Source organism: Streptomyces sp. NPDC006487 (assembly GCF_042870555.1).
Lineage (GTDB): Bacteria > Actinomycetota > Actinomycetes > Streptomycetales > Streptomycetaceae > Streptomyces.
In genome coordinates, this window is the sequence record NZ_JBIAHN010000016.1 from 1 (window position 1) to 115,343 (window position 115,343).

The 115,343-nt window shown below is 72.8% G+C and carries 84 protein-coding genes and 1 pseudogene (1 of these 85 running past the window's edge); 32 read left to right on the plus strand and 53 right to left on the minus strand.

All coding sequences use genetic code 11. The features are described from left to right. From ACFYM0_RS27160 to ACFYM0_RS27210, 11 genes are all read right to left on the minus strand, one after another. Window positions 1–14,397, minus strand: a 14,397-nt coding sequence (locus tag ACFYM0_RS27160) for an amino acid adenylation domain-containing protein (protein ID WP_388505866.1), incomplete at its 3' end; no start/stop codon positions are given. Beyond that, the gene (locus tag ACFYM0_RS27165; RefSeq protein WP_388505868.1) at window positions 14,394–19,460 is read right to left on the minus strand and encodes an amino acid adenylation domain-containing protein; all 5,067 of its coding nucleotides are present in this window, start codon (window positions 19,458–19,460) and stop codon (window positions 14,394–14,396) included. The genes ACFYM0_RS27165 and ACFYM0_RS27160, both read right to left, overlap by 4 nt. A gap of 52 nt (window positions 19,461–19,512) precedes the next feature. Beyond that, a complete protein-coding gene (locus ACFYM0_RS27170; RefSeq protein WP_388505869.1) occupies window positions 19,513–19,728 on the minus strand; it encodes an MbtH family protein in 216 nt (71 codons plus the stop codon). A 102-nt stretch (window positions 19,729–19,830) separates the two neighbouring features. Beyond that, window positions 19,831–20,832 (minus strand): 2,3-diaminopropionate biosynthesis protein SbnB, encoded by a 1,002-nt coding sequence (gene sbnB, locus ACFYM0_RS27175; protein ID WP_388505871.1) that lies wholly within the window; start codon window positions 20,830–20,832, stop codon window positions 19,831–19,833. Between the two features lie 6 nt (window positions 20,833–20,838). Further along, window positions 20,839–21,822 carry a 2,3-diaminopropionate biosynthesis protein SbnA gene (gene sbnA / locus ACFYM0_RS27180; RefSeq protein WP_388505873.1) on the minus strand — a complete coding sequence of 328 codons (984 nt, stop codon included), beginning with the start codon at window positions 21,820–21,822 and terminating at the stop codon, window positions 20,839–20,841. 195 nt (window positions 21,823–22,017) lie between these two features. After that, window positions 22,018–24,300, minus strand: a complete 2,283-nt coding sequence (locus ACFYM0_RS27185) for an MMPL family transporter (protein WP_388505875.1) — start codon at window positions 24,298–24,300, stop codon at window positions 22,018–22,020. Between the two features lie 116 nt (window positions 24,301–24,416). After that, window positions 24,417–25,784 carry a condensation domain-containing protein gene (locus ACFYM0_RS27190; RefSeq protein ID WP_388505877.1) on the minus strand — a complete coding sequence of 456 codons (1,368 nt, stop codon included), beginning with the start codon at window positions 25,782–25,784 and terminating at the stop codon, window positions 24,417–24,419. Next, window positions 25,781–26,047, minus strand: a complete 267-nt coding sequence (locus ACFYM0_RS27195; RefSeq protein ID WP_388505879.1) for an acyl carrier protein — start codon at window positions 26,045–26,047, stop codon at window positions 25,781–25,783. Before ACFYM0_RS27195 ends, ACFYM0_RS27190 begins: the two co-directional genes overlap by 4 nt. Window positions 26,048–26,075: 28 nt before the next feature. After that, window positions 26,076–27,836: an acyl-CoA dehydrogenase gene (locus ACFYM0_RS27200; RefSeq protein WP_388505881.1), complete on the minus strand. Its 1,761-nt coding sequence runs from the start codon at window positions 27,834–27,836 to the stop codon at window positions 26,076–26,078. Beyond that, window positions 27,833–29,584, minus strand: coding sequence for an acyl-CoA dehydrogenase family protein (locus tag ACFYM0_RS27205; RefSeq protein ID WP_388505883.1), 1,752 nt, complete (start codon window positions 29,582–29,584; stop codon window positions 27,833–27,835). The genes ACFYM0_RS27200 and ACFYM0_RS27205 overlap by 4 nt, the downstream gene beginning before the upstream one ends. Continuing rightward, entirely contained in the window at window positions 29,581–31,245 is a 1,665-nt protein-coding gene (locus tag ACFYM0_RS27210) for a fatty acyl-AMP ligase (RefSeq protein ID WP_388505885.1), read from the minus strand. The genes ACFYM0_RS27205 and ACFYM0_RS27210 overlap by 4 nt, the downstream gene beginning before the upstream one ends. A 290-nt stretch (window positions 31,246–31,535) precedes the next feature. Here ACFYM0_RS27210 and ACFYM0_RS27215 point away from each other — a divergent pair, with 290 nt between their 5' ends. Next, the gene (locus tag ACFYM0_RS27215; protein ID WP_388505887.1) at window positions 31,536–33,350 is read left to right on the plus strand and encodes a BTAD domain-containing putative transcriptional regulator; all 1,815 of its coding nucleotides are present in this window, start codon (window positions 31,536–31,538) and stop codon (window positions 33,348–33,350) included. Between the two features lie 113 nt (window positions 33,351–33,463). Here ACFYM0_RS27215 and ACFYM0_RS27220 read toward each other — a convergent pair whose 3' ends face one another. The 18 genes from ACFYM0_RS27220 to ACFYM0_RS27305 all read right to left on the minus strand — a co-directional run bounded on the left by ACFYM0_RS27220 (window position 33,464) and on the right by ACFYM0_RS27305 (window position 49,812). Further along, window positions 33,464–34,273, minus strand: a complete 810-nt coding sequence (locus ACFYM0_RS27220; RefSeq protein ID WP_388505889.1) for a 4'-phosphopantetheinyl transferase family protein — start codon at window positions 34,271–34,273, stop codon at window positions 33,464–33,466. Between the two features lie 76 nt (window positions 34,274–34,349). Next, complete coding sequence (locus tag ACFYM0_RS27225; protein ID WP_388505891.1) at window positions 34,350–35,288, minus strand: TauD/TfdA family dioxygenase; 939 nt, start codon at window positions 35,286–35,288, stop codon at window positions 34,350–34,352. 239 nt (window positions 35,289–35,527) lie between these two features. Beyond that, on the minus strand, window positions 35,528–36,274 hold the full coding sequence (locus ACFYM0_RS27230; protein WP_388505893.1) for a 2-hydroxychromene-2-carboxylate isomerase: 747 nt from the start codon (window positions 36,272–36,274) through the stop codon (window positions 35,528–35,530). Next, the gene (gene fabG, locus ACFYM0_RS27235) at window positions 36,271–37,023 is read right to left on the minus strand and encodes a 3-oxoacyl-[acyl-carrier-protein] reductase (RefSeq protein WP_388505894.1); all 753 of its coding nucleotides are present in this window, start codon (window positions 37,021–37,023) and stop codon (window positions 36,271–36,273) included. The genes ACFYM0_RS27230 and fabG overlap by 4 nt, the downstream gene beginning before the upstream one ends. Next, window positions 37,020–37,523: a 3-hydroxyacyl-ACP dehydratase FabZ family protein gene (locus ACFYM0_RS27240; protein ID WP_388505896.1), complete on the minus strand. Its 504-nt coding sequence runs from the start codon at window positions 37,521–37,523 to the stop codon at window positions 37,020–37,022. Before ACFYM0_RS27240 ends, fabG begins: the two co-directional genes overlap by 4 nt. Beyond that, complete coding sequence (locus ACFYM0_RS27245) at window positions 37,520–37,903, minus strand: 3-hydroxyacyl-ACP dehydratase FabZ family protein (protein ID WP_388505898.1); 384 nt, start codon at window positions 37,901–37,903, stop codon at window positions 37,520–37,522. Before ACFYM0_RS27245 ends, ACFYM0_RS27240 begins: the two co-directional genes overlap by 4 nt. Then, the gene (locus ACFYM0_RS27250; protein WP_388505900.1) at window positions 37,900–38,484 is read right to left on the minus strand and encodes an acyl carrier protein; all 585 of its coding nucleotides are present in this window, start codon (window positions 38,482–38,484) and stop codon (window positions 37,900–37,902) included. The genes ACFYM0_RS27245 and ACFYM0_RS27250 overlap by 4 nt, the downstream gene beginning before the upstream one ends. A 43-nt stretch (window positions 38,485–38,527) precedes the next feature. Then, complete coding sequence (locus tag ACFYM0_RS27255; RefSeq protein ID WP_388505901.1) at window positions 38,528–39,631, minus strand: beta-ketoacyl synthase N-terminal-like domain-containing protein; 1,104 nt, start codon at window positions 39,629–39,631, stop codon at window positions 38,528–38,530. Then, a complete protein-coding gene (locus ACFYM0_RS27260) occupies window positions 39,628–40,470 on the minus strand; it encodes an SDR family oxidoreductase (protein ID WP_388505903.1) in 843 nt (280 codons plus the stop codon). The genes ACFYM0_RS27255 and ACFYM0_RS27260 overlap by 4 nt, the downstream gene beginning before the upstream one ends. Continuing rightward, window positions 40,464–41,561 (minus strand): beta-ketoacyl synthase N-terminal-like domain-containing protein, encoded by a 1,098-nt coding sequence (locus ACFYM0_RS27265; protein ID WP_388505905.1) that lies wholly within the window; start codon window positions 41,559–41,561, stop codon window positions 40,464–40,466. The genes ACFYM0_RS27260 and ACFYM0_RS27265 overlap by 7 nt, the downstream gene beginning before the upstream one ends. Beyond that, a complete protein-coding gene (locus ACFYM0_RS27270; RefSeq protein WP_388505907.1) occupies window positions 41,558–42,850 on the minus strand; it encodes a beta-ketoacyl-[acyl-carrier-protein] synthase family protein in 1,293 nt (430 codons plus the stop codon). The genes ACFYM0_RS27265 and ACFYM0_RS27270 overlap by 4 nt, the downstream gene beginning before the upstream one ends. Beyond that, window positions 42,847–43,815: an acyl-CoA thioesterase gene (locus tag ACFYM0_RS27275; protein WP_388505908.1), complete on the minus strand. Its 969-nt coding sequence runs from the start codon at window positions 43,813–43,815 to the stop codon at window positions 42,847–42,849. Before ACFYM0_RS27275 ends, ACFYM0_RS27270 begins: the two co-directional genes overlap by 4 nt. 43 nt (window positions 43,816–43,858) lie before the next feature. Beyond that, the gene (locus ACFYM0_RS27280) at window positions 43,859–44,710 is read right to left on the minus strand and encodes an alpha/beta fold hydrolase (RefSeq protein WP_388505909.1); all 852 of its coding nucleotides are present in this window, start codon (window positions 44,708–44,710) and stop codon (window positions 43,859–43,861) included. Then, window positions 44,707–45,807 carry a beta-ketoacyl synthase N-terminal-like domain-containing protein gene (locus ACFYM0_RS27285; protein ID WP_388505911.1) on the minus strand — a complete coding sequence of 367 codons (1,101 nt, stop codon included), beginning with the start codon at window positions 45,805–45,807 and terminating at the stop codon, window positions 44,707–44,709. The genes ACFYM0_RS27280 and ACFYM0_RS27285 overlap by 4 nt, the downstream gene beginning before the upstream one ends. Further along, entirely contained in the window at window positions 45,804–46,970 is a 1,167-nt protein-coding gene (locus ACFYM0_RS27290) for a beta-ketoacyl synthase N-terminal-like domain-containing protein (RefSeq protein WP_388505913.1), read from the minus strand. The genes ACFYM0_RS27285 and ACFYM0_RS27290 overlap by 4 nt, the downstream gene beginning before the upstream one ends. Further along, window positions 46,967–48,259 carry a beta-ketoacyl-[acyl-carrier-protein] synthase family protein gene (locus ACFYM0_RS27295; protein ID WP_388505915.1) on the minus strand — a complete coding sequence of 431 codons (1,293 nt, stop codon included), beginning with the start codon at window positions 48,257–48,259 and terminating at the stop codon, window positions 46,967–46,969. The genes ACFYM0_RS27290 and ACFYM0_RS27295 overlap by 4 nt, the downstream gene beginning before the upstream one ends. A gap of 122 nt (window positions 48,260–48,381) precedes the next feature. Beyond that, window positions 48,382–48,648, minus strand: a complete 267-nt coding sequence (locus ACFYM0_RS27300; protein ID WP_327257999.1) for an acyl carrier protein — start codon at window positions 48,646–48,648, stop codon at window positions 48,382–48,384. A 90-nt stretch (window positions 48,649–48,738) separates the two neighbouring features. Next, window positions 48,739–49,812, minus strand: a complete 1,074-nt coding sequence (locus tag ACFYM0_RS27305) for a LuxR C-terminal-related transcriptional regulator (protein ID WP_388506206.1) — start codon at window positions 49,810–49,812, stop codon at window positions 48,739–48,741. Between the two features lie 734 nt (window positions 49,813–50,546). Between ACFYM0_RS27305 and ACFYM0_RS27310 the strand changes: the two genes are divergently transcribed. The 5 genes and pseudogenes from ACFYM0_RS27310 to ACFYM0_RS27330 all read left to right on the plus strand — a co-directional run bounded on the left by ACFYM0_RS27310 (window position 50,547) and on the right by ACFYM0_RS27330 (window position 54,424). Then, a complete protein-coding gene (locus ACFYM0_RS27310) occupies window positions 50,547–52,154 on the plus strand; it encodes an acyl-CoA carboxylase subunit beta (protein ID WP_388505917.1) in 1,608 nt (535 codons plus the stop codon). Window positions 52,155–52,200: 46 nt separating this feature from the next. Beyond that, window positions 52,201–52,473 (plus strand): acyl-CoA carboxylase subunit epsilon, encoded by a 273-nt coding sequence (locus tag ACFYM0_RS27315; protein WP_388505919.1) that lies wholly within the window; start codon window positions 52,201–52,203, stop codon window positions 52,471–52,473. Between the two features lie 113 nt (window positions 52,474–52,586). Further along, the gene (locus ACFYM0_RS27320) at window positions 52,587–53,063 is read left to right on the plus strand and encodes a phospholipase (protein ID WP_388505921.1); all 477 of its coding nucleotides are present in this window, start codon (window positions 52,587–52,589) and stop codon (window positions 53,061–53,063) included. Between the two features lie 32 nt (window positions 53,064–53,095). Further along, window positions 53,096–54,073: pseudogene (locus ACFYM0_RS27325) on the plus strand (hydroxyacid dehydrogenase); the annotation flags it as partial. A gap of 24 nt (window positions 54,074–54,097) precedes the next feature. Continuing rightward, the gene (locus tag ACFYM0_RS27330; RefSeq protein ID WP_388505923.1) at window positions 54,098–54,424 is read left to right on the plus strand and encodes a chorismate mutase; all 327 of its coding nucleotides are present in this window, start codon (window positions 54,098–54,100) and stop codon (window positions 54,422–54,424) included. On the opposite strand, the gene ACFYM0_RS27335 is transcribed toward ACFYM0_RS27330, so the two are convergent. Then, window positions 54,413–55,045 (minus strand): response regulator transcription factor, encoded by a 633-nt coding sequence (locus ACFYM0_RS27335; protein WP_327258067.1) that lies wholly within the window; start codon window positions 55,043–55,045, stop codon window positions 54,413–54,415. The two genes, ACFYM0_RS27330 and ACFYM0_RS27335, sit on opposite strands and share 12 nt — an antisense overlap. Continuing rightward, window positions 55,045–56,337 (minus strand): sensor histidine kinase, encoded by a 1,293-nt coding sequence (locus ACFYM0_RS27340; RefSeq protein ID WP_388505925.1) that lies wholly within the window; start codon window positions 56,335–56,337, stop codon window positions 55,045–55,047. Before ACFYM0_RS27340 ends, ACFYM0_RS27335 begins: the two co-directional genes overlap by 1 nt. Window positions 56,338–56,490: 153 nt before the next feature. Between ACFYM0_RS27340 and ACFYM0_RS27345 the strand changes: the two genes are divergently transcribed. Then, window positions 56,491–57,012, plus strand: coding sequence for a DedA family protein (locus ACFYM0_RS27345; protein WP_388505927.1), 522 nt, complete (start codon window positions 56,491–56,493; stop codon window positions 57,010–57,012). A 133-nt stretch (window positions 57,013–57,145) separates the two neighbouring features. Here ACFYM0_RS27345 and ACFYM0_RS27350 read toward each other — a convergent pair whose 3' ends face one another. Continuing rightward, the gene (locus tag ACFYM0_RS27350) at window positions 57,146–59,815 is read right to left on the minus strand and encodes an FAD/NAD(P)-binding protein (RefSeq protein ID WP_388505929.1); all 2,670 of its coding nucleotides are present in this window, start codon (window positions 59,813–59,815) and stop codon (window positions 57,146–57,148) included. 622 nt (window positions 59,816–60,437) lie between these two features. Beyond that, window positions 60,438–62,624 (minus strand): MMPL family transporter, encoded by a 2,187-nt coding sequence (locus ACFYM0_RS27355; RefSeq protein WP_388505931.1) that lies wholly within the window; start codon window positions 62,622–62,624, stop codon window positions 60,438–60,440. Window positions 62,625–63,137: 513 nt separating this feature from the next. Here ACFYM0_RS27355 and ACFYM0_RS27360 point away from each other — a divergent pair. The 13 genes from ACFYM0_RS27360 to ACFYM0_RS27420 all read left to right on the plus strand — a co-directional run bounded on the left by ACFYM0_RS27360 (window position 63,138) and on the right by ACFYM0_RS27420 (window position 76,183). Beyond that, window positions 63,138–63,599: a carboxymuconolactone decarboxylase family protein gene (locus ACFYM0_RS27360; RefSeq protein ID WP_388505933.1), complete on the plus strand. Its 462-nt coding sequence runs from the start codon at window positions 63,138–63,140 to the stop codon at window positions 63,597–63,599. A gap of 343 nt (window positions 63,600–63,942) precedes the next feature. Beyond that, on the plus strand, window positions 63,943–64,353 hold the full coding sequence (locus ACFYM0_RS27365; RefSeq protein WP_388505934.1) for a VOC family protein: 411 nt from the start codon (window positions 63,943–63,945) through the stop codon (window positions 64,351–64,353). A 128-nt stretch (window positions 64,354–64,481) separates the two neighbouring features. Beyond that, on the plus strand, window positions 64,482–65,030 hold the full coding sequence (locus ACFYM0_RS27370) for a helix-turn-helix transcriptional regulator (protein WP_388505935.1): 549 nt from the start codon (window positions 64,482–64,484) through the stop codon (window positions 65,028–65,030). 319 nt (window positions 65,031–65,349) lie between these two features. Continuing rightward, entirely contained in the window at window positions 65,350–66,126 is a 777-nt protein-coding gene (locus ACFYM0_RS27375; protein WP_388505937.1) for an alpha/beta fold hydrolase, read from the plus strand. Between the two features lie 119 nt (window positions 66,127–66,245). Then, a complete protein-coding gene (gene cysC, locus ACFYM0_RS27380) occupies window positions 66,246–66,827 on the plus strand; it encodes an adenylyl-sulfate kinase (protein ID WP_388506207.1) in 582 nt (193 codons plus the stop codon). Then, on the plus strand, window positions 66,824–67,762 hold the full coding sequence (cysD, locus tag ACFYM0_RS27385) for a sulfate adenylyltransferase subunit CysD (RefSeq protein ID WP_388505939.1): 939 nt from the start codon (window positions 66,824–66,826) through the stop codon (window positions 67,760–67,762). The genes cysC and cysD overlap by 4 nt, the downstream gene beginning before the upstream one ends. A gap of 2 nt (window positions 67,763–67,764) precedes the next feature. Further along, complete coding sequence (locus tag ACFYM0_RS27390) at window positions 67,765–69,093, plus strand: sulfate adenylyltransferase subunit 1 (protein ID WP_388505940.1); 1,329 nt, start codon at window positions 67,765–67,767, stop codon at window positions 69,091–69,093. After that, complete coding sequence (locus ACFYM0_RS27395; RefSeq protein WP_388505942.1) at window positions 69,093–70,199, plus strand: aliphatic sulfonate ABC transporter substrate-binding protein; 1,107 nt, start codon at window positions 69,093–69,095, stop codon at window positions 70,197–70,199. Before ACFYM0_RS27390 ends, ACFYM0_RS27395 begins: the two co-directional genes overlap by 1 nt. Window positions 70,200–70,271: 72 nt before the next feature. Further along, window positions 70,272–71,075 (plus strand): ABC transporter ATP-binding protein, encoded by an 804-nt coding sequence (locus ACFYM0_RS27400; RefSeq protein WP_388505944.1) that lies wholly within the window; start codon window positions 70,272–70,274, stop codon window positions 71,073–71,075. Next, window positions 71,062–71,979, plus strand: a complete 918-nt coding sequence (locus tag ACFYM0_RS27405) for an ABC transporter permease (protein ID WP_388505946.1) — start codon at window positions 71,062–71,064, stop codon at window positions 71,977–71,979. Before ACFYM0_RS27400 ends, ACFYM0_RS27405 begins: the two co-directional genes overlap by 14 nt. A gap of 87 nt (window positions 71,980–72,066) precedes the next feature. After that, the gene (locus ACFYM0_RS27410; protein ID WP_388505948.1) at window positions 72,067–72,285 is read left to right on the plus strand and encodes a hypothetical protein; all 219 of its coding nucleotides are present in this window, start codon (window positions 72,067–72,069) and stop codon (window positions 72,283–72,285) included. Window positions 72,286–72,375: 90 nt separating this feature from the next. Beyond that, entirely contained in the window at window positions 72,376–74,127 is a 1,752-nt protein-coding gene (locus ACFYM0_RS27415; RefSeq protein ID WP_388506209.1) for an ABC transporter ATP-binding protein, read from the plus strand. A 127-nt stretch (window positions 74,128–74,254) separates the two neighbouring features. Then, window positions 74,255–76,183 (plus strand): multicopper oxidase family protein, encoded by a 1,929-nt coding sequence (locus ACFYM0_RS27420; protein ID WP_388505950.1) that lies wholly within the window; start codon window positions 74,255–74,257, stop codon window positions 76,181–76,183. Window positions 76,184–76,248: 65 nt separating this feature from the next. Here ACFYM0_RS27420 and ACFYM0_RS27425 read toward each other — a convergent pair whose 3' ends face one another. From ACFYM0_RS27425 to ACFYM0_RS27435, 3 genes are all read right to left on the minus strand, one after another. Continuing rightward, a complete protein-coding gene (locus tag ACFYM0_RS27425; protein WP_388505951.1) occupies window positions 76,249–76,911 on the minus strand; it encodes a sulfotransferase family protein in 663 nt (220 codons plus the stop codon). Window positions 76,912–76,929: 18 nt separating this feature from the next. Beyond that, entirely contained in the window at window positions 76,930–77,361 is a 432-nt protein-coding gene (locus ACFYM0_RS27430) for a carboxymuconolactone decarboxylase family protein (RefSeq protein WP_388505953.1), read from the minus strand. An 86-nt stretch (window positions 77,362–77,447) separates the two neighbouring features. Continuing rightward, window positions 77,448–78,476 carry a methyltransferase gene (locus ACFYM0_RS27435; RefSeq protein WP_388505954.1) on the minus strand — a complete coding sequence of 343 codons (1,029 nt, stop codon included), beginning with the start codon at window positions 78,474–78,476 and terminating at the stop codon, window positions 77,448–77,450. Between the two features lie 222 nt (window positions 78,477–78,698). Between ACFYM0_RS27435 and ACFYM0_RS27440 the strand changes: the two genes are divergently transcribed. Further along, window positions 78,699–79,316 carry a DsbA family protein gene (locus ACFYM0_RS27440; protein ID WP_388505956.1) on the plus strand — a complete coding sequence of 206 codons (618 nt, stop codon included), beginning with the start codon at window positions 78,699–78,701 and terminating at the stop codon, window positions 79,314–79,316. A gap of 31 nt (window positions 79,317–79,347) precedes the next feature. Here ACFYM0_RS27440 and ACFYM0_RS27445 read toward each other — a convergent pair whose 3' ends face one another. Continuing rightward, the gene (locus tag ACFYM0_RS27445; protein ID WP_388505958.1) at window positions 79,348–80,226 is read right to left on the minus strand and encodes an NmrA/HSCARG family protein; all 879 of its coding nucleotides are present in this window, start codon (window positions 80,224–80,226) and stop codon (window positions 79,348–79,350) included. Between the two features lie 105 nt (window positions 80,227–80,331). After that, on the minus strand, window positions 80,332–81,060 hold the full coding sequence (locus tag ACFYM0_RS27450; protein WP_388505960.1) for an SDR family oxidoreductase: 729 nt from the start codon (window positions 81,058–81,060) through the stop codon (window positions 80,332–80,334). A gap of 350 nt (window positions 81,061–81,410) precedes the next feature. Between ACFYM0_RS27450 and hemG the strand changes: the two genes are divergently transcribed. Beyond that, window positions 81,411–82,892 (plus strand): protoporphyrinogen oxidase, encoded by a 1,482-nt coding sequence (gene hemG, locus ACFYM0_RS27455; protein ID WP_388505962.1) that lies wholly within the window; start codon window positions 81,411–81,413, stop codon window positions 82,890–82,892. 270 nt (window positions 82,893–83,162) lie between these two features. Here the strand turns inward: hemG and ACFYM0_RS27460 are convergent, their stop codons facing one another. The 9 genes from ACFYM0_RS27460 to ACFYM0_RS27500 form a co-directional block, all read right to left on the minus strand. Then, window positions 83,163–84,914 (minus strand): FAD-dependent monooxygenase, encoded by a 1,752-nt coding sequence (locus tag ACFYM0_RS27460; protein ID WP_388505964.1) that lies wholly within the window; start codon window positions 84,912–84,914, stop codon window positions 83,163–83,165. A 206-nt stretch (window positions 84,915–85,120) separates the two neighbouring features. Further along, window positions 85,121–85,573: a pyridoxamine 5'-phosphate oxidase family protein gene (locus ACFYM0_RS27465; protein WP_388505966.1), complete on the minus strand. Its 453-nt coding sequence runs from the start codon at window positions 85,571–85,573 to the stop codon at window positions 85,121–85,123. Continuing rightward, entirely contained in the window at window positions 85,570–86,691 is a 1,122-nt protein-coding gene (locus ACFYM0_RS27470; RefSeq protein ID WP_388505967.1) for a threonine aldolase family protein, read from the minus strand. Before ACFYM0_RS27470 ends, ACFYM0_RS27465 begins: the two co-directional genes overlap by 4 nt. Window positions 86,692–86,697: 6 nt before the next feature. Beyond that, a complete protein-coding gene (locus tag ACFYM0_RS27475) occupies window positions 86,698–88,101 on the minus strand; it encodes an aldehyde dehydrogenase family protein (RefSeq protein ID WP_388505969.1) in 1,404 nt (467 codons plus the stop codon). Continuing rightward, window positions 88,098–89,195, minus strand: a complete 1,098-nt coding sequence (locus ACFYM0_RS27480) for a hypothetical protein (RefSeq protein WP_388505971.1) — start codon at window positions 89,193–89,195, stop codon at window positions 88,098–88,100. Before ACFYM0_RS27480 ends, ACFYM0_RS27475 begins: the two co-directional genes overlap by 4 nt. Next, window positions 89,137–90,978: an asparagine synthetase B family protein gene (locus ACFYM0_RS27485; RefSeq protein WP_388505973.1), complete on the minus strand. Its 1,842-nt coding sequence runs from the start codon at window positions 90,976–90,978 to the stop codon at window positions 89,137–89,139. Before ACFYM0_RS27485 ends, ACFYM0_RS27480 begins: the two co-directional genes overlap by 59 nt. Further along, window positions 90,966–91,970 carry an alpha/beta hydrolase-fold protein gene (locus ACFYM0_RS27490; protein WP_388505975.1) on the minus strand — a complete coding sequence of 335 codons (1,005 nt, stop codon included), beginning with the start codon at window positions 91,968–91,970 and terminating at the stop codon, window positions 90,966–90,968. The genes ACFYM0_RS27485 and ACFYM0_RS27490 overlap by 13 nt, the downstream gene beginning before the upstream one ends. After that, window positions 91,967–93,376: an MBL fold metallo-hydrolase gene (locus tag ACFYM0_RS27495; protein WP_388505976.1), complete on the minus strand. Its 1,410-nt coding sequence runs from the start codon at window positions 93,374–93,376 to the stop codon at window positions 91,967–91,969. The genes ACFYM0_RS27490 and ACFYM0_RS27495 overlap by 4 nt, the downstream gene beginning before the upstream one ends. After that, window positions 93,376–94,743 (minus strand): SUMF1/EgtB/PvdO family nonheme iron enzyme, encoded by a 1,368-nt coding sequence (locus tag ACFYM0_RS27500; RefSeq protein ID WP_388505978.1) that lies wholly within the window; start codon window positions 94,741–94,743, stop codon window positions 93,376–93,378. Before ACFYM0_RS27500 ends, ACFYM0_RS27495 begins: the two co-directional genes overlap by 1 nt. 314 nt (window positions 94,744–95,057) lie before the next feature. Here ACFYM0_RS27500 and ACFYM0_RS27505 point away from each other — a divergent pair, with 314 nt between their 5' ends. After that, window positions 95,058–95,855, plus strand: coding sequence for a phytanoyl-CoA dioxygenase family protein (locus ACFYM0_RS27505; RefSeq protein WP_388505980.1), 798 nt, complete (start codon window positions 95,058–95,060; stop codon window positions 95,853–95,855). A gap of 20 nt (window positions 95,856–95,875) precedes the next feature. On the opposite strand, the gene ACFYM0_RS27510 is transcribed toward ACFYM0_RS27505, so the two are convergent. Then, window positions 95,876–97,198, minus strand: coding sequence for an ATP-grasp domain-containing protein (locus ACFYM0_RS27510; protein ID WP_388505982.1), 1,323 nt, complete (start codon window positions 97,196–97,198; stop codon window positions 95,876–95,878). 78 nt (window positions 97,199–97,276) lie between these two features. Here ACFYM0_RS27510 and ACFYM0_RS27515 point away from each other — a divergent pair, with 78 nt between their 5' ends. Continuing rightward, the gene (locus ACFYM0_RS27515; RefSeq protein WP_388505984.1) at window positions 97,277–98,527 is read left to right on the plus strand and encodes an MFS transporter; all 1,251 of its coding nucleotides are present in this window, start codon (window positions 97,277–97,279) and stop codon (window positions 98,525–98,527) included. A 53-nt stretch (window positions 98,528–98,580) separates the two neighbouring features. Here the strand turns inward: ACFYM0_RS27515 and ACFYM0_RS27520 are convergent, their stop codons facing one another. Further along, a complete protein-coding gene (locus ACFYM0_RS27520; RefSeq protein WP_388505986.1) occupies window positions 98,581–100,122 on the minus strand; it encodes an alpha/beta fold hydrolase in 1,542 nt (513 codons plus the stop codon). A 249-nt stretch (window positions 100,123–100,371) separates the two neighbouring features. Continuing rightward, window positions 100,372–101,106 carry a gamma-glutamyl-gamma-aminobutyrate hydrolase family protein gene (locus ACFYM0_RS27525; protein WP_388505988.1) on the minus strand — a complete coding sequence of 245 codons (735 nt, stop codon included), beginning with the start codon at window positions 101,104–101,106 and terminating at the stop codon, window positions 100,372–100,374. Window positions 101,107–101,483: 377 nt separating this feature from the next. Between ACFYM0_RS27525 and ACFYM0_RS27530 the strand changes: the two genes are divergently transcribed. Beyond that, complete coding sequence (locus ACFYM0_RS27530; protein WP_388505990.1) at window positions 101,484–102,689, plus strand: ParB N-terminal domain-containing protein; 1,206 nt, start codon at window positions 101,484–101,486, stop codon at window positions 102,687–102,689. A gap of 16 nt (window positions 102,690–102,705) precedes the next feature. Here ACFYM0_RS27530 and ACFYM0_RS27535 read toward each other — a convergent pair whose 3' ends face one another. Continuing rightward, window positions 102,706–103,563: a helix-turn-helix domain-containing protein gene (locus ACFYM0_RS27535; protein WP_388505992.1), complete on the minus strand. Its 858-nt coding sequence runs from the start codon at window positions 103,561–103,563 to the stop codon at window positions 102,706–102,708. Window positions 103,564–103,840: 277 nt separating this feature from the next. On the opposite strand from ACFYM0_RS27535, the gene ACFYM0_RS27540 reads away from it, so the two are divergent. The 7 genes from ACFYM0_RS27540 (at window position 103,841) to ACFYM0_RS27570 (ending at window position 111,857) form a co-directional block, all read left to right on the plus strand. Next, window positions 103,841–104,170, plus strand: coding sequence for a 4Fe-4S dicluster-binding protein (locus ACFYM0_RS27540; protein ID WP_388505994.1), 330 nt, complete (start codon window positions 103,841–103,843; stop codon window positions 104,168–104,170). Continuing rightward, window positions 104,167–106,116 (plus strand): hypothetical protein, encoded by a 1,950-nt coding sequence (locus tag ACFYM0_RS27545; protein WP_388505996.1) that lies wholly within the window; start codon window positions 104,167–104,169, stop codon window positions 106,114–106,116. The genes ACFYM0_RS27540 and ACFYM0_RS27545 overlap by 4 nt, the downstream gene beginning before the upstream one ends. Window positions 106,117–106,237: 121 nt before the next feature. After that, window positions 106,238–107,749: a glutamine synthetase gene (locus ACFYM0_RS27550; RefSeq protein WP_388505998.1), complete on the plus strand. Its 1,512-nt coding sequence runs from the start codon at window positions 106,238–106,240 to the stop codon at window positions 107,747–107,749. A gap of 61 nt (window positions 107,750–107,810) precedes the next feature. Beyond that, the gene (purB, locus tag ACFYM0_RS27555) at window positions 107,811–109,097 is read left to right on the plus strand and encodes an adenylosuccinate lyase (protein WP_388506000.1); all 1,287 of its coding nucleotides are present in this window, start codon (window positions 107,811–107,813) and stop codon (window positions 109,095–109,097) included. 46 nt (window positions 109,098–109,143) lie between these two features. Further along, window positions 109,144–109,752: a GNAT family N-acetyltransferase gene (locus ACFYM0_RS27560; RefSeq protein WP_388506002.1), complete on the plus strand. Its 609-nt coding sequence runs from the start codon at window positions 109,144–109,146 to the stop codon at window positions 109,750–109,752. Then, complete coding sequence (locus tag ACFYM0_RS27565) at window positions 109,749–110,792, plus strand: C45 family autoproteolytic acyltransferase/hydolase (RefSeq protein ID WP_388506004.1); 1,044 nt, start codon at window positions 109,749–109,751, stop codon at window positions 110,790–110,792. The genes ACFYM0_RS27560 and ACFYM0_RS27565 overlap by 4 nt, the downstream gene beginning before the upstream one ends. 141 nt (window positions 110,793–110,933) lie before the next feature. Next, window positions 110,934–111,857 carry a winged helix-turn-helix domain-containing protein gene (locus tag ACFYM0_RS27570; protein WP_388506006.1) on the plus strand — a complete coding sequence of 308 codons (924 nt, stop codon included), beginning with the start codon at window positions 110,934–110,936 and terminating at the stop codon, window positions 111,855–111,857. A 144-nt stretch (window positions 111,858–112,001) separates the two neighbouring features. Here the strand turns inward: ACFYM0_RS27570 and pcaB are convergent, their stop codons facing one another. Together pcaB and ACFYM0_RS27580 are read right to left on the minus strand one after the other, a co-directional pair. Beyond that, entirely contained in the window at window positions 112,002–113,489 is a 1,488-nt protein-coding gene (pcaB, locus tag ACFYM0_RS27575; RefSeq protein ID WP_388506008.1) for a 3-carboxy-cis,cis-muconate cycloisomerase, read from the minus strand. After that, on the minus strand, window positions 113,486–115,343 hold the 3' portion of the coding sequence (locus ACFYM0_RS27580) for an FAD/NAD(P)-binding protein (protein ID WP_388506010.1). Its footprint extends 170 nt past the window's final position; the window shows 1,858 of its 2,028 coding nt (coding positions 171–2,028); the start codon falls outside the window, past its right edge; its stop codon occupies window positions 113,486–113,488. Before ACFYM0_RS27580 ends, pcaB begins: the two co-directional genes overlap by 4 nt.

The window sequence follows — 115,343 nt, forward strand, 5'->3', positions numbered from 1 at the left end:
CTCGCCGTCCCGCTCCAGGCACAGACCCACCAGATCCTCCGGACCCACCCCCATGCCGCGCAGGAGGTGCGCCACCCGGTTCGCCCGCGCGTTCAGCTCGGCGTACGAAAGGCTCGAACCCCCGAACGACACCGCGGGCCCGTCGGGCGTCCGGGCCACCTGCTCCTCGAACACCTCGTGGACGCGGCGCACCACCGGTTCGGCGGTGTCGGTGGTCCGCTCGCCGAGGAGGCGTTCGCGCTCCCCGGCGGGCAGGTACGCCGCGCGGGCGTCGCCCTCCGGGTCGGCGGCCATCGCCTCCAGGACCGCCCGGTACATGCCCGCGAGGCGTTGGGCGTGGGCCTTGCCGAGCACCCGGGTGGTGGTGGAGAGCACGATGTCCCGGGTGGTGGCGTGGACCGAGAGGCCGAATTCGGTGGGGGTCTCGCTGATGCGGACGTCCGAGTCGACCTGCTCGCCGTCGATCTGGTGGAAGTCGACGAAGTTGAACAGGACGTCGATGAGCCGGCCGGCGCGCGCCGTGCGCTGGATGGCGGGCATCGGGTAGCGCCGGTGGTCCCAGACCTCCAGCTCCCGCTCGAAGACCTGGCGTACGAGCTCTCCCCAGGTGCGGGAGCGCCGGTCGTGGGCGAACGGCAGCGAGTTCAGGTGCATGCCGTAGACCTGCTCGGCGCCCGCCGTCTCGGGGCGGGCGTGGCACACCAGACCGGTGAAGAAGGCCGCTTCGCCGGTGAGCTGGCTCATCACCTTCAGGTGCGCGGCGTGCAGGACGCTCTTGAGGGAGACTCCCTTCGCCGCGGCGAGCGCGCCCAGCCCGTCCGCCAGGTCGGCGAACTCGATCCGGGCCCGGTGCGAGCCGGCCGGTGCGTCCCCGGCCTCGGCCCAGCCGGCCGGCAGCTCGAACTTGGCGTGCTCGGCGACGATGCCGGACCAGTAGGCGCGGTCCTCCTCGGACGCGAGGGATTCCAGCTCGCCCGCGATGAAGTCGGCGTAGCGCACCGGGAGCCGGTCGTCGTCGGGCCGGCCGCCGTCGCGGATGGTCCGGTAGGTCGCCAGCAGCTCCATCACCAGCGAGGCGTGGCTCCAGCCCTCCAGGATGACGTGGGATTCGGTGAGGCTCAGCCACCAGGCGCCGGATCCCTCGACGTGGGCGGCCACCCGCAGCAGTGGTGCCCGGTCCAGGTCGAAGAGGTCCTCGCGCTGTGCGGAGACGTAGCCGCGCAGCGCCTGCTCCAGGCCGGACCGGTCGAGGCCGGTCAGGTCGTGTACGGGGACGGGGACGTCGACCTCGCCGTGAACGACCTGCATCGGGACGCCGTAGCCGACGGCGTGCACGGAGGTGCGCAGGACGTCGTGCCGGGCGACCACGTGCCGGACCGCCGCGGCGAGCGCCAAGCCGTCGAACGGGGTTTCGTCCTTGATCCGGAACGAGGTGACGTTGTGGTAGTTGCTGCGGCCGCCGTCGTCGAGGAGCTCGACGACCATGCCGGCCTGGATCTGGGAGAGCGGGTAGGCGTCGTCGGCGCCCGGCGGCACCTTCGCCCGGTCCTCCTCCGTGATCAGCGCGAACGGCAGCACCGCCGCCTCCTCCTGGGTGGTGTCCTGCGCGGTGGCGTGCTCCGCCGTCCGCGCGACGGTCCGGTACTCGAAGACCTCGCGGACGCCGATGGCGAATCCGGCCGCCCGCAGCGCGCCGACCAGCGGGACGGCTCGGATCGAGTCGCCTCCGAGGTCGAAGAAGCTGTCGTGGACGCCGATCCGTTCGACGCCGAGGACCGTCTGCCAGATCTCGGCGATCCGCCGCTCGGTCTCGTCGCGCGGGGCGACGTAGGCGGTGTCGGAGGCCAGCGCGGCGTCACCGGGGGCGGGCAGGGCCCGCCGGTCGGTCTTGCCGTTGGCGTTGAGCGGGATGCGGTCCACGGGCACGAAGGCGGCGGGGACCATGTAGTCGGGCAGTGCGGCGGCCAGGTGGTCGCGCAGGTCGCTCAGGCCCGGGGCGGCTCCGTCGGCGGGCACGAAGTAGCCGACCAGCCGCTTCTCCCCCGGGGTGTCCTCGCGGACCAGGACCACCGCGTCGCGTACGCCGGGGTGGGTTCCGAGTGCGGCGGAGATCTCGCCGAGTTCGATGCGGAAGCCGCGGATCTTGACCTGGTCGTCGATCCGGCCGAGGAAGTCGAGGCTGCCGTCGGGGAGCCTGCGGGCCAGGTCGCCGGCCCGGTAGAGGCGGGCTCCCGGCTCTTCGCCGTAGGGGTCGGGGACGAACCGCTCCGCGGTCAGTGCGGGGCGCCCCAGATAGCCGCGGGCCACGCCCGGGCCGCCGACGTGGATCTCGCCCGGCACGCCGAGCGGCACCAGGTGGCCGTCGCGGTCCAGCAGGACGGTCCGCAGGTCGGCGAGGGGGCCGCCGACCGGGCTGCTCAGCGGGCGGGCCAGGTCCTCGGCCGTCAGGCGGTGGTGGGTGACGTGGACGGTGGTCTCGGTGATCCCGTACATGTTGACCAGCTCGGGGCCGTCGAGCCCCAGCCGGTCCGTCCACGGCGCGAGTTCGCCGACCTCCAGCTTCTCGCCGCCGAAGACGACGGTGCGCAGGGCGAGCCGGTCGGTGCGCGGGTCGCCGTCGCGGGCGGCGCCGACGAGCGAGCGGAACGCGGACGGGGTCTGGTTGAGGACGGTGACCTGCTCCTCGGCGAGGAGGCCGAGGAACTCGTCGGGGGAACGGGTGACGGACTGCGGGACGACGACCAGCCGGCCGCCGTACAGCAGGGCTCCCCACAGCTCCCAGACGGAGAAGTCGAAGGCGTAGGAGTGGAAGAGCGTCCACACGTCGCCGGGGCCGAAGTGGAAGGCGTCCTCGGTGACGGTGAACAGGCGCAGCACGTTGGCGTGGGTCAGGCAGACGCCCTTGGGCTTTCCGGTGGATCCGGAGGTGTAGATGACGTAGATCAGGTCCTGCGGGCCCGCGGCCGACCGCGGGTCGGAGTCCGGCTGCGCCGCCAGTTCCGCGGCGAGCGCGGGCGCGTCGAGGACGAGCAGTTCGCCCTCGTAGCGCCCTTCGAGTGCGCCGGCCGCCGCGCGTTCGGTGAGGACGACGGGGGCGGCGGCGTCCTCGGCGATGTAGGCGAGCCGGTCCGCCGGGTAGGACGGGTCGAGGGGGACGTAGGCGCCGCCGGCCTTGAGGACGCCGAGGAGCGCGGGCACGAGTTCCGTGCCGCGTTCCAGGCAGACGCCGACGAGGGTGCCGGGGCGGACGCCCCGGGCGCGCAGCAGGTGGGCCACCCGGTTGGCGCGGGCGTTGAGCTCCGCGTAGGTGAGGCGGGTGCCTTCGTAGGTGACGGCCGTCGCCGCGGGGGTGCGGCGGGCCTGCTCCTCGAAGGCGCCGTGGACGGTGCGGGCGGGGGCGGCCGCGGTGGCCGGGCGGGCGCCGGTCCAGTCGGCGAGCAGCAGCTCCCGCTCGCCGGCCGGGAGGTACGCGGCCCGGGCGTCGCCTTCGGCGTCGGCGGCCATCGCCTCGAGGACGGCCCGGTACATGGCGGCGAGCCGTTCGGCGTGGGGCCGGGACAAGACGGCGGTGTTCGTCTTCAGGTTGAGGTGTCCGGCGAGGGTGGTGACCGCCAGGGCGAACTCGATGCCGCCGGAGCCGACGCCGGACTCGACGTCCACCAGGTCGGTGTCGACCATCCGGAAGTCCTGGTAGTTGAAGACGACGTCGACGAGGCGCCGGCCGCCGGACTGCCGCTGCATGGCGGGCAGCGGGAACTGGCGGTGCGGCCAGAGCGCGACTTCCTGGGCGAAGACCTGCCGGACCAGTTCCCGCCAGGTGCGGGCCGTACGGTCGACGGCGAACGGCACGGTGTTGACGTACATGCCGTAGACGCGGTCGGCGCCCGCCGCCTCGGGGCGGGTGTCGCAGACCAGGCCGGTGAAGAAGGACTCCTCGACGGTGAGCTGGCTCATCACCTTCAGGTGGGCGGCGTGCAGCACCGCCTTGAGGGAGGCCTGCGCGGTGGCGGCCAGGTCCCGCAGCCGCGGTTCCAGGTCGAGCAGGGGCACCCGGATCCGGTAGGCCTCGGCCCGGGCGGGGCCCTCGCCGGTGGCGTCGGTCTCGCCCCAGCCCGCGGGGAGTTCGAACTTCTCGTGGTCCGAGGTGAGCCGCTGCCAGTGGTCGCGGTCCTCCGCCGAGTCCAGGGAGGCCAGCTCGGCGGCGATGAAGTCGGCGAAGCGGACGGACGGGGCGGGCTGCTCGTCGGTGTCCGGCCGGCCGTCCCTGATCTGCTCGTAGGTGCGGAGCAGTTCCATCATGAGCGCGTGGTAGCTCCAGCCCTCGGTGATGGCGTGGGACTCGGTGAGCGCGAGGTGCCAGGCCCGGTCGCTCTCGACGAGGGCCGCGACCCGCAGCAGCGGGGCCGTGGACAGGTCGAAGAGGTCGGCCTTCTCGGCATCGACGAAGCGGCGTACGGCCTCGTTCTGCGCCGGGGCGTCCAGGCCGCGCAGGTCGTGCACGGCGAACGGGGTCCGGGCCTCGGTGTGGACGAGCTGCAGGGGTGTGGAGAACCCGGTGAGCCGGAAGGAGGTGCGCAGCACGTCGTGCCGGGCGGTGACGAGGCGGGTCGCGGTGCGCAGTGCCTCGGCGTCGAAGGGGACTCCGTCGCGGATCCGGTTGACGCTGACGTTGTGGTACTTGGCTCCGGCGTGGTCGGCGAGCATCTCGACGGCCATGCCGATCTGTACCTGGGAGAGGGGGTAGCCGTCGTCGAGGCCGGCGGGCAGCAGCTCCCGGTCCGCTTCGGTGAGGAGGGCGAAGGGGGCGATGCCGGGCTTCGGTTCGGCGGGGGCGGGGCGGCCCGTGGCGATCTCGGCGACGGCCGCGACGGTGCGGCCCTCGAATATCTCGCGGACGCCTATGTCGAATCCGGCTTCGCGCAGGGCGCCGATCAGGGACACGACCCGGATCGAGTCGCCGCCCAGGTCGAAGAAGCCGTCGTGCACGCCGACCCGTTCGACTCCGAGGACCCGCTGCCACACCTCGGCGATGCGCTGCTCGGCGGTGGTGCGCGGGGCGGTGTAGGAGGCGGTGGCGGCGAGCGCGGAGCGGTCGGGGGCGGGCAGGGCCCGCCGGTCGGCCTTCCCGTTGGCGGTGAGCGGGATGGCGTCCAGGACGACGAAGGCGGCCGGGACCATGTGCGGGGGCAGGGCGGTGGCGAGGGCGGTGCGCAGGTCGGCCGGGGACGGTTCGTGGCCGTCGGCGGCGCGGACGTACGCGACGAGCTGCCGGTCGCCGGGGTTGTCCTCGCGTACGACGGCGACGGCGTCGCCGACCTCGGGGAGCCGGGCGAGGGCGTCCTCGATCTCGCCGAGCTCGATCCGGAATCCGCGCAGTTTGACCTGGTGGTCGACGCGGCCCAGGAAGTCGAGCTGTCCGTCGGGCAGGAGGCGCACCGAGTCGCCGGTGCGGTAGAGCCGGGCGCCGGGTTCGGCGGCGTGGGGGTCGGGCAGGAAGCGGTCGGCGGTCAGGTCGGGGCGGCCCAGGTAGCCGCGGGCGAGGCCTATGCCGGCGATGTACAGCTCGCCAGGTACGCCGGCCGGGACGGGTTGCAGGGCGGCGTCGAGAATGCGCAGGGCGGAGCCCTGCACGGGCCTGCCGATGGGCGGACGGACGGCGCCGGCCAGCGGGTCGCTCATCGAGGCGCACACGGTGGTCTCGGTCGGCCCGTAGGCGTTGACCATCCTGCGGCCGGGGGACCAGGCGGCGACCAGGTCCGGGGTGCAGGCCTCACCGGCGACCACCAGGGTGGCGGTGGCGGGCAGTCCGCCGTCCGCCGGCAGCACGCTCAGTACGGAGGGGACCAGCGTGAGGTGGGTGATGTCCTGCTCGAAGGCGAGCCGGGTGAGTTCTGGGCCCGGCCGGAGCCGGTCGGCGGGGGCGAGGACGAGCGTCGCTCCGGAGAGGACGGACTGGGCGAGGTCGGCGAAGGCCGCGTCGAAGCTGGCCGACGCGAACTGCAGGACCCGGTCTCCGGCGCCGATGCCGAACGCCTCGGCCTGCGCGGCCGCGAGGTTGGCGGTGCCGCGGTGGGTGACGACGACTCCCTTGGGGCGGCCCGTCGATCCCGAGGTGTAGATGACGTAGGCGGCGTGGTCGGGGGTGAGCCCGGTCGTAGGGGTGGTGGCGGGCAGGGCGGCCAGGGCGGCCGCGTCCCGGTCCAGGCAGACGGTGGCGGCTCCGTGCTCCGGCAGCCGCTCCAGCAGGTGCTCCTGGGTGACGAGGACGGGTGCGCCGGAGTCGGCGAGCATGTACGCGAGCCGGTCGGCGGGGTAGGCGGGGTCGAGGGGGACGTAGGCGCCTCCGGCCTTCATGATGCCGAGCAGGCCGACGATCAGGTCGGGGCCGCGTTCGGCGCTGATGGCGACGAGGGTCTCCGGGCCGACCCCGAGTCCGATGAGGCGGTGCGCCAGCCGGTTGGCCCGCGCGTCGAGTTCGGCGTAGCTGAGGACGGTGTCCTCGTGGGCGACGGCGGGCGCGTCCGGGGTGCGGGCGACGTGCGCGGCGAACTGCTCGGGCACGGTGCGCGGGGTGCCGGCCGGGGCGCTGCCGGTCAGTGGTGCCAGCAGGGCCAGCTCTTCGGCGGGGAGGGTGAGGGCCCGGGCGTCGCCGTCGACGCCGGCGGCCATCGCTTCGAGGACGGCCCGGTAGAGGCCGGCGAGGCGTTCGGCGTTGGTCTGGCTCAGGGCGTGCGTGTGGCTGCTGAGGCCGAGCCGGCCGCCGAGCACGGAGACGTGCAGGGCGAACTCGGTGGCCGCGTCGTGGACGGCGCCCGCCATGTCCACACGGTCGGTGTCGACCTGGTGGAAGTCGAGGTAGTTGAAGACCACGTCGATGAGGCGGTGGCCGTCCGCGAGGCGCTGGATCGCGGGCAGCGGGTAGCGGCGGTGCGGCCAGGTCGCGGCCTCGCGGGCGAAGACCTGCTGGGCCAGTTCGCGCCAGGTGCGGGCGGAGCGGCTGTCGTGCGGGTGGGGCAGGGTGTTGAGGTGCATGCCGTACACGCGGTCGGCGCCGAGGGCTTCGGGGCGGCCGTGCGAGACGACGCCGGTGTGGAACGCCGGCTCGTCGGTCAGCATGCTCATCACCTTCAGGTGCGCGGCATGCAGGACGCTCTTGTACGAGACGCGGGCGGCGGCCGCGAAGGCGCGCAGTCCGCGCTCCAGCGGGGCCAGGTCCACCCGGGCGCGGGAGGCGCGGCGGGGGGTCGCCGGGTCGTCGGCCCAGCCGGCGGGCAGGGTGAAGGGGACATGGGTGTCCAGGGTCCGCTGCCAGTGGGCGCGGTCCTCGGCGGAGTCGAGGGATTCCAGCTCGCCGGCGATGAAGTCGGCGTACCGGACGGGGACCGGCTCGGGCTCGGAGGCCGTACCGGTGTCCCGGAGCTGCCGGTAGCAGTCGAGGATCTCCATGAGGAGGGAGTGGTGGCTCCAGCCTTCGGTGACGACGTGCGGCTGGGTGAGGCCGAGGTACCAGGAGTCGTCGCCGTCGATGAGGGCGGCGACGCGCAGCAGCGGGGCCCGGTTCAGGTCGAAGAGCCGTGCGCCCTCCTCCGCGCGGAAGGTGCCCAGGGCGCAGGACCGCTCGTCCTCGCCCAGGAGGCGCAGGTCGTGGACGGTGACGGGGACTTCGGCGGTGGTGTGCACGAGCTGCATGGGCACCGCGTACGCGGCCAGCTCCACGGAGGTGCGCAGGATGTCGTGGCGGGCGGTCACGGTGCGGGCGGCGGCGCGGAGCGCCGGCTCGTCGAAGGCGGTGCCGTCGGGGTCCTGGATCCGGAAGAGGCTGACGTTGTGGTAGCGGTTGGCGCCGTCCTCGGCGAGCATCTCGACGACCATGCCGGTCTGGACGAGGGACAGCGGATAGGCGTCCTGGACCCCGGCGGGCAGCGCGGCCCGGTCGGAGGCGGTGATGAGCGCGAAGGGCTCCACACCGGTGAAGGCCGTGCTGTCGGGGGCGGGACGGCCGGTCAGCAGCTCGGCGAGGCGTGCCGCGGTGCGGTACTCGAAGACGTCCCGGACGCCGATGTCGAAGCCGGCGGCGCGCAGGGCGCCGACGAGGGCGACGGCGCGGATGGAGTGCCCGCCGATGTCGAAGAAGTCGTCGTGCACGGAGACGCGTTCGCGTTGCAGGACGGTGCGCCAGACCGAGACGATCCGCTCCTCGGTGTCGGTGCGGGGCGCGGTGTGGGTGTCCTGGCCGGCGTCGTCTCCGGGGGCGGGGAGGGCGCGTCGGTCGACCTTGCCGTTGGCGTTGAGGGGCATGGCTTCCAGGGCCACGTAGGCGGTGGGGACCATGTAGTCGGGCAGGCGGAGCGCTGCGAACTTCGCCAGGTCGGCGTCGGTGATGCCCGTGTCCTGGGGGACGTAGTGGGCGAGGAGCTGCTTCTCGCCTTCGGCGGGCTCGTGGACGCTGACGAACACCTCCCGGACCGCCGGGTGCTCGGCCAGCACGGCCTGGACCTCGCCGAGTTCGACGCGGTAGCCGCGGATCTTGACCTGGTCGTCGATCCGGCCCAGGAACTCCACGTCCCCGCCCGGGCCGCGGCGGACCAGGTCACCGGTCCGGTAGAAGCGCGCACCCGCACGCCCCGCGAGGGGATCCGGGAGGAAACGCTCCGCGGTCAGGTCGGCCCGGCCGGCGTAGCCGCGGGCCACACCGGTGCCGCCCACGTACAGCTCGCCGGGGACACCCACCGGGACCGGCTGGAGCCGGGCGTCCAGTACGTACATCGTCATGTTCGGGAGGGGAAGGCCGATCGGGACGACCTCGGAGGGCTGCTCGCCCTCGACGGGGAAGACGCAGGAGCCCACTGAGGCCTCGGTCGGACCGTACTCGTTGATCAGCCCGCCCGGGCCCAGCAGCTCCAGCCACCGGTTCGCCAGCCGGCCGGGCAGCGCCTCGCCGGCGACCACGATGACTCCGGCCAGTGCGGCCGCGGTCTCGTCGTCGAGCTGGTGCCCCAGCATTTCCAGGTGGCCGGGGGTGAGCTTGATGAAGCTGTACGGAGCTTCGGCCGCGAGGTGCCGGCCCAGGTCGGCCAGGTCCACCTCCGCCGAAACGGTGTGCACCGACTGCCCCGCCACCAGCGGAGCCCACAGATTCGGCACGACCAGGTCGAAAGCCACCGAGGAGAACAGCGGCGCACCACCCGAACCCCGCGAAACCAACTCACGCGCCGCCCAACCCACATGGTTGACCAGACCGCGATGAGTGACCTCCACGCCCTTCGGCGTACCCGTCGAACCCGAAGTGAAGATCACGTACGCCAGCCGGTCCAGGTCCTCGACCCGGGCGGGCGCCGTGTCCGGATGGCCCTCCAGATCCGGGAGCTCACCCTCCAGCACCACACGGGCACCCGAGGTCTCCACGATCGCGGCAAGACGCTCAGCCGGATACGACGGGTCCACCGGCACATACGTGCCACCCGCCTTCCACACACCCAGCAGGGCCGCGACCAGATCCGGACCACGGTCCAGAACCACCGCCACCCTGGACTCGGCCCCCACACCCTCGGCACGCAAGTAGTGCCCCACACGGTTCGCGCGGGCATCGAGCTCCGCGTAGGAGACACTCCCCCACCCACCACGGACGGCGACCGCATCCGGGGATTCCACGACGCGGGCCTCGAACAGCTCCAGCACCGAAGCCGACTCCGCCTCGACCGCCGAGTCGTTCCACTCCACCAGCTCGCGAGCCAGCTCCTCCACCGACAAATGCGCTTCCAGGGCCGACCCCTCCGGGTCCCCCGCCATCGCCTCCAGTACAGAGCGCAGCAGCGCCGCCAGCCGGTCGGTGGCGGTCGTGCTCAGGGCGCGCGGGCTCGCGGTCAGCACGAGGTGGCCGATACGGGCCGACACGCCGAGCGGGAACTCGGTGGGGCTGTCGTCGATGCTGGCGAGGTAGTCGACACGGTCCCGGTCGACCTGGTCGAAGTCGTGGTAGCTGAACCGCATGTCGATCAGCCGCTCGCCGTCGCTCAGCTCGCGCTGGATGACGGGCATGGGGTAGCCGCGGTGGGGCCAGAGCTCGATCTCGCGGGCGTAGACCTGCTCGACGAGCTCCCGCCAGGTGCGGGCCGTGCGGTCGAAGGCGAAGGGGAGGGTGTTGAGGTGCATGCCGTAGACCCGGTCAGCGCCCAGCACCTCGGGGCGGGCGTTGCAGACGAGCCCCGAGAAGAAGCGTTCCTCCTCGGTGATCAGGCTGAGTGTCTTGAGGTGCGCGGCGTGCAGCACGCTCTTGAGCGACGCGCCGGCCTTGGCTGCGAGTGCGCGCAGCCGGTCCTCCAGGTCGTGGAAGGGCACGGGGACGCGGTACGGCCGGCCGTCGTCCGCGGGGTCGCCGGCCCAGGCGGCGGGGACCGCGAGGCGGGCGTGGTTCTCGACGATGCCCTGCCAGTAGCCGCGGGACTCCTCGGAGGCGAGGGTGTCGAGCTCGGCGGCGACGAAGTCCGCGAAGCGCACGGTGGTCGGCTCCGCGGTCTCCGCGGCCGGCTCGCCCTCGCGGATGCGCCGGTACTCGCCCAGCACCTCCATCAGGAAGGAGTGGTGGCTCCAGCCGTCGAGGATGGCGTGGCATTCGGTGTTGGTGAGCCACCAGCTGCCGTCGGCCGCGGTGTGGGCGTGCAGCCGCAGCAGCGGAGCCTTCGACAGGTCGAGGGGTTCGGCCCGCTCGGCGACCGTGAACTCCCGCAGCGAGGCGAGGAGCTCCTCCTCCGCCAGGTGGCGCAGGTCGCGGACGGCGACCGGGAGGTCGGCCGTCTCGTGTACGAGCTGCATCGGCACGGAGTAGCCGGAGAGGTCCACGGATGTCCGCAGCACGTCGTGGCGGGCGGTGACCAGGTCCGCTGCCGCGCGCAGAGCCTCCTCGTCGAAGGGGCGGTCGTCGCGGATCCGGAAGGAGGTGACGTTGTGGTACGGGTGGCGGCCGTCGTCGGTCAGCATCTCGACGACCATGCCGAGCTGGACCTGGGACAGCGGGTAGGCATCCGTGAGCCCGGCCGGCAGCCTGCCGCGGTCCTCGTCCGTGAGCAGCGCGAACGGCTCCACGGCCGTGTGCGCGGTGGCCGGCGCCGGGCGCCCGGTGGCCAGTTCGGCGAGGCGGGCGACGGTCCGGTACTCGAAGACGTCGCGGACGGCCACGTCGTATCCGGCCTCGCGGAGACGTCCGACGAGGTTGACCGCGCGGATGGAGTGGCCGCCGAGGTCGAAGAAGCCGTCCTCGACGCTGACCCGGTCCAGGCCCAGGACGTCCTGCCAGACGGCGGCGATCCGCTCCTCGACGACCGTGCGGGGGGCAACGTAGCGGGAGGAGCCGACGGCGTCGCCGCCCGGGGCCGGGAGGGCACGCTTGTCGAGCTTGCCGTTGGTGGTCAGCGGCAGGGCCTCGAGCGGGACGAAGGCGGCCGGGACCATGTATTCGGGGAGTGCGGCGGCCAGCAGGGATCGCAGTTCGGCGGGAGCCGGTCTGCTCTCCGCGTCCGAGGTCACGTAGGCGACGAGCCGCGCGTCGCCCGGCTCGTCCTCGCGGACCACGACGACGGCGTCACGGACCGCCGGGTGCCCGGCCAGGATGTTCTCGATCTCGCCGAGTTCGATGCGGAACCCGCGGATCTTGACCTGGTCGTCGATCCGGCCCAGGAACTCCAGCTGCCCATCGGGCAGACGGCGGGCCAAGTCGCCCGAGCGGTAGAGGCGCGCCCCGGCCGGACCGAACGGGTCGGGGACGAAGCGGGCGGCCGTCAGCTCGGGCCGGCCCAGATAGCCGCGGGCCACCCCGGGGCCTCCGACATGGATCTCACCGGGCACCCCGACCGGCACCAGCCGGCCGTGGGCGTCGAGCAGCTGCACCGTCAGGTCGGCGAGGGGATGGCCGACGGGGTTGCCCGCCTGCGGGTCGAGATCGGCCTCGGCGAGCCTGCGGTAGGTGGTGTGGACGGTGGTCTCGGTGATCCCGTACATGTTGACGAGAGCGACCCGGTCCAGTCCGATCCGGTCGGTCCACGGCTTCAGCTCCGCGACCTCCAGCTTCTCCCCCGCGAAGACGACGGCACGCAGCGCGAGCCGGTCCACGCGCGGGTCGCCGTCGCGGGCGGCGCCCACCAGGGCGCGGAACGCGGACGGCGTCTGGTTCAGGACGGTGACGCCCTCCTCGACCAGGAGGTCGAGGAACTCCTCGGGAGAGCGGGTGACCGCGTACGGAACGACGACCAGCCGGCCGCCGTGCAGCAGCGCCCCCCACATCTCCCACACGGAGACGTCGAAGGCGTAGGAGTGGAACAGCGGCCAGACGTCGGTCTCGGCGAAGGCGTAGTGCTCCCGGCCGCGCCGCATCAGCCGCACGACGTTCTCGTGTGTGAGCGCGACGCCCTTGGGGCGGCCCGTGGAGCCGGAGGTGTAGATCGTGTAGATCAGGTTCTCGGGGGTGCCCGAGACGTCCGGGTCGGTGTCCGGCTGCGCGGCGAGCACCTCGCCCGCCCGGTCCAGCAGCACCCGCTCGCCGTCGAAGCGGCCTTCCAGAACCGGGGCCAGCGCGGAGGTGGTCAGGACGACTTTCGCCTTCGCGTCGCTCACGATGTAGGCGAGCCGGTCCGCCGGATTCGCCGGGTCGAGCGGCAGGTAGGCCGCTCCGGCCTTCAGCACGCCCAGCAGCGCCGGCAGCAGTTCGCCGTCCCGCTCCAGGCACAGACCCACCAGGTCCTCCGGACCCACGCCCATGCTCACCAGCAGGTGGGACACGCGGTTCGCCCGCGCGTTCAGCTCGGCGTACGTCAGATCGGTGCCGGCGCAGGACACCGCGACCGCGTCGGGGGTCCGGGCCACCTGCTCCTCGAACACCTCGTGGACGCGACGGACCGCCGGGTCCACCACTGCGGGACCACCCGCGAGCAGCACCCGCTCGTCCGCGCCCAGCATCTCCAGACCCGACACGCGGGTCACCGGAGACGCCACCGCCGACTCCAGCAGCCGGACCAGGTGACCGGCCATACGCTCCACGGTCTCGCGGTCGAACAACGCCGTCGCGAATTCCAGATGGCCGCCGAGCGAGCCGTCGGGCGCTTCCCGCAGCTGGAGGTCGAGGTCGAACTTCGCGCTGCGGTTGGTGCCGTGGTACGGCTCGGCCGTCACTCCGGCCAGTTCGAAGGCGCTGGTCCGCTCGCCGTGCATGGTGAACGCGACCTGGAACAGCGGGGTGCGCGACAGGTCCCGCTCGGGCTGCAGCTCGTCGACGAGCTGCGCGAAGGGCACGGCCTGGTGGTCGAAGGCGTCGAGCACGGTGGCGCGGGTCGCGGACAGCAGGTCCTCGAAGGCCGGGTCGCCGTCGAGGCGGCCGCGCAGGACGAGGCTGTTGATGCCGTAGCCGATGAGGCCCTGGAGGTCGGGGTGGCTGCGGCCGGAGCTGATCGTGCCGACCGCGATGTCCGTACGGCCGCTGTAGCGGGCGAGCAGGCTCTGGAACGCGGCGAGCACCACCATGAACGGGGTGGCCTCGTGGTGTGCGGCGAGCGACCGGATGCGGGTGGCGAGGTCCGTCGGCAGGGCGAAGGCCACCGAGTCGCCGGAGGCGTCGCGCACGGCGGGGCGCGGCCGGTCGGTGGGCAGTTCGAGGGGTTCCAGGCCGGCCAGCTGCTGCTTCCAGTGGCCGATCTGGTTACCGAGCGCGCCGCCGTTCAGCTCGGCGCGCTGCCAGGCCGCGTAGTCGGCGTACTGGACGGGCAGCGGGGCGAGCGGCTGCGTGCTGCCGCCTTCGGCGAACGTCCGGTACAGGACGGACAGTTCCTGTCCGAAGACGCTGGTGGACCAGGCGTCGCAGGCAATGTGGTGGAAGACGACGGCGAGGACGTGGTCGTCGGCGGTGTGGCGCAGCAGCCGGCCGCGTACGGGCCATTCGGCGGCCAGGTCGAAGGGGCGCGACATGTCGTGCTCGACGGCGGCGCGGATGCTGCTCTCGTCGGGTGTCTCGGTGACCGTCAGCGGTGCGGGGCGGGGGGCGTCGATGATCTGGGCCGGCTCGTCGCCGACGAGCGCGTACCGGGTGCGCAGGACCTCGTGCCGGTCGAGCAGGGCCTGCCAGGCGCGGCCCAGGGCGTCGGTGTCGAGGGGGCCGCGCAGGCGCAGGACGAGCGGTACGAGGTACTCGATGCCCTCGGGCTCCAGCCGGTTCAGGAACCACATCTGCTGCTGCCCGTACGACAGCGGCAGCGCGGAATCGCGGTCGGCACGCGGGATGGAGTTCCGGCGGGCGGCGCCGCGGCGGCCGGCGAGGCGGCGGCGCAGCAGCTCCTCGCGCAGGGTGTCCGCGCCGCTGTCGGCGCCGGTGTCGGCGCCCGGAACGATCTGGCCTGTGTCACCGGTCGTCGTCATGCTTCGAGCTCCTTCACCAGCAGTTCGTCATTCACCAGTTCCGAGTCGGTGAGCGCGGCGATCTCCGCCCTGATGCGCTCCTCGACGGTGGCCGCCAGCCGGGCGACCGTGGGGCCCTCGAACACCGTCCGCACCGCGAAGTCGATCTCGAACTCCTCCTGGATGCGGGAGATGAGCCGGATCGCGAGGATCGAGTTGCCGCCGATGTGGAAGAAGTTGTCGTGCGCGCCGACCTGGGCGCCCAGCAGATCCGTCCAGATCTCGGCGATGCGTTCCTCGACCGGTCCGCTCGGCGGTACGTGCCGGTCGGTGTCCTGGCCGGCGTCGGCTCCGGGGACGGGGAGGGCGCGTCGGTCGACCTTGCCGTTGGCGTTGAGCGGCATGGCCTCCAGCGCCACGTAGGCGGTGGGGACCATGTAGTCGGGCAGGCGGAGCGCGGCGTGCTGGGCGAGGTCGGCGTCCGTGACCTCGACCCCGCTGTTCTCCGCCACGTAGTGGGCGACGAGCTGCTTCTCGCCTTCGGCGGGCTCGTGGACGCTGACGAACACCTCGCGAACGGCGGGGTGCTCGGCCAGCACGGCCTGGATCTCACCCGGCTCGACGCGGTAGCCGCGGATCTTGACCTGGTCGTCGACCCGGCCCAGGAACTCCACGTCCCCGCCCGGACCGCGGCGGACCAGGTCACCGGTCCGGTAGAAACGCGCACCCGCACGCCCCGCGAAGGGGTCCGGCAGGAAACGCTCCGCCGTCAGGTCCGCACGCCCCGCATACCCGCGGGCCACGCCCGTGCCGCCCACGTACAGCTCGCCGGGCACACCCACCGGGACCGGCTGCAACCACCCGTCCAGTACGTACATCGTCATGTTCGGCAGCGGGCGCCCGATCGGCAGGACCTCCGCCGACGAATCCTCCGGCACCTCGAACACCGAGGTACCCACCGACGCCTCCGTCGGCCCGTACTCATTGATCAGACGCGTCCCCGGAGCCAGCGCACGCCACCGCTCCAGCGTCCCCCGCGAGAACGGCTCGCCCGCCACCACCAGCACCGGAGCCAAAGCCCCCGCCTCAGCCCCACCCAACTGCAACGACAACACGTCCAGATGGCCGGGGGTGAGTTTGACGAAGCTGAAGGGCTCGGCCGCCGCGAGGTGCTTGCCGAGGTCCGCGAGGTCCGTGTCCTGGGGCAGCAGGAACAGGCGCTGGCCGGTGACGAGCGGCACCCACAGGTTCGGTACGACGAGGTCGAAGGCGATCGAGGAGAACAGCGGGGCTCCGCCGTTGTCGGTCGGCGCCAGCTCCCGCGCGGCCCACGCCACGTGGTTGACCAGACCGCGGTGGGTGACCTCGACGCCCTTGGGCGTACCCGTCGAACCCGAGGTGAAGATGACGTACGCCAGCCGGTCCAGGTCCTCGACCCGGGCGGGCGGGGTCGAGGGCCGGGCCGCGATGGCGGCCGCGTCCGCGTCCGTGTCGACCAGGACCGCTCCGTCGCCGGCGTGCCCGGCGTAGGCGGTGCTGGTGACGATGGTCCGGGCGTCGGCGGTCGCCCGGATCGCGGCGAGCCGGTCGGGCGGGCAGGTGGGGTCGACCGGGACGTAGGCGGCGCCGGCCTTCCACACGGCCAGCAGGGTGACGATCAGGTCGGGGCTCCGGTCGAGGAGCACGGCGACCCGGGATTCGGTGCGGACGCCGCGGGAGCGCAGCTCGTGGGCGAGCCGGTTGGCGCGGGCGTCGAGTTCGGCGTAGCGGACGGTCTCGGAACCGTGGGCGACGACGGGGGCGTCGGGGTCCGCGGTGGCCCATGCCTCGAAGAGGCCGAGGACGCTCTCCGACTCGGCGGCGATGCCGGTGTCGTTCCAGCCGGCGAGCAGCTGGTGCCGCTCCTGGCCGTCGAGCAGCTCGAACGCGGCCAGCGGCAGGTCCGGGCGGGCGGCGGCCTCGCGGAGCAGCGCCACGAAGTGCCGGGCCATCCGCTCCGCGGTGGTGTGGTCGAAGAGGGAGGTGGCGTACTCCAGGACGCCGTCCAGGGCCCCGTCCTCGGTGTGCCGCATGAACAGCGACAGGTCCGTCTTGGCGACCTGCCAGGCGGCGGTGAAGGCCGCCATGTCGGTGTCCTCGGTGGCGACGCTGGTGACGCCCTCGCTGTGCAGGTCGAAGGCGACCTGGTAGAGGGGCGTGCGCGAGAGGTCCCGCTCGGGCTGGAGCTCGTCGACGAGCCGCTCGAAGGGGAGTTCCTGGTGGGCGAAGGCGGACTGGGCGGTCGCCCGGACCCGGTCCAGGGCCTCGGCGAAGTTCAGGCCGGGCTCCAGCCGGCAGCGGACGACCAGCGAGTTCAGGAAGAAGCCGACGGTGCCCTCGGTCTCGGGGTTGCCGCGTCCGGCCACCGGGGTGCCGACCGGAACGTCCCACTGGCCGCTGTAGCGGGCGACGAGCGCGGCGTAGGCGGTGAGCAGGGTCATGAAGGGTGTGGCGCCGTGCGCGCGGCCCAGCTCGGTGAGGCGGGCGGCCAGTTCGGGGGCCACCTGGAAGGGGACGACGGCGCCGCGCGGGTCGCGTTCGCCCGGGCGCGGCCGGTCGGTGGGCAGGTCGAGGGGGGCGATGCCGTCGAGGGCGCCGCGCCAGTGGTCGAGCTCCCGCGCGATGAACTCCTCGGTGTGCCGGGCCTGCTGCCAGGAGCCGTAGTCGGCGTACTGGACGGCCGGGTCGGTGAGGCGGGGTGCGCGTCCCTCTTCGTGGGCCGCGCACAGCTCGCGCAGTTCGCGCTCCAGGATGACGGTGGACCAGCCGTCGACGGTGATGTGGTGGAGCGTCAGCAGGAGGACGTGGTCCTCCCCCGGGGTCCGGGCGAGCAGGGCCCGCCACAGCGGGCCGCGCGCCAGGTCGAAGCCGCGCCGGAACTGCTCGCCGAACAGGGCGCCGAGGCCGTCCCGGTCGCGGTCGGCGATGTCCTCGACGCGCAGTTCGACGCGGTCGGCGCCCGGCTCGCCGATGACCTGGTACGGCTCGCCGCCCCGGTCCGGGTAGCGGGTGCGCAGCGCCTCGTGGCGGGCGGCGAGGGTGTCGAGGGCGTGCCGCACGGTGTCGGTGGCGGTGGTGGTGGGCAGCCGCAGGAACAGCGGCGCCACCCACTCGGGGCTGCCGGGGTGCATGCGGTCGAGGAACCAGAGGCGGCTCTGCCCGGAGGAGAGCGGCAGGGCGCCGTCGCGGGGCACGGGCACCAGCGGCGGCTCGTCGGCGGGGGCCGCGCCGCCGAGCAGGCGGGCCTGCGCCTCGACGGTCGTACCGGTGAGCAGTCCGCGCAGCGAGATGTGCTCGCCGGAGGCGGCACGCAGCCTGGAGGCGAGCCGGGTCAGCTGGAGGGAGGTGCCGCCGAGGGCGAAGAAGTCGTCGTGGGCGCCGACCCGGTCGAGGCCGAGGAGACCGGCCCAGGCGTCGGCGACGAGCTGTTCCGCCGGGGTGCGGGGGGCGGTGAAGGCGGGCTGTTCGGCCGCGGCGATCTCGCCGGGGGTGGGCAGCAGGGCGCGGTCGACCTTGCCGTTGGCGGTGAGCGGGAAGGCGTCGAGGGTGTGGAAGAAGGAGGGGACGTGGCTGTCGGGCAGCCGGTCGCGCAGGAAGGTGCGCAGGGCGTCCGCGGTGAGTTCGGCGGTGGTGGCGAGGTGGGCGGCGAGCCGCTTGCTGCCGCCCTCGGCCTCGTAGGGCAGGACGACGGCGCCGGTCACCTGGGGGTGGGCGGCGAGGGCGGCCTCGATCTCGGCGGGCTCGATCCGTACGCCGTTCACCTTGACCTGGTGGTCGATGCGGCCGACGTAGTCGAGGGTGCGGTCGGCCCGCCAGCGGACCAGGTCGCCGGTGCGGTAGAGGCGGGAGCCGGGCTCGGCGGCGTAGGGGTCGGGGACGAACCGCTCGGCGGTCAGGTCGGGGCGGCCGAGGTAGCCGCGGGCCACGCCGATGCCGCCCGCGTAGAGCTCGCCGGTGGTGCCGATCGGGACGGGGTCGCCGTTGGGGTCGAGGACCAGGACCCGCGTGTGGGGAAGGGGGCGGCCGATGGGGATCGGCCCGCCGGCCGTGGCCGGGTCCACCGGCTGGGCGGTGATGTCGATGGAGCACTCGGTGGGGCCGTAGGTGTTCCAGACCCGGGCGGCGGAGCCGGCCCGCTCGCGCAGTCGGGCCACGAGCTCGCCGTGCAGGGGCTCGCCCGCGGAGAAGACCAGCCGCAGCGCTTCGCAGCCGCTCCAGTCGCTCTCCTCGACCAGGGCCCGCAGTACGGACGGTACGACCTGGAGGACGGTGGCCCGGCTGTCGGCCACGGAGCGCAGCAGCGCGGCCGGGTCGCGTTCGGCGCCGCTCGGGGCGAGGACCACGGTGCCGCCGCTGACGAGGGGCGCGAAGACCTCCCAGCCCGCGGCGTCGAAGCCGATGGAGGTCTTCTGCAGGACGCGGTCCGCGGCGCCGAGGTGGTGCGTGCGGACCGTCCACATCACGCGGTTGGCGATGCCGGCGTGGGTGACGACCACGGCCTTGGGGGTGCCGGTGGAGCCGGAGGTGAAGACCGTGTAGGCCGCGTTGTCCGGTCCTGTGCCGGGCTCGGGCGCGGTCTCGGGGAGCTCTGCGGACACGTCCTCGAGGCCGGTGCGGCGGGCCCCGGCGTCGCGGACGGCCCCTTCGAGGGCGGGGCCCGCGAACACGGTCCGGACGCCCGCCCGGCGGACCAGGCCGGTCAGCCGCGCGGGCGGCTGACCGGGGTCCAGCGGCAGGTACGCCGCTCCGGCCTTCCACACCCCGAGCAGGGCCACGACCAGGTCGGTGCCGCGCTCGAGGGCCACGCCGACCACGGACTCCGGGCCGGCGCCCAGGCCGCGCAGGTGGTGGGCCGTGCGGTTGGCCGCCCGGTCCAGTTCCTCGTACGTCAGCGTGCGGCCGCCGTCGGCCTCGGCGACGGCGACGGCCCGCGGGGTACGGAGGGCCTGCGCGGCGAAGGCTTCGTGCAGCAGCTCGGTGGCTCCGGCCGCCGACGGCCGGGGACGGATGTCGGGGGCGTCACCCGACCGGTGTTCGGCGGTCACGAGATCTCCTTTTCCGGGTCTGGGGGTGCGGGGTGGGCGGGGGCGGGTGGGGTCAGGCCGCGGCGGAGTCCATGCGCTCGCGCAGGCTGCGCGGGCGCATGTCCGTCCAGACCTCGGTGATCCGGGCCAGGCACTCGTCCTTGGAGCCCTGGGTGCCCTCGGCGGTCCAGCCGGCGGGCAGCTCGCGGTCGGCCCACCAGATCGAGTACTGCTCCTCGTCGTTGTGGACGACGAGGTAGGTGCGGTCGTCGGTCTGCTCGGTGCTCATGTCTGCTCCTTGGATTCCGCGGGAACGAAAGGTGTCGGACGGGCGGGTGGGGGGTGGGGTGCGGGGGGGCGGGGTGCGGGAGGGGGGCCGGGGCGCCGGGTGTCAGGCGCCGGGTCCCGGCAGGAAGCCGTCGACCGGTACGCCGAGGCCCTGGCGCACCGCCTCGCCGTGCACGTGGTCGGCGAGGGCCAGGTCCAGCACGCCGAGCCCGAACGGCGAGAAGACCACCGTCCGGCCGGGCTGCCGGGTGAACTCCACCTCGCCGGTGAGCAGTTGACCGATGGACGCGTCGATGAAGGCGCGTCCGCCGGTGAGCTGCTCGGCCAGGTGGAGGGAGGTGCGCTCGCGGCACACGTGGTCTGCGTCGTCGACGATGTTGTGCGCGTCGAGCAGGGCCTCGGGCCGCAGGTCGCGCAGAGAGACGTGCAGGACCACGCTGCCGGGCAGCACGGCGTCCAGTCCGGTGTGCGGCACCCCGGCCGTGGTGGCGAAGGAGACCAGCCGGTGCGCGCCGAGGGCCTCGTCGAGGCTGTCGGCCCGGGAGACCGTGAGCCCGGGGGCGTAGGCGGCGGCGTCGGCCGCGAACCGGGCCGCGCGCTCCGGAGAGTGGTCGTAGAGGGTGACGGCGGTGAGGGAGGGCAGCGCGGCGGCCAGGTGGCGCAGGATCGCCGCGTTGATGACGCCGCAGCCGATCAGCGCGACGCCCTCCGGCCGGTCCGCGCGGGTCAGCAGCTCGGCGGCGAGCGCGGCACTGGCCGCCGTGCGGCGGGCCGAGATCACCGAGCCCTCCACCAGGGCCTCCGGGTGGCCGGTGGCCAGGGAGTTGAGGAGGATCGCGGCGCTGGCGCGCTCCAGGCCGGAGTCGACGTTCGCCGGGAAGGAGGAGATCCACTTCATTCCGGCGACGGGCCGGTCTCCGCCGCGGTAGGCCGGCAGTCCGATGATGCGGTCCCGTTCCCGGCCGGGGAAGCGCAGGAAAACGGAGTGCGGGACGGCGGTCTCACCCGAGGCGTGCAGCCGGTATGCCTCGGCCACGGTACGGATGTTCTCCGTCTCACGGCCTTCGAGGAGTTTCTCGACGTCGGCGTGCCGGATGACGATCATGGGATTTCAGCCCTTCCAGAGGTGGGATACCTCGCCGAAATGACGGAGGACCCACTCGTCGGAATAAATCGTGTCGAGATAGCGGTCCCCGCCGTCCGGGAAGATCAGGACGCAATGGGATCCGTCGGGAATCCGCTCCGCGTATTTCTGGAGGGCGGCGACGGTCGCGCCGGACGACCCGCCGGCCAAAATGGCCTCGCGGTCCACGAGCCGGCGGCAGGCCGCGACGCATTCGAGGTCGGAGATGTGGACGACGTCGTCGGCGGCGTCGGGGTCCATCAGCGGCGGCACGACGGAGGCGCCGTGTCCGGGGATCAGCCGCACGCTGGACTCGTGTCCGAAGATGGCGCTGCCCAGGGCGTCCACGGCGACGACCGTGGTGCCCAGGCCTTCGCTGCGGATGTGGTCGGAGCAGCCCTTCAGGGTGCCGAAGGTGCTCACGGAGGCGAAGAGGTAGTCGACGGTCCCGTTCAGCGACGCGGCGATCTCCCGCATCGTGATCTCGTGGGCCCGCGGGTTGAGCGGGTTGGCGTACTGGTTGGGCCAGAAGGCGTGCGGGACGGTTTCGACCAGCTCGCGCACCCGGCGCAGCCGGGCCGGCAGGTATTCGCCGGTGGCCTCGTCCCGTTCGGTGACGACCTCCACCTCGGCTCCGAAGGCGTTCAGGATGGCGAGGTTCTGGCCAGTGGTCTTGCCGTCCACCACGCACACGAAGCGCAGTCCGAAGTAGCGGCACATCTGGGCGAGTCCGACGGCGAGGTTGCCGGAGCTGGACTCGATGACGACTGACTTGCCCGGCTTCAACTCGCCGGAGCGCACCGCGTCGATCAGCATGCGTTGCGCCGACCGGTCCTTGATGCTGCCGCCCGGGTTGAATCGCTCGACCTTGGCGAAGACCTTGGACCCGAAGCCGGGCAGCAGGTTTTCCAGGCGAACCAGAGGGGTGTTCCCTATGGTCTCCAGAATTCCTGAGTACGGTTTCTCGGGCACGAATTTCCCTTCGTGGCAGGCTCCGATGGCAATCATTCGGCCTGACGTCTGAAATCTTCCGAGATCCCGCTATACACCGCCTATACGGTCCGACCTGCGGACGTTTCCCGACGGGAAAAGACGAAGGGCCGGGGTGCGCCGAATTCGGCGCACCCCGGCCCTCGCTCTTCCCCTGCGGGGGATGGACGGGGAAGGTCAGCTGCGGACGGTGTCCGGCGCGACGGCCAGCGGCCGCGTGTCCTGCTCTTCGCGGCCCGCCGGCTCCTCGTCGGCGCCCTCCAGGCTGATGCCGGGCAGCCAGCGCAGCCAGCTCGGCATCTTCCAGGTGGCGTCGCCGAACATCGTCAGCGTGGCCGGCAGGAGCACGCCGCGGACGATGGTGGCGTCGATGAGCACCGCCGTGGCCAGTCCGACGCCGACCATCTTGAAGTCGATGGCGGACATCGTGCCGAAGACCGAGAACACGGCGATCATCACGGCGGCGGCGCTGGTGACGACGCCGGCGCTCCTGGTGATGCCCTCGACCACCGACTGCTTGGTGGACAGTCCGCGGCCCCGGTACTCGCGCACCCGGCTCAGGATGAAGATGTGGTAGTCCATGCTGAGGCCGAACAGGGTGACGAACATGAACAGCGGCAGCCAGCTGACCACGGCGCCGTAGGAGCGGAAGTCGAGGACGGAGGCGAGGTGCCCGTCCTGGAACACCAGGGTCAGCACCCCGTACGCCGCCCCGATCGACAGCAGGTTGAGGACGATCGACACGATGGGGATGAGCAGCGAGCGGAACGCCGACGCCAGCAGGACGAAGGCCAGGACCATCACGAAGCCGAGCACCCACGGGGCGCTGTCGGTCAGGGCCGTGTTGAAGTCCTCCTGCTTGGCGGTGTCGCCGGCGACCGCGAACTCCAGGCCGTCGACCTTGCCGAGCGAGGCGGGCAGGGCCACGTCCCGCAGTTCCTTCAGCGCGGCGACGGACGTGCTGTCCTTGCCGTCGCCGGCCATCGGGACGCGGACGACCATCAGCTTGCCGCCGGGGATCAGGCTGGACTCGACGGGCTCCTTCAGCTTGCCGCCGCTCGCCGCGACCTGCTCCTTCAGCGCGGCGATGCCGGCCTTGACCTCGGCGCCGTCCAGGTTCGAACCGCGGACGACCACCTCGGCCGGCTGGGTGCTGACCGGAAACGCCTTCTGGACCCGCTCCAGGGCCTGGAGGGCCGGAACGTCGGTGGGCATCCGGTGCTTGAGGTCGGGGTCGGACAGTTTCATGCCCAGGGCGGGCACGGCGAGCAGGACGAGGACGCCCGCGCCGATCGCGGCCCACAGAACCGGGGCCTTGACCACCTGGCGCACCACGGAGCCCCAGACCCGGGAGTCCTTGACCTCGGTGCGGCGGGCGCCCAGCCACGGCACCTTCCAGTTGTCGACCCGCTCACCGAGCCAGGCCAGTACGGCGGGCAGCGCCGTGATCGCGCCGAGCATCGCGATGCCGACGACGGCGATGGTGCCGATCGTCATGCCGGTGAACGTCTCGATGCCGGTGAACAGCAGGCCCGCCAGGGCGATCATGACGGTGAGTCCGGAGACCACGACCGCCTTGCCCGACGTACGGCCCGCGATGATCAGCGCGGTCTCGTTGTCCCGGCCGGCGGCCCGCTCCTCACGGGCGCGGCGCAGGTAGAACAGCGAGTAGTCGACGCCGACGGCCATACCGATCAGCAGCACCACCGAGGGGGTGGAGTCGCCGATCGCGATCCACTTGCCGAAGAACGTCAGGAAGCCCATCGCGGCGACGACCGACACCAGCGAGATCAGCACCGGCAGGCCGGCCGAGATCAGCGAGCCGAACACGACCGCCAGGATGACGATGGTGAGCGGGATCGACAGGACCTCGGCGCGCGTGAAGTCCTCGTCCTGGATCTTGTCGATGGCCTGGCTCACGCTGACCTTGCCGGTCTGCGCGATGGACACGGCGGGGTGGGAGGCCGCCTGCTCGATGATCGCCTTCTCCGTGGGCTCCATCGAATACCCGGTCACGGAGAAGCGGACGAGCAGCGAACGCCCGTCCTTTGAGACCAGTTTGCGCGCCACCTCGGCGCTGTCGCTCGGAGAGACGACGTCGGACACCCAGGGGGCTCCGCTCTCGTCGTTGCCGAGTCCGCGCAGCGCCTCCGCAACGTCCTTCGCCGCGGCCTGCAGATCGGGGTTCTGGGCGAAGCCGGGGGCGCCGTCCTTCGCCTCGATGAGCACGTTCTCCTGGGGCGGCGAGAAGACCATGGCGTCGTCGAGCATCTTCTGCGCACGGCCCGTCTCCCCCGGGGCGTGCTCGTCGAGGCTGGTGGAGCCGAGGCCCGCGCCCAGCGCGATGATGAGGACTACCAGACCCAGCCAGCCGAAGGCTGCCCGTTTCCGGTTGTGGACGCTCCACCGTGTGATGCGTTCGACCAGCGGCTGTCGGCCGGCCCCGGATACCTGATTCATGATGACGACCTCGTGGTTGGGGTGGTGGATACACGCTGACAGGCCCCTCTCATACGCGACCTATATCGGCCGCCATGGGGGGTTCGGCCCGGTGGGGGGAGGGCGCGGGGCGGCGGCTACCAGTCGTCGGAGGCGGCGCCGAGGCTCAGCAGGTCGGCCAGGTCCTCGGTCGAGACGAGCGGGACCCGGGAGACCGCCGTGTCCGGCTCCTCCACCGCGGCCCGGACCATCCGCTCGAAGACCTCGGCGAACCGCCGTACGGTCTGCTCGGTGAACAGGTCGTCGGCGTAGCGCAGTACGACGGTGAGTCCGGCGCGGCCGAAGCGCAGTTCCACGTTGAAGTCGAACTGGCCCTCCATGTGGGGGAGGTCGAGGAGGCTGAGCCGCAGTCCCGCGTACTCGGTGCCGTTCCCGTCCGTGCCGTTCCCGTCCCCGATCAGGCCGGGGACGGGCAGCCGGTCCATGGCCAGCAGGGTCACGGCCATCGCGAACTGCGGGACCGGTACGGGGTGCCGCAGGTGGCTCAGGCCCCGCAGCAGTCCCTCGTGGGCGGCCGACACGGCCTCGCCGACGGTGGTGTCGGGCGTGAAGCGGGCCCGCAGGGCGAGGGAGTTGACGAGGTAGCCGACCATGTCGGAGGCGCCCTTGCCCATCCGGACGGAGGCCGGGCAGCCGATGACGAAGTCGTGGAGTCCGGTGGACCGGTGCACCGCGGCCTGGAAGGCGCCGAGCAGCATCCCGAAAGGAGTCGCCCGGGCCAGTGCGGCGGCCTTCGGCAGCCGCTGCGCCAGTTCCGGGTCGATGCGGTGCGCGTGGGTCGCCCCGCGCAGCGCCGCCGCCGCGCCGCGCGGCCGGTCGGCCGGGAGGGTCGCGGCGACGGTCCCCTCGCCCAGTGCGGCCCAGTACCGCTCGGCGCGCTGCCGTGCGGGGGTGGCCGCGAGCCGCCGCTCCTCGGCGACGTGCGCGCCGTAGGGCACCTCGGCGGCGGGAAGGCCGCCGGGGCCGCCGGCGGCGAAGCCGGCGTAGGCGTCCAGCAGGTCGCGCAGCATCAGCCACTGGCTGGTGGCGTCGCCGGCGATGTGGTGGGCGGCCACCACCAGCGCGGCGTCGGCCGGGCCGCGCCGCAGCAGCACCACCCGGTACGGCGGGCCTTGCGACAGCCGGAAGGGGCGGGCGCCCGCCGCGCGGGCCAGGTCGGCCAGCTCCGCGTCGCTCGCTCCGGTTGCCTCGTGCACCTCGAAGGGCGTGTCCGGGCGGGGGGCGGGACGGCGCAGCGGGCGGCCGTCCTCCTCCTGGTAGAGCGAGCGGAGCAGTTCGTGGCGGCGGGCGAGCTCGGCCGTGGCGCGGCGCAGCGCCCCTTCGTCGAGCGCGCTGTGCACCCGTACGCCCAGCACGATGTTGTAGGCGGCGCTCTCGGGCGCGAGCCGGTGGAGGAACCACATGGCCTCCTGGCCCGCGGACAGCGGGAGGCTGCTGCCCGTCACCGCCCGCTCAGCTCCTGGGCCAGGTGGGCGGTGAGGGCGTCGACGGTCGGGTGGTCCCAGGCCATCGTCGGCTCCACGACGAGGCCGAAGCGGTCCTCGACGTCCCCGCAGAGGGTGAGGGCGTAGACCGAGTCGAGGCCGAGCTCGATCAGCGCCGTGGCGGTGTCGACGTCCTGCGGACGGGACTCCAGGTAGAAGGCGACCCGCTCGACGAGCCAGTCGCGTATCTCGGTGGTGTCGGCGGCCTCGCGGGCAGCGGGCATGGTGGACTCCCTGTGGTGTGGGCCCGTTTCACAGGAGCGGGGCACGGATGAGGTCGAGCGTCAGGTTCTGTTCGTGGCGGCGGAGCAGCTCGGCGTGGACGGCTTCGGAGGCGTCCACGGGAAGCGGCGGCGGCCGCAGGCCGAGCCGCTCGGCGAGCCGGTGCAGCGCGCAGACCACCCAGGCGGGGTCCCCGGTGAAGCCGTCCCCCTGCTGCCAGACGCCGATGCAGGCGGCCGCGGCGAGCACGTGCGCGTACCGGTCGGCGAGCAGGAAGCCGCGGCGGGAGGCGATGGCGGTGCGGTCGCGCGCCGGAAGGGCGACGGCCCGGTCGCCGAGCCGCCGCAGTTCCTCTGCGAACAGCCGGGCCAGCGCGGTGACCTGCGGGTGGCCGTGGTCCCGGTCCGGGTCCGCCACCAGGCGGCCGAGGGTGTCGCGGCCGCGCGAGTTGAGCTCCAGGCGGGAGAGGTCGAGCGGTGGCAGCGGGCCGCCGGGCAGGAACAGCCCGCGCGGCGGATCGACCGGCTCCGGCCCGTCGCCGTGCCAGCCGCGGGCGGCGATCCGGGGCAGCTGGGGCACGATCGTGGCCTGGCAGACGGCGCTGCCCGCGTGGGCGAGGGAGACGACCGGGAGGTCGCGGGCCGCCTTCTGGAAGACGGTGTACGGCCCGGTGCGCAGGTAGCTGCGGGCGCCGAGCAGCACGGACAGCCGGTAGGAGGAGTCCTGGAGCAGTTTGGGGACCAGGTACTTGACGGCCGCGGACAGCACGCTCGTCTCGCCCGGCAGCAGGTGCAGGGCGCGGGCGCCGACCGTCGACAGCGCGTCGCACACCAGCAGGTCCGTGAACGCACCGGTCAGGACGGCCCGCGGGGAGGGGAGGTCGGTGACGGGCCGCCCGTAGAGCAGCCGTTCGCGGGCGAAGCCGAGGACGGCCCGCAGCTGGGTGTCGCCGGTGCCGACCACCATGCCGGGCAGCACGCTGCGGGTGACCTGGAAGGCGCGCAGCACGGTCTCCATGGCGTCGCCCGGCCGGCCGAGGAGTGCGTCGCCGGGGACGGGGCAGTCGTGGAACTCGATGCCGCCGAGGAGGCAGCCGCGCACCCCGGAGACGGGGTAGCGGAAGTCCCTTCGCACGGCGTCCGCGGGCACCCCGTCGAGGTCGACCAGGAGGTGGGAGTGGCTGCGGCTGCCGGGCCGGTCGTCGGTGCGGGCGAAGAGGACCCCGGCCTGGGCGCGGGAGACGTTGTTCACGAGCTGCTTGCCGCCGTCGACCCGGTACCCGCCCCGGGAGCCGGGGTCGGGGTCGGGGTCGGCGGTGAGTTCGTGGCGGGAGAAGTCGCTGCCGTGGGCGAGCTCCGTGTACGCGGCGACGATGCGGCCGCCGGACAGCAGGAGGTCGGCGGCCCGGCGCTGCTGGGCGGGCGAGCCGGAGGCCCATACGGGGAGCCCGGCGATGAAGCTGGTGACCCCGTAGCCGATGCCGAGGGAGCAGTCGCGCCGGAACAGGGCGCGCATGAGGTGCGCGAAGGAATCGGCCTGCTCGAAGCGGCCGCCGAGCGCACGGGGGACGAACTCGGCGTTCAGTGCGAACGCGGCGAGCATCCGCTCCCCTTCGGGGAGCAGCTCGCCCCGCTCGTCGGCGGCGAGGACGGCGGCCGTGCCCAGCGGGTTGCCCGGATCGGCGGCCGGACCGAGCAGGGCTTCCAGCCGTGCGGCGCGCTCCCGGATCCCGGGCCCGGCGGTGGCGGTCCCGGTCGTGGCGGCGGGCGCGGGAAGCGTCGGGTGTGTCATGCCCCCTCCTCGGTGGTCGGGCGGCCGGCTTCGGCCAGGTCGCAGTGCAGCAGGGAGAACAGCCGTCCCGCCGCCCGCTGGCGGCGCAGCGCCGGCAGCATCCGGTCCAGGGCCGGTCCGTCCTCGTCGTCGAGGTCCGGTTCGCCGGTCAGCCGCCGCACCAGCCGGGTGAGGACGGCCTCCGGCCACCCGTCGTCGGACCAGCGGCCGGACGGGGTGTGCAGCCAGAGGCGGAGGGCGGCGGCGCCCGCGTACAGGAGCGTGTAGTCACGGGCCAGCGCGAAGGCCCGCTCCGGTACCTGACGTGCCGAGGGGCGGTGGGCGGCGAGCTCCGCGTGCAGTTCCCCCGCCAGACCCAGGAGTCGTTCGGCGAGGGCGGCGAGCGGGGTGCCGGGGGCGCGCCGGGACACCTCCCGGACGGCCGCCGGCAGCGACTGGACGACGCTGCACCCGGACCGGGCGTAGAGCGTGAGAGCGCCCGGGTCGAGCGGCGGGACCTCGGTGTCCAGGCCGGCGGCCGCCTCGACGCCCGCCGCGTCGGCGAGGCCGGCGTTCCAGCCGCGGACCAGGACGGGGAACTGGTTGACCAGGTAGTTGAGGTTGACGGCCGTGCTGCCGTCGAAGATGCCGACGATGCGGTGGTCGCGCTCGATCTTCTGGAAGGTCCCGTCGGCGTGGTCCTCGACGAGCATCGCGCGCGCTCCGAGCAGCTGCCGGACGGCGGCGATCGTCTCGTCGCCGATGGTGGGCACCAGGTACTTCACGACCGCCGACACCACGCTCTGCTCACCGGTGAGGGTGTGGATGGAGCGGGTGGCGACCAGGCTGACGGCCTCGGCGGCGAGCAGGTCGGCGTACGCCTCGGCAAGGACCCGCCCCGCCTGCGGGAGTTCCACGAGGGGGCGGCCGTACAGCCGGTGCTCTTCGGCGAAGCCCGTGCCGATGCGCAGCGCCTGGTCGGCCATGCCGAGGGTCATCGCCGAGCACAGGGTCCGGGTGATCTGGAAGCCGCGCAGGACGATCTCCAGGCCCTCCCCTGCCGCGCCGACCAGGGCGTCGGCCGGCACCTCGGCGCCGGTGAAGGAGATCCCGCTGATATCGGCACCCCGCACGCCGTGGGTGGGGAGCGCGGGCAGGTCCTGCCAACTCCCCTCTGTCAGCTGGGACTTGTCGACGAGGAACAGGCTGAAGCCGCGGGCACCGCCCTTGGGGTCGGTGCGGGCGAGCACGGTCACCAGGTCGGCGCGGGTGGCGTTGTTGATCAGCCACTTCTCGCCGTCGAGCCGGTGGCGGCCCGGGCCGGCCGGGACCGCGGTGAGCTCCCCGGCCAGCAGGTCGCTGCCGTGGGAGCGTTCGGTGAGCGCGAGGGAGACGACCGCGCCGTCGAGGACCCGGCCGGCGAGCCGCCGGGCCTGGTCATCGGCGCCCGCCACCCATGCGCAGACCGCTCCGAGGTAGGTCTTGGTGTGGGCCAGGGCCACGGTGAAGTCGCGCCGGCCCAGGGTGCGGATGATCAGCGACAGCTCCTCGGCGGAGCGCAGCGCGCCGCCGAGCTCTTCCGGTACGAACCACCGGGGCAGCCCGAGCTCGTCCAGCCGGCGGCAGGCCTCGGCCGGGAACCGCTCGGCGCGGTCCAGCGCGCCGAGGCGGGCGAAGGAGAAGGGGTTGGCCGGGTCGTGGGGGTCGCCGAGCCATCCCTCCAGCTGCTCGGCGAGGGCGTACGGGGAGCGCACCGGTGCGGTCGTCACTGGTCGGCCGCCTTCCGGCCCCGGGGGGCGCCGGCCGGTACCAGCTCACCCTTGAGGTACAGCTCGCGCATGAGGGTGCGCTTGACCTTGCCGCTGGTGGTGCGCCGGACCTCGCCTATGCGCACGAAGCGCACGTCGCCGACCCGGACGCCGAGGCGGCGGGTGAGCCCGGTCTTGGCGCCGGCGGCGAGCCGGGCCAGTTCGTCGGCGGGGCGGCGGCGGGCGCGCAGCTCCTGCACGACCACGATCTCGTCCTGCGGGCCGTCCGGGACGGCGAAGGCGGCGGCCGGAAGGCTCGCGAACTCCTGCTCCAGATCGCCCAGTTCGCGCTCGATGTCGTGCGGGTAGAGGTTCCGCCCGTGCACGATGATCATCTCCTTGATCCGGCCGGTCACGAACAGCTCCCCGCCACTGAGGGCCCCGAGGTCCCCGGTGCGCAGGAAACCGCCGCCGAGTCCGACGGCGACGGCGCCGAAGGTGCGCGCGGTCTCCTCCGGCCGGCCCCAGTAGCCCTGGGCGAGGCTGGCGCCGCGGATCCATATCTCGCCGACCTCGCCGGCCGGGAGCTCCCGGGCGGTGTCCGGTCCGATGATGCGGACCTCCAGCTCGCGGACGGTTCCGCTGCTCACCAGCTGCGGCGCCCCGGTGCCGGGCGCGGCCGGTTCGAGGCGGCCGGCGGCGAGCGCGGCCGGGTCCGCCGAGAAGACCACGGGGGCCGACTCGACGCGGGTACCGGTCACGAAGAGGGTGGACTCGGCGAGCCCGTACCCGGGCAGCAGTGCCCGGGCGGTGAACCCGGCCGGGGCGAACCGCTCCGCGAACCGCGCGAGGGTCGCCGCGTCGACCGGCTCGGCGCCGTTGCACGCGTGGGTCCAGCGCGAGAGGTCGAGGCCGGCGGCCTCCTCCTCGGTGACGCGGCGCGCGCAGAGCTCGTACGCGAAGTTCGGGGCGCAGCTGATGGCGGCGCCGGTGCGGTCGATCAGGCGCAGCCAGGACACGGGCCGTTTGAGGAAGTCCTCGGGCGGCATCAGCACCGCCGTGCCGCCGAGGTGCAGGGGCGTCAGGATCATCGCGATGAGACCCATGTCGTGGTACGCGGGCAGCCAGCTGCACCAGGTCTGTCCTGCGTGCCAGCCGTTGCTGCGGGCCATCAGGCCGATGTTGTGCACGAGCGCGGCGTGCGACACGATCACGCCCTTGGGGTCGCTGGTCGAGCCCGAGGTGTACTGGAGGAAGGCCGGCATGCGCGGCAGGACGGCGGGCGGTGTCCAGCCCAGCACGTCGGCGGCGGCCGCCTCTTCGAGCAGTTCGTCGTCGAGGACCAGCGCGGCCCCGCAGTCGGCGGCGATGCCCTCGGTGCGCGACTCCTGGAGGCCGTGGCCGCCCTGGGCCGGCACGGGCACCGGGGTCACGCCCGCGTAGAGGCAGCCGAGGAAGGCGCGGACGAAGCCGGTGCCGGGACGGAAGGCCAGCAGGACCCGCTGGCCGGGCGAGGTGTGCGCGAGGAGCCACTGGGCGACCGCCCGTCCGGCGCGGTCCAGTTCGGCGTACGTCATCGCCTTCTCGTCGGCGCCCGCCGCGCAGAACCGTACGGCGACCCGCTGCGGATGTTCGGCGACCCGGCGCCGGAACCCGCTCACAAATCCGTCGAAGCTGATCACGCGGCCCTCTCCCCTCGTCCCTCGGCGGCTGGTGGCCCCGACCCTCGGATGCGGGGCTATCGCGCTCCTATACGAGGGCGGGACCACGCGGCGACGGGGCGGCGGCGGGCCGGCGGCACGGGAGGAAAGCGCGGAACGATATACGGAAGATCCGCTGAATCCATGTTCCGTTTCCGGGGCTGACAGGGTGTTGCCAACGCAACGTCCTGACAGGTGCAAAAGCTGCCACCGGCCCTGAGCAGGGCCAAGACTTGTCCCCGTTGGAACTGCTACCGCACGGGGGAGACACCATGGAGTTCCAGATTCTCGGGCCGGTCGAAGCCCGGCGGGACGGCGAACGCGTCGCCCTTGCCGGTACGAAGGTCAACACGGTGCTCGCGGCCCTGCTCCTCGCCCGCGGCCGGATGGTCTCCGACACGCGGCTGAGCTTCCTGCTGTGGGGGTGGAACCCGCCCGCCACCATGAACGCGCAGATCTACACCTACGTCTCCCGGCTGCGGATACAGCTCGGCGACGAGATCCGGATCGTGCGCCAGCAGCCGGGCTACGCCCTGCACACCGGCGAGGCCTCCGTCGACTTCGTCGCGTTCGAGCGGCTGGGCCGGCTGGGCCGCGAGGCGCTGGCCGACGGCCGCGTGGAGGAGGCCGACCGGTACCTGCGCGGGGCGATGGACCTGTGGCAGGGGCCCGCCCTGTCCAACGTGACCGAGTTCCTCGCCGATTCCGAACTGCCGCAGCTGGAGGAGGCGCGGGCCGCCGCCACCGAGAACCGCATCGAGGTGGACCTCGTCCTGGGCCGGCACCAGCAGATCGTGCCCGAGCTGACCGGGCTGGTGTCCCTGTACCCGGTGCGCGAGCGCATGCGCGCGCAGCTGATGACCGCCCTGTACCGGTGCGGACGCCAGGCCGACGCCCTCACCACGTACCACGAGGGCCGCCGGGCGCTGGCCGAGGAACTGGGCGTGGACCCGGGCGAGGCGCTGACCGCCACTTACCAGCGGGTGCTGACCGGTGAGCTGCAGGCGCCCGCCGAGCAGCCCCGCCCGCTGACCGCCCGCACGCTGGTGCCGGCCATGCTGCCGCCGGACATCGCCGACTTCACCGGCCGCGAGGCCGAACTGGCCGAGCTCCGCAGGCTGCTGCCGCCCGCCGGGAGCGGCGCCCCCAGCTGGCACGCCCGCCGGTTCCTGATCACCGGCATGGCCGGGGGCGGCAAGACCGCGCTCGCCGTCCGGGCCGCCAACGACTGTCTGGCGGACTTCCCCGACGGCCAGCTGTACGCCAACCTCAGCCACTCCGACGGTTCCCCGCGCGACCCGCGCCGGGTCCTGGTCCACCTGCTGCGGGCGCTCGGCGAGGACGTGTCGAAGGCCGCCGGGGAGACCGACCTGGACGAACTGATCCGCCTCTACCGGACCCGCACCGCCCGCAAGCGGCTGCTGATCCTGCTGGACAACGCCGTCAGCGAGCTCCAGTTGGGCCCGCTGCTGCCCGGGGCGCCCGAACCCGCCGTGCTGATCACCAGCCGGACGGCGCTGGGCCCGGTCGGCGGGGTCCACACGATGGTGCTCGGACCGCTCGGCCCCGAGGACGCCTTCGCCATGCTGTGCGCCGCGCTCGGACCCGTCCGGGTGGCCGGGGACCCGGACGCGGCCCGGCGGATCGCCGGGTACTGCGCCGGACTGCCGCTGGCCGTCCGGATCGCCGGCAACCGGCTGATCACCCGGCCGCTGTGGTCTCTGTCGGGACTCGCAGACCGCCTCGCGGACCCCGCGGGCCGGCTGTCGGAGCTGGAGGCGCGGGGGCTGTCCGTACCGCAGAGCCTGGCCCTGTCGCTGCGCCACCTGCGGCCCGAGCGCAGGCAGCTGCTGCACCGGCTGCCCGTGGTGGGCGGCTGCGCCCCCTTCCCCGCGGCGGTGGTCGCCGACACGCTCGGGCTGTCCGGGGCCGAGGCGGAGCACGCGCTGGAGGCTCTGGTGGACCACGGACTGCTGACGGTGTCGGACGGTCCGACGGCCCCGGTGTACGAACTGCACGAGCTGGTGGCGCTGTTCGCCCGCTCGCTGGGTCCGGCGCTGCCGGCGGCGGAGCTGGCGCTGAGGTGAGTGCCGCACACGAGCCGAAACCCCCTGCCGACGGGTGGAGCCGTCGGCAGGGGGTCGTGGAGAGGGGCGGGGAAAGCGGTACGGGCAGGTGTGTACGGGTGACCGGCCGCCGCTCAGGCGGCGGCCGGGAGCCCGGCGGGTTCCGCGAGGGCGGGCGGTCCGGGCAGGTGGCCGGGGACCGCGGTGAAGCCGTGGTCCCCGGCCAGGAACACCGGCCCGGTGCTGCCGGCCTCACGGGCGAGGGCGGCGTACCGGCCGGGCCCGAGCGGCAGGTCCTGCACGATCCAGGAGTCCGGACCCCGGAGCTCGCGGTGGCGGACCAGGACCGCTCCGGTGTCCTGCGGCCGTACGTCGATGGCGGACAGGTCGGCGACGATGCCGACGCCGCTGGCCTTGACGACGGCCTCCTTGCGGGTCCAGCCGCGGAAGAAGGCGGCGGTACGGGCCTCCTCGTCGGCCAGGGAGGACAGATGGGCCAGTTCCTCCCGCGACATGACGAACTGCGAGGTTCCGGTGAAGTCGTCGAGCAGCCGGGGGTCCTCGATGTCCACGCCGACCTGCCGGTCGGCGGTGAGGGCGAGCAGCCAGTGCCCGCCGGAGCGGGACAGGTTGAAGTCGAGGCCGGTGGGCGGCCAGACGACCGCGGGTCTGCCGTGGGCGGGGTCGGGGCAGCGGGGGCAGGGCTGGCGCCCGAGCCGGACCTCCCCGGGGTCGGCCTCCAGATAGCGGGCGAGGATGCGGCGGACGGCCGCGTGGATGTTGGCATAACGGATGCCGGGACGGCCCGAACGGCGGAGGGCCAGCGCCCGTTCCTCGGCGGAGAGCAGCTCCGCGGCTCCGGGCTCGGGGTGGTCGGATGCTTCGCCCTGCCAGACGTGGACGGCGTCGTCCTCGCGCAGGGCTCGGTAGGAGGCACCTTTCATGGGCCACTTCCTGACGGGTCGGTGATGGGCGTGCGTGGCGCGCGGCGGGCCGGCGCTCACGCGGGTGAGCGCGGGATCAGTCGGACATGGCCACGAGGATGCGCCGGTTGCCGGTGAAGGGGCGGCGGCCGTGGGCGAGCAGGACGTTGTCGATGAGCAGCAGGTCGCCCTGGGCCCAGTCGACGTCGACGGCGTGTGCCAGGCCGCGGTCGCGGATCTGGGCGACGTACGCCTCGGGGATGGGGCTGCCGTCGGCGAAGGTGACGTTCTGCGGGAGCTCGTCCTCGGGAAGGATCTGGGCGAGCGCGGCGGCCGTGTCGTCACCGAGGCCCGCCGGATGCCACTGGTCGGCCTGGTTGAACCAGACCTCGGCGCCCGTCACGGGGTGCCGGGTCGTGGCGGGGCGCACGGACTCGACGCGGATGCCGCCGTCCGGCTGCCAGGCCCACGTGCAGTCGGTGCCGCGGAGGAACGTCTCGACCTCCTCGCGCCGGTCGGTCTCGAAGGTGTCCTGCCAGGACTTGCCCAGGCCGAAGCCGTCGTGGAGGTTCTGCACGTAGCGGACGCCGCCGGCGAACGCCTCGCGCACCTCGTCGTCCAGGGACTCCAGCCACCGGGCCGCGTCGAGGACCGGAGTGGCCCCGCCGCCGCCCGGGCGGACCTGGCAGTAGAACGCGAGGCGGGCCGGCCAGGCATCGGCGTAGCTCATCTCGTTGTGCATGGAGATCGTGAACTCCGGCGGGTACTCCGTCGAGGTGTAGACGTTCCCGCCGACCTTCGTCCGCGGCGAATTGCCGTGCACGTAGGCGAGCCGGCGCGGCAGCACCAGGTCGAGCACCGCGTCGAGGTCGTCCGCGGGAACGTCGAACCCGCGGAACACCAGGCCCTTCTCCTTCACGAGGATGTCGGCGAGGCCGTCGGGGCCCAGGTCCTCGAGGACCTCTCGCAGTTCCTCCGGGCCTCCGCGGCCCTCCGGCCCGATGCGCAGGGGGGCCCATTCGTCGCTGTTCGGCATGGTCACCTCTCGGTGGGTGTGAACGGTGTGTGGCGGGCGGTGGGGCGGTGTCACGCAGTGGAGTGCGGTGAGTCTTCCGAGGGTCCCGGCGGGGCCCCCGCAATCGCCATGGAGGGTCTATATGGACCGTTGGGTCCGCATATCTCCCCCCTACCGGTGCGAGACGCGCGAAAGGGCCGCCGCCGGCTCGGGGGAGGAGCGGGCGGCGGCCCCTGGTCGGGCCGGGCGACGTGTGCGCGTCAGCCGCAGCCTCCCGCATGGCCGTCGTCGAAGGACGGGCCGTGCGGCGCACGGGGGGACTGCGCGGGCGCGAGCGCGGGCTCGGGCTCCGCGGCGAAGCGCCGGGTCAGGGCGGACACGAAGGACGGAAGCCGGTCCAGCCCCCAGTACTTGTCGAAGTGGTCGGTGAAGAACGGGACTCCGAAGACCCCGTCCCGGTCCACGTCCAGCAGGGCGCGCACCCCGGCCTCCCGCAGCTCCGGATCCCGGGCGGCCCCGGACAGCTCGTCCGGATCGATGCCGAGCTCGGCGCCGAAGCCCCCCACCACCCCGGGGTCGCAGACGTCCAGCCCGTCCTGCCAGCGGGCGCGGGCGGCGAGGGCGATGTACTCGGGCCCCTTGCCGTGCCGGGCGGCGGCCAGGTACCCGAGGTGCGGGACCTCCCACACCGGCTCGCGGTCCACCGGCCAGCCGAACTCCAGCCCGCGCTCGGCTGCCAGCCGCCGCACGTCCTGGAGGATGTAGCGGTGCTTGGCCGCCGACATCGCCGTGTACGGGAAGTCCCCGCCCGCCGCCCGGAGCATCTTCAGGCTGAGCTCGTCCGGCTCGAAGAAGGGAACCCATTCGAGGCGGCCGGCGAGCTCCCGGTGCCGGTCGAGCAGTTCCCGGTACGCCAGCCAGGAGTACGGGCTGCGCAGCGAGAAGTAGAACCGGGGCGGCCGGCGGGTCCGCCGGCGCGGCCCGGCCGCGGCCGGACCGGCGCTCACAGCGAGATCCCGCCGTCCACCTGGAAGACCTGGCCCGTGATGTAGGCGGCCCGGTCGGAGACCAGGAAGGAGACCGTGTCCGCGACGTCGTCCGGCGAGCCGAAGCGGCCGAGCGCGATCTTCTTCCTCATCTCCTTGGCCGTCTTCTCCGTCAGCACCGCCGTCATGTCCGTCTCGATGAAGCCCGGCGCGACCGCGTTGGCCCGGATGCCGTACCGGCCGGTCTCCTTGGCGAGGGAGCGGGTGAAGCCGATGATGCCCGCCTTGGACGCGGAGTAGTTGGTCTGCCCGGCGTTGCCGGCCACCCCGGCGACCGAGGACAGGGTCACCAGCACACCGCCGCCCCGCTTGATCATCGGGAAGACCACCGACCGGGCCAGGTTGTAGGTGCCGTCGAGGTTGGTGCGGATGACCGCGTCCCACTCCTCGTCCGGCATCAGCACCAGCGGCTTGTCGCGGGTGATCCCGGCGGAGGTGATCGCGGCCCGGACCGGGCCGAGCCCCTCCTCCACGGCGTCGACGAACGCCTGCACCTGCGACCGGTCGGCGACGTCGACCCGGCGCGTCAGCACCCGGCGGCCCGTCTCCCGTACGTCCTTGGCGACGAGTTCGGCGGACTGGTCGTCCGAGCGGTAGCAGAAGGCGATGTCGTAGCCGTCGCGCGCCAGCCGGGCGACCACGGCGCGGCCGATGCCCCGCGATCCGCCGGTGACCAGGGCGACCCCCATGTCCGTCCCGGGGTCCGTCATGCCGCCACCGCCTCGGGCTGCGGGCGCAGTTCGGTGACGTCGCGCAGGGCGACCACCAGGCTGGCCACGGACAGCAGGGGGCGTCCGTCCGCGAAGGACTCGCCCGCCAGGATGGCGGTGTCACCGGCCAGTTTGACCAGGCGGACCTCGTGCCGGACGAGCTCGCCCGGGTAGACGTGGCCGGTGAACTCGACTCCGTTGATGGAGCCGGCCAGTTCCACCTTCCCGGCCAGCACGTCCGGGTTGGGGTCCTCCCAGACGGAGAGCAGCACCGCCGCCTGCGCCCAGGACTCCAGGGTGAGCGCGGCCGGGTAGGCGTAGGCCTCGGGGCCTGCGTCCTGGCCGATCCGTGCGTAGCAGGGCTCGTTGGCGGAGACCGCCTTGACGGCGGTCAGGCGCTCGCCGGGGACGACCTCGGCAACCCGGTCGACGAGCAGGATGGGACTGCGGTGGGGCATCGTGTTCTTGATCCGGTGGAGTCCCCGGTCATCGGCGCTCACGCTGCTTGCTCCTTGTCCTTGCGGTACCGAAGCCGGATGTCGGCCACGGGGCCGGTGTCGGAGACGGCCTTGGCCCGTACGTCCAGCTCGGGGCCGGCGTCGGTGACGACGACGCTGGTGGTGATCCGGTCGCCGGGCAGGACCGGCCGGTGGAACCGGCAGCGGTCCATGGCCACCAGGTCGAGGGGACCGCCCCCGGCCCAGAGCCGGACGGTCCGGTCGGCGGCCTCCAGGAGGTACACGCCGGGCTGCACCGGGAAGCCGGGGTAGTGCCCGGCGAGCACCGGGTCGGCCGGGTCCGCGGTGAAGGCGGTGACCGCTCCGTGCTCGTCGGCGGAGACGGGCTCCAGGGCGTCCCCGAGGACGGTCGCGGAACTCATGCGGCGGCCTCCGGGGCGGAGGCGGGCGCGGCCAGCTTGCGGTCCAGCAGATCGTAGGTGCCCTGGAGGGAGGTGATGCCGGTGATCTCGGCCTCGGTCATCTTCACCGCGTACTCGCGCTCCAGGCGGACGGTGATCTCCAGCGCCATCAGGGAGTCGACTTCGAGGTCGTCGATGAAGTGGGCGTGGTCGGTGACCTCGGCCGGGTCGAGGTCGAGCACGTCGGCGATGAGATCGCGGAGCGCTTCCTTGTCGAGGGCGGCGGTGTGGTGGGCCATGTCGGTCATCCATTCGTGGGTTCGGTGTACGTAGACGACGGCGCCGAGCGCTGCCGCGGGCTCGGGCTCGGGCTCGTGAGCCGACCCGGGCGCGTCCCCGGCCACGGGTTCGGCTGCGGGTTCGGCTGCGGGTTCGGCTGCGGGCTCGGACTCGGCCGCAGCTGCGGCCACGGGTTCGGTCACTGCGGCGCTGTGGAACCGGGGGATCGGGTGGGCCGGCGGCGTGCCCGGGGCGGCGGTGGCCAGGTAGAGCAGCCGCCGTACCCGGCAGGACCGCCGGCGGGCGGCTGCGAGGAGGGTCAAGGCGCCTCCCGGGGCGGTCTGCCGCCCACGGGCGCGGAGACGGTCAACTGGCACCACCCGCCTCCAGGACGGTGGCGCCGACCTGGCCGTCCGGGTCGACCGAGGTCACCAGGACGAGTTCGCCGGGGCGGGCGGCCGAGACGGCCGCCGCCAGCTGGAAGGCCGAGGAGGCCGCCGAGGTGTCGCCGATCAGCCGGCGCAGCCGTACCGAGCGGCGTCCGCCCCCGTCGGCGAAGACCCCGGCGAGCGCCGACTCCTCGCGTCCGCCGAGCACCCCGCCGCAGTCCGAAGGGACCAGCAGCCGCACGTCCTCGGGGCGTACGTCCGCCTCCTTGAGGACCTCGGTGACCGCCCGCACGACGGCCGGGCCGGTGCCCTCGGGCTCGCTGAAGGCGATGAACCGGGCGCCGCGCACGGTCGCCACGGCCGTCCGGCCGTAGGCCCGGGCCCGGGCCGCCGACTCCAGCAGGAAGAGCGCGCAGCCCTCGCCGAGCGGCCCGGCCGGCCGGTGCGGGGCCCGGCCCCGGTACTCCAGCCAGGCGCGCTCCGCCGAGAACTCCTCGACCGCCCCGCACAGCACCGCCTCGCAGTGGCCCTGGCGCAGCAGCCGGGCGGCGTAGTTGAGGGCGAGCAGGCCGGTCACCGCGCCGCCCGCGACCGTGGTGTTGGGGCCGCGCAGCCGGTGCCAGATGGCGCTCTGGCCGGCGGCCTTGTTCATCACGGTGTTGGGGAAGTGCGCGGGGTCCACGTGGATGGGCTTCTCGGCGGTGAGCGAGGAGCGGGTGAAATCCATGATCGACTGGACGCTGCCGTGGCCGGTGCCGAGAACCATGCCGATGTCGTCGGGGAGGTCCTGGGCCAGCCCGGGACCGGCCGAGTCGAGGAGCAGTCCCGCGGTCGCGACGGCCAGTGCGGTGGCCCGGTCCATGGCGCGGGTGCCCTTGCGGCCCAGGACGGCGCGGATGTCGAAGCCGGGGACGATACCGGCCCGGTCGTAGGGGCCGGCCGGGTCGGGCAGCGGGTGCGTCGCCGGATCCCCGGCCGCCAGGCCCGCGGTGAAGGCATCGGCCCCCAGGCCGTACGGGGAGGCCGCGGACCAGCCGGAGACGACCAGGGTTCCGGCGGGGGCTGCGGTGGTCGTGGTCATGACTCGCTCCTGACGAGGGGCGCGGAGCCCCAGGCTCCGGCGGCGGCGTGGAGTTCGGCGCCGTCCACGCCGATGGTGTTGCCGCTGATCCAGGAGGACTCGGTGCGCGAGAGCAGCGCGACCGCGTCGGCGACGTCCTCGGGGCGGGTCAGCCGGCCGTGCGGGTTGTTCTGGGCGGCCCGGGCCACGTACACGTCGTGCTCGGGGATGCGTTCCAGGGCGGGGGTCACCGTGACCCCGGCGCGGATGGCGTTCACCGCGACCCCCTGCGGGGCGAGTTCGCAGGCCAGCTGGCGGACGTGGGCCTCCAGCGCGACCTTCGCGGCGGAGACGGCGCCGTAGCTGGGCAGCGCCTGGACGGTTCCGGCGCTGGTCATCGCGTAGACCTTGGAGCCGGTCCGGAGCAGCCCGGCGGCGGCCAGGTCCTGCGTCCAGTAGACGAGGCTGTGCGCCATGACGTCGAGGGTCATCTCCAGCTGGCGTTGGCTGATCGGCTTGTCCCAGCCCGCGCGCGGCAGGAACGGCACGAGGGTGCCGAAGGCGAGGGAGTGGACGAGGATCCGGACGCCGCCGGAGTCGGCCGTCAGCTCCCGCAGGCCGGCGACCAGTTCGGCGCGGGCGGCGCGGGAGGCCGCGTTGGCGTTGTGGAAGCGGACCTCCACGCCCTGCGCGGCGATCTCGGTGACGAGCGCGTCGACCTCGTCCCGGCGGGAGGCGGTGTCGAAGTGCACGCCGAAGACGTTGACCCCCTCCGCCGCCAGGCCCAGCGCGACCGCACGGCCGATGCCGCTGGACGCGCCGAGGATCACGCACCAACTGCCTTCCAGTGACTTCAGCATGGGTTTCCCTCCCGTTCGGGGCCGTGGGGACGTACCGGCGGCCGGCCCAGGGCGCTCAGCAGTACGAAGGCGATGTGGCCGCGGCCGCCCGCGACGACCAGCAGCCGGTCTCCGGGCTCCCCGGTGACCAGGCGGACGAGCCCGACCGCGGCCGCGAGGCTGCCCGCGCCGAGCGGTACGGCGCCGGGCGGTACGGCGCCGGGCGGCGCGTCGAGCGCGAGCGCGCCGGGCGCCGGCGGGGCGGCCGGCCGGATGGCCAGGGCCCCGTCCACGGCGGCCCGGGTGAGGGCGGCCACCGGGGAGCCGTCCAGGACGTAGTGCGGCTCGGGGGCACGGGCCCCCGGTCCCGCGGCCGCCAGCAGGCGGTCGAGCGCGCCGGTGACCGTGGCGGTCAGGCGGGCGCGGCCCGCCCCGTCGGTGAGGGAGCGCGGGAGGACGTGGAGGGAGCGGGCCCGGACGAGTGCGTGGACGGCCGCGCCGCGGGCCTCGGCCGCCGCCGGGTGCTCCAGGACCAGGGCGGCGGCGCCCTGTTCCCCGGGTTCCCCGGCGCCCTTGGGCAGGGCGTGTTCGGCCGCTCCGACGAACAGGGCGGCGCAGCGGCCCGCGGCCAGTGCCCGCGCCCCGGCCTCGACGGCCTCCAGGGCGGCGGTGCCGGGCGTGGCCAGGGTGAGGGCGAAGCCCTTGAGGCCGTGCTCGGCGGCGAGCCGGGAACCCAGCACGCTGGCCGCGAAGTAGGGGGCGGTGGCGGGCGACAGGGCGTCGGCTCCGCCCTCCGCCGCCACCTGGCGGTCCATCCGGTCGAAGAGCCCGGCGAGGGCTCCGTTCAGGGCGAGGGCGGAGCCGCGCCGGTCCTCGGGCACCAGGTCGAGCCCGCCGCCGTCGGCGGCGGCACCGCGGGCGGCGGCGAGGAGGTACTGGGCGGCGGCGGGCAGGTACTTGTAGCCGCGCGGTCCCAGCCGGGTGCGGTGGTCGAACCAGCCCTCCGGCGGGCCGTCGGGCCACCGCGGCCCCCCTCCGGGGGCGTCGGGCGGCAGCACCAGGGCCGCGCCGGTCACGGCGAGTCCGCCGTCGATGCCGGTCGGGAGGCTCATGCCGGGACTCCTCGCGTGGCGGGGCGTCCGCGGGCGGCAGCCGGGCTGTCGGCGGCTTCGGCGGCTGCTGCGTCGGCGGCTTCTGAGGCTGTAGCGGCGGCGGCGTCCTCCAGTACCAGCGAGGAGTTGCTGCCGCCGAAGCCGTACGCGTTGACCAGTACCCGGCGCCGGCCGGGCTCCAGCGCCACCGGTTCCCGCTGCGGGAGCCATACCGGGCACTGCGGGTCCTGGTGGTCCAGGGGGATGTTGCGCGGCACCCGGCCGTGCCGGAGCACGAGTGCGGCGGCGACCGCGCCGAGCGCGGCGGAGGCACCGCCGGTGTGGCCGAGCAGCGCCTTCAGGCTGTACACGGGAACGTCCCGGACCCGGCGGCCGAGCACCTGGTGCAGGGCCCGGCTCTCGACCTCGTCGCCGATCCGGGTCCCGGTGGCGTGCGGGATGACGCAGCCGATGCCGGCTTCGCCGCCGGGCCCGCCGAGGGCCTCCCGCATCGCCCGTACGATCTGCTCTCCATCGGCGTGCGGGGCGGTGGGGTGCCCGGCGTCGCAGCTCCAGCCGACGCCGGACAGCCGCAGCGGCCGGGCCCCGGCGGGGCGGGTACCGGTACGGGTACGGGTCGATGTGCGGGCCCGGTGACGGGTGGCCGACTCGACCACCAGCATGCCGGCACCCTCCGCGAAGAGCGTGCCGGCCCGCTCCTGTTCGAAGGGGCGGCAGCGCTCCGGGTCCACGGCGCCCAGCCGGTTGAAGCAGCCGAGCGCGACGCGCGAGTAGGCGTCGGAGCCGCCCGCGAGGACCAGGTCCGCCTCGCCCGAGCGCACCATGTCCACCGCCATGCCGAGCGCGTAGCCGCCGGCCGAGCAGGCGGTGGTCACGTCGTGCGCGGCGCCGTACAGGCCCAGTTCCTCCGCGAGCCCGCCCGCCAGCCGGAACGGCGGCGTCCAGCCGCCGCCCCCGCGGCCGCGCTCGTTGCTGCCGGGCTCGCCCATGCAGCTGCCGACGACGACGGCGGCCCGGGCGGACCCGTCCCCGGACAGGGTGTCCGGGTCCAGGCCCGCGTCGGCCAGCGCCTCGCGGGCGGCCGCCGCGGCGAACCGGGCGGCCCGCTCCGCCGAGAGGTCGGGGTCGGGGACCAGGTTCATCAGCGGCAGGTCCATCTCGGCGAGCCGGTCCGCCGGCCGGTCCGGCAGGCGGATCCCGGCCGCCGTCATGGCCTGCCACAGGGCGTCCGTACCCCCGCCGTGGCAGGTGACGGCGCCGATCCCGGTGACCACGACCTCCTCGGTCATGCCTGCTTGCCCTCCAGCGCCGCGTTCATGCGGTCGTCGAAGGGGACCAGGCTCCAGTCGGCACGGTTCTCGATGACCGCGTAGCCGTGGGTGATCTGGCCGGTGGCCGTGTGCAGCAGCTCGCCGTCGCGGACCACGTAGGTGTCCATGCGGGAGTCGTAGGTGAAGCCCTTGAAGACGTTCTCGACGGTGATGACCACGTACAGGTCCTCCTCCATCCGCGCCTCGTCCAGGACGGTGATCCGCGAGTGCGGGACGACCGGGATCCAGTTCTGCTCGTCCAGCAGGGTCTTGATGGAGACGCCGCGGGAGGCGACGAGCTGGTCCTTGGCCTCCTCCATCAGGCGCAGGTAGCCGGACATCTGGATGCGCTCGGTGAAGTGGCAGTACCAGTAGGGGATGCGGAACTTCCAGGCGAAGGCGTTGCGGCCGGCCGTGAGCTCCTTCGTGAGGTCGTCGGCGCCGAGGTCGACCCGGGGGGCCTCGACCTTCCAGGCCGGGGTGGCGTGCAGCGTGTCGACGGCGTACGGGGCGAGGGCCGCGGGGGCGGGCTTCTCGCCGCCGCCGCGCGGATCGAGGCGCAACTGCACGCGGACGGTGGAGGTGACGGCCTTGAGGAGGGTCTCGCGCTGCACGTGCAGGGTGACGGCGAGGAGGATCTCGCCGTCCTTGGCCTTGCGGTGCGGCTTGACCTCGGCGACGGCGACGTCGTCGATGTGGAAGGCGTGCAGGATGCGGGTGTCGATGTCGACGATGTCGGTGCACAGCCCGTACGTCTCGTAGACGGTGCCGGGCAGCAGGCCGGACTGGCGCAGGTGGTTCAGGACGGCTTCCTCGACGAGGTAGTTGACGTGCTTGAAGCCGATCCAGGTGCAGATGTTGGAGCCCTCGTAGCGGGGGCGGATCTCGAAGGTGGTCGGGGTCGCGAGGTCGAGGGTCACGGACTCGGACACGGTCAGGGTCACGTCAGCTCCGGTGCAGGCAGGGGCAGGGGTTCGGCCAGGGCGGTCAGGACGGTGGGGCGGGCAGGGCGGGCAGGGCGGCTCCGGTGGCCGTGCGGGCGGGTTCGGATACCGCCGCGCGCGGCCGGGAGCCGGTGAGGAAGGCGTTGACGGTGGCGGCGAACAGCTCGGGCTGCTCCGCCATCGGGAAGTGGCCGCTGTCGTCGAAGACCCGTACCTCGGCGTGCGGCAGGGCCTCGGCCAGGGCGCGGGCGTCGGACGGCGGGGCGGCGAAGTCGTGCTCCCCCGCGACGACCAGGACGGGCCGGGTCAGCGATCCGACGTCGAGGAACGGGCTGCGCAGGTAGGCGTCGAAGAACCGCATCCAGCCGTACGGGCCGACGCGTTCGCGCATCTTCAGCGCCATCAGCTCGCGCAGGTCCCCCGGGATCCGGTCGGCGGAGCTGACGCGCAGCCCCTCGTCGAGGATCCGGTGGAAACCGTTGAGGTAGTACTGCGCGGTCTCGAAGTCGAAGTCGTCCGGGTCGCGGCGGTGGAACGGGGAGACCAGGACGACGGCGCCGGGGCGGGCCGGTCCCTCGGCGGCCAGCAGCTCCAGTACGGCGCCGGCCGCGAAGGAGTGGGCGACCACGGCGTCCGCGCCGCCGGGCACGCCGTCGAGGGCCTGGCGGACCCACGGCACCGGGTCGGGCCGGTGGCTCCAGCCGGTGCCCACGGCGGAGGCCGCCCAGGGCAGTTCGGCCTCCCAGACCTCCAGGCGCGGGTCGGCGAGTTCGCTGAACCGGCGCCAGACCTCGGTGGTGCCGGCCAGGCCGTGCAGGGTCAGGACCCGTACGGGCTTTCCGGCGCCCTCGGCGGGGCGCCGCAGGCGGACCCCCACCTCGGTGCGTCCGTTCACGGTGTGGCCCCCACGGGTTCGCAGGCGGAGCCGGCCCGCGAAGAATCGTTTCCGCAGGCATCGCTTCCGTAGGGCTCGGCGGCCACCGGGAGGAACAGCAGCGCGGCCGCCGCGTCGTCCCCGCCCTCGTCCCCGGTGCCGGCCGTGGCCAGCACCGCGGCACCCGCGCCGCCGGACAGCCAGGCCGTCGCGGCCACCGCCTGGAGCACGCCGAGCGCGCCCGAGGACGGCCCCAGCAGCTCCGACAGGTCGTGCGCCGGCGCGCCGGCGGTGCCGTCTCCGAGGCCGGACGCGCAGCCGCGGCCCCCCTCGGGGTGTCCGGGTACGCACCACAGCCCGAGGTCCCGGCCGTCCCCGGCCCGTACCGCGGCCACCGCGTCGGCGTGCCGGGCCCGGCGGGCGTACGGGCCGACCCCGGCCAGCGGGCGTACCCCGCGTGCCGCGGCGGATCCGGCGGATTCCAGGACCAGCGCGGCCGCACCGTCGAAGAAGGCCTCCCGGTCGGGCGGCAGCAGGTGCCGCACCTCGGGGTTGTCCGGTTCCACCCCCACGACCAGCACCCGCTCCACCCGGCCGGCCGCGATCAGCAGCGCGCCCCAGTGGACGGCGTCCAGCCCGGAGGTGGGCCCGTTGCACAGGGTCAGGTTGGCGCCGCGCAGCCCGTGGGTGATGGCGATCCAGGAGGCCACCACGTTGCTGGAGGTGGCCGGGAGCATCATCGGGCTGGTGCCCAGGTAGGTGTCGCGGGCGATGGTGGCGACCGTCTCGCAGACCGTGTCCACATTGCCGAAGTTGGTGCTGACCACGCAGCCCACCGAGTCGCCGGGCACGGTCAGGGTGCCGTCCGCGCCGGTGAGTCCGGCGGCGGCGAGGGCCTCGCGGGCGGCGACCATGCCCAGTTTGGTAGCCCGGTCCTTGTAGCGCAGGCCGCGGCCGGTGAGCCGGTCGACCGGGTCGCCGGCGCCGCCGTGCCCGCCCGGTGCCCCGGGTCCCAGCTCCGCCGGGCCGGCGACGCCGGCCAGGGCGGTGCCCAGTCCGGTCACCACCACCTCGGCCGTGCGGCCGGTACCGGTGGCGGGGGTTCTGGCGGTGCTCACGACGTGCCTCCCTGCAGGCTCTCGACCACGGCCACCGCGTTCAGGCCGCCGAAGCCGAAGGAGTTGATCTGGGCCAGCCGCAGCGGCTCCGCGGGCCGCAGGGCCCGGGTGCCGCGGACCATCCGGAACGCGCCCACCGCCTCCACCGGGTCGTCGAGCCCGAGGATCGGCGGCACGGCGCCCTGCCGCATCACGTCGACGGCCGCGACCAGACTGTGCAGCCCGGAGGCGCCCGCCGTGTGGCCGGTCATGCACTTGATGGCGGTCATGTAGGGGGACGGGTGCACACCCGCGAACACCGAGCCCAGCGCCGCCAGTTCGGCTTCGTCGTTGAGCGGGGTGCCGGTGCCGTGCAGCATCAGCAGGTCCACGTCGGCCGGGACGATCCCGGCGCGGTCGTGCGCCTCGCGGATCACCGTGGCGATGTTCTTGGCCTCCGGGGCGGAGGGGTGGTGGGCATCGCAGTTGACGGCCACCGAGCGGACCCTGACGTGCTCCCGGCCCGCGGGGGCCGGTCCGTCGGCCTCCCGGCGCAGGACCACGGCCACCGCGCCCTCGCCCTGGAGCATGCCGCGCCGCGCCTTGTCGAACGGGCGCACCCGGTCGGGGGGTTCGGGGTAGCAGCGGTCCAGCAGCCCGTAGGTGGACTCGGAGATGGTGTCCACGCCGGCCACCACGACGGTGTCGGCGGCGCCCAGCTCCAGCAGGTCCACGCCGAGCCCGAGGGCGTACAGCGAGGCGGAGCAGGCGTTGGCCACGGTGTGCGTGTCGGCGGCGTTGAACCGGCGCCGCAGCATGGTGCCGAAGTGCATGTCCCGGACGTCGAAGGGGACCCTGTCGCGCCAGGACAGCTCCACGGAGCGCAGTTCCCGCAGGGTCGTCCCGACGAGGACGGGCACCCCGTCGAGGTCCTCGCCGAGGCCGGCGTCCGCGAGGGCCGCGGCCACCGCCCGCTCCAGCCACCGGGTGGCGCGCAGCGGCTCGTCCACACCGGGCGCGGGCCGGTCGTCGATCTCGTAGGCGACCTGCGCGCGGAACCGTGTGGGGTCGTAGCCGCGCAGCGGCGCCAGCCCGCTGCGGCCGGCGACGAGGGAGTCGTAAATCTCCGCGACCGAGCCGCCGATGCTGGCGACGGCTCCCGTTCCGGTGACGATCCAGCTCATACGGGGCTCAGCTCCCCCGCGCCGGTGCGGCCGGCCACGACCCGATCGGGGAGGTAGCGGGCCAGGATGACCACGGCGTTGTTGCCGCCGAAGGCGAGGGCGTTGTTCTGCACGATGTCGAGGTCGGCCTCGACGGCGTGGTTGGGGACGCAGTCGACCCCGCACTCGGGGTCGGTCTCGGTGTGGTTGATGGTGGGCGGGATGAAGCCCTGGGTGAGCGCGACGGCGCAGGCGGCCAGGGCCACGGCGCTGGCGGCGCCCATGCTGTGGCCGATCATCGACTTGATGGAGACGGTGCGGGGCATCGCCTCGGCGCCGAAGACCTGCCGGATGGCGCCGGCCTCGGTGATGTCGTTGGCCTTGGTGCCGGTGCCGTGCGCGGACACGAAGTCGATCTGGTCCGGGGTGACTCCGGCGTTGCGGTGGGCGATGGCGATCGTACGGGCGATGCTGTCCCGGTCGGGGGCGACCGGGTGCAGGGCGTCGCAGGCCAGCCCGTAGCCGAGCACCTCGGCATAGATGCGGGCGCCGCGCGCCAGCGCCGACTCCAGGCTCTCCAGGACCAGGATCCCGGAGCCCTCGCCGGTGAGGATGCCCTGGCGGTTCTTGTCGAAGGGCTGGCAGACCTCGGGGGCTATGGTGCCGAGCCGGTAGAAGCCGGTGAAGGTCTTGCGGCAGAGCGCGTCGGCGCCGCCGACCAGGGCGATGTCCACGTCTCCGCTGCGCAGGGCGTCGTAGCCGTACCCGACGGCGTAGTTGCCGGCCGCGCAGGCGGTCGGGATGGAGACCGCCTCGGCGTCCTCCAGGGCGAACTCGCGCACGATGGCGGAGGAGAGCCGGCCGGCCGGGAAGCGGGCGGCGGCCTGCGGGTCGTAGGTGTCGGGACCGGTTGCGAGGGTGCTCTCGACGAGCTGGTCGAGATCGCGCGACTCCCCGTCGGTGGTGCCGACGGACACCAGGGCCCGGCGGGCCCGGACGTCTTCCACGGCCATCCCGGCGTCCGCGACGGCCATGCGGGCGGCCGCCACCGAGAACTGGGTGGCGCGGCCGAGGTCCTCCGGGTCCAGCCGGTGGATCCACTGCGCCGGATCGAAGTCGGAAACCTCGCAGGCGTTCGCGTACGCAAAACCCTCGGTGTCGAACGCGGTGATCGGCTTGGCCCCGCTGGCTCCGGCCCGCAGGCCGGCGGCGAAGGCCTCGATGCCGATGCCGATGCTGGTCACGACGCCGAGCCCGGTGACGACCACGCGGCGAGGCGCGACGCCCGGACCTGGCTGAACTGTGCTCATGGCTCACCCTCTGGCTGTCTCGGGGCGGCACCGGGACCGGCGCCGCCGTGCGGCGCCCGCGCGGGGTCGCCCGCGGTCGCGCGGGGTCGCGGTGGGCCCGCGGCGTATGAAGGCTGCGCCGGTCAGGCGCCGAGGGCCTCGGAGACGACGGCGTAGACGCCGACGAGGTTGACCATCCGGCTCAGCTCGGCCTGGTCGATGGTGACCCGCTGGGTGCGCTCCAGCGCGGCGAGGATCTCGATCGCGCGCAGCGAGTCGGCGTCGTGGTCCTCCTTGAAGAGGCTGGTCTCGGTGACCTCGTCCTCGTCGATCTCAAGGATGTCGCAGACGATCTCCTTGATCTCCTGCTTGCGCTCGGTGGACAGCTCGCTGCTCACGACGTTGCTCATGTTCGGCTCCCTCGGAAGGTGGTCGGACGGAGCCGTTCGACTCCCAATCCGTTCGCTGGAGCGATCGTGAGCGAGGGTGCTATCGGACCTCTATACGAGGAGTGCCCGTGCGGCGCCGGTGCCGCGGGTTCCGCCGCCGACGCCCTCCCGGGCCGGGTCGCGCGCGGAATCCGGGGCTGTGCTCGGATCGGCCCGATCGGCCCGATCGGCCGGGTCGGCCGGGTCGCGGTCCGCCTCCCCGTCGGGCGAGTCCTCGTCGAGCCAGCCCAGCTTGGCGGCGCGCAGGCCCGCCTGGAAGCGGCTCTTGGCGCCGAGCCGCCCCATGAGTTCGGCCGTGATGCGGCGTCCGGTGCGTACGGAGACACCCAGCTTCCGGGCCACCACCTCGTCGGTGAGCCCCTCGCCGAGCAGCCGGAGCACGGCCTTCTCCTGGCTGGTGAGTTCCTCGGAATCGCCGCTGGCGCGCTGCCGGCGCCCGCTGGAGACCGGAGTGGCCTTCTCCCACACCAGGGTGAACAGCTCACCGAGGGTGGTGAGGATGCCGGGACCCTGGAAGAGGAGCGCGCCGGCCGCGGAGTCCTCGGGGTCCATGGGGAGCATGACCACCTCGCCGTCGAAGATGATCATGCGCGAGGGCAGGGAGGCGACGGTCCGGACCCCGTTGCCCTGTTGGACGAGCCAGCGCAGGTGGTCGACCGACGGCGGGTCGTTGTAGATGCTGTCGAGATAGACGGTGCGCATCACCACGCCGCGCTCGTTGAGACTGGCGCTCAGCGGACGGCTGGCCGTGCGGGAGGCCTGGGACTGGCCGCCGCCCGGCGCGAAGGCGTCCAGGCTCTTGCGGCAGGACATGGAGAGCTCTTCGATCCGGTCGCGGATGCGGTCGATTCCTTCGAGCCGTTCGACTTCGCTGTGCCGGCGCTGCTGCCGGGAGACCGTGAATTCCTCTATGAGGCGGGCGACTTCCACGCGGGTGTCGGCCATTTGCCGCTGCCGCGAGAGCAGGGCGGCCTCGTGCTGGGCGAGCAGCGACTGAAGTCCGAGATCGGGACTGACGGCGCGCAGCCGGCCGGGTGTCTCCCAGGAGGGTCTGATGAGGGTGAGCCGGACACATTCGTCCAGGGCGACCCGCACCTTGGCGGTCGGCCAGTGTAAGTGCTCCACCAAGTCCTCGACCGAGCTACACGCGTTCAGCAGCAGGGTTCGATACAACTCAGTGGCATCTGCACTCATTCCGATCGACTCAAGCACGCGTTCCCCCGCCTGTCGAACGACCATCAAGTGATCTTCGAACCGCTCAGCGGCCGGAAGCCTAACACGAACTGACCAGTAATAGCCGGACTGTTCAGCGGGGCTGACGGATTAGGACCGGGGGCTATCCGGAGCGGTAGCGGCAAGACGCCCCACCCCGAGCGCACACTCGGTGAAGGGCGTCTTCAATCGACCGGCACATATGCCGGTACCGCTTATTTGTCAGGCCTGGCCCGCCTGGGACGTCAGGCCCCGAGTCGGATCCGCCTGCACGCTGTCCCAACCCGGCTCCGGGGGCTGCACCGTCCCACCCGTGCCGTCGGCGAGGACCACCGATCCGGCCGCCGGGGCGCCGACAAGAGCGGCAAGGGCGGCAGCAGTGACAATTCCGGTTTTGAGAAAACTGGCTCGCATTCTTATTCCCCCTGATTAGGCATTCGCGTTCTTTCCGCAACAGGATTCTTGCCGGGAGGGGGCCGCGATCACCAGGAAAAAGCGTGTCAGGCTCTTGCGCTGGCAGAAGACTGACAGCGGTGGAATTCATTCCACTTGGCTTCGGTCAGTTGCTCTCCGTAGAAGAAGTAGAGGTCGCGGGCCTACTACTGGCCGATGACGTGCATCCCCCTCCGGACATCGGGAGCAGCCGCATGACCGTCGTCGACGCCTCGACCGCTGCTCCACCGGTCCTCGAGCCGCCCCCGAGGCCGGACCCTGCCACGCTGACCGCCGAACTGCTGGACCGCCACCGGCGGGCGGCGGAGGGTACGGACCGGTCGGCGACCGAGCGGCAGCATGCCAGGGGCAAACTCACCGCCCGCGAGCGGCTGGACCTGCTCTTCGACAAGGACTCGTTCTGCGAGGTGGAGCCGCTGCGGGTGCACCGGGCGACGGGTTTCGGCCTGGAACACAAACGCCCCTACACCGACGGGGTGGTGACCGGCTGGGGCACCGTGGAGGGCCGGACGGTGTTCGCGTACGCCCACGACTTCCGGATCTTCGGCGGGGCCCTCGGGGAGGCCCACGCGGAGAAGATCCACAAGGTGATGGACCTGGCCGAGGCGGCCGGCGCCCCGCTCGTGGCCCTGTGCGACGGGGCGGGCGCCCGGATCCAGGAGGGGGTCACCGCGCTGGCCGGGTACGGCGGCATCTTCCGCCGCAACGTCCGCATGTCCGGGGTGGTTCCGCAGATCAGCGTCATGCTCGGCCCGTGCGCGGGCGGGGCGGCCTACTCCCCGGCGCTCACCGACTTCGTGTTCATGGTGCGCGGGATCTCCCAGATGTTCATCACCGGACCGGACGTGGTGCGGGCGGTGACCGGCGAGGAGATCAGCCAGGACGGCCTGGGCGGAGCGGACGTGCACGGCAGTACGACGGGCGTGGCAGCTTTCGTCCACGACGACGAGGAGTCGTCGCTGGCCGAGGTACGCCACCTGCTGTCGCTGCTGCCGTCCAACAACCGGGAGCTGCCGCCCCGGGAGTACCCGGGTGATTCGCCGGTCCGGCGAACGGAGGCGCTGCTGGACCTCGTCCCGGCCGACCCGTCCCGTTCCTACGACATCCGCGAGGTGATCGCGGAGCTCGTGGACGACGGGGACTTCACCGAGGTGCACGAGGGCTGGGCACGCAACGTGGTGTGCGCGCTGGCCAGGCTGGACGGCCATCCGGTGGGCATCGTGGCCAGTCAGCCCTCGTGTCTGGCCGGGGTGCTGGACATCCACGCCTCGGAGAAGGCGGCCCGGTTCGTGCGGACCTGCGACGCCTTCTCGATCCCGCTCGTGACCCTGCTGGACGTGCCCGGGTTCCTGCCCGGCGCCGACCAGGAGCACGGGGGGATCATCCGGCACGGGGCGAAGCTGTTGTACGCGTACTGCGACGCGACGGTGCCGCGGATCTCACTGGTACTGAGGAAGGCGTACGGCGGGGCGTACATCGTCATGGACTCCCGCTCGATCGGCGCGGACCTCGCCTTCGCCTGGCCGACCAACGAGATCGCGGTGATGGGCGCGGAGGGCGCGGCCAACGTGGTGTTCCGCCGGGAGATCGCGGCGGCCGACGACCCGGAGGCGGCCCGTCAGCGGCTCATCGAGGAGTACCGCGCGCAGTTGATGCATCCGTACTACGCCGCCGAGCGCGGCCTGGTCGACGACGTGATCGACCCGGCCGAGACGCGGGCGGTGCTGATCCGGTCGCTGGCGATGCTGCGGAACAAGCAGACGCCGCTGCCGTCCAGGAAGCACGGCAACTCCCCCACCTAGGTCGTGTCGCACCCAGACCCGCCCTGCCCAGACCCAGGAGGCTCCCTTGAAGACGCTCTCATCCCCGGCCGAGGCTCCGGCCCGGGCCGCTGCACCGGCCACGGTCAACTCGACCGATCCGCTGATCTCCATCCTGCGCGGGACCCCCGACCCGGCGGAACTCGCGGCGCTCACCGCCGTCTTGCTGTCCCGGCTGCGCGAGAACGGGTCCGGGAACGGGTCCGATCGGGCGGAACCGGCGCCGGCGAGGGCCCCGTGGAGCCGGCCGGCCTTCCACTCGGCCAGGTCCTGGCACGCGCCGGACGGCCTCGGGCGCTGACGCCGCGCGAGGTCCCGTATAGGCGCGGCGGAGCTCCGCGATAACCGCCCCTCCCACCCTGAGGCACGTCGGCGCCGGGAAGATCCCGGCGCCCCTCTCGTTGGAGGATCCCGATGCACCGTCGCCTCGCCACCGTGATAGCCGCTTCCGCCGCCGCGATCGTCGCCCTGGCCACCCCGGCCTCGGCCGCACCGGCCGACAAGCCCCAGGTACTGAGCAGCTGGACGCAGACCAGCACGGCGAGCTACAACGCCTGGGTGTCGGCCCGCGGCAGCCAGGGAAGCTGGTCGGCGTACGGCTTCGACTGGACGACCGACTACTGCACGACCTCTCCGGACAACCCGTTCGGCTTCCCGTTCCAGACGGCCTGTGCCCGGCACGACTTCGGCTACCGCAACTACAAGGCGGCCGGCGCGTTCGACGCGAACAAGCCGCGCCTCGACGACGCCTTCTACTCGGACCTCAAGCGAGTGTGCTCCGGCTACTCGGGGCTGAAGAAGACCTCGTGCGACTCCACCGCGTGGACCTACTACCAGGCCGTGAAGGCCTTCGGCAGCAGCGCCGCCGTCGACGGCGGTACCTCCGTCTGACGTCGCCACCCGAGCCGAGAGAGGGACCGCCGATGAGCTCCCCCGCACTTGCCCCCTTCCGCGATCCCGCCGTGCGCAGGGCGACCGTGCTGCTGGCCGAGGAGCTGTCCCCGGCCACCGTCGCGGCCCTCGGGGCGGAGGTCGACGTACGCCGCTGCGACGGCACCGACCGGGGCGCGCTGCTGGCCGCGCTCGCCGACGCCGACGCCGTGATCGTCCGGTCCGCCACCAGGATGGACGCCGAGGCCGTCGCCGCGGCCCCGGGGCTGAGGGTGATCGCCCGGGCCGGAATCGGCCTGGACAACGTGGACGTGGCCGCGGCCACCGCCGCGGGCGTGCTGGTCGTCAACGCGCCCACGTCCAACATCGTCAGCGCCGCCGAGCACGCCATCGCCCTGCTCCTCGCGGTCGCCCGCAACGTGGCCCCCGCCGACGCCGCGCTGAGGGCGGGCCGGTGGCAGCGGGCCCGCTTCACCGGCGTGGAGCTGTCGGGCAAGGTCCTCGGCATCGTCGGCCTCGGGCGGATCGGCTCGCTGGTGGCCACCCGGATGGCCGCCTTCGGCATGGAGGTGGTGGCGTACGACCCCTACGCGGACGAGGAGTCGGCGGCCCGCGCCGGGGTACGGCTCGTCCCCCTCGACGAGCTTCTGGCCCTGGGCGACTTCATCACCGTGCACCTGCCCAGGACCCCCGAGACCCTCGGCCTGATCGACGCCGGGGCCATCGCGCGGATGAAGCCGCGGGCGCGGCTCGTGAACGCCGCGCGCGGCGGCATCGTCGACGAGCGGGCGCTGTACGAGGCGCTCGTCGAGGGCCGGGTCGCGGGTGCGGGCCTGGACGTCTTCGCCACCGAACCCTGCACCGACTCGCCGCTGTTCGCCCTGGAGAACGTGGTGGTGACCCCGCACCTGGGCGCCGGTACCGCCGAGGCGCAGGAGAAGGCGGGCACCTCGGTGGCCGCCTCGGTCCTGCTGGCCCTGGCGGGCGAGCCCGTCCCCGACGCCGTCAACGGCTGATCCCCCGAGGAGAGAACCATGACCCGGCAGACGCTTTCCCCCACCGTCCTGACTCCCCCTGCCGACGCCGAGAGCGTGATCGCGGGCCTGCGGGGCTCCATCGACGGGCTCGACGCGCAGATCCTGGAGCTGCTCGAACGGCGCCGCGGGCTCTCGGCCTCCGTCCAGCACGCCCGGATCTCCTCCGGCGGGCGCCGGACCGAGCTCGGCCGCGAGAACGTGGTCATCAAGCGCTACGCCGACCGGCTGGGTCGGCCCGGCGGGACGATGGCCATGGCGCTGCTGGAGTTCTGCCGGGGGGCGACGGCGCCGGGTGTCCTCGGCGCGCCGGGATCAGGACCGTAGGAAGGCCAGGACCGCCAGTACCCGCCGGTGGGTGTCGTCCGCCGGCGGGAGGTCCAGCTTGGAGAGGATGGAGCCGATGTGCTTGCCGACGGCGGCCTCGGAGACCACCAGCTGGCGGGCGATCGCCGCGTTGGACTTGCCCTCCGCCACCAGGCCCAGCACCTCGCGCTCACGGGCCGTCAGGCGTTCCAGCGGATCGCGGCGGCGGCGCAGCAGCTGGCGGACGACCTCGGGGTCGACGACGGTGCCGCCCGAGGCGACCTCCTGGAGGGCGGCCTGGAACTCCTCGACCTGGCCGACGCGGTCCTTGAGCAGGTAGCCGATGCCGGAGCCGTCGCCGGAGTCGAGCAGCTCCGACGCGTAGGTGCGCTGGACGTACTGGCTGAGGACCAGGACGGGCAGGGACGGCTGGTCCGTGCGCAGCCGCACGGCCGCGTGCAGGCCCTCGTCCTGGAAGCCGGGCGGCATGCGTACGTCGGTGACGACGATGTCGGGCCGGTGCTCGGCGACCGCCGTGATCAGCGCCGGGGCGTCGCCGACGGCGGCGGCCACCTCGTGGCCGAAGCGGCTGAGCAGGCCGATCAGCCCTTCGCGCAGCAGCACGCTGTCCTCGGCCAGCACTACGCGGAGCGCTCGGTTTCGGTCCACTCGCAAGGAATCTCCACACGCAGCAGGGTCGGTCCGCCGGGTGGGCTGGACAGGGCAAGTCTGCCATCCAGAACGGACACCCGGTCGGCCAAGCCGGTCAGGCCCGAGCCCCGGCCGGTGTCCGCTCCGCCCCGCCCGTCGTCGTGGACTTCGACGGTCAGCCGGCCCCGCTCGTGCCGGCCGGTGACGGTGGCCCGGGCGGCGCCGCTGTGCTTGCCGACGTTCGCCAGCGCCTCGCAGACGACGAAGTACGCGGCGGCTTCGACGGCTTCGGGGAGCCGGCGGTCGAGGTCGACGGTGACGTCCACGGGGACCGCGGACCGGTCGGCCGCGTCGGCGATCGCCGCGCCGAGGCCGTAGTCCGTGAGGACCTTGGGGTGGATGCCCTGGATCAGCTCGCGGAGTTCGGCCAGAGCCTTGCCCGCTTCCTCGTGGGCCTTGGCGAGCTGGTCGGCGAGGGGCCCGGGCGGGGAGTCCAAGCGGGCCAGGCCCAGCGTCATGGTCAGGGCGACCAGGCGCTGTTGCGCCCCGTCGTGGAGGTCTCGTTCGATCCTGCGGCGCTCGGCCTCGAAGGCGTCGACCAGCCGTACCCGGGACCGTACGAGTTCGGTGACCCGCTCCCCGAGCTCCGGCTCGGGCGGCGCGATGAGCAGCCGGGTCAGTTCGGCGCGGGCGACCGCCACGGCGCCGAGGACGTAGCCGCAGACTCCGAGGAGCAGGAAGCCGAGAACGGCGATGCCGATCGCCTGCGGCCAGGAGACGGCCGTCCACTCCTTGAGTACGGATGCCTCGCTGTCCCCGGACGTGGCGAGCAGGACGGGGGTGGCCATCAGGCTGAGCGGCATGCACAGGGCCAGCCCTACGGCGAGCAGGTCCAGCGGCCACAGCAGGGTCGCGAACACCACGGTGTAGCCGAGCTCGCGCCAGGTCACGGGCTCCCGGAACCGGGTGCGGGCCCAGGCCGTCAGGCCCGGTTCGGCCGGTTCGGCGTGCGGGGTGGGGGTGGGCCTGGCGTCCACCATCCGCAAGCGGCGGCGCTCCAGGGCGGCCACCGGAACTCCGGAGAAGGCCAGCAGGGCGAGCAGCGGGATCCCCACCAGGACGACGGCGAGCGCGGCGCCCACCGCCATCCCGACCACGAGGGCCAGCAGGACGACGATGCCGACGGGGGTGCTGCTGAGCAGGTAGCCGGCGGCCCGCCAGGGCCAGGCGGAAAGCAGGAAGCCGGGCCGGGCCATGGCCTGCCACACGTTGACTGAGCGCATGGGTTCACCGTAGGAGACCGGTCTCTGCCGGGGCCATCCCCGCAGGGCGAGGGCCCCGGGTATGGCCAGCCCTACCTCAGGACTCGGCCCAGGGGTCGTGATCGGCGGCGCCGTACGCGGTTGTCTGGAGGGGACGCTGAGAGGGGGTCCGCGATGACGAACTGGCTGGCCGAACACACGCTGGTGTTCGGGACATGGGGTGTGCTGGCCGCGGTGCTGCTGCTGCCCGCGCTGGAGTCCGCGCTGCCGCTGTTCGGCGCACTGCTGCCGGGTCAGACCGCGGTGGTGATGGGCGGGATGCTCGCCGGCAGCGACCGGGTGCCGCTGTACGCGGCGCTGGTGATGGCGCTGGCGGGCGGGGTGCTCGGCAACGCGGTGGGGTTCGCGGCCGGGCGGCGGTGGAACACGCGCCTGCTGGAGCGGATCCCGCGCCGGCTGCTGCGGCCGGGGCACACCGACCGTGCGCTGTCGCTCGTGCAGCGCGGGGGCGGGCGGGCCGTGTTCGTCGGCCGCTTCACGGCGGTGCTGCGCACGCTTGTTCCGACGCTGTGCGGGATGTCGGGGATGCCGCTGCGGCCGTACCTGGTGTGGACGGTGCTGAGCAGCGCGGTGTGGGCGTCGGCCTTCGTCTTCGCCGGGTACGGGCTGGGACACGCGCCGCTGCCGCTGCTGTGACGCCCGGCGTCCGTGGCCGGGACCGTCCCCTTCCTCGAAGGCCGGTCCCTCGTCCGCCGGTCCCCCATCCACCGGTCCCCCGTCCGCCGGGAACCGGACGGGGGGACACCGTCCGCGGGCGGGCCCGCCGGCCTCAGCCCGGCAGGCCCGCCCGCATCCTCCGGTCCCGGGGGGCCTGCGTGCGTTCCAGGCGGGCGTCCAGCATGCGGGCCGCCGCCTCGCAGCGGCCGTCCGCCGTCAGCGCGTACAGCAGGGTCTCCTCGACCACCTCGCGCTGCGCCGCGCTTCCGCCGACCCGGCGCAGCACGGGCAGGAGCGCGTCGAGGCCGCGGGCGGCGTCCCGGAAGCGTTCCTCGACAAGCGCGGCGAACGCGTCGCACAGGGGGGCGATGACCTCGCGCTGGACCTCGTCGGCGGACGCCGCGTGGTCGCGCAGCCGGCGCAGGGCGGCCAGGTCGCCGACGGCGGTGAGGCTGATGGCGCAGTGCAGGGCGGTGAAGGCGGTCGCGGGCCGTTCCAGGATGTCCGCCTCCACCGCGTCCAGGACGTCCGCGACGGGCAGGTCGCCGCGCCAGCTGTCGCTGAGCCGGGCGCGCCACAGCAGCGACCCCGAGTCCACCAGGGCCCGTACGCCGGTCACCCGGCCCGGGGAGAGCTGGGTGAACCAGCGCTTGCGGACGGCGGCGGGGTCGTCGAGGGCCAGTTCGTGCAGGGCGATGTGCCAGGAGAAATGGGCCCGGTGCACGGCTCCGCGGCCCCGCCCGGCGATCCACCGTTCCAGCCAGTCGCGGCCCGCGCCGTGCGTGCCGGTCTCGTAGTGGACGTGGGCGAGCGCGTGCACGGCGTGCCCGGAGGCGGGCTCGACGGCCAGGGCACGGTGGGCCAGCTCGCCGGCCTCGTGCAGGCGGCCCTGCTCCTGGCGCAGGAACGCCAGCAGGGAGGTGTGGAACCAGTGGCCGTCGTACGCGGAGGAGGTTCGCTCGACCAGCCGCAGCGCGTAGTCGTCGTCGAGGTCGTCGACGCCGGAGAAGGCGATGGTGGGCACGGCGACGGCGAGGGCGAGGGCGTCGGCCGGGTGGCGCTCGAGGTGCCGTGCGAGGGCCGCGTCGCCTTCGTCTCCGTGGACGCGGCGGGTGACGACCTCCACGAAGGAACGCTCGCGTTCGCACGCCCGCTCCCGGGCGCAGCGCTGTGCCTCCGCCAGGGCCCGGGGTACGTCGACGGCGGCTCCGCACTCGTGTCCCAGCAGGGCGAGGGCCGCGTGCCCGAGGGCGAAGCCGGGGTCGAGGGCGACCGCGCGCCTGAGGGAGTCCTCGGCGCCCGAGCGGACCTTCAGGATCCGGTCGAGTCCGGTGCGGTAGGCGGCGGCGGCCTCGGCGTGGGTGGACAGGCCGAGGCCGTGTCCGTCGAGCGGGCGGCGCGTGGTGCGGCGCCGGGGGGTGAGCGGTGCGAGCAGCTCCTGGGCGAGGGCGGCCGCCTGGACGCGGATCTCGGGGATGGCGGTGGTCTCCCACAGCTCGCCGCGGCGGGGGGCGCCGAGGGTGTACAGGGGCAGGGGGGTGGCCCCCTGCCCGTCGAGCAGGCGCCCGTCGAGGGTGGCGACGCCCATGCCGAGCGGGCCGGGCACGGCGGTGCCGGATTCGGACAGGGAGCGCCACAGGGGGTCCTGCAGGCTCGGGCCCGGCCCCGTGCAGTCGATGACCCAGCCCACGTGCAGGTCGCGCCCGCCGGAGAGCCCGATGTCCAGCGATCCGTCGGCGCGGACGTCGGCGCGGGTGACGGCGCCGGCGTGGACGGCGAGCCGGCGCGCGGTGCGGGCGCGCAGGACGGACTCGCCGGTGTCGGGCGCCATGCGGTGGCGGTGGGTGTTCCACAACGCACCGTCGCGTTTGATGAATTCGGCGCGTTCCTCGGTGGTGAGGCGGCGCCACAGGTGCGCGGTGTGCGGGCGCAGGCTGTCGAGCGCGGGGCGCCAGTCGCCGTGCAGGCGCACGGCGCGGGCGACGTGGCGGTAGACGGTGCGGCGCAGCTGCGCGAAGGGAGCGTCGTAGAGGCCTTCGGGGGCGGGCATGGGGCCGGCCGGGGTCAGGGCGTGCGGCTGGGGCAGCAGGCCGTTGCGGGACGCGGCGTGCACCGTGCGGCCGGGGCGTTCGAGGGTGAGGGCGAGGTCGACGGAGGTCAGGCCGGTACCGACGAGGAGGACGTCGCTGTTGTCGGCGCAGGGTCCGTCCAGTGCGCCGGGGGTCCAGGGCTCCGCGATGAAGCGGGCGGCGGCGCGCAGCTGCGCGGGGGCCCAGGACGCGGTCGGGGCGGCGGGGCCGGTGGCCAGGACCGCGCTGTCGGCGTCGAGCCGCGTGCCGTCGGCGAGCCGGAGGGTCACCCCGCCGTCCGGGGCACCGGCGACGTGCTCGGCGCGGGTGGTCAGCCGCCGGACGGACACGGTGCCGTGCGCGCGGACGATGGCCTGGGCGAGCGTGTCGGCGAGATAGGCGCCGAAGCGGTAGCGGGTCGCGAAGTCGGCCGAGGTGACGGTGGGTTCGCCGTGGCGGCAGAGCCACCGGGCGAAGTGGCCGGGGTCGTCGGGGTAACAGCTCATGCCGCCCGCGGGCACGTTGAGGCGGTGCGCGGGGTCCCGGGTGGCGTAGGCGGTGCCGCGGCCCGCTTCGGGGGCCGGGTCGATCAGGACCACGTCGAGGGGGGTTCGGCGGCGGGTGGCCATCTCACAGAGGTGGACGGCGGTCAGCGTGCCGGCCGCACCCGCACCGACGACGGCCACCGTGTACCGCTCACGGACTGGACTCACGTAATCCTCCGGCAGTGTTCGGCGGCGGGGCCGGTGGAACGGAGCTCCGCCTTCGGGTCGTGCGCGCTTTTCCAACCGAGTGAGTAGGAAAAGGTGTTGTCCTTAGAGGAATCCCACCCGGCGCTCGAGAGCCGCTCAAACACCGGTCGACGCGGGCCGGATCCGGAGCCGGGGCACCGCGGACCGGTGGGGGCGGGAGACGCGGCCCACTGGCCGAAACGCACCGGGTCGTCGCGCGGGCCGGGGCGCTGGGCGTGAGGCCGTCGCGCGGGCCGGGGCGACGGGCGTGAGGACGTCGCGCGCGCCCCGGAATGCGGGTCCGGGCGGCGTCGGGCCGGGATCCGCTTCGGCTCGCCGCAGCCGGCGGTGTGGACGCTGCGGCCGGGGGTGTGGACGCCGCGGCCGGCGGTGTGGACGCCGCGGCCGGGGGTGTCGACGCCACGGCCGGGGGGCCGGCCGGCGGGGGACGGCGTTCGCCCGGGGAAGGGCGCGCAGACGCAGGCGGCCGCTCCCCGGCGCTTCGTTGGTTGACACCTCGAAGCGTGAGGAACGGCCGCCTGCGTCGTACTGGGAAGAACCGCGGATCAGTACATCCGGTGACCTACGGCGTCACACCGCGATCTCAGACGGAGGTCGGGACGTCGGCCCGGCTCTTGCCGGACTCGTGGGGCGCCGCCTCCAGTGCCGGCAGGCCCGGCCGCCAGAAGCGCGGCCCCAGGTCCAGTGCCAGCGCCGGAACCAGCAGGCTGCGTACCAGGAACGTGTCGAGGAGGATTCCGACCGCTACCAGCAGCCCCTGCTGCAGTGCGCTGACCGTGGGGATGGCCGCGAGGACGAGGAACGTGGCAGCCAGCACCACGCCCGCCGACGTGATGACGCCGCCGGTCACCGTCACCGCGGTGAGGATTCCCTCGCGGTGCCCGCGCAGCTGCACTTCTTCCTTGGCGCGTGTCATCAGGAAGATGGTGTAGTCGACACCCAGCGCGACGAGGAAGATGAAGCCGAACAGCACCAGCCCGCGGTCGATCTTCGCGTGGTCGAGTACGTGGAACAGCAGGGAGGCCGTGCCGACGGCCGCCGCGAACGACAGCACCACGGACACGAGCAGCACCAGCGATCCGATGACCGCCCGCAGCAGGATGAGGAGCATCACCAGCACCACTGCGAGGATCAGCGGGATCAGCAGCTTCTCCTCGCTGCTCTGCCCCTCGGAGACGTCGAGCGCCACGGCGGTCTGGCCCCCGACGATCGCGTCGGCTGCCGGACCGGTCGAGCCGTCCAGGGCCTTCCTGATGTCCTTGATGGTGTCCTTGGCGGCCGCGGAGTCCGGAGCGTCGCGGAGCACCGCGGTCAGGTGCGTCCAGCCGCCCTTGGCCACCTGGGTGCCGACGGAGGACACACCGGGCACCTTGGCGACGGTGGCCGCCGCGGATTCGGCCCCGGCGTCACGGACGTACACATCGGCGGGAGCCGACGAGCCCGCGGGGAAGTGCTTGGCCAGCAGCTGCTGGCCGGTGACCGAGTCGACCTTGCCGGTGAACTGCTCCGCCTGGGTCTGGCCGGTCTGCACGCCGAAGATGCCCAGCGCCATGACGCCCAGCACCAGCGCCGTACCGATCCACACGGCGCGCGGGCGCCGTCCGACGGCTCCGGCGATCTTCGCCCACTTGCCGTGGCCCTGCGCCGAGTTCGGGTCGTATCCCGCGGTGACGCGCGGCTTGACGGGCCAGAACACCCAGCGGCCCAGGATCACGAGCAGTGCCGGAAGCAGCGAGGTCATGGCGAAGAACACCAGGACGACGCCGATGGCGACGACCGGTCCCAGACCCTTGGTGCTGTTCATGCTGCCGAACACCAGGCACAGCGTCGCGACCGCCACGGTCGCGGCGGAGGCGGCCAGAGCCGGCAGCGAGCCGTTCACGGCCAGCGCCATCGCCGTGTGGCGGTCTTCGTGCCGGTGCAGCTCTTCCCGGTAGCGGGCGATGATCAGCAGGGCGTAGTCGGTGCCCACGCCCACGGACAGCACCATCAGGACGTAGGCGCTCTGACCGTTGACCACCAGCCCCGCGTGCTTGGCGAGGAGGTAGACCACGCCGCTCGCCACCTGGCTGGCCAGCCCCACGGCGATCAGCGGGATCAGCCACAGCACCGGGCTGCGGTAGGTCACGAGCAGCAGCAGCGCCACCACGGCGAGCGCGGCGCCCAGCAGGGCGCCGTCCATGCCGGAGTAGACCTCGGCGAAGTCGCGGATGCTCCCGGCCTCGCCGGTGATCTTGACGTCGAGACCGGCGGGGGCGCCCTCGGAGGTGAGCTTGCCGGCTTCCTCCACCTTGTCGGTGAGCACCTTGTTGTCGCTGGGCGAGGTGCGCAGCGGAACGCTCACGAACGCCGCGACCTTGTCCTCGGAGACCACGGCGGGGGAGACCTCGCCGACGGCCACCTTGTCGCCGAGCAGGGCGCGATCGGCGTCGATCTTGGACAGGTCCGCCGGGGTGAGGCCGCCCTCGCGGGCGTAGACGATGACTGCGGAGCTGGAGTCCTTGTCGGCGAAGTACTGCTCCGCGAGCTGCACCGCCTTGGTCGACTGCGCGCTCGACGGCAGCCAGGTCTCAGGGTCGTTGTCCTGTACGTCTGCAAGGCCGGCGGCCAGCGAGCCACCGATGCCCATCAGCAGGAACCACAGCACAAGCACGACCCACTTGGAGCGCCGGCCGGCGACGAAGGCCGCGTACCGGCTCGCAACGGTGGGGGAAGAAGCGGGCGGTGGTTCCGTTTCCGTGGAGGATGGTGCCGGGGTCTGGGTCGTCATGTGACTCTCGCTGAGGGTCAGGAGCCGTGGAGCGGGGGCTCGGACGGAACTGGTTATACAAAGGTTCTTCACCAGAGGGGTGGAGTCCTGGTGGAGCCCCCCTCGAGTTGGCTTGAACCCTGGCTCCCTCGCCCTATGGCGCTCCGGTTCTGGCTGATTACCTACTCGAGTGCCGCGAGGCCGCCCTGGCGTACGGGGCCGCCGGGCGGCGGACCGGGCCCGGTCGCGCACCTCGTCGTCGCGGTCGATCCCCTCGAGCGGTCCTTACGACCGAGTGCCGGGGCGGGTGGGCGTCGGGGTGGAAACGCGCTGGTGGATCGGCTGAGAGGTGGCACAGAAGCGCTCGAGAATCCCTCGAAGAAGGACAGGGGCACGCTCGAGGCCCGCTTAATTGCGCTGGTCGCCAGAGGGGCCCTCCGTCGGCCGCATGCTTTTGGCCGTTCGCCGGTCACATCCGTAGGGCAGGCTCGGTCAGTGTTGTGAAGGACGGCAAACACCCCTGAGGGAGCACCCATGAAGGCTCGTATGCAGAACCCCGCCAAGCTTCTGCCGGACGCCATGACCGGCATTCAGAACCTCTACAAGGCCATGCACCAGGGCGGTGTCGAACCGCGCACGCTGGATCTGGTGCACCTGCGCGCGAGCCAGATCAACGGCTGCAGCGCCTGTGTCCACGGCGGCGTCACGGGCGCCAAGAAGGGCGGGGAGACCGACGAGCGTCTGCACGCCGTCGCCGCCTGGCGCGAGACCCCGTTCTTCACGGACTCCGAGCGCGCCGCGCTCGCACTGACCGAGGCCGCCACCCGGCTGGCCGACCGCAGCGGTCAGGCCGTGCCGGACGCGGTCTGGGACGAGGCCGCCGACCACTTCACGGAGCAGCAGCTCGCCGCGATCCTCCTCATGATCGCGACGACGAACTTCTTCAACCGGATCAACGCCACCATCGAGGAGCCCGCGGGCCAGAACTGGGGCTAGGACGCCCCGGAGGCCGACAGGACGGCCGCGAGGCCGTCCTCGGCCACGAGGGCCCCACGGATCGCGGCCGCCGGTGCCGGCGGGCCCGGTCCGCGAAGCGGGGCCCTTGACTACGGGGGGGGGCGAGAGGCAGCCCGTACCGGTGCGGCGCCGTTCCTGACGGCCGGCGCCCGTGGCCGGTCGCCGCTGTGACGGGGGTGCCGGGGGATCTGTCGCGGGGAGCGGGTGCGCTCCGCGTGACATCCCCCGTGAACGTCACGGCGTGCCGGGCCGGCGGCGACAGGCGGCGGCCGATCAGGAATCGAGAAGTTCGGTCCGCGCGGTCGCCCCTAGCCTGCTTGCCATGGACCTCACCATTCACACTGCTTCTCTGCCGCACGACGACCCGGACGCTTCGCTCGCCTTCTACCGCGACCTCCTCGGCTTCGAGGTCCGCAGCGACGTCGGCCAGGGCAAGATGCGCTGGATCTCGGTCGGCCCCGTCGGTCAGCCGGGCACCTCGATCCTTCTGACACCGCCCGCCGCCGATCCCGGCATCACCGAGGACGAGCGCCGCATGGTCACGGAGATGATGGCCAAGGGCACCTACGGATGGATCCTGCTGGCCACCCCGGACGTCGACGCCACGTTCGAGAAGGTGCAGGCCGGTGACACCGAGGTCGTGCAGGAGCCGACCGAGCAGCCGTACGGCATCCGCGACTGTGCTTTCCGCGACCCGGCGGGCAACCTGGTCCGCATCCAGGAACTCCGCTGAGCGGTGCGCGTGCCGGTGCGGCCGTGCGGGCCGGCACCGCCACCACCCATGAGGAACGCGGCGGCGCACGAGCTACGTCTTCGCGTGTACGGGGCAGACCGAAGACGAAGGACAAGGGGAGGCTTCTCATGTGCAAGCCCGAATGGCGGCGTGCACGCGTCCAGGCACAGCGTCTGGCCGACCTCGCGCGGCTGCGCCGCGTCCGCGACCGGATCGACAGGGAATACGCGCAGCCCCTGGACGTGGAAGCACTCGCCCGTTTTGTGGACATGTCCGCCGGTCACCTGAGCCGGCAGTTCCGGGCCGCCTACGGTGAGTCTCCGTACTCCTACCTGATGACGCGTCGCATCGAGCGGGCGATCGCGCTGCTGCGGCGCGGCGACCTCAGCGTCACCGAGGTCTGCTTCGCGGTCGGCTGCGCGTCGCTGGGCACGTTCACCACCCGGTTCACCGAGCTGGTCGGCATGCCGCCCGGGGCCTTCCGGCGCCAGGCGGCGGGTGCGGCGGCCGACCCCGCCGACCCCGCCGACCCCGCCGATGCCGCCGATGCCGCGGGTGCGGCCCGCGGTGCCGGACCGGCGATCAAGGTGGAGGGAATGCCGGCGTGCGTGGCGAAGCAGGTCTCGAGACCGGTCAGGGTTCGAGAAGCCCCCGCCTCCGCGCGGCCCCTGGGGTAATCGCCCCGGCCCGGCGCCCCGCCCGCGGGTGTTCCGGCAGGAACACTCATACACAACGGCCGTTCCTCAGCGCTTCGTTGCCCGCCGCCTCGAAGCCCGGAGAACGGCCGTCCGCGTTCGTCCGCGAGGAGCCCTCCCAGCCCCGGACCTGCGGCGGAGGCCGCCGCGGCAGCCGTACGGCTCCCTCCGGACGCCGCCGGAAACGGCAGGCGGCGCAAGCGGGCCGCTATCGGTTCTCGACCGGTGATGCATCGACGCACTCGAAGCTGCAGACACAGGGCGAGGTGAGATCACCTCCGGTCGGCATGAGGAGTGCGTGATGCTCAAGGTCGTTTCGCGGGACGGCACGACGATCGCTTACGAGAAGTCGGGCGAAGGCCCCCCACTCGTGCTGCTCAACGGTGCCTTCCGCGACCACACGATCTTCTCCGAGCTCGTTCCCGAGCTGGCGCGGCACTGCACCGTGTACGCCTACGACCGCCGCGGGCGCGGCCAGAGCGGTGACGCCCCCGAGTTCGCCGTCGAGCGGGAGATCGAGGATCTCCAGGCGGTGATCGAGGAAGCGGGCGGATCAGCGGCCGTGTTCGCCGGGTCCACGGGCGCCAACCTGGCGATCCAGGCAGCACTCACGGGCACGCCGATCACCAAGCTGGCGCTCCACGAGCCGTTCTACCGGGTCGACGGTTTCCCGAAGCCCCCGTGGAACGCCGCGCGGACGCTCGAGGTCCTCCTGGAGGGCAACCGGCGCGACGAGGCGGCCGAGTACTTCCTCGGCCCCGTCCTGGGCCTCACCCCCGACAACGTCGCGGAGTGGCGCAGGAGCCCGATCTGGGCGATGAACGAGGCGAACGCGCACACGCTGTCGTACGACGTCGAGATCTGTGGCGACTTCACCGTACCGGCCGGCCCGCTCGCCGGATTCCAGACCGAGACGCTGGTCCTCAACAGCGACAACACGAGCGCCTGGCTGCGTGCGGCAGCGCAGGCGACCGCGGCGGCCCTGCCCAACGGCCGGGGCCTCGAACTCTCCGGATCCTGGCACCGGATCGACATGGACGTGCTCGGCCGGACGCTGGCCGAGTTCGCCGGCGCCTGAAAGGTCCCGTCGTCCCTGCCCGCGCCGATGCCCTGCGGCACGGGGGACGTGCTCGACCCATCCCTGAAAGTCCGTCATCTACCTCCCGGGAGAACACCACCGTGACCACGGCTCACACCCTGGCCGCCCGGTACACCGCGGAGGCGGCCCCGGCCGCCGCCCCCAGCGAGCGCGGCGCCACCGTGTGGCTGACCGGGCTGCCCAGCGCGGGCAAGACCACTCTCGCCTTCACCCTCGCCGAGCGCCTGCGCGCCGAGGGGCACGAGGTCCAGGTGCTCGACGGCGACGAGATACGCGAGTTCCTCTCGGCCGGCCTGGGCTTCAACCGCGCGGACCGGCACACCAACGTCCAGCGGATCGGCTTCGTGGCCGGGCTGCTGGCCTCCCACGGCGTCAAGACGCTGGTACCGGTCATCGCCCCGTACGCCGAATCCCGCGCCGCCGTCCGTGCCCGGCACGCCGCCGCCGGCACGCCGTTCCTGGAGATCCACGTGGCCACCCCGGTCACGCTCTGTTCCCAGCGCGACGTGAAGGGTCTGTACGCCAAGCAGGCGGCCGGCGAGATCTCCGGCCTCACGGGCGTCGACGACCCGTACGAGACACCCGAGAACCCGGAGCTGCGCGTCCAGACGCAGGGCCGGTCGGTGGCCGATTCCGCAGCAGAGCTGCACACCTTCCTGACCGAGAGGGGCCTGGCATGACGACCGCGACCCATCGCCTGATCGAGGCGTCGGGGAACCCCTTCGCGCTGACGCACCTGGACTCGCTGGAATCCGAGGCGGTCCACATCTTCCGCGAGGTGGCGGGCGAGTTCGAGAAGCCGGTGGTCCTCTTCTCCGGCGGCAAGGACTCGATCGTCATGCTGCACCTGGCGCTGAAGGCGTTCGCGCCCGCGCCGGTGCCGTTCGTGCTGCTGCACGTCGACACCGGGCACAACTTCCCCGAGGTCCTCGCCTACCGGGACCGCACCGTCGCCCAGCACGGCCTGCGCCTGCACGTGGCCTCGGTCCAGGACTACATCGACGCCGGCAAGCTCACGGAGCGCCCCGACGGCGTCCGCAACCCGCTGCAGACCGTCCCCCTCACCGAGGCGATCCAGCAGCACAAGTTCGACGCGGTCTTCGGCGGCGGCCGCCGCGACGAGGAGAAGGCCCGCGCCAAGGAACGCGTCTTCTCCCTGCGCAACGAGTTCTCCCAGTGGGACCCGCGCCGCCAGCGCCCCGAGCTGTGGCAGCTCTACAACGGCCGCCACGCCCCGGGCGAGCACGTGCGCGTCTTCCCGCTCTCCAACTGGACCGAGCTGGACGTGTGGCAGTACATCGCCCGCGAGAAGATCGAACTGCCGGACATCTACTTCGCCCACGAACGGGACGTCTTCCTGCGGGGCGGCATGTGGCTGACCGCCGGTGAGTGGGGCGGCCCGAAGGACGGCGAGACGGTCGAGAAGCGGCTCGTCCGCTACCGCACCGTCGGCGACATGTCCTGCACCGGCGCCGTCGACTCCGACGCGGACACGCTCGACGCGGTGATCGCCGAGATCGCCGTGTCCCGGCTCACCGAACGGGGCGCGACCCGCGCCGACGACAAGATGTCCGAGGCCGCGATGGAAGACCGCAAGCGCGAAGGGTACTTCTAGGGATGACCACAACCACCGAGCAGCTCAGCGCCACCACGCTGCTGCGCTTCGCGACCGCGGGCTCCGTCGACGACGGCAAGTCCACCCTGGTCGGCCGTCTCCTGCACGACTCCAAGTCGGTCCTCACCGACCAGCTGGAAGCCGTCGAGCGGGTCTCCGCCAGCCGCGGCCAGGACACCCCCGACCTCGCACTGCTCACCGACGGCCTGCGCGCCGAGCGGGAGCAGGGCATCACCATCGACGTGGCCTACCGCTACTTCGCCACCGCCCGGCGCCGGTTCATCCTGGCCGACACCCCCGGGCACGTGCAGTACACCCGCAACATGGTCACCGGCGCCTCCACCGCCGACCTCGCGGTCGTCCTCGTCGACGCCCGCAACGGCATGGTCGAGCAGACCCGCCGGCACACCGCGGTCGCCGCCCTGCTGCGGGTCCCCCACGTGGTCCTCGCCGTCAACAAGATGGACCTGGTGGGCTACAAGGAGTGCGTCTTCGCGGAGATCGCCGAGGAGTTCACCTCCTACGCCGCCACGCTCGGAGTCAAGAACGTCGTGGCGATCCCGCTCTCCGCGCTGGCCGGCGACAACGTCGTCGAGCCCTCCGCCAACATGGACTGGTACGGCGGCCGGACCCTGCTGGAGCACCTGGAGACCGTCCCGGTCGGCAGTGACCCGAGGGAAGAGCCCGCCCGCTTCCCGGTCCAGTACGTGATCCGCCCGCAGAGCGCCGAGCACCCCGACTACCGCGGCTACGCCGGCCAGATCGCCTCCGGCGTCCTGCGCGTCGGGGACGCCGTCACCGTCCTGCCCTCCGGACACACCACCGCCGTCGCGGGCATCGACGCGCTCGGCACGCAGACGGACGTCGCCTGGGCGCCCCAGTCCGTCACCGTCCGGCTCACCGACGACATCGACATCTCGCGCGGCGACCTGATCGCGGCCGGGGGCACGGCCCAGGAGCCCACCAAGGACATCGAGGCCAGCGTCTGTCACCTCAACGAGCGCCCCCTGCACGTCGGCGCCAAGGTGTTGCTCAAGCACACCACCCGCACCGTGCGCGCCGTGGTCAAGGACATCTCGTACCGGATCGACATCAGCACCCTCGAACGGCGCCCCGGCGCCGAGGGTCTGCAGGTCAACGACATCGGCCGCGTCGTGCTGCGCACGGCCGAGCCGCTCTCGCTCGACCCCTACGCCGACAACCGCCGGACCGGCTCGTTCCTGCTGATCGACCCGGCCGACGGCACCACCCTCGCAGCCGGCATGGCGGGCGAGCCCTTCGAGACCGTGCGGCGCGCAGCCGAGCCAACCAACGAGGAGGACTGGATCTGATGCACCACCAGACGATCGGACGCGTGGCCTTGGCGGCCGCCTCATTGGCCGCGACCGCCGGGCTCCTCTCGGGCTGCAGCTACGGCGCCAAGGCCGAAGCCGCCCCGGCCAAGCAGACCGAGGCCGTCTCGGGTGCGAAGCTCTCCGCCGACACCGTGAAGATCGGCTACTTCCCGAACCTCACGCACGGGACCGCTCTGGTCGGCCTGCAGGACGGCCTGTTCCAGAAGGAGCTGGGATCGACCCGGATCAAGTCCCAGTACTTCAACGCCGGCCCGGCCGAGATCGAGGCGCTCAACGCCGGTTCGATCGACATCGGCTGGATCGGCCCGAACTCGGCGATCAACGGCTACGCCAAGTCGCACGGCACCTCCCTGCGGATCATCGGCGGCTCGGCCTCCGGCGGTGTCAAGCTGGTGGTCAACCCGGCGAAGATCGGCTCGCTGGACGAGCTCCGGGGCAAGAAGATCGCCACCCCGCAGCTCGGCGGTACCCAGGACGTCGCCCTGCTGAACTATCTGGCGGGCAAGGGCTACAAGGTGGACCCGGCCTCCGGCGCGGGCGACGTCAATGTGCTCCGCACGGAGAACAAGGTGGTGCCGGAGGCGTACAAGTCCGGCTCCATCGACGGCGCCTGGGTGCCCGAGCCGACCGCCTCCAGGCTGGTCACGCTCGGTGCGAAGGTCCTGCTGGACGAGAAGTCGCTGTGGCCGGGCGGCGTGTTCGTGACCACCAACATCATCGTCTCGCAGAAGTTCCTGGCCGCGCACCCCGACGTGGTCGAGGCCGTGCTGCGCGGCGCGGTGGCGACCAACGCCTTCATCAAGGCCGACCCGGAGAAGGCGAAGGCCGACGCCAACCTGCGGATCAAGGCCGACACGGGCAACGCGCTGCCGCCCGCCATCCTCGACCCCGCGTGGGCAAGCATCGACTTCATCGACGACCCGCTGGCCGCCACGCTGCAGGCCGGGGCCGACCACGCGGTCGCCGCGGGCCTGCTCGACAAGCCCGAACTCGCCGGGATCGTCGACCTGACCCTGCTCAACAAGGTCCTCACGGCGGCGGGCCGGCCCGCCGCGGCGGACGCCGGGCTCGGCGTCAAGTGACGACCGGCACCCGCTAGCTCCGCGCAGCAGCTCCCCGCAGCGCCCCGTCCACTCCCGCAGGAGGTGTCCGCAATGACCACGGCACTGACCATCCCGAAGTGCGCCCCCGTCGTCGAGACCACGGACGAGTACCCGGCGGTCCGGCTCTCGCACGTCTCCAAGGCCTTCGGCCGCCCCGGTGCGGCCTCGGTCGTGCTCGACGACATCAGCCTGGACGTGGCCCCGGGTGAGTTCGTCACCCTGCTCGGCGCTTCCGGCTGTGGCAAGTCCACCCTGTTGAACCTGGTGGCGGGGCTCGACGAACCCAGCGCCGGATCCATCGAGGTGGCCGGCACCCGGCCGTCGCTGATGTTCCAGGACCACGCACTGTTCCCCTGGCTGAGCGCGGGGCGCAACATCGAGCTGGCGCTGCGCCTGGCGGGCGTACCGCGCGAGGAGCGCAGGCCCGAGGCCGAGCGGCTGCTGGAACTGGTCCGCCTCGGCGGCGCGTACCGCAAGCGGGTGCACGAGCTGTCCGGCGGCATGCGCCAGCGCGTGGCCATGGCCCGCTCGCTCGCCCAGGGCAGCAACGTGCTGCTGATGGACGAGCCGTTCGCCGCGCTGGACGCCATCACCCGGGACGTCCTCCACGAGGAGATCACCCGGATCTGGAACCAGCGCAGGCTCACCGTCCTGTTCGTCACCCACAACGTCAGAGAGGCCGTGCGCCTCGCCCAGCGCGTCGTCCTGCTGTCGTCCCGTCCCGGCCGGATCGCCCGCGAATGGCGCGTCGACCTGCCGCATTCGCTGCGGGGCGAGTCCCGCGAGGTCGCGGCGCTGTCCACCGAAATCACCGAGCACCTGCGTGGGGAGATCCGCCGCCATGTCCAGCACTGACACCCTGCCCGCGGCGGGCGACCGCGCCGTCCGCCGCGACGGCGCGGGGGCCGGCCTCGACACTCTGGGAGCCGGTCTCGACGCACTGGAGGCCGCCCACACGCAGCGCGCCTCGTTCGGCCAGGTGCTGAAGAAGAAGGTGCTGCCGCCGATCCTGGGCATCGTGCTGGTCGTCGGTGCCTGGCAGCTCGCCTACAGCATGCACCTGACCAGCCCCGAAAAGCTGCCGAGCCCGGCGGACGTGTGGCACTCGCTCACGGTCCTGTGGGACGAGGGCACCCTGTTCTCCATCGTCTGGACCAGCCTGTGGCGCGGCGTCTCGGGCTTCCTGGCGGCCGTTGCGATCGGTACGCCGATCGGCCTGTTCGTCGCCCAGGTCAAGCCGGTACGGGCCGCCATCGGGCCGGTGCTGGCGGGCCTGCAGTCGCTGCCTTCGGTCGCCTGGGTGCCGGCCGCCGTGATCTGGCTCGGCATCAACAACTCGGCCATGTACGCCGTGATCCTGCTGGGCTCGGTGCCCTCGATCGCCAACGGCCTGATCGCCGGGATCGACCAGGTGCCGCCGCTGACCCTGCGGGCCGGACGCACGCTCGGTGCGAGCGGTCTGCGCGGAGCCCGGCACGTGCTGCTGCCCGGCGCCCTGCCCGGGTACCTGGCCGGGCTGAAGCAGGGCTGGGCGTTCTCCTGGCGGGCGCTGATGGCCGCCGAACTCATCGCCTCCTCCCCCGAGCTGGGGATCGGCCTCGGCCGCTACCTGCAGAACCAGCGGGAGTTCTCCGACATGCCGGGTGTGATGCTCGGCATCCTCCTGATCTTCGTCGTCGGCGTCGCCATCGACCTGCTGTTCTTCAGCCCGCTGGAGCGCCGGGTGCTGCGCAGCCGCGGCCTGCTGGCCGCGCGCTGAGGCGCCCGTCCTCCAGCGGGACTCGACACGGTCCCGATGTCCGTTGAGCAACGTTGCACAAGGTGACGTCGGGCGGTTCCTCTGCGAATGGAGATCGACATGGGCGCGAAGCCCAGGTCCGCTTTGCGATCCCTGTGGAAGAAATTCGGTGAAGGCCTGATGTGGACGGGGTTCGCGTGGAACGGCATGTACCCCCCGTACGCATGGAAGGAACTCACCGCCCTGTCCGATGACCAGCCGTGCCTGCCGGCGCTGTCGGAAGCGGAGCTCGCCCAGTGGGCGGCACTGGTCAGGCAACTCCAGTAGGCACGAACCGGATCGACCGGAACCGACCCCATAGAGAAGGAGGCCAGGGTGGGCAGCGCCAGCTCGGGCATCACGCGTCCCCAGGCACTGATGAAGGACGGCCAGCTGCGACGCGTCCTCGGGCTGTTCCGCCCGTACAGAAGGCGGCTGCTGTCCGTCGTGTTCCTGGTCGCGGCCTCCTCCCTGGTCTCCCTGATCAACCCGTTCCTGATCCGTGAGGTCATGGACACGGCGCTGCCTCAGGACAGGCTGGGGCTGCTGTCGCTGCTCGCCCTCGGCATGATCGTGGTGTCGGTCACCACCAGCTCGTTCAACGTCTGGCAGACGCACGTGTCGGCCACGGTGGGCCAGCTGGTCATGCACGACCTGCGCACGGCGGTGTACGCCCACCTCCAGCGGATGTCGCTGGCCTTCTTCGCCCGCACCCGTACCGGCGAGGTGCAGTCGCGCATCGCCAACGACATCGGCGGGATGCAGGTCACCGTGACGACCACCGCCACGGCGCTGCTGTCCGACATGACGATCGTCCTCGCCTCGACGACCGCCATGTTCCTGCTCGACTGGCGGCTGACGCTCGCGTCCATGCTCATGCTTCCGGCGTTCGCCCTGGTGAGCCGTCGCGTCGGGAACGAGCGGCGCCACATCACCCGTGACCGGCAGGGCCAGCTCGCCGGGCTGTCCTCGACCATGCAGGAGTCGCTGTCGATCAGCGGGATCCTGCTCAGCCACACCATGGGCCGCTCCCGCTCCCTGACCGACGACTTCGCGCGGCAGTCGCGCAAGCTCACCGACGTCGAGGTGCGCGTCACCACCGCGGGCCTGTGGTACCAGTCCACGATCTGGATCGTCATAGCCTCCATGCCGGCGGTGATCTACTGGGTCACGGGGCTGACCTCGAGCAACGGCCACATGGCCATCTCCATCGGCTCCCTGGTCGCGTTCACCTCGCTCCAGCAGAGCCTGTTCCGTCCGGCGCAGCGGCTGCTGACCGTCGGGATCGAGATCCAGGGATCCCTCGAGCTGTTCAGCCGCATCTTCGAGTACCTCGACCTGCCCGTGGACATCGCCGAGCCGGAGCGGCCGGTCGAGCCGGCCGTCCTGCGGGGAGAGGTGCGCATGCGGGGGGTCGGCTTCTCCTACTCGGGAACGAAGCAGCCGACGCTGGCCGGCGTCGACGTGACCATTCCCGCGGGCCGCAGCCTCGCGATCGTCGGAGAGACCGGCTCGGGAAAGACCACGCTCAGCTACCTCATCCCGCGGCTCTACGACGTCACGTCCGGTTCCGTCACGATCGACGGGGTCGACGTACGCGACCTGTCCTTCGACACCCTCACGTCCGCGGTCGGGGTCGTCTCCCAGGAGACGTACCTGTTCCACGCCACGGTCGCGGACAACCTGCGGTTCGCCAAGCCCGACGCGACCGACGAGGAGCTGTTCGCGGCGGCGCGGATCGCCCACATCCACGACTATCTGATGCTGCTGCCCGACGGCTACGACACGGTGGTCGGCGAGCGCGGGTACCGGTTCTCCGGCGGTGAGAAGCAGCGGCTGGCGATCGCCCGCACCATCCTGCGCGACCCGCCGATCCTGGTGCTCGACGAGGCCACCAGTGCCCTCGACACCCAGACCGAGCAGGCCGTGCAGAAGGCCATCGACGCGGCGAGCGTGGGCCGTACCACCATCACGGTCGCCCACCGGCTGTCGACGGTCCGCAACTCCGACGAGATCATCGTGCTGGACCGCGGCCGGGTCTCCGAGCGCGGCACCCACGACGAGCTGATCCTGCGCGGTGGCCACTACGCGACGCTCATCAACCGGGACAGCGAGCCGATAGCGGTCTGACCCCCGCTCCCCGGACGGCCTTGCCGAAGCGGCAGGGCCGTCCGCCGGCGCCGGACCCCTGCCGGATGGACACGTCCTAGAGCCGAGCACGAGTCCGGCGAAAGCGGCCGCCCCTAGCCTCTGGCGAATGGATCCCACAGCTTCCGAAACCTTCGAGCCGTCCGGGCCGAACCGCCGCACGCTGCTGCGCTACGGCACCGTCGCCGGCCTGGGCGCCCTCGTGACCGCGACCCCCTTCTTCAAGTCGGACGGTGCGGCCGCCGCGACTGCCGGAGGGCCCGAGCCGTCGGCGCCCGAGCTGAAGCTGACCAAGTTCCGGGATCCGCTGCGGATCCCGCCGGTGATGCGTCCCCGCGACCGCGGCGACCATGACGAGCTGACCGTCCGCATGCGCACCGCCGAGGTCACCGTGCATTCGGAGATGCCGCCGGTGACGATGTGGACGTACGAGGGCGTCTACCCGGGCCCGACGATCAAGACGGTCAGCGGCCGTCCGCTGCGGGTCGTCTGGGAGAACCAGCTCACGGGCAACATCCCCGTGAAGGCGGTCGACTTCGACTCGCCCACGGGCCGTGCGCCCGACCCGCTCACCAACTACCCGGGCACCACGGGGACCAAGGTGGTCGGCGGTGTGTCGGACCTGGAGCCGTGGGCCGCGGTGCACCTGCACGGCATGCTGACCGGCGGCGGCAACGACGGCTGGATGGAGAACCTCATAGGCCCGGGCGACGTGCAGCTGTCGGCCTATCCGAACGCCCAGGCCGCGACCACGCTCTGGTACCACGACCACACCCACCACGTGAGCCGCTTCAGCGTGTATGCCGGGCTCGCGGGCATGTTCCTCTCCCGCAACGAGGAGGAGGAGGCGCTCGACCTGCCCGAGGGCGCCCGTGACGTGCCGCTGTTCCTCAGCGACCGCAACTTCGACGTGGACGAGTCCGGTGCCCTCGCCGGGCGGCTGGTCCACAAGGTGGAGATGATCGGCCCGCAGCGCCTCATGCGGACCCACTCGGCCCCGTACACCCTGGTCAACGGGGTGGTCTGGCCGTACCTGGACGTCGCGCCGCGCTGGTACCGGTTCCGGATCGTCAACGGCGCGAACTCCCGGATCTACCGGCTGATGCTGCTGGCGGACGGCCAGCCCGTCCCGGGTGCGCTGCGGGTGATCGGGACCGACCAGGGCCTGGTCGACAAGCCGCTGACGGTCGAGGGGGCGCTCAACCTCTCCCCCGGCGAGCGCGTGGACGTGATGATCGACTTCAGCGCGTTCCGGGGGCGGGCCCTGAAACTGGTCAACACGCTGGAGAGCATCACGCCCGGTGCCTCCAACAAGCTCAACGACCTGCTGGAGCCCGACGTGATGCAGTTCCGCGTCGCGGACCAGCGCCCGGCGAGCCGGCCCGTGCTGCCGGAGGTGCTCTCGCCCACGTTCAAGCGGCTCACCCACCACGACCTGCCCCACGACCTCGCCCCGCGGTGGGTGGTCGTGGTCGGTCCCGGCTCGACGAACATTCCCGAGCTGTGGGAGATGGAGGAGATCGACCCGGCGGGGATCACGTTCCCGTCCGCCGGGATCGTCCAGGTCCAGGACGCCGAGGGCACCGTCAAGACGCTGCGCAGGACGGCGATGGCGTACGACGACGGCAAGACGTTCACCGCCGCGCTGGGCAGCGTGGAGATCTGGAAGTACCTCAACCTCGCCGCGTCCCCGCACCCCATGCACATCCACCTGTCGCACTTCCAGGTGCTGTCCCGCGAGAGTTACGACATCACCGGGTTCCACCGGGTCACCCGCGGCTCGTCCAAGCCCATCGCGTTCAAGGCCGCGGGGGCGCTGGAAGCGCACGAGCTCGGGGAGAAGGACGTCATCAGGGTGGGCACGGCCGGCCTGATCGCGCCGAACGCCACGCTGGGCGAGCTGGTCACCGTGGCGGTCCGGTTCCCCGTCGTCGGCAGGGGCGTCCACCACTGCCACATGCTGGAGCACGAGCAGCACATGGTGCGGCCCCTGGTGGTGTCGCCGGCCGTCCATCTGCACGCGGGCGGCCACCACTGACGCACAGCGCCGCGGGCCCGCGCCGGTGATCGGCGCGGGCCCGCGGGGCGTGCTGCGAGCTTCGCTCAGCCGGCGGAGACCGGGGCGGCGCCGGCCGCCTGGGCTATGCGCTGACGCATCTCCTCGGTGCTGTTGGCGCGCGGGAACTCCTCGTCGGGAACCTCGACGCCGAGGAACGCGCAGAGCGGCTCCCAGCCCTGCTTCACGTCGTACACGAGGACGTTGTCCGCACCGAGGGCACGTACGACGTCCTGCGTGTGCCGGTGGTAGACCTCGATGGCGTGGTCCTTGTCCGAGAACCGGCCGCCGAAGAGGCCGTCCCAGACCAGGGCGTTGACGACGCGGAACAGCCGGGCCTGCCGGGAGCCCGGCTCGGGCGGGTGCTCCATGGTCCGCAGCGCGAACTGGTACAGCGTCTCGTACGTGCTCTTGTACCAGCTCTCGGCGTCGCGCACCGTGAGGACCACCTTGGTCCCGGGGAGCGCCTCGCTGATCTGCCGGTAGTAGACGGTGGAGGGGCCGTCCACCGCGGAGGCGAAGCCGTCGTACAGCGCGGCCCAGTCGGGGCGCTCGCCGTCGCAGATGATCCGCTCCCACTGCGCGAGGCGCTCGTCGTCGTCGACGATCTCGAACATGTGGAAACAGGGCCCGAGGCCCAGCCGCTCCAGGGCCACCTGGAGTGATGTCGTACCGGTCCGGCCGAGGCCGGCGTTGATGAGCTTCAACACGGTGATGTGTCCTCTTCCTCAGCGCCAGACCGCGTCGTCCTGGTGGGTGGCGACGTTCACCCTGTTCCAGAAGTTGACCAGGCTGATGTGCATGACCAGGGCACCGAGCTGAACGTCGGTGTAGTGCTTGGAGGAGTCCGCCCAGACCTCGTCCGAGGGCGCGTTCCGAGCGTCGGTCTGCAGGGTGACGGCCTCGGCCAGCTCCAGGGCGGCGCGCTCGGCGTCGGTGAAGGAGGGCTCGGTCCGCCACTGGTCCACCAGGGGCAGGCGCTTGTCCGCGGGCTCGGTCGGGAAGGTGTAGACCCGGCCGTTGAGCCCGGCGACGCGCAGCCGGATGAAGTCGAGGGTCGACTGCGGCACGCCGACCTTGCCGATGACCTCGGACAGGTCGAGCAGGGGCTGCAGGGCGCCGGGAACGACCAGGGAGGGGTTGCCCATCCTTTGAGCCATCGAGAGTTCTCCTGTGTGATAGCGGTGCGCTGGAAGGTGAGAGGACGTCGGACGGGGCCGTCGGACGGGGCCGTCAGAGGGGGCCGTCAGACCGGGATCGCCTCGATGATCGAGATCGGTGACGCGGTGGGGATCGCCCTGGTGATCTTGAAGCCCGCCTTGGCGAACAGCTCGTCGTACTGCGCGAGGGTGCGGTCCCGGGAGCCGATCATCAGCATCAGCCAGAGGTCGATGGTGTGGCCGATGTGGCGCTCGTTGTTCTCGGGGAGCAGGTACTCGATGCAGAGCAGCTTGCCCTCGGGGCCGATCGCCTCGCGTGCGTTGCGCAGGGCGGTCAGGGCGTCTTCGTCGGAGAAGTTGTGGATGATGCGCTTGTACAGGTACGCATCGGCGCCCTTGGGCAGCGTGCCGAGGTAGCTGCCGTGCTCGACGGTGTAGCGGTCCGCTACGCCGGCCTCCTCGAAGAGCGAGGCCGAGTCCACGGTCGCGATCTCGAAGTCGTACAGCACGCCCTTGGCGTCCGGCGCCTGCTGGAGGACCCCCGCCAGGAGGTAGCCGCGGCCGCCGATCACGTCCACGACCGTGTGGAACGGGGAGAAGTCGTAGGCGGCCAGGACCGGATCGGTCTCCGACTCCGAGACCTTGCCGAAGGCCTGGAAGAACGCGGCGGCGTAGGCGTGGTTCGCGTGGAAGAAGTCCAGCGTGCTCATGCCGCGCAGCTTGGGCAGGTTGGCCTCGCCGGTCTGCACGGTGGTGAGCAGGTGGCCCCACTCCTCGTGCAGCAGGGGGTGGCTCATCAGCTGGGCGAACTTCCGCATCGAGTCCTGCGCGTCCTCGCGGAGCTTGTCGGACAGCGCCGTGTTCTCGTACCGGCCGTCCGGGCGGACCGCGAAGACTCCGTGACCGGACAGCGCGCGCAGGATCCGGTGGGTCGCCTCCGGGTCGGCCTCGACCCGCAGCGCGATGTCCGCCGCGGACAGCGGCGCGTCGGCGAGCACGTCCGCGATGCCGAGCCTGGCCGCGACGGAGATCGCCTGGGTGATCACTGCACCCTGAATCAATTCGAGCAGCGCGTAAGAATCCGACTGGTCGCGGACCTCGGCCGATGCGGACATCGCTTTCCCCTCAGAGTGTCTTTTCTCGGATTCCAGACGATAGGTCGATGCTTCTCTCCGCCGCAACCGACCGATTTTCTCAGATCATCGACAAGAAGGGTTCAACCGGGGAATTCTCGCGTTTGAACGGAGCCCACCTCTACTAACACTCGAGCGGGAATCCGACCCCGCTTGTCAGGCTGTGCCGACCGCGACCTCGCAGTCGCCTTGAGGAGGCCGACGTTGGCGCACGACACCCCGACCCCGGTGGATTTCTGGTTCGACCCGACCTGCCCCTGGGCTTGGATGACATCCCGGTGGGTCCTCGAGGTCGCGGAGCGGCGGCCCCTGGAGATCCGCTGGCACATCATGAGCCTGACGGTGCTCAACGAGGGACGCGCGGACCTGGACGAACGCTGGCACCAGAACCTGGCCCTGCGCATGGAGCCGGTACGGGTCTGCGCCGCCGCCGAGCAGACGTACGGACCGGGGGCGCTGGGCCGGCTCTACACCGAACTCGGCACCCGCTTCCATCTCGAGAAGGCGCCCAAGGACCGGGTCACCTACGCGGAGGCCCTGGCCGCCTCGGGCCTCGATCCCGCCCTGGCCGACGCGGCCGGGTCCGACGCGTTCGACACCGCGGTGCGCGCTTCGCACCACGAGGGCATCGCCCGCGTCGGCACCGATGTGGGCACCCCCATCGTCGCTGTGGGGGACGTGGCCTTCTTCGGCCCCGTGGTGACGCCCACGCCTCGGGGGGAGGCCGCGGTGAAGCTCTGGGACGGCGTGCTCGCGGTGGCCGAGACCGACGGGTTCTTCGAGCTCAAGCGCACCCGGACCCGGGACCCGATCTTCGTCTGAGTCCCGGCGTCCACCGCGGCCGGCCCGGGCGTCAGCCCCGGGCCGCGACCGCCGGGGCGGTCCAGTTGTCCTTCAGCCACGCCTCCACGGAGACCAGGTTCGGCCTGTTCTTGCGCAGTTCGGTCAGGTCGGCCTGGAAACCGTCACGCTCGAACCAGTCGAACATGTTGGCGAGGTCGGGGCGGCCCGCGCGCAGCGGCTCGATGGGCAGCTGCTGGAAGCGGGTCGGGACGCCGGAGACGGCCTCGAACGCGGCCGCCATCTGCGGTCCGGTCAGCTCGTCGCTGGCGATGTCGACCGTCCGGCCGATCCACTCCTGCGGGTTCTCGAAGGCGTCCGCGGCGAACGCTCCGATGTCGCTCGTCGCGATGCTCTGCACCGAGGTCTCGGGGTCGAGCCACATGGCCAGGACGAGCTGTCCCTGTATCGAGCGCGGCGCGATGTCGAGCAGGATGTCGTGGAACATCGCCGGGCGCAGCACCGTGGTCGGCAGGTCGAGCGTCGCCAGGTACTGCTCGCCCACCAGCTTGCTCTCGAAGTGCGGGACGCGGGTGTCGCGGTCCGCACCGCCGACCGAGCTGTAGACGAAGTGCTTCACCCCGGCCCGCACCGCCGCGTCGGCCACCGACTTGCCCTGGCGGATCTCGGCCTCGATGCCGCCGGGTCCGCGGAAGGTCTGCACGCTGAAGACCCCGTACGCACCCTCGGTCGCCGCCGCCAGCGACGCCTCGTCGTCCATGTCACCGCGGACGAGGACCACGCCCGCCTCCTCCAGCGCCCGGGCCTCCGCCTTCTGCGGGTCGCGGACCAGGGCGCGTACGGAGAAACCGCGCCGCAGCAGGTCGCGGGCGACCGCCCCGCCCTGCCGGCCGGTGCCGCCCGTCACCAGGATCGTCCTTGCAACCGCCACTGTCTGCCTCCATGTCGTGTGCCCGCCGGGCCTTCGCCCGGCCCGGCTGTCGGGTGTGATGGCCGCGAACGGCCGCGGTCCCTCGCGGGACGGTGACGGTCCGCGCTACCAGGGAACGGGGCCGTCGTCCGCCAGGCACTGGCCCGACGGGCCGGACTCGTCCAGCGTGGCGAGCCGGACGGCGATCTCCGCGCCCTCGGCGGGGGACCGGAATCCGCGGTGGTGGTTGATGTCGGTCCGGACCACTCCGGGGAGCGCCGCGTTGACCTTGATCGGGGTCTCCCGCAGCTCCTTGGCGTACGCGAGCGTCACCGCGTTCAGGGCGGTCTTCGAGGACTGGTAGGCGATCATGCTGAGGCCCGCCAGAGGTCCGTCCGGGGCCGAGCCCAAGGTCAGCGAGCCGACGTGGCTGGACAGGTTGACGATGCGGCCGGCCGGGGAACGGCGCAGCAGCGGCAGCATCGTGCGGGTCACGGTGACCACCCCGAACACGTTGGTCTCGAAGACCTCCCGCAGGTCGGCGGCGGTGGCCTCACTGGGCGTCCCGGTGAAGCCGCCCGCGATGCCGGCGTTGTTCACCAGGATGTCCAGGCGTCCGAACCGCCGCTCGATCTCGCGGGCCGCCTCCTCCACGGAGGCCGGGTCCGTCACGTCGAGCCGGAGCGGCACGGCCGTGATGCCGGCCTCGGCCAGTTCGTCGGCGGCCTGCTTGCCGAGCACCTCGTCGCGGGCGCCGACGAGAACGGTGATCCGCTGCTCGCCGAGTTGCCGCGCGATGGCGAATCCGATGCCCTTGTTGGCGCCCGTGATGAGCGCGACCTTCTCGAACGGCACGTTTTTCCCTTTCGTGAGGTCCGGGTCCTGCTGCCCCCGGAACGCCACTTCGCCGGATGCGCAGAGGCGGCGAGGGGAACGTCGTGCGCCCGGTTTTCAAGCAATGAATTAATACGTTCACGGTACGAAGCGCAAACAGCGGAGCGCCTCCGATGATGCCGTCGAAACGCTCTGTTCAAATGCCGGAAGTCCGCGGTCGAACGGCCGATACAGACGCAATTACGAAAGACGGGACCGCCTTCTAGGCGCCCTCCAGCCGGGTTCCGGGCCGCTCGGCCAGACTGCCCACGCCTGCATCGGCGCCGACCGTACGGGCCTTACAACACCGTAACCATGAAGGAGCTGGTGGAATGACTGGGAGCGAACAGGCTCAGGCGAGCGGTAAGCCCCACGTGGTCATCGTCGGTGGCGGGATCTCGGGGCTGGCGGCGGCGTTCCACCTGCGGAACGAGCCGGTGCGCGTGACGCTCCTTGAGGGCTCGTCCCGGCTCGGCGGAAAGCTGCTGGTCTCCGACGTGGCAGGGGTCGCGGTCGACGAGGGCGCCGAGTCGCTGTACGCCAACCGCAAGAAGACCACCGGCCTGATCAAGGAGGCGGGGCTCGGCGAGCAGATCGTGTCGGCGGGCCCGGTCACCGCGTCGGCGATCTGGACCCAGGGCGTGATCAGGCACCAGCCCGACCGTCAGTTCATGGGCGTGCCCTGTGACATGGACGACCTCGCCCGGTCCGGGGTGCTGTCCGCCGCGGGCCTGGAGCGGGCGCAGCAGGACCTCGTACTGCCCTCGTTCGACCTGGAGGGCGACATCTCGGTCGCGTCCTTCGTCGGCGGGCGGTTCGGCCAGGAGGTCGTGGAACGCCTCGTCGAGCCGTTCCTCGCCGGTGTGTTCGCCGGGCGCGCCTCGGACCTGTCGTTCGAAGCCACCCTGACCCCGCTGGCGAGGGCCTCCCGCGACCACATCTCGCTCGCGGACGCGGCCGGCTCGCTGGTGCCGCACCTGCAGGAGGGCGAGAAGCCCCCGCCGGTGAGCGTCGCCACCCTCGACGGGGGCTTCGGCACCCTGCCCGCGGCGATCATCCAGCAGGTGCTGGACGCCGCGCCGGACACGGCCCTGCGCACCGGGACTCCCGTACGCGACCTGAAGCGCAGCGGTGACGGCTGGCAGGTGACCGTCGGGTCGGCCACCGACCCGGAGGTCATCGACGCCGACGCGGTCATCATCGCCACCCCGGCCGGCCCGACGAGCAGCCTGCTCGCCGGGGTCCCGGGTACGGCATCCGCCGTCTCGGCGCTCACCGAGGTGCCGTACTCCAGCACGGTCATGGTGACGCTGGCCTTCCCGAAGACGGCGTTCCCCGGCGGGCTCTCGGGCCGCGGCTACGCGGGCTACCGGGTGCCGGCGGAGGAGGGGAAGGCCGTCAAGGAGGTCACCTTCACCACGGTGAAGTGGCCGCACCTGGCGGGCGAGGTGGAGATCGTGCGCTGCTCGCTCGGACGGTTCGGCGAGGAGCACCTCCTCCAGCGCGACGACGCGGACCTGATCGCGCTGGCGACGGCCGAGCTCGCCGAGGCCACCGGCGTGACCGGTGTCCCGGTGGCGACCCGCGTGAGCCGCTGGGAGAGCGCCCTGCCGCAGTACACCGTCGGCCACGTGGACCGGGTGCGGCTGATCCGCGAGGCCGTGGCGACCCAGCCCGGACTCGCGGTGTGCGGTGCGGCGTACGACGGCGTGGGCGTCGGTGTCTGCATGATGACCTCGCGCAGGGCCGTCGACCAGATCCTCCCCCTCCTGAAGAAGGCGGCCGCCGCCTCCTCGGTCGCGGTCGGAGTGTGAGCCCGGATCCGCCGGGGTGATCCCGATGTGATCACCCCGGCGGATCCGCCAGGACGACAGGACGAGAAGGGGCCGTGCCCGGTCGGGCACGGCCCCTTCTCGTCTTTCGCGGTGCTCGGTGCTCGGTGCTCGGTGCGCGTCGTAGCTCGTGCGTCGTGCGTCGCAGAAGAGGCGGTCTTCGCAGCCCAGCCGGAAGATCCGGTCAGCGAGCGGATCGCTGACCGGATCTCTGACCGGCTCTCTGATTCTGCTGTCGGATCCCTGACCGGATCAGCGGTCCAGGAGCGTGGCGAAGACGTCCGCCAGCGCCTGCTCCGCGTCCTCGCCGACGCCGGTGCTGCGCCAGGCCACGTGCTGGTCGGGGCGGATCAGGAGCGCGCCGGCACCGGTGATCTCCCGGACGGCCTCCCACCCGCCGTCCACGTCGGCGTACTCGGCGCCGTCGCCGATGCGGACCGCGTTGACCGGGACGGAGAACTTCTCCGCCACGCGCGCGGCCGCCTCGCACCAGGCCGTCCCCTCCGGGCCGGTGATCAGCGTGAAGCCGGTCCGGCCCGTCAGGTCGAGGGTGGACAGGCGCTCGCCGTCCCGGGTGATCCAGGCGTGCGGCAGCCGGTGGCCGGGGCGCGAGGTCGGCGTGTGCTCGTCGCGCATGGGGACGCGGGCCGGGCGCTGGGTGCCGTCGGAGAGGACCGCGCCCTGCTCGTAGGCGAAGCCGATCTCCATCTCGAAGGACTGGCAGCCGCCGCGGTGGGTGTGGAACACCTCCAGGGCCCGCGCCCGCACCGTGTCGCCCAGCGGGGACGGGTCGAAGTACGCCGCCAGACGCTGCCCGCGGCGCCCCGCCGGGATGTTGTGACCGCCGCCGATGGCGTCGATGACCACCTGGTGGTGCTGGGCCGCGGAGACCGCCCAGTCGACGTTCTCGCGGCCGACGGGCCGGCGCTCGTCCTCGTAGGTGTCGATCAGGCTCTCGGGCGCGGTGCCGTTCAGCACCGCGGCCAGCTTCCACGCGATGTTGTGCGCGTCCTGGATGCCGGTGTTGAGGCCGAGGCCCACGGCGGGAGGCTGCTTGTGCGCGGCGTCGCCGGCTATCAGCACCCGGCCGACCCGGTACTTGTCGGCGAGGATCGCGTTCACGATCCAGTCCGTGACCTTGTGCACGGTCACTTCCAGGTCCGGCACCTTCAGCACTTCGCGGATGCGGTCGACGACCGTCTCGTTGTTCCAGCGGCCGGCCGGGCCGGGGGCCATGTGCAGGCCCCACTGCTCGCAGGCCTTGCCCCAGCTCGGACCCATCTCGATGAGGTTGACGGAGAGGTCGGGGTCTTCGGGGCTGAGGTAGTGCGTGATCAGCGTCCCCTCCTCCCACCACTGCGACAGGTCCGCGGTGAAGTACACGGTGGTGGTGTTGACGTTGCTGGGCGGGCCCTGCATCTCGATGCCGACCTTGTCGCCGACGAAGCGGCCGCCGTCGGCACCGAGGAGGTACTGCGCCTTGACCGTGATCGTCTCGCCGGTCTCGAGGTTGCGCACCTCGGCGAGGACGTGGTCGCCCTCGTCGGAGAAGTCGATCACCTCGTGGCCGAAGCGGATCTGCCCCGGGTTGCGCTGCTCCGCGTGGCGGCGCAGGATCGGCTCCAGCCACATCTGCGGGAGCTTCGCGGGCAGCTCCGGCCCGGCCGCCCCGTAACGCTCCGTCAGTTCGCCACCGCCGAAGGCGTCCATCTCGTGGATCCGGCGGGCGTCCAGCGGGCCGTCACCGGCGAACGTGGTCGCCCAGCGCACCTTGCCGAACTTGTCGAGCGGCGCCGCCTCCGCGAGAACGTCATCGCGGACCCCGTGCTGGCGGAAGATCTCCATCGTGCGCTGATTGAGGTAGTGCGCCTTCGGCACCCTCGACGTGTCAGCGTGCCGCTCCACCAGCAGGTGGTCGACGCCCTGGTCGGAGAGGAAGACGGAGGCGGACAGGCCACACCCGCCGCCGCCCACAATCAGGACCGGAACCTCGATTGACGTCATGTTCGCCCTTCCAGAATTCAGATGGCTTTTCCCGCACAGCCTGACAAAGGCGTCCGCAACCCTGGTCAAGAACGACTGGACTCCGGCGTGCCACCGGACTCCGACATGCCGACGGCCGGTCACGCGCGAACCTCGCGGGTGACCGGCCGACTGCCGCCTCGGGGAAAGCGGTCCCTCCGGGGCGCCTCCGGTGTCCTCCCGGGTGCTCAGCCGAGCCAGACGCCGTCGTTCATCAGCGTGCGTCCGGACAGCTCGTTGGCCTCTCGCCAGGCCTGGATGCGGCGGGGCCGGATGCGGAAGTACTGGTAGGGCTGGTCGAGTTCACGCGGGTCGAACCCGGTCTTGGCCGCGAAGTCGTCGGCCTTCTCGCCCAGTTCGGCGACGTCCGCCGGCTCGGCGTCGCCGTCGACGATCACGACGTCGCGCGTCAGTCCGAGGCCGACGCGCACCCGGCCGTCCGCCAGCAGGTTGCGACCGGTGACGGAGCCGCGCGGAGTCGAGATGAGGAAGGCCGTCCCGTCCCAGAGGAACGAGAGCGGAATGAGGTAGGCACCCCCCGGGCCACCCGCCGAAGCGACCCAGAGATCGACCTCGTTCTCCAGTCGCTTGCGAGTGTCTCCCAGCCGCTCTTCGAGCCCACGCGGTGGCACAGCAGTCATGCTTCCTCCGTCCATGTCGTGGAGAGTCCCCGTCCGACGAGGTCTCCTCCGGTCGTCCTGCGGGCCACCGGCGCGGTGGCCGCGACGGCCGCCAGCGCCGCGACGGCCGCCCGCACACCGATCATGTCGTGTGCCCGGTGTACGGCGAAGCGCACGAACCCGTTGGGCAGGGGCAGGACACGCACCCCGTGGCCGGCGAGGCGGGCGGCGCACTGCTCCGGGGTCAGCCCGGCAAGGCGTGCCATGACCATGTTGGTCGGCCGCGGCGGGTGCATCAGCTCGACGCCGGGGACCGTCCCGAAGCCGGCGGCGAGCGCGGCGGCCGTGGCGTGGTCGGCCGCCAGGTCGGGGAGCCGCTCCAGCGCGACGAGGGCGGGCGCCGCCACGACGCCCGCCTGGTGCAGGGAGCCGCCCAGCGCGGTCCTCAGTTCGCGGGCGCGTGCGACGTACGCGCGGGTCCCGCACAGCAGCCCGCCGACCGGCGCGCCGAGTCCCTTGGAGACCGAGAAGGCGATGCTGTCCGCGGGCTCCGCCAGCTCGGCGGGGCGGACCCCGAGGGCCACGGCCGCGTTCGCGAGCCGGGCGCCGTCGAGATGGACGTGGGCGCCGTACCGGTGGGCCAGGGTGGCCAGGGCGCGGGTCGCCTCGGCGTCGAGGGCATTGCCGGAGCTCATCATGCTCGTGTTCTCGAGGCAGACCACGGTGGGCCGGCCTCCTGCGGTGGCGAGAGCCGCGTCCACGGCGTCGAGGTCGGGCAGGCCGTCGGGGCGCTGTGCCACCGCCAGCAGCTCGACCCCGGCGAAGCGGCGCAGCCCGTCCGCTTCGAGGAAGGACATGTGGGTGTCCTCGCCGACGACCAGCCGCGGCGCGCGCGGTCCCGGGGAGCCGGCCGCGGCGAGCGGGGCGAGCAGGTTCGCCATGGTGCTGGTGGGCGTGAGCAGCGCGGCCTCGGTGCCGAGCAACTCGGCCACCCGGGCTTCGAGGAGCAGGGCCGTGGGATCGTCCCCGTACACGTCGTCCCCGACCTCGGCCGCGTTCATCGCCGCGCGCATCCGCGCGTCCGGCACGGTGCGGGTGTCGCTGCGGAAATCGAGCCGGGGGAGGCCGGTCAGGGCCATCGCGGCCTACCCCTGCGCCCGGTGGGCCACCCAGACGGCGCGGGGCCTGGTGTAGCCCTCCACCGCGTGGATGCCCAGCTCACGGCCGTATCCGGACTGGCCGAGACCCCCGACGCTGACCGTTTCCTCGGTGTCGCCCCAGGTGTTGACCCACACCATGCCGGCGCGCAGGGCCCGGCTGAAGCGTTCGACGCGGTGGGCGTCGGAGGTCCAGACGGATGCCGACAGGCCGTACGCCGTGTCGTGGGCCAGGGCGAGGGCCTCGGCGTCGGTGTCGAACGCCGCCACGGACAGCACGGGGGCGAAGATCTCCTCGCGCCAGGCGCGGCTGTCGGCCGGCGGGCCGTCCAGGATGACCGGGTTGACGAAGAAGCCGCCGCCGAGTTCGTGGCGGATCCCGGCGCGGCCGGGCGGCACGATGACCTTCGCCCCCCGGATCTCCGCCTCGTCGACCACCTCGGCCGCGCGGTCGACGGCCGCCCGGCTGATGAGCGGGCCGAGGTCGGTGGCGGAGTCCTCGGGCAGGCCGACGCGCAGGGCGGCGGCCAGTTCGGCCACGCGGCCGACGAACTCGGTGTGGACGGCCCGGTCGACGATCAGGCGCGTCCCGGCCACGCACACCTGGCCGGTGTTGCCGGTGAATCCGGTGACGACCGCGCGGGCGGCCGCGTCGAGGTCGGCGTCGCGGAAGACGATGACGGGGCTCTTGCCGCCGAGCTCGAGCGCGGCGGGCTTGAGGCCGTCCGCGCAGCGGCGTGCGACCTCGCGTCCGGCCGCCGTCGAGCCGGTGAAGGAGACCATCCCGACGTCCGGGTGGTCGCACAGCAGCCGGCCGGTGTCGGCCCCGCCGTAGACGGCGGTGAGCACGCCTTCGGGGAGCACTTCGGCGGCGCGCTCGACCAGTCGGCGGGTGGACAGCGGCGTCTCGGGCGCCGGCTTGACGACGATGGTGTTGCCGTACGCCAGCGCCGCGGCGATCTTCCAGACGGCCAGCAGGAGGGGGTAGTTGTTCGGGGCGATGGCCACGCACACCCCGACCGGCACGCGGTCGGTGTACGTGCGCATGCCGGGGCCGGCTGGGTGGGTCTCGCCCACCGGGTACCGGGCCGCCGCCGCGAACCAGTCGACCACCTGGGCGGCGAATCCGACCTCTCCGACGGCGCGTGCCAGGGGCTTGCCCGCGTTGCGCTGCTCCAGGGCCGCGAGGGCGTCACGGTCGTCGCGCAGCAGGCCGGCGAGCTCGCGCAGGAGGCCGGAGCGGTGGGCCGGGGAGGTGTCGGCCCAGCCCTCGTGGAATGCTGACGCCGCCCGGGCCACGGCGTCACCGACGCCGGGCCCGGATGTGTCCGGTACGTGGGCGAAGGCCCGCCCGGTGGCGGGGTCGAGGATCGCGCGTCCCGCCTCGGTCATCCCAGCGCCCCCGCACGGCCGCCCAGCCGCAGTCCGGCGTCGATCTCGGTGACCAGGCCGAGGAAGGCGTCCCGCCCCAGGCTCGTGCCCGCGCTGCCCAGCAGCCTGAGCTCGTACCCGTCGGGGTGCTGCCACCAGGCGTCGCAGGCTCCGAACCCGGCGTTCGCATAGCCCAGGTGCAGCGGGCGGCCGCCGAGGTCCAGGAGCTCGTCGGTGGCGGGGTGCTTCTCGCGTTCCGGCGGGAACACCAGGCGCCCGCCGCCGGTGCGCTGGGCCGTCAGGCGCAGCTCGCCGCCGGACGCCGAGGCGTAGACGACGTCCAGCTCGCGGACGGCGGCGCCGTCGCCGAACGTGGCGGCGCTGTCGGCGCGGTACTCGCCGGCCGACACCGGCACCCCCTGCCCGGTGAGGAAGGCGGTGAGCTCCCCGGACGCGACCCAGTCGCCCTCGTGCTCCCGCCCGCGCCGGTGGAAGGAGAAGACGCCGGTGGGCACCGACACCATCTCGGCCGGCTGCCGGGCCCAGTAGCTCAGTTCGGCGAACGGGGTGGCCAGCACCCTCGCCGCCGCCTCGGGCACGGCCGGGCGCAGCGCGGCGAAGAACTCGACGAGCTCGTCTTCGGTGAACTCTCCTTCCAGCACGGAGAGTTCGACCGTGGTGCGCGCCATGCGGGCGCTGGCGGCCTGGTGGCCCAGGTAGTCGGTGCCGAGCCAGACGACCCCGCCCTCGCCGATCTCGTACGGCCGGGTCGCGCTGCCCCACAGGCAGGGGTGGTCCGCGGCGGGGAAGGCCCAGTCGTACAGGAACTGCTTCAGCCGCAGCCGCCGTCCGCCGCCGGAGACCTCGGTGCGGTAGCCGGACGGGTTGGCGTCGGTCCACGGGCTGCGGCCCTCGACTTCGACGCGCCCGGGGGGCGCCTCGCGCCGGATCGTGCCGGTGACGGTGTCGCAGCCCTCGGGCAGTTCGGACGGCCGCCACACGACGAAGTTGCACCAGTCCTGGGCGAGCTCCTCCGTGATCACCGGCGGCACCGGGTCAAGATCGGCCGCGCTGTCCAGGGTGTGCCAGCGCCAGTGGGGGACGAGACTGCTCACCGTGACTCCTCGGGTCGGTTCGGAGCCCCGCGAGGTGGTCGAGCCAGGCGGAGCTTGAGGCAAGGAACATCCATTCGCCGACGCCCAGCTCGGCGCGGAGCTCGTCCGGCACCTTCGGCAGCCCGAAGGGGGTGCCGAGCCCGTCGGCCAGGTCGGTCAGCCGGCGGACGTATTCGGGGTCGGTGGGGGTCGGGAAGCCCTGCTTGCGGCGGAGCTGCACCGATTCGGGCAGCAGGTCGGCGAGCGCGGCCTTCAGCAACCCCTTGTGCGTGCCGGGCTTGTTGGTGTCCTTCAGGTGCTCGGGGCAGCGGAAGGCCAGCTCGGCGAGGGTGACGTCCTGGAAGACGGGCCGGTCCTCCAGGGTGAAGGTCGAGGAGGTGGCGTCCACCATGTCGTTGACGTAGACCAGGAAGCGCCGCATCAGGTGGTGCCTGCCGCGTTTGAGCGGCGACGCCGTCTTGAGCGCCCGGTACTCGGCCATGGTGCGCTCCCACACCATGTCGGTCACCGTCGTCATGTCGACGTCGAGCTCGTGCGCCATCCACGCGACGAGCCGGGACCAGACCGGGCGTTCGTCGGCGTGGAGGCTGTGCGTCAGGTAGTGGCGCCCGTGGATGAACGTGGGCGCGTAGGGGTCGACGATGGGGAAGTACCGGCCGGCCTGGTACCCCCAGAACTCGTCTGCCCCGTGTCCGGAGTAGACGACGACCTTTCCGTCGGCGGCGATGGCCTGGTAGAGGTGGTGCATCGCCAGCTCGGCGCCGTGCAGCAGCGGCCGCATCAACCGGGTGGGCAGGACCGGCAGCAGGTCGGCGGCGGCGTTGCGGTCGAGGTCGAGGACGGTGAGCGGTACGCCCAGGTGTCCGGCGACCTCGGTGGCGTAGGTGACGTCGTCGCCCGAGCCGCCGATGCCGTCCTGATAGCGCATGACGTACGTGTCGACGGGCAGTCCGAGCGCGGTCAGGCCCGCGACGATCGCCGTGCTGTCGACGCCGCCGCTGAGCACCGCCGCCCGGGGGACGTCGGACACCGACCGCTGCTCGATCGCCCGGTCGAAGGCGGCCCTGATCTCCTCGGGCTCGATCGGGTCGTCCACCGCCCCGGGATGCCAGTAGCGGTGTTTGGTCGCGCGGGGCCGGTCGATGACGAGGTACTGGGCCGGCGGCAGGGCTTCGATGCCGCGCAGCCAGGTGCGGTCGTCCGCGGCGTCCATCCGGATCCAGGAGCGCAGCAGGAACTCCTCGCGGTCCACCTCGGGGGTGACGAGGCCGGTGCTGAGCAGCACCCCCTGCTCCGAGGCGAACAGCAGGCCGCCGTCGGTGTAGGCGTAGAACAGCGGCTTGACGCCGAAGTGGTCGCGGGCCAGCACCACGCGTCCGGTCCAGGTGTCGTGCCAGGCGAGCGCGAACATGCCGTCCAGCGGCAGCAGCGCGGCGGCGGGATCGCTCTCCCGGCAGACCTGCTGGAGCACGAACTCGGTGTCACAGGTGGTGCGGCGCGGCCAGAGCGGCGGCGCGGGCGAACGGGATCCGTAGACCTCGCCGTTGTGCACCAGCACGATCCGGCCGGTGGGGTCGGTCATCGGCTGGTCGCCGGCGTGGCTGCGATCGCGCACGGCCAGCCGCGTCGCGCACAGCATGACGGTGCCGCAGGGCGAGACGTACGGGGCGCAGGCAGCCTCGCCGCGGTGCGCCATGGCACCGGTCATGGTCCGGCCGAGCGCGTCCATCCAGTCGGGATCGCGCCGTCCTTCGAAGCTGATGAAGCCCGCTATGCCGCACATGCGTCGCCCTCCGGTTCCCGCCACAGCTTCCAGAGCTCCGCCAGAGCCTCGGTGTAGACGTGCTCGATGCCCTGGTGGCCGCCCTCGTGCTCCAGGTAGCGGTGGGGGACCCGGTGCGCGTCGAGGGCCGCGTGCAGCGCGCGGGCGCCCCAGTGCATGCCGTACTCGTCGCGCTGGCCGACGCTGAGGTGCAGCACGCCGAGTCCGGCGAGCCGGCCGGCGTACGCGGGGAGCATCCGTACCGGGTCGTACGTGAGCCAGCGCTGCCACACCTCGTCGCGGAACAGGCCCGTCACGGGGTCGCAGGGCAGCGCGTCCGAGGCGGTGGTCAGGGGGTCGTCGGCGTAGCACATGCCCATCGCGATGATGCTCATCGCGACCATGAAGGGGGCGTCGATCGGGCCGTTGTCGCGGCGGGCCAGCAGCGCGTCCATGCCGCCGGCCGCCCTGATGGTGTCGAGCGTGCCGGGCAGCAGCGGCAGGTAGCTGTGCTCGAACCCGGCGTCGGGCGAGCAGGCGATGACCGCCCCGAACAGGTCGCAGGTCATGCCCGCGACGAGCGCGCCGTAGCCGCCGCTGGACTTCCCGCCGATGGCGCGCCACTCCGGCTGCGGCCGGGTCAGGAACCGTCCGTCGATCTCGGCGACGACCTCGGCGAGGTAGTCGCCGTACGGGCCGGAGGCGGCGGAGTCGATGTACTGCGAGCCGCCGTACGCGGTCGTGCAGTCGGGCACGACGAGCAGTGCGGGCGGCACGCGGCCGTCCGTCATCGCCTGGCGCAGGCGATCGGCGACGGTCGCGCCGAAGGCGAGCGCCTTGCCGGCGAGGCTGGGGTGGGCGCCGAACCCGGGCAGCCAGTACACGACCGGGAACCGCCGGACGCCGTCGTACCCGGGCGGCAGGTGCACCTCGATGCGGCGCCGGTGGGGGTCGCCGAGGGGGTTGCCCCGCAGACAGGTGCTCTCGTGATCGAGCACGACCATGTCGCTCATGCTTCGTTCGCCTCCTGGAGCGCGCGCTCCACGTGGTGCGTGTAGAAGGAAGGGTGGTGGAAGACCGCGGAGAGCAGCAGGCCGTTGCTGACCCACAGGCCGTAGGAGCTGCCGATCAGGAGGTCGGAGCCGAGCATGGCCTCCAGGGTGCTCGCCGCCATCTCGGTCCAGCCCTCCGCGCCGGTGACGTGGCTGCGGGCGGGACCCGGGCCGAGCCGGGTCACCCGATCCGCGACCGGGTCGAGCAGGAAGGCGGTCTCGGTGCCGTCGTCCTCGTACAGCGAGACGACGTGCCGTCCGGCGCCGTCGTCCAGCGCCCGGTACCAGTAGTCGGTCGCCACGAGCCGCTCCAGCAGGTCGCGGAGCATCTCCTCGCCGCCGCGGGTCTGGCGGCCGTACCGGTCGAGGGAGGCGTCGAAGGGCGGCACCGGCGTGGCCGGGTCGAGCGTGATCTCGGCGTAGACCTCGTCGAAGTCGTACGCGCCGGGCGCGACCGGCCCGTCGACCAGGGCGGCCTTGCCGTGCGCGACCTCCAGCACCTGGCCGGGGCCCCACAGCAGCCCGTCGCGGCCCAGGTCGTCCAGGCGGCGCAGGGCCTGGGCCGGGGTGAAGGGGAACATCGTCTTGTTGCACCAGGCGTAGTCGCGCTCGCCGTCGCCGCTGATGCGCCAGCCGAACGAGGAGGGCACGGTCAGGGCCGCGGGGATCGAGTCGATGTACCGGTCGAAGTTCGCGACGGCACGGGCGTGGACCGCGTCGGAGTCGGTCAGCGGGCGGCGCTCGGTGAGCACGCCGGGCGGCGAGATGCTGTGCGCGGGGACGAACACGGCGTCGACGCGCGGCGCGTCCTCGCGCCCGAAGGCCGCGACGGTGTCCTCGTGCAGGAGCGCGTCGCCGCACAGCATGACGGCGGCGTCGGCGGTCTGCACCAGCACGCTCATCTCGGGGAACGACACGGCCGAGGGGAACGTCCGCAGGACCGTCCCGCCCGGGGTGGTGATCGTGTCGCCCGGCGTGACCGGGCGCAGGCGCTCGAAGCCGAAGCGGCGCAGCGTCCAGGAGATCGCCTGGTGCCCGAGCCCCGAGGCGGTCAGCACCGGCGGTACGGGGCCGGCGGGGTAGACGCAGGTGACCTCGGAGCTCTGGCGCGGGCTGTCGTCGAAGTCCACGTCGGCGCCGTCGGTCAGGCGGAGCAGGGAGGGGAAGTGGTGGTGGTCGTAGTGGTGGTGGCTGAGGACCACGTAGTCGACGCCTTCGTCGAGCACCGTGCGGACCAGGTCCTGCGACAGCGGCGGGTGGTGCTCCCAGAAGCGGTCCAGGCGCTGGGTGAGCCACGGGTCGAAGAGGATCCGCTCCGTCCCCGTCTCGATGAGGACGGCGGCGTGGCCGAGCGAGGTCAGGCGCATCAGCCGGTCCCCTCGTACACGCAGCGGAAGCCGACCTCCATGTGGCGGTCGGTGATCAGGTCCTTGCCGCGGTAGAACGTGGTCAGGCAGGTGGGCGGCGAGGTGAAGGTGCCGCCGCGCAGTACGTGGAAGGCTTCCTTGCGGTTCATGAAGTCCAGCGGGTGGCGTCCCCTGAAGAAGGGGTCCATGTCCTCGCCGGTGTAGAAGTTGGTCCGGGTCAGCTCCCAGACGTTGCCCGACATCTGCAGGACGCCGTACGGGCTGGCGCCCTCCGGGAGCGCGTCGGCCGCCAGCACCGGGTGGGCGGGGTTCTCCCCCTGCTCGATGGTGACCAGGAGCGCTTCGAGGGAGTCGAGGTCCGCCACGGCCTGGCCGAACGACCGCTCGACGTAGTTCACCCGGCCGGGGTCCCAGTCGTCGCCCCACGGGAAGCGGCGGCCGTCCACGCCGCGCGCGGCCTTCTCCCACTGGACCTCGCTGGGCAGTGCGCCGCCGGCCCACTTCGCGAAGGCGTAGGCGTCGTACCAGTCGATGCCCACGACGGGGTGGTCGGGTGCGTTGAAGCGCGGGTCGTGCCAGTGCACGGGGCGGTGCGATCCTTCGAGCGGCTGGTCGGGGTGGTCGAACCGGCCGGAGTCGCCCACCTCTTCGAAGAACTCGCGGTACCGGGCGTTGGTCACGGTGGTGCGGTCGATGAAGAAGGCGGGCACGTCCACCGCGCGCAGCGTGGTGTCGTCCTGCGCCATGCGGAACGCGTCGGGCTGCTCGTCCGCACCGATGATCGCCGGACCGGCCGGTACGAGGGCGACGTCGTCGTTGCGCCGGGGGCGCGTACGGACGGCGTCGACCCGGGCCCGCATGTCCGTGAAGTACTCGTCTTCCAGACGGCGGAGTTCTGCGGGGTCGCGGGTGCCGAAGACGGCGATCAGGGCGCGCTTGGTGAGCGCCGCGCCGCAACCGACGGGCTTGCGCGCCCAGTCGGGGCGGGTGAAGTTGCTGGGCCAGCCGGAGATGCGGATGAGGTCGGGCACGGCGGCGGCGATCCGGTACTCCGTGATGACCTTGAGCGCGGTGAACGCGACCCAGTCGACCGTGTCGTGCGTCGCGGAAGCCACGGCGGTGTCGGCGGCGGGGTCGCCCGCGTGGTGCGCGGCCAGCAGCCGCACCGCGCCCGCGCGCACGGGCCACTCGGGATGGGCGACCACGAGGCTCGCCAGCAGCGGTATCCCGTCGGCGGCCCGGCCCTTCTCCTCGGCCAGGTCCACGACGCGCTGCACCGATGCCCAGTAGCGGGCGTCGGTGGAGTCGTCGATCACCAGCAGGTCGGCGGGAACGTCGATGACGCCTGAAACCTGATTGCCTACCATCTCTACCTCTCTCGGACGACGAGCCGCCCGTACGGAATTGATCCCGTACGGGCGGCTAATTCGTGGCTCAGTGCATTACCACTTGGAGCATTCCTGCTTGGCGTCACGGGTCTCGATGAAGTCACGGTCGCTCATTGTTTTGCTCCTTTCAGCACAGGGGATTCGAGTTGGTTCCTGTGTCGCCTCTCGGCTTCACGACTCAAACATTAGGCAGGGGCCGGGAGGCGCCGCAACGGTGAACCAGGAAAAGAGCATTCCTCGATAACCTGAGGGTAAGTTCATTGCGATCTTGGCGTTCAGAGAAGGAGGAAAGAATGGTTGACACCGCTTCCCGGGACATACGGGAGAACGGGTTCACACGGCTCCCGGGGCTCGCCACCGGCGACGCGCTCGCCCGGCTCCGGCGCGCGGTCGGCCGGATCGAGGAGCTCGCCGCCGACCGCACGGCCTCCAGCGGGGAGTTCGTCCTGGAGGCGCCCGGCGTCGGCGGATGGGCGGCCTGGCAGCAGGGGGCCGGCGCCCTCCAGGGGGTGCTCCGGTCGGCCGACCGCATCCATGAGCACGTCCCGGAGTTCGACGCCGTGCAGCGCTCGCTGGGCCTGGCCGACGGGCCGGTCGCCCGGGGCGTCGGCGCCCCGGGCGAGCTGGTCAACGCGTTCCTGTGGGCCAAGCCGCCCGTCGTGGGCTCGGCCAAGCCCTGGCACCAGGACATCGCCTTCGCGCCGCCCGGCTTCGGCTCCGAGGAGCACGGCATCGTGACGATCTGGATCGCGCTCGAACCGGCGACCACGCGCAACGGCTGCCTGGAGTTCATCCCCGGTTCCCACGCGCTCGGGCTGTTCCCGCACGGCGGGGACCGTGAGCGGCTGCCGGGTGAGGCGCCGCTGGAGAACGCGGTCGAGCCGCACATCTCGGACGCGCACCTGCCCCGTACGGCCGAGCCGGTCGCCGTGCCCCTCGAGCCCGGCTCGGCCGTCATGTTCGACGGCATGGTGGTGCACCGTTCGGCGCCCAACACGACGGCGACGGAGCCCCGTACCGCCGTCAGCTTCGTCTACAAGGTGCCGCGCCCGGCCTGGGCCCGGTGGGAGCCGGCCGCGGCCCGGGTGTGACGTTCGACCGCGGCGGATCCTCAGTCGAACGTTGAGTTCCGGTGCTCGCCCCCGCGGTCGAGGACGTAGAACCCGGTGCCGTCGAGGTGGCGGATCGTGTTCAGGTCGCGCTGCACGACCTCTTCGAGGTCGTGCAGCAGCGTCACGATGACCGGGTAGGTGAGGTCGTCGACCGTCCGGCGGATCTCCTGACCCGGCTTCACCGGGGTCAGCAGGGTGCGGAAGCTCTCCAGCACCTCGATCTGCTCGATTCCGCGGTACTCGCTGAGCACGCCCTCCACGGGGGAGACCATGCCGGCGATCGCGCAGTACTTGCGCACCTCGTACGGGGCTCCGGCGCGGGCGTGGAACCGCTCGGGACGCAGGTACGCGTCCACCGTCCACTCCAGCTGCGACTCGCCGATGCCCAGGCTGGCACCGGCCGGGATGCCGCCGCCGGCTATCCGGGCACCCACCTCCACCAGGCACGGACCGCCGGGGGTCATCCTGATCTCCACGTGCGCCGGGCCGTGCTCGATGCCCAGGGCGTCCAGGACCCGGAAGGCGTACTCCCTGAGCGACTCCACGACCCGCTCCCCCGAATCGATCAGCAGGAGGGCGTCGCAGAGGTCGACCACGCCGTTGGCGCTGACCCGGGTGGTCCGCCAGACGTCGCACAGGTGGTGGCGGCCGTCGCGGCTGACGGTGTTCACCATGTACTCCGTGCCCGGAAGGTACTCCTGCGCCACGGCCCCGTTGTTGGGCTGGGAGAAGACGTCGTCGGCGTCGGCGAGGGACAGGAACGCCGCGACGGACTCCTCCGGGGTGTCGCAGAAGGAGACCCCCTGGCTGCCCGCGCTCCGCGGCGGCTTGAGGACGACGCGGCCGCCGAGCTCGCGGTGCCAGGCGGCGAGCTCGTCCGCGTCGGTGGCCCGGAGCTGACGGGCGGCGCGGAGCCCGGCCGCGCGCACGGTCTCGATCATGAGGTGCTTGTCGCGCCGCGCGGTGCTGAGGGCGGTGCCGTTGCCCGGCAGGCCGAGCCGCTGCGCGAGCAGGTCCGCGAGTTCCACCCCGACCTCGCCGCCCGAGATCACCGCGATCGGCGAAAACGCCGCGACGGCGTCGGCCGTGGCCGCGAGATCTCCCTCGTGGATGATGTCGGCAATGAAGTCGTCCGGGACGTGCGGTGCCTTGAGGTAGACGAACGGCACATCGCGCGTGCTTTGAACACGGACGATGGAACATCCCTGCTTCAGGAATTCCAGAACGAGCGAACGGGCCGCGGCGTAGGCGTCGACCATCACGACGCACGGGTTGTTCCGACTTCTCTGACTGCTCTGGCTGCTCTGATTGGCTGCTGTCATGAGTTCAACATAGACAGACCCACCGCTCGCCGAAATCCGTTCAGCTCTGCCATCCTCCGATCCCGGAAGGAAGAGCTGATGACATCTTATTTCGCGAGCATTCGCTCGCCGCATATCACGCCCGTACTGCTGTTCGTCAACACGTGCGGCAATTTCCTGCTCCTGGTGGCCCTGTCCACGCACGTGGGGTCGACCACCGGGTCGGGCCTGCTCGCGGGAGCCGTGCTCAGCGCGCCGTGGCTGCCCGCGCTGCTGCTGGCCGCTCCGCTCAACCGGCTGCTCAGCAAGCGGGTCCCGGAAGGCCTCGTCCGGCTGGCCGAGGCGGCGGGCCTGCTGGTGACCGCGGCCGCGCTCCTGGCGCCGGACGGGGCGCTCCTCGTGGTGGCCGCCTCCGTCGTGGTCGTCCGCGGGTTCTTCGAGGCGGTCACCCGCTCGGCCACCTCGGTCCTCCTGCGCAACGTGGTCCCGTCACAGCGGCTCGACCACGCCAACACCGTAGCCGAGATCTGCAAGTTGACCGGCGTCAGCGTCGGGGCGGCGCTGGCGGGGCCGGCCTCGTCGGTCCTCTCGCTGCGGGGCCTGATCGCGGTGAACGCGGCCACGCTGGCGCTCTCGGCGCTCCTCGCCTGGGCCCTGCCGTCGACCCCCGGGGGAGCCGTGGCCGGCGCCAAGGACGGCGCGGCCGCCAAGACCGGCACGCGCCTGCGCGTCCAGGACCCCGTGCTGCGCCGGCTCTTCGGCCGCTTCCTCCTGGTGGCGTTCTGGCAGGGCTTCCACACGGTGGCCGTCACCGTGATCCCGCTCCAGTTGCTGGGCGGCGGAACCCGCCTGGTGGGGGTGTTCGTCGCGGTGTCGGCGGTCGCCGTCTTCGCCGGCTCGCTCGCCGCCCTGCCGGCCCAGCGGTACCTCGCGCACGTGCCCTCGACCACATGGGTGCTGCTGCCCATGGCCCCCTTGGTGGCGGCGGTGGCGGTCGGCCGGACGGTGCCGACGATCGCGCTGTACGCACTGTTCCTGGTGCTGTTCGAGATGGCCTTCGTCCACTACAACAACCGGCTGCTGGCCTCGGCGTCCGATGAGGAGCTCCCGTCGGTGGTGACGCTGCGGGCCACGCTGCTGCCCTCGGGCGTGGCGGTGTCCATCCTCGTCATGGGCGCGCTGTGCGACCTCGCGGGCCCGCTGCCCGCGGCCCTGGCGGTCGCCGGCATCACGGTCCTGGTCACCGCCGCGACCGCGGACACCGGGCGAGCCTGGCGGGCGAAGCGGGCGAAGCCGGCCGAACAGGCCGAGCAGCCCGACGCACACCGGCCGGTCTCCGCGACGCGCTGAGGAAACGCGGCGGGCCCCGCATGGTGACCATGCGGGGCCCGTTCTGCGCAGGATCAGGCGGTCGGCGGCACCGGGTCCGCGGCCGCCTGGCAGGTGGCGTCGATGCCCCACCACGAGGTGGGACGGGTGCCGTCCCGGAAGTAGTCACTGGCGTAGGTGTTGAGGCAGGCGTTGTTGTTGGCCGTCAGCGTCGAGCCGAGGTTGTGGCCGCCCAGCTCCACGACGAGACGGGAGTTGGGGAACCGCAGGCGCATGTCGAGGGCGCCGAACATCCCGTGCGAGGGGTCGTACTGCGGCTGCACCAGCAGAATGTTGACGTTGCTGTTGCCGACCTGCGCCGGGGTCTGCGACTGCGTCGGCCAGAAGGCGCACGGCGCGCTGTACCAGGCGTTGTTCCAGGTCTGGATCTTGTTCCCGGCGGCGTACTGGCCGGCCAGGGTGGCGCTCCAGACGTTCCAGTTCTTCGGCCACGGGCCTTCGGAGCAGTTGACCGCGTTGGTGATCGCGACGCGGTTCTGCTGCGGGAAGCCCGGGGTCGGGGAGTCGGCCCGCAGCGCCGTCGCGTCACCGCGCACCACGAAGTCGGAGAGGATCTTCGCGCGGCTCACCCAGGTCCAGCTGCGGTAGACGACCTGCTCGAAGACGTTCGTCCACTCGCCCGGTCCGATCCTGCCGTCGACGGGCGTCGCACGGAGGGTGTCCAGGGCCCCGTAGTACTTCTCCTCGACCGCTTCCGCGGTCGTACCCAGGTGGTAGACGGAGTCGTACTTGGCGACCCAGGCGAAGAAGAGCCCGGCGCTGTGCTCGGCCGTGAAGTTCTTGGCCATCTGGTTCTGGTAGCCCACGCCGCTGGGGCTGGGCACGCTGTCGAGCACCATGCGCTTCACCCGGGCCGGGTACATCGACGCGTAGACCGAGCCGAGGTAGGCGCCCCAGTCGATGCCGTAGTAGCTGATCTGCTCCTGGCCCAGCGCGATCCGTATCTGGTCGAGGTCGCGCGCGGAGTCCTTGGTGGTGAAGTGCTTGAGCGTGTCGCCGTACTTGTCGCCGCAGCTCTTGGCGTACGCCTGGGCACGGGCCACCGACGCCTGCTCGTCCGCTGCCGTCTTCGGCACGGGGTCGGGCAGCAGCGGGTTGATGTAGGACGCGTCGCACACGATCGCCGGCTCGCTGGCCCCGACGCCGCGCGGGTCCAGGCCGATCCAGTCGTAGGCGGGGCCGACGTCCTTCGCCAGCCCGCTCGTGCCCTTGGCGTACCGGGTGGGCATGTCGCGGCTGATCGGGCCGGGCCACTGGCCGCGGTGCAGCAGCACGACGCCCTTGTACTGGTCTTCGGCGACGGTGTGCTTGGCGCGGGTCAGCGCCACCTTGATCTTCTGGCCGCCGGGCTGGGCGTAGTCGAGCGGGACCTCCAGCGAGCCGCACTCCAGGCCCTTGAGCAGTGCGCCGAGGTTCGGGTCGGGGTCGGGACACGGCGCCCAGGCGATCGTTCCAGTGGCCGTGGCGGCAGCCTCCTCGGCCACCGCCACGGGGGCGACGGCCTGAACCGACAGGCCTGTCACGATCACCGCAGTGACCAATGCGAGCTTTTTCATGAATACCCCTTCTGAATGCACGGCGCTCACAGCGTGGCAACGGGGTCTTTGAATCGGCTCGAAACCGGCTGGAGCCAGCGGGAACCGCCGGGCTTCGTTCCAAAAATTTCCCTATAATTCAGCACATACGCACCAGCCCCTCAGGAATGATCATGGCTGAATCTGCCATCCAGGGCTGATGCAGCGCCGATCCCGGGAAACGGGGATCCTGAGGGGCCGGAATCTTGCGGAATTCGACGGACGGCAGATTTACCCGCGTCCGGCGGCTTGCACGAGTGCGTGATGAAGTCGTTGGTCGGGCGTGAATCCCGCTTCCCATTGCACGCCGACGACGAAGGGGCGATCCGTGACTTCGACGGCCTCGACGGTCCCGTCCTCGGCCCAGCCGGTGGCGGTGAGGCCGGCACCGAGCCGGTTGACGGCCTGGTGGTGATGGCAGGCCGTCTGCGGCGCGTCCTCGTCGAGGACACCGGCGATCCGGCTGCCCGGCTCCAGCTTCAACGGGTGGGCGCCGAGGGTGAAGGACGGCGCGTTCGGGCAATGGCCGTCGTGGCCCGTGATCTCGGGCAGGTGCTGGTGCAGCGAGCCTCCGTGCAGCACGTTGAGCAGCTGCATGCCGCGGCAGATGGCCAGCACGGGCAGCTCGGCGTCCAGTACCGCCCGGATCAGCGCCAGCTCGGCGCGGTCGGCGTCCGGGGTCATCGCCCGCGTGCCGGGGTGCGGGTCCTCGCCGTACAGCGACGGATCCACATCGGGGCCGCCCGGGATCAGCAGGCCGTCGATCCGGTCCGCCATGGCCTCGACGCCGGGCAGCAGCGGAAGCAGCAGGGGCGTGCAGCCCGCCGCGGCCAGGAAGCCCAGGTGGGCCTGGAGCGCGAAGCTGACGACCATGTCGTCGCCCTGGAACGTGACCGGCGCGGTCCGCGCACAGATCCCGATCACCGGCCGGCCCGTGCTCGCCGAGCCATTCACGAATGATTTCATAACCACCTTCACGGGTTTCCGGGTTCAACTGAGGAAAGTAGGCAGATGAAACAACCGCTTCCGCGGAGGGTCGCCACGGCAATAAAATAGCCGTTTGCGTAAAGCGGCGGCCATCGTTCAAAACCCGGCAGACCGGCGGCTACTGAACGGAATGACCCTCCTGATACCACAGACGGGGACCGCTTTCCCCAGCTCATATCGAGCCGAAAATCCGCAGCGAACGACCTCGCGTCCCCGCCGTACCCGCAGCGGGTGCCCGCCCGACCGGCGGCCACCCGCTGTTTTGCATGTCCACGAAAAGTCAATCTCCCCTCGACTGCGGCTAGAGCCCCTCCTGCGACGCTCATCGGCAGCGGCATCAGAGAGGAAGTCAAGGAATGGCTCAGAGCAGCGCCCAGGCCATCTTGATCACGAACGCGTTCGGCTCCGTCAGAGCGGAGAGCGTCGACGAGTCGGCCCGCAGCGAATTCGATCTGAAGAACCTCGAGCAGCTTCCCGCCCGCGACGTCCTCGTCAGCGCCCTGTCGGCGGGCGTGCCTCTGCGCCGGAGCGGCACGGACGCCGCGCACGTCCAGCTTCTCGTCGACGCGGCCGGCTCGGCGGAACTGCCGCCCGTCCTGGTCCAGATCGACGGCTACCGCATCATCGACGGCCTGCACCGGCTGGAAGTCGCCAAGCTGCGCGGCGACAGCAGCATCAAGGCCCGCTTCGTCGACTGTTCCGACTCCGAGGCGCTCGTCATCGCCATGAAGGCGAACGGCTCGCACGGACTGCCCCTGTCGAAGGCCGACCGCGTGTCCGGAGCCCGGCGCGTCCTGGGTTCCCACCCGGACTGGTCCGACCGTGCCGTCGCCCGCATCACCGGACTGAGCGCGAAGACGATCGCGTCGATGCGCGAGAAGCCGGGTGAGGGAACACCGCTCGACGCCAAGCGCATCGGCCGGGACGGCAGGCGGCGTCCGGTGGGCCCGGGCGAGGGCAGGCGGCGGGCCGCCGAGTACATCGCCGCGCACCCGCACGCCCCGCTGCGTCAGGTCGCCCGGGAGACCGACGTGTCGCTCGGCACGGTCCACGACGTGAGCGCCCGGCTGCGGCGCGGCGAAAGCCCCGAGCGCAGCGGCTGCCGGACACCCGACGCGGCGCCGCAGCCCCTGCGGTCCGTCCACCCCGTCCACACCGTCCCGCCCGTGCGGTCCGTACCGCCGGCCGGGGAACCGCCGCGGCCCGCCTCCGCGGTTCCCGGCGGCGCCGAATCCGTTGGCGCGGCCCCCGTGGCGCTGCGGGTGGCACCGGGCATCGGCAGCGTGCCGCAGCGCAGGAACCGCACCGACGAGATCCCGGCCTGGGCGACGGTGGCGGCGAAGATGGCCACCGATCCCACCATCCGCTACACCGCGGGCGGCCGGGAGTTCCTCCGCTGGATGCAGCTGCACGCCGCCGAGCCGGACGACGGCTGGCGGGAGCTGATCGACGCGGTCCCGGCCCACTGGCTCGGCGTCATCGCCCCGATCGCCGAACGCATCGGCAAGGAGTGGAGCCTGCTCGCCGAGGGGCTCAAGACGAAGCAGGACATGCTGCCGTGAACCGCGGGCACGCCCGTCACGGCACCGGCGCCGCGGACACCAGCCGGAGGTGGCCCGCGGCCTGGCTCTGGTCGTCGGCGCCCTGATGCGGGGTGGTGGACGGACACCCGGGGGGCGGCACGAAAGTGGCCGGTGGCACGAGCTCGGGCAACGCCAGCAGGACCGGCGTATCGGTCGGCCGGCTCGGGCGCAGCCGGACCGCCGCGCTCGTGACGCCGTCGGCGCTCACCGTCACGGGCAGCACGCCGTGCCCCCCTACGAGCGGGGTCCGGCAGGCCGTGCCCTCGGGCCCGAGGCCGTCGGCCACCGCCACCGCGAGGAGGTGCCAGTTCCCTTCGGGTACGTCCTTCAGGGAGTAGCAGGACGGCCGCCCGCTCGGTACGTCGAAGACGGCCGAGGCGACGCACGGGTGCTGGACGACGGGCGTGGCGAAGGCACCCAGGAACACGCGCGCGTTCCCGTGGCCCGCGGGCAGGGCGACGGTTCCGCCGACCGTGCCCTGTCCCTGTCCCTGCCACGGGAAGGGCTCCGTCACCGGCAGGCCGGCTCCCCCGTCCCGCACCAGCCGGCGGAACCGGCCGGGGGACACTCCGACGGTGGCCGTGAAGTAGTTGGTGAACGAGCCGAGACTGTTGTATCCGACCGCGCAGGACACCGCGGTGATGCTCATCGAGGTCTGCTCGATCAGCCGCTTGGCCTCGTGGATGCGGACCGCGGCCAGGAACCTGCCCGGGGTGAGCCCGGTCTCCTCTTTGAACAGCCGCGTGAAATAGAACCGGCTGAGCAGAGCGCTTTCCGCGATCCGTGCAAGGGCCAGGGGCTCACCGTAGTGCTCCCGGATGAACTCGATGGCCCTTTCGACTGCCGTATCCATACGCACCTCACCACGTGTAGGCCGGTCAGCAGCCTGACGTGTGCACATCGCGCTCAGCTCGAGTGCCGCTAGCGATCCGGAGCGGGCGGTTCCAAGGAACGCGCCTGTTCCGGACGCCCTGCTCGGGCTCCGGCGACGCCGTCGACGCGGCCGCGCGGCCGGATGTGACGCTCCAGCACGCCCCGACCGGGGTTCAGGAGTCGGTCGAGAGGGACCCCGGATGCTCGGAGCGTCCGTTCGAGCCTTCATCGACACGACGTCTAAGGGGTCCATGCCCGTGGAAAACAACGCTTCGTCAGATGTGCGGTCCGGGCGGGACCTGCGGATCGTCACGCGCAGCCGCGCCGACAACTGGACCAAGGCCCCGCGGCGCATCGAGACGTCCGAGTGCATCACCTGCGACACCTGCCTGCGCAGCTGTCCCGAAGAGTTCGGCGCGATCTTCGACCGCGGGCTCGACGTCGTGATCATCCCCGAGCTGTGCTCGGGCTGCCCCCGTTGCGTCCTGGAGTGCCCGGTCGACTGCATCTATGTCGACGAGGACTGGACGCCCACCGACGACGCGATGTGGAGCCACATCGCACTCACCGGGGAAGGTGCCGCATGACCGCGCCCGTAGACCGCGAAGGCTCGCGCAGAGCCGCCAACGCCCGCAAGCGCCAGAGCCGGCGGCCCAGCCGCCTGGGCCTGGCCGCCGGCGCCACGCCCAAGCCGGACCGCGTGCGCGAGGAGGACGCCGGGTTCCCCGGGCTCCTGGCCCGGGTGTGGCGCAAGGCCTCGGCCGCCGCCGACATGCGCTCGGCCCTGGACACCCTGCTCACGCTCGACGGACACGTGCCGGCGGAGGTCCAGGAAGGCGGTCTGCGCACCGCGGACGCCGCCGCGCTGAAGGTCGTCGCCGGCCTGTCCGCGGACGCCCGGGAACCGGCCGGGACCGTCGCCGACCCCACCGAGGACGCCGAGCACGCCGAGCCCACCGTGTTCCTCGGTGAGATCGGCCTGACCACCGGCGGCCGGGTCGTCGTCCGCGTCCCCTCCCAGCAGCCGCTCGCCAAACAGCACACGCTGGTCGCCGGCGTGCTGCGGGTTCCGTGGACCCAGCGGCACCTGGACGAGTACCGGCTTGAGGTGACGACGGCTCGGGAGCGGTTCGACCGCTACACGGCCGACAGCCGCCGCTGGCTGGCGGAGCAGGGCCCCGAGGGTCGTGAGGCGCTGCTGGCGCAGCTGACCGAGGGCGCGCAGCGCACCGCCCCGTTCATGCTCTACATCGAGGACAAGCAGTACACGAACTTCCGCGACACCAACACGGTCGTGGGCAAGACCCTGTGGCCGGGCCACCCGGACTGCGTGTTCGGCAGCCTGGCCGGCCTGCCGCTGGACTTGTGGTCGGACCACGACGCCCTGCTGGTCGTGGGCATCAGCCTGCTCATCCGCTCGGCCGGGTACGGCCGCATCGAAGAGGCGAACGGCTCGCAGCTCACCCCGGACAACGTGAGCCGGCTGCTGGAGCACACCCGCCGCAACTACAACGGGGCCCTGGGCGGGGAGCGGATCCCCGCGGCCGGTCCCGACGCCGGCATAGACGCGCTGATGGCGCTGGCCACGGCGCTGGGCTCGCACCGCCCCGAGGTGACCCGCACCGCCCAGCTGTACCGCGAGATCCACGGCGCCCTGATCCACAAGGTGGAGCGGGTCGCGGCCCCGTACGGCGAGGTGGCCGCGGACCGGGACCGGCAGGTCACCGAGCACCTGCGCGCCACGCTGCCCGTGGCCGGCGACCGGCTGGCCGAACTGCGGCTCGCCGACGACGCCGACCCGGCCTGGCTGGCCCGGCCCCACGGCGAGTTCGGCACCGGTCTGGAGGCGGTCGTGTACGAGGCGGTGGCCGCCACCACCGCCGCGTTCGGGGCCGACTTCTCGATGAGCCGGGGCATCCGGTCGCTGCCGGAGCTGGTCCGCGCGCTGCGCGCGGAGGCCTGGGACGAGATCAGCTCCTGGGGCATCACGGACTTCTTCTGCTGCGTGGTCCCCGCGCAGGAGGCCCGGCGGCACTACGGCGACTCGCTCGCCACGCTCGCCGACACCGCCTGGGCGATGTCCTCGCGCATGCAGTACAACTCCTGGCACTTCATCGCCGGCAACCTGCCGCGGACCCAGAAGGTCCTGGAGCGCGACCACTTCGTGCCGCCCACCATCCCCGACATCGCCCACTTCTCCGACCAGCACCACCACGGGCACGTCAACAACATGGTGCGCTTCACGATCCGCAGCCCCCAGGCGGTCGAGGTGTGCGGCCGGCCCTTCAACGGGTTCATGGACCTGCGCATCGTCCGCGCCGACGGCGAGCCGTACACCGAGCAGGAGATGCTCGCGGCGCACCAGGTGGCCGCCTTCATCGCCCGGATGACGCAGCAGGCGGCCGTGCTCGCCGAGCAGGGGGAGCAGGCGCGGGTGACCGCCTTCGACTCGGCCTGGCACTGGACGTCCGTCACCGGCACGCCGGTCGAGGTGGCGGCCGGCCCGGAGCCGGCCCGGCCCCGGGTCGCCTAGGCCGGCGCCCGGCGGGCCGCCCGCGTCCCGGGGCGTCCCCCGGGTACCGACGGGCCGGCCCCCTGACCACCCGCTTCGCCTCCTGCCCCCTGTCGGCCTTTTCGAAAGGACGCTCCCCGTCATGTATTCCAGGTCATGGTCGGCCCCTGCCGTGGAGGGCAGCGTCGGGAGCCACGCGTTCGTCGCCGGACACGGGCTGTGGGACGACGCCCGGCTGGCGGCCGCCGAGCAGATCGAGGCGGGGCTGGACGGAATCGACCTCGTCCGTCTGGTGTGGGGCGACCCGCACGGCCTGGTGCGCTCCAAGACCCTGACCGCCCGCACCTTCCGCGGGGTGCTGCGCAACGGCATGAACTACAGCCCCGGCCCGTTCCTGAAGGACACCGCCTGCACCACGGCGGTGGACTACCGGGGCGAGCACGGCACCGGCGTCGACGAGATCGCCGGCCTCGGCAACTTCGTGCTGGTGCCCGACCCGCTGACCTTCCTGGTGCTGCCCGGCGAGGGCGCGCGCACGGCCTGGGTGATCGGCGACGAGTACCTGCGCGACGGCCGCCCGCACCCGCTGTCCTCGCGGCACGTGCTGCACCGGGTGCTGGACCGCTACGCCGGCCGCGGGCTGACGCCCGTACTCGGCCTGGAGGTCGAGTGGTACCTGGCGCGGCGTCTGGACGACGAGCCGGGCAACGAGGGCAACGGCTTCGGCCTGCAGGGCCCGGCCCCGAGGGTGGCCGCCATGAACGCGGGCTACCAGTTCAACCTGGACGCCGCGTACGACACGGTCGCCCCGGTCACCGACCCGCTGGCCCTCGCCCTGCTCGGCCTGGGGCTGCCGGTGCGGTCGATGGAGCACGAGATGGGCCCCGGGCAGGTGGAGACCACCTTCGACCCCATGTCGGCGCTGGACACGGCGGACGCGATGCTGTTCTTCCGCGTCTTCACCAAGCGCTGGTGCGCGGCGCGGGGCCTGCACGCCTCGTTCATGTCGCAGCCGGCGATCGCCGGGGCGGACCCGAGCGGCTGGCACCTGAACCAGTCCGTCCTGGAGACCGCCACCGGCCGCAACGTCTTCGGCGCCGAGGGGCTCTCGGTGGGCCTCTCCCCCACGAGCAAGGCCTACGCCGAGGGCCTGCAGGACTGGCTGCGCGACCTGTTCCTGCTGTCGGTGCCCACGGTCAACGGCTACCAGCGCCTGGGCACGCAGCACGCCCTGTCCCCGACCCGGGTGGGCCTGAGCCTGGAGTCGCGCACGGCCATGCTGCGCGTGGTCGGCTCGGGGGCCGGCGCCCACATCGAGAACCGCATCGGCGAGCCGAGCGCGAACCCGTACCTGAACATCGCCGCCCAGCTCTTCGCCGGCCTCGAGGGCCTCGAGGCCCTCGACGGGGCCGCGGGGGGCGCGGCCGACGGGCCCCGCGAGGGCTCGGACACCGTCCCGCAGTCCCTGCGCGAGGCCCTGGAGGCCTTCCGCACCGGGCGCGCGGCCAAGCTGCTCGGCGACCCGCTGACCGCCGTCCTCGCCAAGCTCAAGGAGAGCGAAGTGCGCCGCTACGAGGCCTGGGCACGGGGCGCGGCCCCGGTGCCGGGCCAGGTCACCGAGTGGGAGCAGCGCGAGTACTTCGCAGCCTTCTGACCCCGCGCGGCGCTGCGCCGTCACGACGACCGGACCGTTCCCCACCCGACGAAGGCCTCTGATGATCCCTCGTTTCACGCTCCCCGAGATGGCGGCGCTCCTCTCGGACGAGTTCCGCTACGAAACCTACGTACGCGTCGAGATCCTCGCCACCGAGGCCCAGGTCAAACTGGGCCGGGTGCCCGCCGAGGTGCTCGACGACATGCGCCGGGCACCCGTCCCGACGCCGGAGAAGGTCATCGAGATCCAGCGGCAGCGCGACCACGAGGTGCTGTCCTTCCTGGCCGCCTACTGCGAGGACATGCCCGAGTCCTCGGCCCGCTGGGTGCACGTCGGCATGACCAGCTACGACCTGGTCGACACCGCCCTCGGGCACATCCTGGCCCGGGCCTCGGACGTGCTGATCACGGCCGTGAAGCGGCTGCGCAAGGTGCTCACCGACCGGGCCGCCGAGCACTGGGACACCCCGACCGTGGGCCGCACGCACGGCATCCACGCCGAGCCCACCACCTTCGGCCACAAGCTCGGCGGCTTCGCCTTCGCCATCGACCGCTCGCTGGCCCGCCTCGAGGCCGCCCGCGAAGCCGTCGCCGTGGGCACGGTCTCGGGCTCCGTCGGCACGTACGCGCTGATCGACCCGGCCGTCGAGGGGTACGTCTGCCAGGAACTGGGCCTGGGCATCGAGCCCTGCCCCAGCCAGGTCGTCGCCCGCGACCGGCACGCCCAGCTCATCCAGGCCGTCGCACTGCTCGGCGCCTGTGTCGAGCAGATCGCCCTGGAGTTCCGGCTGCTCCAGCGCACCGAGGTCCGCGAGGTCGAGGAGCGCCGCACCTCCGCGTACCAGGGCTCCAGCGCCATGCCGCACAAGGCCAATCCGTCGGGCAGCGAGATGCTGGTCGGCCTGGCCCGGCTGCTGCGCGGGTACGCCACGACGGTCCTGGAGGACGTCGCGCTGTGGCACGAGCGGGACATCGCCCACCAGGCGGTGGAGAAGGTCGTGCTGCCCGACGCGCTGACCGTCGCCCACTTCCAGGTCACCAAGGCCGCGGACATGATCGAGAACCTGCGCGTGGACACCGGGCGGATGCGGGCCGGCATCGACCACACCAACGGCCTCGTGTGGAGCTCCTCCGTGCTGGTGGAGCTCCTGGAGCGGGGCGTGGAGCGCGAAGAGGCCTATCGCGCCGTCCAGGCCGCCGCCCGGCGCACCGCCGAGCAGGGCGTGAACTTCGCCGACGCGCTGCGCGCGGAGGGCATCGAGACGGCCCCCCGCAGCCCCGAGGACTTCCTCGTCAACCACCACGTCATCCACGACCGGCTGGAAGAGCTGCGCGAGCAGGCGGGCTGAACCGCCGGACGACCGCACTCCCCCACCCCACCACTGGAGTCAGATCATGAGCTGGGCCGAAAACGCCGCCACCTTCCTGAAGAACGACCACGTCATGCTGACGCCGCTCAGCGCGCCCGACCGCGAGGACATCCGCGCCGTCGCCATGGACCCCGACATCTGGCGCTACTTCACCGTCAACGTCGGCGACGACGCGGACTTCGAGAAGTTCTTCGACTCGAACCTCGCCGAGCACACGGCCGGCCGCCGCGCCGTGTACGTGATCCGGGACAAGCGGAGCGGCCGGGTCGCGGGCAGCATGAGCCTGCTGAGCTTCGCCGAGAAGGACCGCCGCCTGGAGATCGGGGCCTCCTGGCTGGGCCGCGACTTCCGGGGCAAGGGCATCAACCACTGGGCGAAGCTGCTGCTGCTCCAGCACTCCTTCGAGGTGCTGGAGGCCGAGCGGGTGGAGTTCAAGACGGACGAGCTCAACGTCCAGGCCCGCAGGGGCCTGCGCAACATCGGCGCCACCGAGGAGGGAACCCTGCGCTCCTTCAACTACATGCCGGGCGGCCGCCGCCGCGACGCGGTCTTCTACAGCATCCTGCGCGCCGAGTGGCCGCGGGTGCGGGACGCCCTCTCCAAGGGCCCGAAGAAGGCGGCTGCCGCCGCATGAGCGTCGCGTACGTCAAGGCCGTCGGCACTCCCTTCGAGCTGGGCCGCGCCCACGGGGAGGCGCTCGCCGGCCCGCTGCGCTCCTTCCTCCGCGACGGCCTGGCGCGGCTCGACCACCTGGCCGACGGGCCGTTGACGCTCACGGGGCTGCGGCCGTCGATCTCGGCGTACCGGTCGGAGATCACGGCGGCGGTCCCGGACCTGGCCGCCGAGGTGGAGGGGCTGGCGGCGGGGGCCGGGATCACCGAGGACGAGGCGTGGCTGCTGCAGCTGCGCCGCGAGGTGATGGGGTACACCGGCCTGCCGAGCGCCGGGGACTGCACGGGGTACTCGCGCACCTGGCCGTCGGGCCGACCGGTACTGGCGCAGACGGTGGACCTCAACGCGTACGTCGACAGCCACATCGCCGTCCTGTCGCTGACCCGGGCGGGGGCGCCCCGCCGGGTGACGGTGCTCAGCTTCGCGGGCATGCTCGGCTACCTGGGCATGAACAGCGACGGGCTGGCCATCGGGGTGAACCTGACGACCGACGGCCAGTGGCGGCCGAGCCTCACCCCCTACATGGCCATCCGTCACCTGCTGGACGGTGCCGGAAGCGTGGACGAGGCCCTGGAGATGCTGGCCGGGCTCACCCTGTCCAGCTCGCGGAACCTGATGCTGTGCGACCGGCGGCGCGCGGTGTACGCGGAGGTGTGCGGGACCGAGCTGCGGGTGACCGAGCCCGCCTCGCGGGAGGCCGTGCACACCAACCACTTCCTGCACGCGGACTTCACCCCGCTCGACCGGCAGTCGGCGCCCGACCGCGTCAACTCCGACGCACGGCTGGAGTCCGTGACGAAGGGACTGACCCGCATCGGCCCGGTGGCCACGGTGGAGAGGCACTTCGGGGTGCTGTCCCGGCCTCCGGTGTGCATCCCCGACCACGGGATCTACAGCCTGGAGAGGACGGTGGCCTCCGTGGTCATGCTGCCCGGGGTGGGCGAGATGCACCTGCGGGCCGGCGACCCGAACCACGCCACCACCGAGGTGTTCTCGGTGTAGGGGGCTCCGGCGGCGTCAGGACCGGCGGGCGCCCGGGCGGACCCTGGACCGGCACTGCACCAGGATTCGACCGCGCCCCGCTAGCGTCGGCGCGGGAGGCGGCCGACCCGGTCCGGTCTCGCCACGACCCCCGGGGGCGGCATGAGTCAGGTTCAGGCACAGGCATTGCCGGAGCACCAGACGTCCGCTCCGCACCCCGAGCACGAGGGGGCGCGGGCCCGCGCGCTGGTGCGGGAGACGCGGCCGCCGCGCCCCGGATCCCCCGGCGCGTGGCCTCCCGGGCAGCACGCGCCCGGCCAGCGGAGCCCCGTCCAGAGCATGCCCGGGCCGGGTGGCCCCGGTCAGTCGGCGCCCCGCGACGGACTGGGCGGGGCCGCCTCCCGGCAGGCCCCCGCCGTCTCCGGCCGGCGCATCCTGGTCGTGGGCACCGACACCGGTGACGGGCTGTCGCACCAGCTGCGCCGGCACGGCCACACCTGTACCAGGGCGGCCCTCGGCGGCGCGGCCCTGCAGGCCTACGGCAGCGCCGACCTCGTCCTGCTCGACCTCGAACTTCCGGACCTGGACGGGCTGGAGGTGTGCCGGGCGATCCGCTCGGTCAGCCGGGTGCCGCTCATCATCGTCACCTCCCGCGAGTCCGAGATCGACTGCGTGCTCGGCCTCCAGGCGGGCGCGGACGACTACGTCACCAGGCCCTTCGGGATCCGCGAGCTGATGGCCCGGATCGAGGCCGTCATGCGCCGCACGCAGTGGCAGCCGGCGGCCGCCGCGGGTCCGGCCCAGGAGATCCGGCACGGCCGGCTGCGCATCGAGGTCGGCTCCCGCGAGGTGACCGTCGACGGCGTGCCGGTCGTCCTCACGCGCAAGGAGTTCGACCTGCTGTGCCTGCTGGCGCAGCATCCCGACACCGTCGTCCCGCGCAGGCAGCTGCTCCAGCAGGTGTGGGGCGACTCCTGGTCGCGCCGCACCGTGGACACCCACGTCAGCAGTGTCCGCGGCAAGCTGGGGGACCCGGGCTGGATACTCACCGTCCGCGGCGTCGGCTTCCGCCTCGGCACCGTCTGAGGCCGGGGCCCCACCTGAGGCCCGGGCCCCGCCTGAGGCCGGGGGCCCGCCCGAGGCCCGGGCCCCGCCCGAGGCCGGGGCCCCACCTGAGGCCGGGGGCCCGCCCGGCGCCGCGGCTGCGTCTGTCGCCGGGGGCCCGTCTCCTCAGAACACGCAGGCGGTGCGGGTCACCGTGCTCTTGGGCGCCGGCGGCGAGGCGGCCGGTGCCCGGTCGACCAGCGGCCGGTCGACCAGCGGCCGGTCGGCCAACGCCCGGTCGACCAGCGGCCCGGCCGCCCCGGTGTAACCGGCCGGGTCGAGCAGCGCGGTCAGCTCCGCGTGCGTGAACACCCCCCGCAGCTCGTCGGACTCCGCCAGTACTTCGGCCAGCGGGCGGGCCGTCTCGGCCGACCGCAGCGACGCCCGCGTCAGCAGTTCCTTCGCGGCCGCCTTGCCCAGCCTCGGGGCGAGCACGGCGGAGACCCGCTCGGAGACGAGCTGCCCGCCGGTGGCCTCCAGGTTGACCGCCATCCGCTCGGGACGGACGGTGAGCCCGCGGACCAGCTCCACGGCGGTGTGCGCGGCCCCGCCGGTCAGCCGAAGCGCCTCGCGCAGCGGCTGCCACTCGGCGTGCCAGACCCCCGCCGACCGCTCGTCCTCGTGCGGCAGGCACTGGGCGAGGACGGCTGCCAGCGCCGGGACCTGGAGGGCGGCGGAGCGGATCAGCGTCGAAAGCACCGGGTTGCGCTTGTGCGGCATCGCCGAGGAGGCGCCCCGCCCGGCCACCGCCGGCTCGGCCAGCTCCCCGATCTCGGTGCGGGCCAGCACCAGCACGTCGGCGGCGATCTTCCCCAGTGCCCCGGTGGTGTGCGCGAGGGCCGCGCCCAGGTCGGCGACCGGGGTGCGCAGCGCGTGCCAGGGGAGCACCGGTGCGGCCAGCCCGGTCTCGTCCGCGAAGGCGGCGACCAGCTCGTCCAGGACGGCCGCCGGATCGGCGCCGTCGCCCGCGTACTGGAGGTAGCCGGCCAGCGTGCCGGCCGCGCCGCCCAGGGAGACGGGCAGGCCGCCTCCGGCCAGCCGCTCCAGCCGCTCGGCGGATTCCAGGACCAGCTGGCGCCAGCCCGCCGCCTTCAGCCCGAAGGTCGTGGGTACGGCGTGCAGGGCGAGGGTGCGTCCCGCCATCACCGTGTCCCGGTGGTCGGCCGCCAGGCCGGCGAGGGCCTCGGCCACCGCCCTGAGGTCCGCGACGATCAGCCGCAGGGCCCGGGTCGCCACCAGCATCGCGCCGGTGTCGAAGACGTCCTGGCTGGTGGAGCCGCGGTGCACGTACTCGGCCGCCTCCGGCGAGCGGGCCGCGACCCGCGCGGTGAGCGCCGCGACCAGGGCCACCACCGGATTGGCGGTCTCCCGCGAGGCCAGCGCCAGCTCCCTGGTGTCGAAGTTCGACGCCCGGGCGGCGGCGGTGATCACGGCGGCCGCCGCGGGCGGGACCGTGCCGCACCGCGCCTGGGCGCGGGCCAGCGCGGCCTCGGCGTCGAGCATCGCCTGGACCCAGGCGTCGTCGGCGACGGCGGCCTCGACGGGCGTGCCGGCCCGGACCGGGGACAGCAGCCCCGTGTCCGGGCCGACCAGGTGGGCGGCGGTCCGGCTCATGCGACCGCTCCCGCACCCGCGTTGCCGGACAGCGCCGGCCCCGCCGCGACCGCCGGCGCCTCCGGCAGCCGCAGCGCGGGGCGCGGCTCCGGCAGTGCCAGCACCGCCGCCGCGATGGCGTCGGAGTCCTCCAGCGTCACCGAGCCCACGCCCGGCCGGATGCCGGCCGCGGTCACCCAGTGCACGGACTCGGTGGGCACTCCGTACGCGAACCGTCTGAGGTGTGGCACCCCCTGCCCGTGGAGCAGGTGGTACGGGCGCTCTGAGACGGCCAGGCCGCCGGTCTCGTAGGACGAGCCGTCCGCGCCGGCGATGCGGTGGGTCCGGGCCTGACCGGTGCTCAGCAGCCGGTACATGAGCGGATCGGCGGTGCGCCGCACGTCGATCTCCGGCAGCCGGGCCTCGATCAGCACCGTGGCCCGCACCCGCAGGTCGGGCATGTCCGGGGAGGTTCCGGCGAAGGCCGGGCCCGCGGGGTCGAGGGGGTCGGTGACCACCCGCAGGCCCGGACCGGTCACGTCGAGTACGCCCGCGTCGATCAGGGCGGCCATCTCCTCGATGCGGGAGGCCGGCGGACCGATCGACAGGAAGGCGTTGAGGGGCGTGTACCAGCGGTCGAGCTCGTCGCGGTGCGAGTCGGCGTCGAGGCCGCCGTGGTCGATGGCCAGGCGCAGCTCGTTGCGCAGGTCCCGCAGCAGGTCCAGGGCGGCCTTGAACGGGCCGCTGACGTTGCCCTCACGGGCCCGGCGCACGTCCTCGTCGAGGTAGCCGCGCAGCCAGCCGCGGAAGGAGGCCAGGTCCCGGAAGACCTGCTCGCCGTACGGCCGGGCGACCGTGTCCCAGTCCCAGCGCTCGTCGTCGGCGAAGCCGGCCGCGGTGAGCACCGCGTCCTCGGCCCCGTCCTCCCCCGCCCGCAGGAACGCCTCCGCGAAGGCGGCCACCGCGGCCGGCTCCGCGCGCCGCGCGAGCAGCGTCTCGTAGTAGACGGTGCGCACTTCCTTGGAGATCAGCGGCCACAGTTCGGTGCCGAAGCGGATGGGCTCCCCGCCCCGTACCCGGGCGCGCAGGGCCGCCACGAAGTCGGTGGTCAGCAGCCGCGGGTGGTAGCGGCCGTGCGCGCCCTTCTCGTTCTCGCCGCGCGCCTGGTACGGCACGCCGCGGCGGGAGCCCGCGTACAGCCGCGGCTCCCGGCCCGAGGGGCGGTACACCAGGCGGCCGCCGACGCGCTCGAACAGCCCGCCCCGGGCGTGCGTGAACAGCGCCATGTAGTCGAAGAAGTTGAGGCCCAGGCCGCGCAGCAGCACCGTCTCGCCGGGGGCGATGGCGGACAGGTCCACGTCCGCCGGGTTGCTCGGTGCGATGTAGGTCAGCCCGTGCCGGGCGGCGTACGCGGCGAACTCCCGCTCCCTGTCGGTCGGCCGCACCTGTACGTGGCCCTGCGCGAGCACCACCGCGCCCAGGCCCGTCAGGCGGGTGCCGTCCTCCAGGAGCACGGTCTGCGCCCCGCCGGGGCCGGAGCCTGGTTCGGCGTCCTCCAGGGCCACGGCGCGCGAGGCGTGCACGCGGATGGTGGTGTGGGCGGCCGCGCTCGCGGTGACCCGGCCGAACACCCAGTGCAGGTACTGGCCGTACAGGGCACGGGTGGGGTAGGTGTCCGGCCCCAGGTCCCGGGCCTCGGCGAGGGTCTCGTCGTCGTACGGCGTGCCGGCTCCGGGCGTCAGAGCGCTGGGGCCGAGCGCCTTGGCCCACTGGTACAGGCTCGGGCCCTCTTCCAGCGGCCCTTCGATGGCCACACTGGCGTCGGTGTAGACCGTCACCTGACAGGCGACGGTGTTCATCAGGAGGTGCCGGGAC

Excerpts from the sequence above, each read along its gene's own strand:
- ACFYM0_RS27170 (WP_388505869.1), bottom strand. The coding sequence starts at position 19,728 with ATGAGCACCGAGCAGACCGACGACCGCACCTACCTCGTCGTCCACAAC.
- sbnB (WP_388505871.1), bottom strand. The coding sequence starts at position 20,832 with ATGATCGTCATCCGGCACGCCGACGTCGAGAAACTCCTCGAAGGCCGT.
- ACFYM0_RS27185 (WP_388505875.1), bottom strand. The coding sequence starts at position 24,300 with ATGAATCAGGTATCCGGGGCCGGCCGACAGCCGCTGGTCGAACGCATC.
- ACFYM0_RS27195 (WP_388505879.1), bottom strand. The coding sequence starts at position 26,047 with ATGCCCGCTGCCCGCGAGGCCGCCGACACCACCGAGATACGCGACTGG.
- ACFYM0_RS27200 (WP_388505881.1), bottom strand. The coding sequence starts at position 27,836 with ATGACACACCCGACGCTTCCCGCGCCCGCCGCCACGACCGGGACCGCC.
- ACFYM0_RS27215 (WP_388505887.1), top strand. The coding sequence starts at position 31,536 with ATGGAGTTCCAGATTCTCGGGCCGGTCGAAGCCCGGCGGGACGGCGAA.
- ACFYM0_RS27220 (WP_388505889.1), bottom strand. The coding sequence starts at position 34,273 with ATGAAAGGTGCCTCCTACCGAGCCCTGCGCGAGGACGACGCCGTCCAC.
- ACFYM0_RS27225 (WP_388505891.1), bottom strand. The coding sequence starts at position 35,288 with ATGCCGAACAGCGACGAATGGGCCCCCCTGCGCATCGGGCCGGAGGGC.
- fabG (WP_388505894.1), bottom strand. The coding sequence starts at position 37,023 with ATGACGGACCCCGGGACGGACATGGGGGTCGCCCTGGTCACCGGCGGA.
- ACFYM0_RS27245 (WP_388505898.1), bottom strand. The coding sequence starts at position 37,903 with ATGAGTTCCGCGACCGTCCTCGGGGACGCCCTGGAGCCCGTCTCCGCC.
- ACFYM0_RS27255 (WP_388505901.1), bottom strand. The coding sequence starts at position 39,631 with ATGACCACGACCACCGCAGCCCCCGCCGGAACCCTGGTCGTCTCCGGC.
- ACFYM0_RS27260 (WP_388505903.1), bottom strand. The coding sequence starts at position 40,470 with ATGCTGAAGTCACTGGAAGGCAGTTGGTGCGTGATCCTCGGCGCGTCC.
- ACFYM0_RS27265 (WP_388505905.1), bottom strand. The coding sequence starts at position 41,561 with ATGAGCCTCCCGACCGGCATCGACGGCGGACTCGCCGTGACCGGCGCG.
- ACFYM0_RS27270 (WP_388505907.1), bottom strand. The coding sequence starts at position 42,850 with ATGACCGAGGAGGTCGTGGTCACCGGGATCGGCGCCGTCACCTGCCAC.
- ACFYM0_RS27290 (WP_388505913.1), bottom strand. The coding sequence starts at position 46,970 with ATGAGCTGGATCGTCACCGGAACGGGAGCCGTCGCCAGCATCGGCGGC.
- ACFYM0_RS27295 (WP_388505915.1), bottom strand. The coding sequence starts at position 48,259 with ATGAGCACAGTTCAGCCAGGTCCGGGCGTCGCGCCTCGCCGCGTGGTC.
- ACFYM0_RS27300 (WP_327257999.1), bottom strand. The coding sequence starts at position 48,648 with ATGAGCAACGTCGTGAGCAGCGAGCTGTCCACCGAGCGCAAGCAGGAG.
- ACFYM0_RS27310 (WP_388505917.1), top strand. The coding sequence starts at position 50,547 with ATGACCGTCGTCGACGCCTCGACCGCTGCTCCACCGGTCCTCGAGCCG.
- ACFYM0_RS27320 (WP_388505921.1), top strand. The coding sequence starts at position 52,587 with ATGCACCGTCGCCTCGCCACCGTGATAGCCGCTTCCGCCGCCGCGATC.
- ACFYM0_RS27330 (WP_388505923.1), top strand. The coding sequence starts at position 54,098 with ATGACCCGGCAGACGCTTTCCCCCACCGTCCTGACTCCCCCTGCCGAC.
- ACFYM0_RS27340 (WP_388505925.1), bottom strand. The coding sequence starts at position 56,337 with ATGCGCTCAGTCAACGTGTGGCAGGCCATGGCCCGGCCCGGCTTCCTG.
- ACFYM0_RS27345 (WP_388505927.1), top strand. The coding sequence starts at position 56,491 with ATGACGAACTGGCTGGCCGAACACACGCTGGTGTTCGGGACATGGGGT.
- ACFYM0_RS27355 (WP_388505931.1), bottom strand. The coding sequence starts at position 62,624 with ATGACGACCCAGACCCCGGCACCATCCTCCACGGAAACGGAACCACCG.
- ACFYM0_RS27360 (WP_388505933.1), top strand. The coding sequence starts at position 63,138 with ATGAAGGCTCGTATGCAGAACCCCGCCAAGCTTCTGCCGGACGCCATG.
- ACFYM0_RS27365 (WP_388505934.1), top strand. The coding sequence starts at position 63,943 with ATGGACCTCACCATTCACACTGCTTCTCTGCCGCACGACGACCCGGAC.
- ACFYM0_RS27370 (WP_388505935.1), top strand. The coding sequence starts at position 64,482 with ATGTGCAAGCCCGAATGGCGGCGTGCACGCGTCCAGGCACAGCGTCTG.
- ACFYM0_RS27375 (WP_388505937.1), top strand. The coding sequence starts at position 65,350 with ATGCTCAAGGTCGTTTCGCGGGACGGCACGACGATCGCTTACGAGAAG.
- cysD (WP_388505939.1), top strand. The coding sequence starts at position 66,824 with ATGACGACCGCGACCCATCGCCTGATCGAGGCGTCGGGGAACCCCTTC.
- ACFYM0_RS27390 (WP_388505940.1), top strand. The coding sequence starts at position 67,765 with ATGACCACAACCACCGAGCAGCTCAGCGCCACCACGCTGCTGCGCTTC.
- ACFYM0_RS27395 (WP_388505942.1), top strand. The coding sequence starts at position 69,093 with ATGCACCACCAGACGATCGGACGCGTGGCCTTGGCGGCCGCCTCATTG.
- ACFYM0_RS27400 (WP_388505944.1), top strand. The coding sequence starts at position 70,272 with ATGACCACGGCACTGACCATCCCGAAGTGCGCCCCCGTCGTCGAGACC.
- ACFYM0_RS27405 (WP_388505946.1), top strand. The coding sequence starts at position 71,062 with ATGTCCAGCACTGACACCCTGCCCGCGGCGGGCGACCGCGCCGTCCGC.
- ACFYM0_RS27410 (WP_388505948.1), top strand. The coding sequence starts at position 72,067 with ATGGAGATCGACATGGGCGCGAAGCCCAGGTCCGCTTTGCGATCCCTG.
- ACFYM0_RS27415 (WP_388506209.1), top strand. The coding sequence starts at position 72,376 with ATGAAGGACGGCCAGCTGCGACGCGTCCTCGGGCTGTTCCGCCCGTAC.
- ACFYM0_RS27420 (WP_388505950.1), top strand. The coding sequence starts at position 74,255 with ATGGATCCCACAGCTTCCGAAACCTTCGAGCCGTCCGGGCCGAACCGC.
- ACFYM0_RS27430 (WP_388505953.1), bottom strand. The coding sequence starts at position 77,361 with ATGGCTCAAAGGATGGGCAACCCCTCCCTGGTCGTTCCCGGCGCCCTG.
- ACFYM0_RS27435 (WP_388505954.1), bottom strand. The coding sequence starts at position 78,476 with ATGTCCGCATCGGCCGAGGTCCGCGACCAGTCGGATTCTTACGCGCTG.
- hemG (WP_388505962.1), top strand. The coding sequence starts at position 81,411 with ATGACTGGGAGCGAACAGGCTCAGGCGAGCGGTAAGCCCCACGTGGTC.
- ACFYM0_RS27460 (WP_388505964.1), bottom strand. The coding sequence starts at position 84,914 with ATGACGTCAATCGAGGTTCCGGTCCTGATTGTGGGCGGCGGCGGGTGT.
- ACFYM0_RS27465 (WP_388505966.1), bottom strand. The coding sequence starts at position 85,573 with ATGACTGCTGTGCCACCGCGTGGGCTCGAAGAGCGGCTGGGAGACACT.
- ACFYM0_RS27470 (WP_388505967.1), bottom strand. The coding sequence starts at position 86,691 with ATGGCCCTGACCGGCCTCCCCCGGCTCGATTTCCGCAGCGACACCCGC.
- ACFYM0_RS27475 (WP_388505969.1), bottom strand. The coding sequence starts at position 88,101 with ATGACCGAGGCGGGACGCGCGATCCTCGACCCCGCCACCGGGCGGGCC.
- ACFYM0_RS27485 (WP_388505973.1), bottom strand. The coding sequence starts at position 90,978 with ATGTGCGGCATAGCGGGCTTCATCAGCTTCGAAGGACGGCGCGATCCC.
- ACFYM0_RS27490 (WP_388505975.1), bottom strand. The coding sequence starts at position 91,970 with ATGAGCGACATGGTCGTGCTCGATCACGAGAGCACCTGTCTGCGGGGC.
- ACFYM0_RS27495 (WP_388505976.1), bottom strand. The coding sequence starts at position 93,376 with ATGCGCCTGACCTCGCTCGGCCACGCCGCCGTCCTCATCGAGACGGGG.
- ACFYM0_RS27500 (WP_388505978.1), bottom strand. The coding sequence starts at position 94,743 with ATGGTAGGCAATCAGGTTTCAGGCGTCATCGACGTTCCCGCCGACCTG.
- ACFYM0_RS27505 (WP_388505980.1), top strand. The coding sequence starts at position 95,058 with ATGGTTGACACCGCTTCCCGGGACATACGGGAGAACGGGTTCACACGG.
- ACFYM0_RS27510 (WP_388505982.1), bottom strand. The coding sequence starts at position 97,198 with ATGACAGCAGCCAATCAGAGCAGCCAGAGCAGTCAGAGAAGTCGGAAC.
- ACFYM0_RS27515 (WP_388505984.1), top strand. The coding sequence starts at position 97,277 with ATGACATCTTATTTCGCGAGCATTCGCTCGCCGCATATCACGCCCGTA.
- ACFYM0_RS27520 (WP_388505986.1), bottom strand. The coding sequence starts at position 100,122 with ATGAAAAAGCTCGCATTGGTCACTGCGGTGATCGTGACAGGCCTGTCG.
- ACFYM0_RS27525 (WP_388505988.1), bottom strand. The coding sequence starts at position 101,106 with ATGAAATCATTCGTGAATGGCTCGGCGAGCACGGGCCGGCCGGTGATC.
- ACFYM0_RS27530 (WP_388505990.1), top strand. The coding sequence starts at position 101,484 with ATGGCTCAGAGCAGCGCCCAGGCCATCTTGATCACGAACGCGTTCGGC.
- ACFYM0_RS27535 (WP_388505992.1), bottom strand. The coding sequence starts at position 103,563 with ATGGATACGGCAGTCGAAAGGGCCATCGAGTTCATCCGGGAGCACTAC.
- ACFYM0_RS27545 (WP_388505996.1), top strand. The coding sequence starts at position 104,167 with ATGACCGCGCCCGTAGACCGCGAAGGCTCGCGCAGAGCCGCCAACGCC.
- ACFYM0_RS27550 (WP_388505998.1), top strand. The coding sequence starts at position 106,238 with ATGTATTCCAGGTCATGGTCGGCCCCTGCCGTGGAGGGCAGCGTCGGG.
- purB (WP_388506000.1), top strand. The coding sequence starts at position 107,811 with ATGATCCCTCGTTTCACGCTCCCCGAGATGGCGGCGCTCCTCTCGGAC.
- ACFYM0_RS27560 (WP_388506002.1), top strand. The coding sequence starts at position 109,144 with ATGAGCTGGGCCGAAAACGCCGCCACCTTCCTGAAGAACGACCACGTC.
- ACFYM0_RS27565 (WP_388506004.1), top strand. The coding sequence starts at position 109,749 with ATGAGCGTCGCGTACGTCAAGGCCGTCGGCACTCCCTTCGAGCTGGGC.
- ACFYM0_RS27570 (WP_388506006.1), top strand. The coding sequence starts at position 110,934 with ATGAGTCAGGTTCAGGCACAGGCATTGCCGGAGCACCAGACGTCCGCT.
- pcaB (WP_388506008.1), bottom strand. The coding sequence starts at position 113,489 with ATGAGCCGGACCGCCGCCCACCTGGTCGGCCCGGACACGGGGCTGCTG.